Here is a 111,113-nt window from a genome sequence, read left to right on the forward strand (position 1 = left end):
CCGAGGAGCATCGGGACGAGACCAAGGAGGAACGCGTTATCATGCGCTGCGGCGACGAGATCGCCGCGGAGCAGGTCGTGGCCCATGCGCAGCGCGCCGCACCCGGGGCAGTCCAGGCCCGTCAGCAGCTTGGTCGGGCAGATCGGGTATACCGAGGAACTGTCGTGCGGGCTGAATGCCCAGAGGTACAGGCATCCCCCGCCGAGGAGCGCGGCGAGCGCGACCGCATGAACCCGGTTGCGCGGGCCTGCCCCATGGCTGCAGCCCGGGGGCCGCGGCCCAGGCCGAACCGGACCAGAGTGCTGAACCGGCCCAGTGCGGGGATCCGGCCCCGTCCCGGACTGCCGTGCCATGGGGCAACCTCGCTATCGCTCGACCAGGATCAGCGGGAGTCCCCCGCGCTATCGCCACTGCCAGGATCGCCGGAGCGCGTCTCGCCGTCCTCGTGCGCGCCCTCGTTGCTTGCTGGGGCCTCGCCCGCGTTGACCGGTGCGGCGTGCTCCTCGGGAGAGCCATCCGCTGCGCCCGCGTGCGCGCCACCGGGGAGGAGAGCCTCGGGATCCTCCCGGCCCTTGCGAGCGAGCAGCACGTAGATGATCGCGCCGGTGAACACGATGGCGGAGGTGTATGAGTTGATCCGGATGCCGAAGAACTCGTTGGCCGGGTCGGCCCGCATCAGTTCCACCCAGAACCTGCCGAAGCTGTAGCCCGCGACGTAGAGCGCGAACAACCGGCCGTGCCCGATGCGGAACTTGCGATCGATCAGCACGAGCACCACGACGAAGAAGACATTCCAGAGCAACTCGTAGAGGAACGTCGGATGCACCACGTCCACGAGCTGGCCGGTGGAGACGCCGTTGAGGTTGTCGATGCGGCCTTCCGCGTCGAGCCGGGTGTAGATCTCCAGGCCCCACGGCAAGTCAGTGCTGCGGCCGTAGAGCTCCTGGTTGAAGTAGTTGCCGAGGCGACCGATGCCCTGCGCGAGGAGGATGCCCGGCGCGACGGCATCACCGAATGCCGGAAGTGGCACCTTCTTGACCCGGCAGCCGATCCACGCGCCGAGGGCACCGAACGCGACAGCGCCCCAGATGCCGAGGCCGCCCTGCCATACCTTCAGCGCATCGATCGCGCTGGCGCCCTCGCCGAAGTACTTCTGCCAGTCCGTGAGCACGTGGTACGCCCGGCCGCCGACAAATCCGAACGGGATGGCCCACAGCGCGATGTCGAGCACGGTGCCGGGCTCCCCGCCGCGCGCCTGCCAGCGCCGATCGCCCCAGGTGATCGCGACGATGATGCCGACGATGATGAACAGCGCATAGGCGCGGAGCGCGAACGGACCGATGTACCACACGCCCTGCGGCGGGCTCGGGATGTACGCGAGCAGATCAACCGTCGTAGCGGCTGGAGAGCCCTGGTTCACAGCTTTCCCCTCGATTGGCTAGGCATGGGACGCCGCGGGGAGCACATGTCTCCCCGCGCAGGTGGACCACTTCACACGGTCGCGGAAGCGTGGGGCTCGCGTACTCCGGCGGCAAGCTCGCGGGTGAGCGCCGAAACGGCATCGATGCTGTCCTCGGCGGCGCTGACGAGCGCGGATCCCACGATGACCGCATCGGCATAGCGCGCGATCTCGGCCGCCTGGGCGCGATCGCGCACGCCGAGCCCGATCCCGATGGGGATGTCGCTGTGCTGGCGGATGCGGGCGACGAGGTCAGGGGCGGAGTGGGAGACGGCATCGCGGGCACCGGTGACGCCCATGGTCGATGCCGCGTAGACAAAGCCGCGGCACTGGTCGAGCGTCGTGGCCAGGCGCTCCTCCGTGGAGGACGGGGCGACGAGGAAGATCCGGTCGAGGCCGTGCTCGGTGGACGCGGCGATCCAGTCGTGGGCCTCGTCGGGGATCAGGTCGGGAGTGATGAGGCCGAGCCCGCCCGCTTCGGCAAGATCCCGGGCGAACGCGTCGACGCCATACTTGAGCACCGGGTTCCAGTAGGTCATGACCACGGCATTGCCGCCGAGCTCCTTGATATGGGCGACCGAGTCGAAGACGTCCCGGACCCGGAAGCCATTGCGCCGGGCGGTTCCGGCGGCGTTCTGGATGGTGGGGCCATCCATGACGGGGTCGGAGTACGGGACGCCGACCTCGATGATGTCGCAGCCTGCCTCGACGAGCGCGGCGAAAAGGTCGCGGGAGGTCGCCTTGTCGGGGTAGCCGGCAGGGAGGTATCCGACGAGGGCGGAGCGGCCCTCGGCCTTGCAGCGCGCGAAGATCGGCGCGAGGCGGGAGCCGGATGGATCGCTTGGGCTGATGGGTGCGGTCACTGCGCGCTCTCCCCTTCGGTCTCGGTGGCACTGGCCGGGGCGAGCTCGAACCATTCCGCTGCGGTGGCGACGTCCTTGTCGCCGCGTCCCGAGAGGTTCACCACGATGATCGCGTTCTCCCCGAGCTCGCGGCCGAGCACGAGGGCCCCAGCGATGGCGTGGGCCGACTCGATCGCGGGGATGATGCCCTCCGTGCGGCAGAGCAGCGCGAACGCGTCCATCGCATCGGTGTCGGTGGCCGAGCGGTACTCGGCGCGGCCGATGTCGTTGAGGTAGGAGTGCTCGGGTCCCACTCCGGGATAGTCGAGCCCAGCGGAGATCGAGTGCGATTCGATGGTCTGGCCGTCGTCGTCCTGCAGCAGGTAGGAGAACGCGCCGTGCAGCGCGCCGGGAGTGCCACCGCCGATCGTGGCCGCGTGGCGCCCGGTATCGACGCCGTCGCCGCCCGCCTCGATGCCCACTAGCCGGACATCAGGGTCGCCGATGAAGGCGTGGAACAGGCCGATGGCGTTGGAGCCGCCACCGACGCAGGCAACCGCGGCGTCGGGAAGCCGTCCCGCGAGCGCCTGGATCTGGACGCGGGCCTCGAGCCCGATGATGCGCTGGAAATCGCGCACCATCAGCGGGAAGGGGTGGGGTCCGGCCACGGTGCCGAAGCAGTAATAGGTGTCGTCAGCGTGGGCGACCCAGTCCCGCAGGGCCTCGTTGATGGCGTCCTTGAGGGTCTTCGAGCCGGTCTCGACGGCGACGACCTCCGCGCCGAGCAGTCGCATCCGTGCCACGTTGAGGGCCTGCCGGTCGGTATCGACCTTGCCCATGTAGATCACGCAATCGAGGCCGAGGAGGGCGCACGCGGTGGCGGTGGCCACGCCATGCTGCCCGGCACCGGTCTCGGCGATGACGCGGGTCTTGCCCATGCGCTGCGCGAGCAGAGCCTGCCCGAGCACGTTGTTGATCTTGTGCGAGCCGGTGTGGTTGAGATCCTCGCGCTTGAGGAAGATGCGCGCGCCGCCCGCATGCTCGCTCAGGCGCTTCGCCTCGTACAACGGGGAGGGCCGTCCGGAATAGTCGCGGTGCAGGCGATCAAGCTCGTTGAGGAAGCCATCGTCGGCGCGGGCCTTCTCGTACTCCGCGGTGGTCTCCTCGATCACGGCCATCAGCGCCTCGGGCACGTACCGGCCGCCGAATGCCCCGAAATGCCCGCCCGCGTCGGGGTCGGAGGGGCTGCGCTCGGTGAGCCCGGCGCTCGCCCGGGGCATGTGCTGCCCGCCGGGCTGCGCGGCTGCCTTGAGATCCACAGGTTCGAACGGCGTCATGCCGCCAGTCTGCCCCACTTCGCTACTTCCTGTTCCCATGTCGGTTGCCGGCCCCGTCGCGCGCCGGGTCATCCCTTGCGCGCTGGCTTCGGGCAGGAGGGGTGCGTGCCCGCGGTCACGAGATCGGAGACGGCCGCTCGCGGATCGCCACTGGTCACCAGGCCCTCCCCGACCAGTACAGCGTCGGCGCCAGCGCCCGCGTAGGCCAGCAGGTCTGCCGGGCCGCGAACGCCGGACTCCGCGATCTTGATGACGTTGCTGGGCAGGCCGGGCGCGATGCGCGCGAAGCAGTCCCGATCGACCTCGAGGGTCTTGAGGTCCCGGGCATTCACGCCGATCACGCTGGCTCCGGCCTCGAGCGCCCGGTCCGCCTCCTCCTCGGTATGCACCTCGACGAGCGCGGTCATGCCCAGGGACTCGGTGCGGTCGAGCAGGGAGACGAGCACGTCCTGCTCGAGCGCGGCAACGATGAGCAGGATGACGTCCGCGCCGTGGGCACGTGCCTCATGGACCTGGTAGGGGCCGACAATGAAATCCTTGCGCAGCACCGGGATGCGGACCGCGGCGCGGACGGCGTCGAGATCGGCAAGCGACCCCTGGAAGCGGCGCTCCTCGGTGAGGACGCTGATCACGCGGGCACCACCGAGCTCGTACTCGTGGGCGAGGACAGCGGGATCCGGGATGTTGGCAAGCGCGCCCCGCGACGGGCTCGCTCGCTTGACCTCGGCGATCACCGCGATCCCCGGCTCGCGCAGCGCCGCGGTCGCGTCGAGGGCAGCCGGAGCTTGCTTGGCCAGCTTCTTTACCGCCGCGAGGTCAAGGGCGGACTCCCTGGCAGCGACATCCGCACGCACGCCGTCGAGTATGGAGTCGAGAACGGTCATCCTGCCCCCACGTGTCCTTTCCGTCGACGAGTGCATCCGCGCGCTGCGCGGTCGATCATCATCATGACGCACCGTCATTGCTCGTTGTCGTCTAGGGCCTTGGCTCAGGGCCATCGGTGGTCGGGTCCTCGCCCGCGTCGAGCGCGTCCCAGAGCAACCGATCGCTCAATGGTATGCCTGACGCTTCCCGCGCCGAAATCGGCCCGCTCGCCAGGCCTGTCCGGGCGTTCGCCTTGCGCACTGCCGGGGTGGCGTACGCGTTGTCCAGGTTGGCCCCGGGACGCGGAGCGCGGGCGAGGAGCAGCGCCGCGGCGATGCCCAGCGCTGCCGCGGCAACAGCGACGAGTGGTGCCACGGGATTGCTCGTGATGCCGGTGGCTTCCGCCCGCGCGGGCAGCTCGGCGAGCCTGCGGACCCGATCCGCATCCAGACCGCCGAGGACCATCCGGACCGGCTCGACGAGCGCGAGAGCGGACAACACGCCGATCGCGAGAGCCAGGAGTGGCTGCGCCCGGCCCCGGGCCACGAGAGCGACCAGCAGTGCCGCCCCGATGGCAAGGGCGAGAGGGGCGAGGCCGGCCGCCCAATCGGCGCCCACGATCGTGGCGCTATACGGCGGCCGCAGGCCATCGAGCACGGTGTAGGAGACCCAGCGCAGTCGCGATGACCCCCAGAGCAGCACCGCGGCGAGCAGCGCGAGGACCAGCGCGCGCCTCCGGAGCTGCCCGCTCGGCCTCGCGGTCATGATGACGCAGGAATATCGGACGCAGGATCTGCGGAGGCAGGTGCGGTCATGGGCTCGATGGTGCCTGCCGCGGCGACTGCTTTCAACACCGCCATCGCCTTGCTTCGCGACTCATTGTCCTCGTACTCGGGCTCCGAGTCGGCAACGATGCCCCCACCCGCTTGCACATAGGCCTTGCCGTCCTTGAGCAGCGCGGTGCGGATCGCGATGGCGGTATCAGCATTGCCCGTGAAGTCGAGGTAGCCGACGATGCCGCCGTAGAGGCCGCGGCGTGTGAGCTCGAGCTCGTCGATGATCTCCATGGCGCGGACCTTCGGCGCGCCCGACAGCGTGCCGGCCGGGAAGCAGGCCGTGATCGCGTCGAGCGCGGTCCGCCCCTCGGTGAGCTGGCCGGTCACCGTCGACACCATGTGCATCACGTGGCTGTATCGCTCGATGTGGCGGTAGTCGGACACCTTGACGGTGCCGGGCCTGCACACCCGGCCGAGGTCGTTGCGGCCAAGGTCGACGAGCATGAGGTGCTCGGCGTTCTCCTTCTCGTCGGCGAGCAAGTCCTTCTCCAGGAGGATGTCGTCCTCGTCGCTGGCGCCGCGCCAGCGCGTCCCGGCGATGGGATGAGTGGTCGCGACGCCCTCCTGGACGGTCACGAGGGCCTCGGGGCTCGAGCCCACGATGGTGAACGCGGTCTCGTCGGGCAGTCCGTCGCCCTGCGCGCTCGCACCCGGATCGGCGGGCACGCGCATCAAGTACATGTAGGGGCTCGGATTGGAGGCTCGCAGCATGCGGTAGACGTCGAGCCCGTCGGCGTCGGTGTCCATCTCGAAGCGCTGGGATAGCACTACCTGGAATGCCTCGCCCTCCTCGATCTCGTGGACGACCTGGGTCACTGCCGCGCCGAACTCCTCGCTGGTGCGCTGCCGCACGAAGCCGGGCTCGGGCCGGCTGAAGGTGGAGACCGTGGAGGCAGCGGGCGCGCCGAGGGCGGCGGTCATCGCGTCGAGCCTGGCGACCGCTGCGTCATAGGCCTCGTCCGCGCGCTCGGCGGTGCCGTCCCAGTTGACGGCGTTGGCGATCAGGGTGATGCTGCCCTCGTGGTGGTCGAAGGCAGCGAAGTCCGTAGCGAGCAGCATGACCATCTCGGGGACGTGCAGGTCATCGGTGGTGTGCTCGGGCAGCTTCTCCAGGCGGCGCACGATGTCATAGCCCAGGTAGCCAACGAGTCCCCCGGTGAGCGGTGGCATGCCGTCGATGTGCTCGCTCTCGAGCAGGGCGAGGGTGTCGCGCAGCGCGGCGATGGGGTCGCCACCGGAGGGAGCACCCTGTGGTGCACCGCCGATCCAGACCGCGTCGCCATCGCGCACCGTTAGGGCGCAGGTGCTCGCGGCGCCGATGAACGACCACCTCGACCAAGATCGGCCATTCTCGGCGGACTCGAGCAGGAACGTTCCGGCCCGGTTGCCGGAGAGCTTCCGGTAGGCGGAGACGGGGGTCTCGGCGTCAGCGAGGACCTTCCGGGTCACGGGCACGACCCTGTGCTCGGCCGCCAGGTGGTGGAACTGTTCCCGCGTGGTCGTCGAATCGTGCATGCCCCCATCCTTGCAGCACCGGCCGCGCGCGTCACAACCGGTGGAGCCGCAGGGCTGCCGCAGGGCTCAGGAGAGCTGGATCGAGCGCTTGGCCAGCCCCATCCAGTATCCGTCGATGACCTGCTCGGGGCTCTGCTCGGGGTCGCTGGATGCCCCGAGCGCGACGAACAGGGGCGCGAAGTGCTCGGTGCTGGGGTGCGCGTAGGGCATGCCGGGCGCGGAGCGGCGGAAATCGAGCAGGGTGTCGAGATCGCCGCGGGCGAGCGTCTCGGCGGTCCAGTGGTCGAACTCGCTGGACCATCCGGGCGGGGTGGCGCCCGCGGTGGGATCGGTGAGGTAGGGCAGCCCATGGGTGGTGAAGCCGGAGCCGATGATGAGCACACCCTGCTCGCGCAGGGGGCGCAGCCGCTCACCAAGGGAGAGCAACGCGTGTGGCTCGAGGGTGGGCAGCGAGATCTGCAGCACCGGGATATCGGCCTCGGGGTACATGACCGTGAGCGGCACGTAGGCGCCGTGGTCGAGCCCGCGGTGGGGCTGGCGGACCACTTCGTGCTCGTCGGGCGCGAGCGATTCGAGGAGGTCGGCGAGGCCGGGGGCGCCCGGAGCCGGGTAGGTCACGTCGTAGAAGCGCTGCGGAAAGCCCCAGAAGTCATAGACGAGGGGCGCGGCATCGGCGGTGGCACCGATGGTGAGCGGCGCCGATTCCCAGTGAGCGGAGACGATGAGGATGCTAGTGGGCCGTGGCAGGGCGCGCGCCCATCGCTTGAGCTGGCTGACCCACCGGGCATCGTCGACCAGTGGTGGCGCTCCGTGGCTGAGGAACAGTACGGGCATCGCGGCCATCGGACCTCCTAGATAGTTGCTTGCGCAATTATTGCGCTAGGCAACCCAGCAAGTCCAGCGACTATTCCTCGGATCACACCCAGCCCGATCAGATGGCCCCGGGTCACGGGCTCTAGCCCAGCGGCACGCCACCGACGCCCCAGCTCGCGCGCGGCACATCGGTCATCACGACCCACACCGCGCTCTCGTTCTTGCCCGTCGCGGAGCAATACGCCTGCGTCACCGCCTCGATGGCGGCACGCTTCTGCTCATCGGTCAGGCCGGGGGTCTGCGAGATCTGGATCAAAGGCATGGGATCAGTGTGCCCCACGAGAGGCCTGGCTTCCCGAATGGGCCTGCTTGAACGACTAGGCCTGCTCGGGCGGCAGCAGCACCCGATCATCGCCCGTGAAGCAGGTGTGCACGCCGGTGTGGCAGGCCGGCCCCACCTGATCGACCACGAGCAGCACGGTATCGCCATCGCAGTCGATGCGTACCTCGTGCACATGCTGGGTGTGCCCCGAGGTCTCCCCCTTCACCCAGTACTCGCCACGGCTCCGGGAGAAATACGTGCCCTTCCGTGTGGCGAGGGTATGGGCGAGCGCGTGATCGTCCATCCACGCCAGCATCAGCACGTCACCAGTACCACGTTCCTGCGCCACCGCGGCCACAAGCCCGTCGTCGTTGCGCTTGAGCCGCGCCGCGATCGCCGGGTCCAGCCGTGCCGCCGCGATCTCGTTGCTGCTCATCGCACGACGATCCCTTCCGCGCGCATCGCGTCCTTGACGTCGCCAATCGTCATCTCGCCGAAATGGAAGACGCTCGCCGCCAGCACCGCGTCCGCGCCAGCCTGCACCGCGGGCGGGAAATGCCGCGCCGTGCCCGCGCCGCCCGACGCGATCACAGGGATAGCCACCGCCGCACGCACCGCCCGGATCATCGGCAGGTCGAATCCAGCCTTCGTGCCGTCGGCATCCATCGAATTGAGCAGGATCTCCCCCACCCCGAGCTCCGCGCCGCGCACCGCCCACTCGACCGCATCGATGCCGGTGCCCTGCTTGCCGCCGTGCGTGGTGACCTCCCATCCAGACGGGGTGTCATCCTGGCCATCCGGCACCGTCCGGGCATCGACCGACAGCACGATGCACTGCGAGCCGAACCTGGTGGACAGCTCGCGCAGCAGCTCCGGGCGACGGATCGCCGCGGTATTCACGCTGACCTTGTCCGCCCCGGCGCGCAGGAGCTGGTTGACATCCTCCACCGAGCGGACGCCGCCACCCACGGTCAGAGGGATGAAGACCTGCTCGGCGGTGCGCCGCACCACCTCGATCATCGTGCCGCGATCACCGGTGGAGGCGGTGACGTCAAGGAACGTCAGCTCATCGGCGCCCTGCGCGTCATAGGCAGCAGCAAGCTCCACGGGGTCACCGGCATCACGCAGGTTCTGGAACTTCACGCCCTTGACGACGCGACCATTGTCGACATCCAGGCATGGAATGACACGCACTGCCAGGCTCATCCGCTCTCCTTCACCACACTCATCGTCCGCGACGCCTCGCGGCCTTTCACTGCCTGGGCACGGATGCCGCGAGGCGGACAAGCTCCTCGTGCGCACCGGGCGCGGCCGCGAGCACCGACCGCGAGCGCACCGTCCAGGGCTCGCCCGCCAGATCCGTCACGATTCCTCCGGCCGCCCGGACCAGCGCCACTCCCGCCGCGTGGTCCCATACATGATGCCCGAAGCTGATGGTCGCGCCCAGCGTGCCCGCCGCGGTGTAGGCAAGGTCGACCCCCGTGGCTCCGAGCATGCGCACCCGCGAGCTGCGGCGACTGATCTCACCGATCAGGTCCAGCCGGTAGCGGCCGGACAGCCCCTGGGTGCTATCGAGATTGAACGAGCCGACGGCCACCATGCTGTGATGCAGCGAGCGTGGCTCGAGCCGGGGCTGGGGCTCGCCGTTGCGCATCAGCTCCCCGCCCACGACCGCCCAGATCCGCTCCTCGAGGTGCGGAAGCCAGGTCAGGCCGATCACGGGCTGGCCCTCGTCGAGCAGCGACAGCAGCATCCCCGCGTACGGCAGGCCCAGCGAATAGTTCATCGTGCCGTCGATGGGGTCGAGCACCCACACGGGCCCCCCGCTCAGGCTGTCCCCGCCGAACTCCTCGCCGTGCGTGCCGATGCCGGTCCGGCGCTCGAGCTCCGCGGCGACAAACCGCTCGAGCTCGAGATCGATCTCCGTGGCGAAATCGCGATCCCCCTTCGACACGGCACTCGGCGCGCCGTGCCCGTCCAGGAACCGCGGCCACGCCTCGTCGAGGACCCGGCACGCCTCGACCGCGAGGCGATCGAGCGTCGAGGTATCCAGCGAGGCCATGAGGGAGCGCGCTACCGGGAAACGGCGCGCAGCGCCTCGGGCAGCGTGAATCGTCCCGCGTACAGCGCCTTGCCCACGATGGATCCCTCCACACCGGTCTCGACGAGCGTCGCGATGGCCTCGAGGTCCGCGATCGTCGACACGCCACCGGAAGCGATCACCGGGGCGTCGGTAGCCGCGCACACCTGGCGCAGCAGATCGAGGTTCGGGCCAGTGAGCGTCCCGTCCTTGGTCACGTCAGTGACGACGTAGCGGCTGCATCCATCGCGATCGAGCCGCTCGAGCACCTCCCACAGGTCACCGCCATCGCTGACCCAGCCGCGGCCGCGCAAACGCCACTGGCCCTCGATGAGCTTGACGTCCAGGCCGACCGCGATGCGCTCGCCATGCTCGGCGATCGCGCGGGCGCACCACTCGGGATCCTCGATCGCCGCGGTGCCGAGGTTGACCCGGGCGCACCCCGTCGCGAGAGCGGCAGCAAGCGACTCGTCGTCGCGGATGCCACCGGAGAGCTCCACCTTCACGTCGAGCTCGCCCACCACTTCGGCGAGCAGCTCGCGGTTGGAGCCCCGGCCGAACGCCGCGTCCAGATCCACCAGGTGCACCCACTCGGCACCATCGTTCTGCCACTGCAGCGCGGCATCGCGGGGAGAGCCATAGCCAGTCTCGCTCCCCGCCTCTCCCTGCACGAGCCGGACAGCCTGACCATCCGCGACATCCACCGCGGGCAACAACACAAGACTCACGGGCGACAACCTTAGTCGCTCGGCCCGGTTTTCACCGAACCTCGCTGCTCCGGACCCTCGGGCCCGAGCGCGCGGCGCGTCATCGTCGTCGACACGACGCCCACCGCAGCGACGGACAATCCCAGCCCGGCCAGCCCGATGACCAGGCCGATCACCGGAGCGGGCTGAGCGAGCAGGATGATGGCGGCCGCCCCGAGCAGCACCAGCGAGCCGGCACCGAGCGAGTACAGCGCCAGGCGCGCCATCGAGAACTCCCCGGTCGGCCCCTCGCCGGTGCTCACAGGGATCTCACCCAGTTCTCCAGCAGGTGCGCTCCCGCATCGCCGGACTTCTCCGGATGAAACTGGGTGGCCGACAGCGGGCCATTCTCGATCGCCGCGAGGAACCGGCCCCCGTAGTCGCCCCACGTGAGCTTCGGTGGCGCGATCACGTCCGACGGCTCCATCTCCCACGACTGCGCCGCATAGGTGTGCACGAAGTAGAAGCGCGTCTCCGCGGGCAGTCCCTCGAACAAGACGCTCCCCCGCGCGGCCTCCACCGTGTTCCACCCCATGTGCGGCAGCACCTCCGCATGCAGGCGATCGACGGTGCCGGGCCATTCCCCGCAGCCCTCGGCCTCGATGCCGAACTCGATGCCACGCTCGAACAGCACCTGCATGCCCACGCAGATCCCGAGGACCGGTCGGCCACCGGCCAGCCGGCGCCCGATGATGCGATCGCCCCGCACTGCCTTGAGGCCCTCCATGCAGGCCGCGAACGCACCCACGCCCGGCACGACCAGGCCATCGGCGTCGAGCGCCTCTCGACCATCGGTCGTCACGATGGTGCGTGCTCCGACGCGGTCAAGGGCACGCTGCGCGGACCGCAGGTTGCCCGAGCCGTAGTCGAGGATCGCCACGCTCGGAGCGGGGGCTGTCATAGGACCTCCAGCAATCGAATGGATGCCGCCACGCCGCAGATCACCGCTGTCGCGGCGAGAACACCGGAGAGGAAGCGGTTGGTCCGCCACAGCGCGATGGCCCCTCCGAGGAGGAAGCCCGCAGCCATGAGCAGCAAGTACATCACGGTGGCGCTCATCGCGGCCCCATCCTCACAGCGCGCCCTTCGTCGAGGGGATGCCACCGACGCGTGGATCCGGCTCCACGGCCGCGCGCAGCGCCCGCGCCACCGCCTTGTACTCGGCCTCGGTGATGTGGTGCGGGTCGCGCCCGTAGAGCACCCGCACGTGCAGGGCGATGCGGGCGTTCATCGCGAGGGACTCGAAGACATGCCGGTTGATCACCGTGGAGTAGGGCGCGCTCGCGTGCCCCGGGATGATGGTGTGCAGCATGTGCTCGGGCTCGCCGGTGTGCACGCAGTACGGCCGGCCCGAGACGTCCACCACGGCATGCGCGAGGGTCTCGTCCATCGGGATGTAGCAATCCCCGAAGCGCCGGATGCCCTTCTTGTCGCCGAGTGCCTGGCCGAGCGCCTGCCCCAGCACGATCGCGGTGTCCTCCACCGTGTGGTGCGCCTCGATCTCGATGTCACCGGTGGCCCGGACCGACAGGTCGAAGCTGCCGTGCGCGCCGAGCGCGGTGAGCATGTGATCGAAGAACGGAACGCCCGTGGAGATGTCCGTGCGGCCCGAGCCGTCGAGGTTCCATTCCACGGTGATGCTCGACTCGCGCGTGGTTCGTTCCGCGCGACCGATCCGTGCGGTCATGATGTTCCTTCCCGTGGCGTCCCGCCTTGCACGAGGTCGCTCGCCGCGAGCTGCGCGCTCGCCTCGAGGAACGCATCGTTCTCGGCATCGAGGCCAATGGTCGCACGAAGATGGCCAGGGATGCCCACGTCCCGGATCAGCACCCCTTGGTCGAGGTAGCGCTGCCAGCTCTCGTCGCTGTCGCGGAAGCGCCCGAAAAGCACGAAGTTCGCATCGCTGGGCACCACGTCGAAGCCCAGGCCGGTGAGTGCCGCGGAGACCCGGTCGCGCTCCGCGGCGAGGTGGTGCACGCTCGCGAGCGTCTCGTCGGCATGGCGCAGCGCGGCCCGCGCCGCGGCCTGGGTCACCACGGACAAGTGGTAGGGCAGCCGGACGAGCAGCATGGCATCGACCATCGCGGGCGCGGCAACGAGGTACCCGAGCCGGCCGCCAGCGAACGCGAAGGCCTTGCTCATCGTGCGGCTGACCACGAGCTTCGCCGGATGCTCGTCGATGAGGCTCACCGCGCTCGGTACCGCGGAGAACTCGCCGTAGGCCTCGTCGACAACGACGATGCCTGGCGCGGCGTCGAGGATCTGGCGCAGTTCCTCCAGCGGGATGCTGTGCCCGGTCGGATTGTTGGGGCTCGTCACGAACACCACATCGGGCTGGTGCTCGCCGATCGCCCGCACCGCCGCTTCCACGTCGAGGGAGAAGTCCGCCCGCCGCGGCGACTCGATCCACAACGTCTGGGTCCCGGTGGAGATGATCGGGTGCATGGAGTAGGACGGGACGAAGCCCAGCGCCGTGCGGCCCGGTCCACCGAACGCCTGCAGGAGCTGCTGGAGGATCTCGTTGGACCCGTTCGCCGCCCACAGGTTCGCCGCCGAGACCTCGATGCCGGTCTGCTTGGTCACATAGGCAGCGAGTTCCTGGCGCAGCGCCGTCGCATCCCGGTCGGGGTACCGGTGCAGCTCGGCCGCGGCCTGCCGCACCGACTCCGCGACATCCGCGATCAGCGCCGCGGACGGCGGATGCGGGTTCTCGTTCGTATTGAGCTGCACGGGCACCTGCAGCTGCGGCGCGCCGTAGGGCGACTTGCCGCGCAAGTTCTCGCGCAGCGGCAGGTCATCGATCGTGATCCCGCTGCCTGGCGCGCTCATCATCGCGGTCACTCGCCCGCATCCTGTCCGGGAAAGCGGCGCTCCACGGCCTGGCCGTGCGCCGGGAGATCCTCCGCCCCAGCGAGCGCGATCACCTGCGGCGCCACCTCGCGCAGCGCGTCGGCGCTGTACTCGACGACATGCATGCCCTTGAGGAAGGTCTGCACCGACAATCCCGCGGAATGCCGCGCGCTGCCGGCCGTGGGCAGGACATGGTTAGAGCCCGCGCAGTAGTCACCCAGGCTCACCGGGGAATACGCCCCCACGAAGATCGCGCCCGCGTTGCGGACCTTGCCCGCGACCGCGGCAGCATCGCGGGTCTGGATCTCAAGGTGCTCGGCGGCATAGGCATCCACGACCGCTACGCCCTCATTTAGGGTGCCGACCAGGACGATCCCGGACTGCTCGCCGCCCAGCGCGGTCGCGATGCGCTCCTGGTGCTTGGTGGCCGCGAGCTGCTCGTTGATCTGCTTGTCCACGGCATCGGCGAGATCCTCGCTGGTGGTGACCAGCACGCTCGCCGCGAGCACATCATGCTCGGCCTGGCTGATCAGGTCCGCCGCGACGTGTGCCGCGTCCGCGGTGTCATCGGCGAGGATAGCGATCTCCGTCGGCCCCGCCTCGGCGTCGATGCCCACGAGGCTGCGGCACAAGCGCTTGGCGGCGGTGACGTAGATGTTGCCAGGCCCCGTGATCATGTCCACCGGCACGAGATCGTCGCCCGTGGTGTCGGTGCCGCCATGGGTCAGCAGTGCTACGGCCTGCGCGCCTCCCACGGCCCACACCTCCTCGACCCCGAGCAGCGCCGCGGCCGCCAGGATCGTCGGGTGCGGCAGGCCTCCGAAATCAGCTTGCGGCGGCGACGCCACCACCAGCGATTCCACGCCAGCCTCTTGCGCGGGCACCACGTTCATCACCACGCTCGACGGATACACCGCATTGCCGCCGGGGACGTACAGGCCCACCCGCTGGATCGGCACCCAGCGCTCGGTGACCGTGCCGCCGGGCACGACCTTGGTGGTGGTATCCGCGCGCCGCTGGTCAGCGTGGACACGCCGGGCACGCTCGATCGCGACCTCGAGCGCCGCGCGCACCGCGGGATCGAGCTCCTCGAGGGCGCGCTGCAGCTCCGCCCCGGGAACCCGCACCTGCGCCGGGCGCACGCGATCGAACTTCTCGCTCAGCTCCATCGCGGCCTCGACGCCGCGGGCCCGCACGTCGTCGACCACCGGGCGTACCTGATGGAGCACCGCATCCACGTCCACGCCCCCGCGCGGCAGGACCGCGCGCAGCTCGACGATGGAGGGCATCCGGCCACGGAGATCAACGCGGCGCAGATCGACACGGGGTGACATGCGGGTCCTTCCTGAAGGGTCGCTTACCCAACCAGGATACGGGTCTGCGATGGCCGGGCGGCAATCGCGGCGGGCGACCTCTAGCGCCGGGGTGATTGCTCGATCTGCAGCCGGGACAGCGCCGTGCCGACCCCGCGGATCATCGAGGCGGTCATCTCGGCAAGGTCGAAGCGGTCGCGCCACACGGCGATGGAGCCGTCAGCGAGCTCGAAGGTCCCGCACATCCAGAACTCGAGCTCGATGGAACCGAGCAGCGCGATGCGATGCGTGCGCTCGGTGAGCACGGTCTCGCCATTGGCGGCGATGCTGTGGATGGTGATGTCCATGCTGCTGATCAGCGAGGCCGCCTTCCGCAGCTGCCGCAGCACCGGCGCGATGCCCTCGACGGGCCGGAACGGCACGATGCGCAGCTCGACCTGTGGGTGAAGGCCCTGCGCCGCCGCCTCGACGTCGCCGCGCTCGAGGGCGGCGAGGAACGCGCGCACCACCGCGATGGCGTCATCACCAGCGACCGCGGGCACGCCCGTGCCTCGCAGCTGGGGCAAGCGACTAGCGCGGCGTGAAGTGTCCATGACTGCGGAAGGTACCCGGCGGGGTCAGGGGATGTCGAGCCCGAGATCGAGAACCACTACCGAGTGGGTGAGCGCACCGATGGCGAGGTAGTCGACGCCTGTTCCGGCGTAGTCGCGGGCCACGTCGATGCTTAGTCCACCGGAGGACTCGAGCTTGGTGGCGGGGGCGCTGCGATCCCGGCGCTGGACCGCGATCTGGGTCTGCCAGGCGGGAAAGTTATCGAGAAGGACGAGCTCCGCACCAGCCGCGAGGACCTCGTCGAGCTGCTCGAGCGAGTCAACCTCCACCTCGCATGGCACGCCAGGATGGCGCGCGCGGACCGCGTCCAGCGCCGCGACGATCGAGCCGACGGCGGCGACATGATTGTCCTTGATCAGTGCCGCATCACCGAGCCCCATGCGGTGGTTCTCGCCACCACCGGCGCGGACGGCGTACTTCTGCAACGCCCTGAGCCCCGGCAGTGTCTTGCGGGTATCGCGGATCCGCGCGCCGGTGCCCTCGATGGCCTCGACCCAGCGCGCCGTTTCCGTGGCGATCCCGGAGAGGTGGCACATCAGGTTGAGCATCGTGCGCTCGGCGGTGAGCAGTCCACGGGCCGGGGCGTCGATGGCGAGGATGACGTCGCCGGGCTCGACGCGCGTGCCATCGCTTGCACGAATGTCCAGGTCGTAGTTGCCCGCTCCGATGACCTCGTCGAGCACGAGCCCGGCGATTCCAGTACCCGCGATGACTCCGTGGGCGCGGGAGACAACGTCCGCGCGCAAGCGTGCTCCGGCAGCGATGGTGGCTTCCGAGGTGATGTCGGGCCCGTAGCGGAGGTCCTCATGGAGCGCGGCGCGGACCACGACGAGTGCTTCCTCGAGCTCCGCGGGAGCCAGCGCGATGACAGGGTCAGGCATGGACGGGAACCTCCAGGTCGTCGGCGACGATCGCGCCGTGCGCGTAGCGGATCGTGGTGCTCCGCGCTGCCGCCGGATCGCTGCGGGGATGGTCGGATCGGGTGTGGCAGCCGCGGGTCTCGCGCCGGTGCAGGGCCGCGTGGACGATCGCGCGAGCCACCAGCGCGGGCCCGGATGTGGCGTCGTCAAGCTTGCTAGCGAGTGGCTCCAGGCCGTCCTCGTCGCGCACGACACCGGCGTGCCTGCTCATGAGGCCCTGGATGGCGGCGAGCGGGATGGCGCCGGGCTCGAGCGCAGGCCCGTCACAGCTGGAGCGCTCGAAGCTGGCCCGGTCTCGCGGCAGATCGTCCGCGGAGATCGCCTGTGCCGTCCGGTCCCCCATCACCGCGGCCTCGAGGAGGCTGTTGGAGGCGAGCCGGTTCGCGCCGTGCAGCCCCGTGCGCGCTACCTCACCGACGGCGTAGAGACCCGGCACGGTCGTGCGTCCCCACGTATCGGTGCTGATTCCGCCGCAGTGGTAGTGCGCGCCGGGCGCCACGGGGATGAGATCGTGCGCGGGCTCGATTCCTTCCGCCCGGCACAGCCGGTTGATCGTCGGGAACCGCTTCGCGAAGGCCGGGACATGGCGGGCATCGAGGTACACGTGCTTGGTGCCGGTGCGTGCCATGCGGTCGGCGATAGCGCGGGCGACGATGTCGCGAGGAGCGAGGTCTCCCCCGTCGACCGGGGAGGTGACGCGCTGGCCGTCGTGGTCCAGCAGGATCGCGCCCTCGCCCCGCACGGCTTCGCTGATCAACGGACGGGTGCCGCTCGCGCCAGGAAGGTAGAGCATGGTGGGGTGGAACTGCACGAACTCCATGTCCGCCACTGCCGCCCCGGCCCGCAGCGCCAGGTCGATCCCGTCGCCGCGCGCGCCAGCAGGATTGGTGGTCACCTCGTACAGCTGGCCTAGCCCGCCCGTGGCCAGCACGACGGCCGGGGCGTGGATGATCCCGGTGGCGCCGGCCTCGTCGAGGGCCCTTGCACCGTGCACGGCACCGGCCTGCACGGCCAGGTCGGTGATGGTGGAGCCGCCGAGCACGACGATGCCCGGATGCTCATGCTGCGCCGCGCGACCGAGCGCATGCTGGATCTCGGCACCCGTTGCATCGCCCCCGGCATGGATGATGCGCGGGCGGGAATGGCCGCCTTCCGTGGTCCGCCGGAGCGTGCCGTGCTCATCGCGATCGAACCGCGCACCGCGCTGGATGAGGGTCGCGATCGCCGCCGCGCCCTGGGCGACCACTAGCTGGGCGGCATGTGGCTCGACCAGGCCCGCCCCGGCCGCGATCGTGTCCGCGACGTGCAGCGCTGGGCTGTCGAGGGGATCGTCGCCATCGACTACCGCGACGCCCCCCTGGGCGAGGGCCGTGGCGGTCCTGGTCGTCGACGTCGCGATGACCATCACGCGCAGTCCCCGCGCGCGCGCCGCGAGTGCCGTGGTGAGCCCGGCGATCCCCGCGCCCACCACGAGGACGTCCGCCGCGCATTCCCACTCCCGCGCGGGGTTGCTCACTCGCCGCCGCCAGGGTTGCCGATCTCGATCATCCGCTGCACCGACTTGCGCCCGGCTGCCGCGACGTCAGGGTCGACGTGCACCTCGTCGGCGCCCTCGACGAGGCTGCGCAGCAGCGCGGCTGGCGTGATCATTTTCATGTACTTGCACGAGGCGCGATCATTGACGGCGCGGAAGTCGACATCGGGCGCGGCCCGGCGCAGCTGGTGGAGCATGCCCACCTCGGTGGCGACGAGCACCTCGCTCTTGCCTGTCGTGCGAGCAGCGTCGAGCATGCCTCCGGTGGAGAGGATCTTCACGCGATCCGACGGGACAGCCCCCTCGCCGGCGAGGTATAGCGCCGAGGTGGCGCAGCCGCACTCCGGGTGGACGTACAGGTCCGCGTCGGGGTGGCTGCGCGCCTGCTCGGCGAGCTCGTCGCCGTTGATCCCGGCATGGACGTGGCACTCCCCCGCCCAGATGTGCATGTTCTCGCGGCCGGTGACGCGCTTGACGTGCGCACCGAGGAACTGGTCGGGCAGGAAGAGCACCTCGGTGCCCGGGTCGATCGAGTTGACGACGTCCACCGCGTTCGACGAGGTGCAGCAGATGTCGGTGAGCGCCTTCACTTCCGCGGTGGTGTTGACGTAGGACACGACCATCGCGCCGGGGTGGTCGGCCTTCCATTCGCGCAGCTCATCGGCGGTGATGGAGTCGGCGAGGGAGCAGCCTGCGCGCTGGTCCGGGATAAGGACGGTCTTCTCCGGGGAGAGGATCTTCGCGGTCTCCGCCATGAAGTGCACGCCACAGAAGACGATCGTGCCCTCGCTGGCCTCGGCGGCGAGGCGCGAGAGGGCGAGGGAATCACCGACGTGGTCGGCGACGTCCTGGATCTCGGGCAACTGGTAGTTGTGCGCGAGAATGGTGGCGTTGCGCTCGCGCGCGAGGCGCCGGACCTCCTGCGCCCATTCCGGGGTGGCGGCCACTCCGCCGTATCCGGTGGGACCGTCGGTGAGCTGGCCGAGCAGCCGCACCGTGGTGTCGGTCAGGTACAGCGGCGTTGTCACTGAGGTCGTCATGGCCGGTCTCCTCACGATCTGGTGTTTCCGGGGCCGATGCCCGGAGCCTTGCGCGGGAACGGCGTGGTCCGCCCCCTCGCATCAGTTTTCGACTTACAATCGAAAACGTGAATGTCAATACTATCACCGCGCACGAAGTACTGGTAGCCGTGTTCCAGGTGCGCCCCGGCCCCGGGCACCCGGAGGGGAGTCCCCGCGCCACCCCCGAGCTATGCGTCCTGCTCTGGCAGCGGGCGCTCCCCCCGATGCCCGGCACGTGGTCGCTGCCCGGTGGGAGGCTCCGGGACGACGAGGATCTTCCCACGTCTGCCCGCCGCCAGCTCGCCGAGAAGGTCGACGTCCGCGAGCTCGCCCACCTCGAGCAGCTCTCGGTGTTCAGCGATCCGAGCCGCGTCCCCGGTCGACGGGTTATCGCCTCGACGTTCCTCGGGCTCATCCCCTGCCAGGCCGAGCCGGAGCTGCCCGCCGACACGACTTGGCATCCGGTCGCGCGGCTGCCCGGCATGGCGTTCGACCACCGGATCGTGGTGGACCACGCGCGCAGCAGGCTCGCCGCGAAGCTGTCCTACACCAATATCGGCTTCGCCCTCGCGCCCGGAGAGTTCACCGTCTCCACGCTCAGGACCATCTACAGCGCGGCCCTCGGCTACCCCGTCGATGCGACCAACCTGCAGCGCGTTCTCGGTCGGCGCGGCGTGATCACACCCACCGGAACCACGGCACCGTCCGGCCGCACGGGCGGGCGGCCCGCGGCCCTCTACCGCTACACCGACACCGACTACCGGGTCACCGACGAGTTCGCGGCGCTGCGCCCGCCCACCTAGTCGTCCGCTGCGAAACCGCGCGCTATCGCGCTTCCGTAGAGTGGGAGGATCGCCACAGGATGCCGCGCGGAAGCCATGCGCCGGCACCGACGTCCAGTCGATCACAAGGACCGATGATGAACGAGTTCACTGGTTTCCCTGTTGCCGCGCTGAACTTCTACGAGGACCTCGAGGCGGACAACTCGAAACAGTTCTGGACGTCGAACAAGCACATCTACGACGACGCCGTGAAAGGCCCGATGGTCGCGATGCTCAGCCGCCTCGAGGCAGAGTTCGGCCCGGCGAAGCTCTTCCGGCCGAACCGGGACGTGCGGTTCTCCAAGGACAAGGCCCCTTACAAGACCCACCAGGGCGCGTACGTCGGTTCGGGCCAGAACTCCGGATGGTACGTCCAGATCGATGCGGCGGGAATCTTCATCGGCGCTGGATTCTACGGCGGATCGGCCACCGAGATCACCGCGTACCGGCAGGCCGTCGACGACGACACGACGGGACCGGAGCTCGAGGCGATCGTCGCCAGCTTGCGCGCGGACTACGAGGTGGGCGGGGAACAGCTGAAGACGCAGCCGCGCGGCTTCGCCCCGGACCACCCACGGATCACCCTGCTACGGCACAAATCGATCACCGTCGGCCAGAAGCATGTCTCCCCGGACTGGCTCAGCACGCCGGAAGCGCTCGACCGCGTCCGCGCCACGTGGCGGGAACTACGGCCGTTCGTCGAGTGGCTAGCCCGCAACATCGCCTAGGGCAGTTGAGGGCGCGCTGCTCACGCGTCAGCGAGATCCCGCCGACGCTGCGATCGCGCCTCCACTCCAAGGCCGGGATCATCGCTCATTCCCGCAGCAACAAAGTAGACGAACACCGCGACCAGGGGCTGGATGAGCAGGGCCTGCCACAGCCCCATCTCCGGAGGCACCGATACCAGCGTGAGATCCCCCACGGCCTCAGCATCCTCGCTCCGCATTCCCGCGAGCAGCGTGCCCACGCTCGCGGTGATCCATGCACCGAGGCCCGCCGTCGCCGCCAGCATCACAACTCCGAGCGGCCCGCGCGCAGCAACCACCAGCCACGCCCCGATGCCCAGCACGATCCCCGCGATCACGGTGATGCCAGCGAAGTACATCACGGCGTCGAAAACAGCAGTGCTCTCGCCCGGAAGGGTCGCCGTGCCCTCCTCAGCGATGAGCGTCGGCACCGACGGGGCCACCACGGCCCACGCGGCGGCCGCGCCGAGACCAAGGATCACGCCGAGGAGAAGGATTCGCGCCACGGCCCCACGGTACGCGAGCCAACGAGGGATCCGCGCGCTAGGAACGGCCCTGCTCCTCCGGCGCAGCGCGGGAAACCACCGACCGGGCCACGATGGAGCGAGCGAGCGCGCGGCCCGCCTCATCGACCATCTCGCCGTCCAGCATGATCGCGCCCCGCGCCCCGCCCGCTCGCGAAGTGGCCTCCTCGTACGCGCCAAGCAGGCGCTTCGCCCGCTCGAGCTCTCCCGGGGAAGGCGTGAACGCGGCGTTGCCCCGCTCGATCTGCGAGGGATGGATCACCCACTTGCCGTCATAGCCCAGTGCCGCCGTCCGCCGCGCCGCCCGCTCGAAAGCATCGGGATCGCCAATATCGACGAATGGCCCGTCGATGGCCTGCACGCCATGGGCCCGCGCCGCGACCAGGATGCTCATCAACGCGTGATGATAGGCATCGCCAGGCTCGTAGCCCGGCGGCTGGTCACCGACGCGCAGTGTCCGGATCCCCAGGCTTGCCATCATGTCGGCAGGCCCGAGGACCAGAGAGACCAGGCGCGGGCTCGCCGCAGCGATCTCGTCGATCCGCCGCAGCGCGACCGCCGACTCGATCTGCGCCTCGATGCCGATGCCCCCGACCGGCAGCCCGTGGAGCGCCTCGAGCTGATCGAGCAGCAGGGATAGCGCATGAACGTGACCAGGGTGATCCGCCTTGGGCAGCACGATCGCGTCGATCTCCCCGCCCGCTCCCGCCACGATGTCGATGACATCCCGGTGCGTCCATGGCGTGCTCCACGCGTTGACCCGCACCGTCCGCACCCGGTCGCCCCAGCCCCCCGCCACGAGCGCCTCGACCACCCGCTGGCGCGCAGCGTCCTTCGCCGCCGCCGCGACAGCATCCTCGAGGTCGAGCAGGACCGCATCGCACGACAGTCCCCGCGCCTTGTCGATCATCCGCGGATTACTACCTGGAACTGCAAGAATGGTGCGCCGGGCGGATCTTTCCATGGTCATCGCACGCCTCCTTGGCGGTACATCCCCACCAACGTTTCCTGAGAGTTTTCGCGCCTCTGCCCCAATACCACCCATTCGGTACGCGAGAGGTTGCAACAAGACTGTAAAGTAAGTCACGTTTTGACGACGAAGGTGAGGAACCAGCCAGTGCCGAAGCTTCCCCGCACCCGGTCACGGTCGACCCAGCCGGGCCACAACCCCACCAGCATTCTCGCGCTGGCCGCCCTGCTCCCCGTGGGATTGTTCGGCATCGCCGCAGGCTCCGACCGCGAGCATGCCGATACGGTCGCCCAGCAGGCTCAGGCCACCGCGATCGCGGATGTCGCGATCCGCCATGCGGCGACCTCGACGAACGAGGCCGCGGTCGTGGGCATCGCTACCCCCGAGCTGCGTACGCCGGCGCCGTTGCGCAGCGCACGCTCCATCGCGGTCGATGATGCTGCCCGCGCGGCCGGGCTCGATCCCGACGAGGCACTCGCCCAGCTGGACCACGCGGTCGGATCGGCACTCGAGAACGTCGCGGTCAACCTCGGCGCGTTCTCGGTTCCCGCGGTGATGGTCGACGCCTACAAGCGCGCTGCGGCGAGCATGGTGGAGGCGCGCCCCGGCTGCGGGATCTCCTGGACGCTTCTCGGCGGCATCGGCCGGGTCGAGTCCGGCCACGCCAGCAACGGCGCCGTCGACATCAATGGGCGAACACTCCGCCCGATCCTCGGTCCACGGCTTGACGGCAGCACGCCGAACACCGCCACCATCCGCGATACCGATGGAGGCCAGGTCGACGGCGACGACCAGTTCGACCGGGCTGTCGGAGCGATGCAGTTCATCCCCAGCACCTGGGCCATGTATACCTCCGATGGCAACGGTGACGGCAAGTCCGATCCGCACAACGTCTACGATGCGACCTTCGCCGCGGCGAAGTACCTGTGTGATGCCGGCGGCGACCTCACCGTCCCGGCGAACCAGGAGCGGGCGATCCTGCGGTACAACCAGTCCCGCAGCTACCTGCACAATGTGCGCAACTGGGCCACCGCTTACGCCACCGGCGTACTGCCGACGCCGACCGACCTTCCCCCGGCCGGCATCCTGCCCTGGGAGCTTCCCGCCCCCGGCACGCCCGGCAGCGGAACTGCTGAATCCGCGCGCACCCTCGCCTCCGAGCTCCTCGCCCAGCGCGAGGGTGATGAGCTCGAGATCGATGCGGCCGAGGAAGATGCCGAGCCCGAGGCACCCCGCACGCCGCTCGACGATCTCGCCGAGCTGCTGCCACCGCCTCCGACCCTGCCCTGCGTGATCTTCTGCCCGCCGCCCGGGGAACAGGCCCCTGCTCCCGCGCCTGCTCCTGCTCCTGCTCCTGCTCCGGAGCAGCAAGCACCAGCGCAGCAGCAACCGGCCCCGGCTCCGGCCGGGCCTCCGCCGATCGTCATCCCCGGCGTGGGCGAGATCCAGCTGCCCTTCTGATCCCAGCCCTCCCGCTGTCCTGGCAAAGTGGCACGACAGCGGGAGGGATTTGGTGCCCGGCTCATTACAGGGCCTATGATCGTCAGTGATGTCCGCACCAAGTGAGTCCGCCATCCGGTCCGCGCTCGCGCGCGTCCAGGATCCAGAGATACGCAAGCCCATCACCGAGCTTGGCATGGTGAAGAGCATCGACATCGCCGACAATGGCGACGTCGATGTCGCCATCTACCTAACGGTGTCGGGGTGCCCGATGCGCACCGAGATCCATGATCGGGTGCAGGCCGCGGCGGCCGACGTGCCCGGCGCGGGCGCTGTCACCGTAACCCTCGATGTCATGAACGACGAACAGCGCACCGAGCTCCGCACGAAGCTTCGCGGCGACTCGAACGAGCCTGTCATCCCGTTCGCGCAGCCAGGCTCGCTCACGCGCGTCTTCGCGGTGGCCTCCGGCAAGGGCGGCGTTGGCAAGTCCAGCGTGACCGTGAACCTCGCGGCCTCGCTCGCCGCGCGCGGGCTCTCGGTCGGCGTGCTCGACGCCGACATCTACGGCCATTCGATCCCCCGCATGCTCGGCACCGATGCCAAGCCCACGCAGGTGGACCGGATGATCCTGCCACCGATCTCGCATGAGGTGAAGCTGATCTCGATCGCGCAGTTCACCACGGGCAATGTTCCCGTGGTGTGGCGCGGACCCATGCTGCACCGCGCGCTGCAGCAGTTCCTCGCGGACGTCTTCTGGGGCGATCTCGACATCCTGCTGCTCGATCTGCCACCCGGCACGGGCGATATCGCCATCTCGGTCGCGCAATTGATCCCCACCGCGGAGATCCTCGTGGTCACCACGCCGCAGCAGGCAGCGGCCGAGGTCGCTGAGCGTGCCGGGGCGATCGCCCTTCAGACCCGGCAGCGAGTCGCCGGGGTCATCGAGAACATGTCCTGGCTCGAGCTGCCCGATGGCACCCGCATGGACATCTTCGGCGAGGGCGGTGGCGCGATCGTCGCGGATCGCCTCACCAAGTCGATCGGCGCGACGGTGCCCCTGCTTGGCCAGGTGCCGCTAGACCCGACCGTGCGCGAGGGCGGCGACTCGGGCATGCCGATCGTCCTGTCGAAGCCGGACTCTGCCGCGGCGCAGGCGCTATCCGCGATCGCGGACAAGCTCGCGGTTCGGCAGCGTGGACTGGCGGGAATGTCGCTGGGCATCGACACCACGCGGCACATGCGCTAGGACTTCCGGCCTGGCCGCCGACGGCAGCGGACGTATTGGGCGACCCAGCTGGCCGTCGGGCTGCGGGGCCGTCGGGCTGCCGGGCTGAGCCGACGTCGGGCTGCCGGGCCGTCGGTAAACGCGATAGAAGTTGCGGAAAACCCAGGTCAGCTTCTATCGCGTTTGACGGTTTCCGGTGCTTTTGCCGCTGCGCCCCGGTCGCCCGCCGCCACCCGGCTGTCCGGCAACCCGGTCGCCCGCTGCAACCTAGCCGGTCGGCCTAGTTGTTGACGAAGAAGGACACGACCGACAGGACCACCAGCAGCGAGACCAGGACCGCCCAAAGGATCGTGGTCCTATCTGGTCCACCGTCATTCATCGTTCTCCTCCTCGGTATCGGAACGCGCTACGAGCCATCTGGACGCGCTACGTGGCATCAGGATCGATGGGCGGCTTCTCATCCATTCCGAGCGGTGCCCGCTCGGGGTTGAGATGCGGGCGCCCTGGGTTCGCGCCGCTTCCGCCCGCGCCCGCGGAGCGCCTGTCATCGAAATTGCCGGTGAGGAACGAATCGTCCCCATCGAGCAAGTGCTTGGTCACCATTGATCGCGGGTTCATCCCTCGTAGCTTCTGCAGCTCGGAGAGCGGCTTGCGGAACTCGTCGAGATCGCTGCCGAACTCCTCCTGGAGCTGCTTGCTGGCACCGCTGACGTAGTCACGGGCCTGCCTGGCCGTGCGACCAAGCCACATGGCGGCGCCAGGCAGGCGCTCGGGCCCGAGGATGACAAGCGCGGCGACCATGAGAACAAAGATCTCGCCCCAACCGATGTTGCTGAACACGCCATTAGACTACGTTGATTCGCCGCTCGCGGCACGGTGTCGCTCGGCCCATCGGCGCTGTGTTGCACGGAGCGCGCGCTGAGCTGGTTCAGGAAAGGACGCGCGGGGTGACCTGGATCTCGAGGGGGCGCCCCTGCCGCCGCAGCTCCAGCGTCACGGATTCCCCGGCGGGAAGCTCGCCTATCGCCACGGTGAGCTCATCGCTGCTGAACACCTCACGGTCCCCCACCCGGGTGACTACGTCTCCCTCGCGCAGCCCGGCCTCCTCCGCGGGGCTGCCCGCGGCGACGTTGGCGATCTGAGCCCCTGCGACGGCCTCGTTGACGACGGTGCGCGCGGTGACGCCGATCGCGGGATGGTCGACGCGTCCGCTCTGGATGAGTTCCTGCACGATCCGCGCCGCGGTATCGGAGGGAATGGCGAAGCCAAGGCCGATGGAGCCACCTGTGCTCGACTGGATAGCGGTGTTGATGCCGATGATGCGGCCATCGAGGTCGACGAGCGGCCCGCCGGAGTTGCCTGGGTTGATCGACGCATCGGTCTGGATGGCATCGATGACGCCGTCGGTGTCGCTGCCGGGCCCGGAGAGCGGCACGGCCCGGTTGAGCGCACTGACGATCCCGGTGGTGACGGTGCGGTCGAGCCCGAGGGGTGCGCCGATGGCGATGACTTCCTCGCCGACCTGCACCTCGCCGGACTTGCCGAACTCGGCCACGGTGAGGTTGTCGGCATCGGTGCGGAGCACCGCGAGGTCGGTCCGGGTATCGCGGCCCACGATGGTGGCGCTGGCTCGCGATCCGTCGAAGAACAGCAGCTCGATCTCGGCGTCGGAGTTGCGGGCCCCGATCGAGATGACGTGATTGTTGGTGACGATGTATCCGGCCTCATCGATGATGACGCCGGATCCTGTGGTGGCCTGGTTGCCGACGCGCACGCGGATGGAGACGACCGCGGGCGTCACGGCCCGCGCGACCTCGACGACCTCCCCGCGGGGGGCATCGCCGTCCTCGCCATCGACCTGCGCGACGTTGACCTTTGTGCTGGTGCGCGATTCGTAGACCTCGGCGGTGACACGGCCAATGAGGCCTCCAGCGACTCCGATCAGGACAGCGACGAGGCCGAGCGTCGCGAGCGCCCGCCAGGACACGCGCCCGCCGAGCAGGACCTCGCGGGTGGTCAGCGGAGGCAGCGCTGCCGTGGGAGTGGACGAGGCAGGCGAAGCAGGCTCCTCGACCGGGCTACCCAGGGTGACGGGCGCGGCTGGATCCCGCCAGGGGTCCGCGGGCGCGGCATCGGGCTGCGGGGTGCCTCGCTGATCGCGCGGATCACGCTGCAGCACATCGCCGCTGCCCTCGGGACGCCCGAATGCCTCGGCGAGGATTGGGTCGGGCTCGCGGACGGTGATGCTCGGGTCGCTGCGTGCCTCGAAGCGGCTCTCGCTGGCGAAGGGGCCATCGGTACCAGGTGGCCGCCCGAACGCGCGGGAGGTCGCGGCATCGATCGCGGGGCGTTGGATGGGCCGGGGCTCGAGGCGCGGCGGCCCTGTGGAGTCATCGTGGTTCACGGGCGCTTCCGGCGTCGCTTCCTCTGCGGGCTCGGCGCCGCCACCGGGAACCCGGGCGCGACGTCCTGATCGTTCGTGGGAATACGGGCGAGCGCGCTGAGCAGCGAGGCAGGCGCTCCGACCGGATCGGCGCGGCGCAGCGCGGCACGGGCCTGGCCCTGCGCGTGGATCTCATCGCGGCACTCGCAGCACTGGGCGATGTGAGCACTGGCCCGCAAGTATGGCCCCATCGCGAGCTCGCCGTCGACATACGCGGCGACCGCTTCCGGCGATAGGTGCTCGGTGGAGGGGAACTCCCTGCGCTGCCCCGGGGGGAGGAAACGCGCATCGAGGATCCCCGGTGCTGGCTGCGTGCGTGGCGTGCTGCTGCGGTCCTCGTGGCCGTGGGGGAAGATGCTCCACGCGCCGAATGCCGCGAACCGCCATCCGCCGCCGCCTCGTCCCGACACCATTGTCACACCTCCCCTGCTGCGAATCTGACCGGTTTCCACGCTACGCCACTTGCGCGAGAGGTGGCGCGCTTGGAGAGTCTACCGGGATTGGCCCGCGGTCGCGGGCGGCCTTGCCAGCACCCATGCCCGCGCTTGCGTGGCTTGCTCAGCTGCCCGCATGGCCGGAAGCAGCATGCACGAGACTGCCGGAGCCGAGCACTCCCATGTGCTCGAGGCTATCGCGCAGCGCCTGGCGACCGCGGTGGATACGGCTGCGCACGGTGCCGAGCTTCACGCCGAGGGTCGCGGCGATCTCCTCGTAGGACAATCCCTCGATATCGCACAGTACGACGGCGGCACGGTACTCCGGGGCAAGCGAGTCGAGCGCGCGCTGCACGTGCGGATCGAGATGGGTGTCGTGGTACACCTGCTGCGGGTCCGGGGTGTCGGACGGTACCCGGTCGTAGTCCTCGGGCAACGCCTCCATGCGGATCCGGCTGCGGCGCCGCACCATATCGAGGAACAGGTTGGTGGTGATCCGATGGAGCCAGCCCTCGAAAACGCCGGGCTGGTACGAGGACAAGGACTTGAAGACCCGGATGAAGGTCTCCTGCGTCAGGTCCTCGGCATCGTGCGCGTTGCCAGAAAGGCGGTAGGCCAGCCGGTACACGCGATCCGCGTGCTCCCGGACGATCTCGTCCCAACTGGGCAGTGGCACGGCGCCATCGCTCGTATCGAACGCGGCGGTGCCTCCCCTGCCCTGCTCTCCGGGGCCCTTTTCGACCTCCGTGATCGCGGCATCACTCCTCGCGGCGTCACCGCTCGATTGCCACGGCTCGCGCGTTCCTGGTCCCGAGAACCACATCAAGCTTCGTGCCGCCTCCCCGTCAAGACTCCTGCCGATCCGTCCACTTCGTGGCAACACCGCGGGGAGCACGAACATTCCCCCCAGCTTCCGCTCGGCCGGTACGCCATACCGGTACTTCTGCTGAACTCTACTGTCGCTGATCGGTGTATGCCGGTACTATGATCAGCCTAAGTTTCTGCTGAGAATGCCATGGGCGCGGTGGAGCGCCCTCCGCGTGCCTCCCGCCAAAGCGCCCCCATGGAAGGATAACCTCGCAGTTGTGCTTGCCAATGCCGACCTGATGCTTTCCCACGCTGAGACCTCCGTCGCGGAGGACGATACGTTTCGTGCCGCCCGCGAGTTCTCCGACGACCTCGGAGCCCGGGCGGTCACTCCCGCGACCGGCGCCCTGCTCGCCTTTCTCGCCCGGCTCGCCTCTGCCCGTGCGGTGGTGGAGATCGGCACCGGCGCCGGGGTGAGTGGACTCTACCTGCTGCGCGGCATGGCGCAGGACGGCGTCCTCACCACCATCGACACGGACACCGAGCACCTGCGCGCGGCCCGCCGGGCGTTCCGGGAGGCCGGAGTCGCGACGACTCGCACCCGGTTGATCAACGGTCGTGCCCTTGAGGTGCTGCCCCGCCTCGCGGACGGGGCCTACGACATAATCTTCGTGGACGCGAACGTCATCGACCAGCCGTCCTACGTTGCCGCGAGCACGCGGCTGCTCCGGCCAGGCGGTGTCCTCATCATCAACGCGGCACTGCTCGGTGGACGGGCGGGCGACCACAGCCAGCAGGATCCCGCGGCACTCAGCGCGCGCGAGGCCACGGCGATGATCGCCGAGGACGAGTCGCTGACGGAGCTGGTCGTGCCGCTGGGCGAAGGCGTCCTCTGCGCCGTTCGCTCCTGACGCGGGGCGCTCCTGGGCTCCATTCTGGGGGCGCCGACCGCGAGGCAACCAACTCGGGGCGGCGATCGCGGGGCGTGCGCTCTGAACGGTCGCTTGTCGGCAAAAGCACGAGAAGCGGTCACACGCGATAGCAGCCGGCCTGGGATTTCCGCGGCTTCTATCGCGTGTGCGGCTCAGCGCGCTAGACCCACACTCCCTTGCCGACCGATACGACGCCCCCGGCGCTCACCGCGAAGCGCTCCCGGTCCTGCTCGGGATCGACTCCGATCATCGCGCCCTCCCCGACCACCACGTTCTTGTCGAGGATCGCGTGCCGCACGATCGCGCCACGGCCGATGCGCACGCCAGGCATGATCACGCTGCCCTCCACCGTCGCGCCCGCATCGACGAGCACGTTGGAGCTGATCACCGAGTGGCGGACCACCGCGCCCGAGATGACGCTGCCCGCGCCCACCACGGACTCCTGCGCGAGGCCGCCCTCGATGAACTTGGCGGGGGCGAGATTCTCCACCGCTCCGCGGATCGGCCACTTGCGGTTGTAGAGGTTGAACACCGGCTGGGGCGATACAAGATCCATGTGCGCCTCGTAGAACGCATCGATCGTCCCGACATCGCGCCAGTAGCCGCGGTCCCGTTCCGTGGCGCCCGGAACGTGGTTGTCGTCAAAGTCGTAGACGTTCGCCTCGCCGCGCGAGACCAGCATGGGAATGATGTCGCCGCCCATGTCATGATCGGAATCCTGGTTCGCCGCGTCTTCCTTCAGCGCCTCCACCAGCGCCTTGGTGGTGAACACGTAGTTGCCCATCGACGCGAAGGTCATCTCGGGGTCATCCGGGGTCCCAGGCGGGTCGGAGGGCTTCTCAAGGAACTCGGTGATCCTGCCGTTCTCGTCGGCATCGATGCAGCCGAACGCGGTGGCCTCCTTGCGGGGCACGCGGATCCCCGCGACCGTGGCGCCCGCACCGGACTCGATGTGCTGCTCGACCATCTGCTGCGGATCCATCCGGTACACGTGATCGGCGCCGAACACGACGATGTACTCGGGATCCTCATCGATGATGAGGTTCATGGACTGGAAGATCGCATCGGCGCTTCCGGTGTACCAGCGCGGCCCGAGCCGCTGCTGCGCGGGAACGGGGGTGATGTATTCACCCGCGAGGCCCGAGAGCCGCCAACTCTGCGAGATGTGGCGGTCCAGGGAGTGCGACTTGTACTGGGTGAGCACGCAGATCTTCAGGTATCCGGCGTTCACGAGGTTGCTCAGCACGAAGTCGATCAGCCGGTAGGCGCCCCCGAAGGGAACCGCGGGCTTGGCGCGATCCGCGGTCAGGGGGTGGAGGCGCTTGCCCTCCCCGCCGGCGAGAACGATCCCGAGTACGTGTGGCTGACTCCTCACGGTTCTCAACCTATCGCTGACGGGCCCCGGCGGCTAGCCGAATGGCCGCGCCGCGCGGAACGGCAGGCAAGGCTAGCTCGTGGGCGCATGTCCCGGTGGGCTGGCCAGCCGGTACTCGGCGATGTCCACCGAGATCGTCAGGGGCATCCTGGTGATTGCTGCCGCGGCCGCGAATGCCGCCTCGACGGCACGGGCGCGCTGGTCCCGGTCGAGGTGCCGGGCCGTGGGACCCATGGCGAGGACCAGGGCTGCTTCGTCCGCGGTCACCTCGGCAGTGGCACGCACGCGATGGATCTCGTGCTGGACGAAGCGCTCGCCCACGGTTGCCTCGAGCCGTTCGCCCTTGCGGTCGTCGACACTGAGCACGCCGTCGATGCGTGCGAGCTCGGCCAGATGATGCGCAGCGGGCGTGACGATCAGCCAGCTCCCTCCGGGGCGGAGGACGCGGGCGGTCTCCGCGGCATTGCGTGGCGCGAACACGGTCATGGCGACGTCCGCGCAGTGGTCAGCGAGCGGGAGGCCCGACCACACGTCGGCGATGATCGCCCCAGCGCGAGGGTGGGCACGACCGAGGCGCCGGGCCGCGGGCTTGGACACGTCGATGCCGATGCCGTGGCCTGCGGGCACCTGATCGAGGGCGGCCGCGAGGTAGTTGCCGATGCCCGCGCCGATGTCGACGATCAGTGGATCCCGCGAATCCTGGGCGGCGCGCGCCACGATCTCGGCGACGGCCTGCTCGACCACGCGATAGGTGCCGCGGGCGAACAGTGCCTCCCGCGCGGCGATCATGTCCGCGTCATCGCCGTGGATGGGGTTGCGGCCACCTTGCAACAGTGACACGTACCCCTGCCGGGCAATGTCGAAGGAATGTCCGCGGACGCATCGCAATGACTGTCCCGCGCGCTGCAGCGGCATGGCGCAGTGGGGGCAGCGCAGCCATTCGACCACGCGGTCCATCACGAGGTGGCGAGCTGCTCGACGACGGTAGCGAGCGTGCGTGCCGCGAACCCGGAGGCAACGGGGTTCACCTCGTCGTAGGCCTCGTCGGCGCGCGCGGGCCCCGCGATGTCGAGGTGCGCCCAGGGGACGTCGCTGACGAACTTGCGCAGGAACAGGGCCGCGGTGATCGCGCCAGGTCCGGCTGGTGCCTGCCGTACATCCGCGATGGATGACGCGACGGCATCGCGGTACTCGGCCGACAGGGGTAGCCGCCACCACTTCTCCCCCACCGCGGCCCCGGCCCGCGCGATGCGCCCCGCGAGGTCGTCAGACTCGGTGAGGATGGCGCCCGTACGCATCCCGAGGGCGATCTTCATGGCACCAGTGAGCGTGGCCGCGTCGATGATCAGGTCGGGCTCGAGGGTGTCGACGGCATAGGCAAGGGCGTCAGCGAGGACCATGCGGCCCTCGGCGTCGGTGTTGGTGACCTCCGAGGTGATGCCCCCGTAGTGGGTCACGACGTCGCCTGGCCGGTAGGCGCTGCCGGACAACATGTTCTCCGCCGAGGGCAGCAGCGCGGTGACGGCGATCGGCAGTTCTAGCTCCGCGATGGCTGCCATGGCGCCGACGACAGCTGCGGCCCCGGCCATGTCGGTCTTCATCAGGTGCATGTTCGCCGCGGGCTTGACGGAGATGCCGCCCGTATCGAACGTGATGCCCTTGCCCACGAGGACGATGTGGGTGCTGGCCCAGGCGGGCTGCCAACGGATCTCGGTGAGCCGGGGTGGCTCGCTGGATCCATTGCCCACGGCAAGGATCCCGCCGAAACCATGCTGGAGCAGCCAGTCCTCATCCCTGATCGTCACCCCAAGCCCTGCCGGAAGGGCGTGCTCGATCATCCGCGCGAGCTCGCGGGGCGGCTTGAGATTGGACGGCATCATCGCGAGATCCCGGGCGAGCGCGGTTCCGCGGGCGAGCGCCTCCGCGTGGCGGATCGTCGTGCTGACATCGTCCGCATGCTGCAGGATGACCTGGTGCAGTGGCGATGTCGGTGTGCTCGCGAGCGTCAGCTCATGGGAACCGGCGACAATGCCGATCGTCAGGGCGTGAACCTCGGGCTCGGTCGTGCCGGACGGCAGTTCGAGAGCAACGACATCGATGCCGAGCTCCGCGCCCCGCTCCCGGCCTGCCCGCGCGAGTGCCGCGCCCGCCGCGCGCCATCGCCGGCCCTCGTCCTCCCCGTCTGCGGGTGCATCGACCCGCACTGTCCACCGCGCGCCATCCTGCGGATCGATCTCGACCGGGCCCCGCCAGGACGCCGCGCCATCGGAGATGACTGCTCGGGCAACGTTGGGGCTCGACTCGGACAGATCCTCGTGCCCCTGCCGGACAGCGGTCAGCCTGGTGGGTATCGCGGGGTGGGGCATGTTGCTCCTTGCGGTGCAGGGACAAGCCCCGCGCTGCCACGGCCGAGGGTCGCTGGCCCGCACGGGGCTCGATTCGTACAGAGGTCACCCGGTTGCCCAGGCGGGGGCGGGGATTCGCTCCGCCGCCCTCTCGCTAGCCCGTGACGTCCTTCAGCGCGTCACCGAGATCAGCGGCTTCCTGCGGAGTGAGTTCCACGACGAGGCGCCCTCCCCCCTCGAGCGGCACGCGCATCACGATTCCGCGTCCCTCCTTGGTTGCCTCGAGAGGACCGTCACCAGTCCGGGGCTTCATCGCCGCCATCTCTGCTCCCTCCAAAACTCATGCCTGCCCCAGCGGATCCGGGGTTGCCGATGCCAGGCATCTCAGTCTAGTCCGCGCGACGGCAGACCGTCCCAGCCACCCACAGGGGCGGCACGCCAAACAGCACGTCCTGATTATCCCCCGCGACACGCTCGAACACCGGCCACGACACCAGTTTCCGCCCATCCGTGGGCCCGGACACCCCCAGTGATGCCCAGCAGCGCCTGCGCGGAGGACCCGCACCTGCGCGGGGTCCCGGCAAGGAAACGTCCGCGCCGCAGGATCTGCTAGCTGATGTCACGGTTGCGGGGCGCGCGTCGCGGCGTGTCGCGTGACAATGACCAGCAAATTCCTGGGACCGCCTGATGGCCAAAGGCTGGCCCACGTTGTGGCTGGACCGGTGGGCACCACGTCGGCCACCCGGCCATGCCTAGCCCCGCCTGGCCGGCCCCTCGAGCTGCCGCACCTGCTCGCGGAGCTCGTCTATCTCCTGGCCCAGCCTCTCGAGCACCCAATCGACCTCGGCGGCCTTGTAGCCCCGCAGCACCTGCTGGAACCGCACTGCCCGCACATCAGCCCCCGTCACCCCGTCACGGGGCAGCACGGTCGGGGTAGTGCCCGGCGGAACCGGCGGCACCTCCTCGCCGCGCCCGAAAGCCAGCGCGGCGAGCACGAATAGCAGCACCGCCACGCCAACGATGCCCAGCACATACAGAAGCAACGTGATCATGCCCGCTTGCGCTCCTCGTCCCGCAGCCCCCGCGCGAGCTCCGCCAGAGGCGGACGATCCTCGAGCTGCACCGGCTCGGTGCGCGACCGCAAGCCATCCGGGGACGGCATGTACTGGGTCAGCGGAATGCCCGAGTCCGCGATGCCCAGCCGATCCAGCGCGGTCGCGAGGATCTGCCGGCTCATGAAGCCCAGATCGCTGAGTGGCCGATTGCGATGCTGCCTGACGCCCAGGTTGACCTGCGCGATGCCCGGCATGCCATGGCGCCGGTACGCATCCAGCAGGATGCCGATCTCCACCCCGTAGCCGGGTGCGAACGGGATCGCGGCAAGCAGGTCCCGGGTTCCGGCGTACTCGCCGCCAAGCGGCTGGAACACAGCGGCCAGCTCCGGGCGCAGCGCCGTCAGCAGGGGGCGTGCCACAAGCTCGGTGACCCGGCCGCCGCCATGCTGGTCCGCCCCGGCCCCATCGTGCAGTGGCCGCCGGTAGTAGCCCTTCACTAGCTCCACGCCATGCCGCATCAGCAATGGGCCCACCAGGCCCGGCACGAACATCGGATCGGGATCGATCAGGTCCGAATCGATGAACACGATGAGATCGCCCCGGCTCGCTGCCACCCCGCGCCACAGCGCCTCGCCCTTGCCCGCGACGGGGACGACGCCTGGCAATGCCTCCTCGCGCGTGATGACCGTCGCGCCGGCGGCCCGTGCCCGGGCGGCCGTGGCATCGGTGCAGCCGGAATCCAGCACGATCAGCTCATCGACCAGCGATCCCAGTAGCGGGGAGATCGAGCTGACCACGGCGCCGACGGTGGCTTCCTCGTCCAGCGCGGGCAGCACGACCGAGATGGTGCGGCCCCGCTTGGCGGACACCAGCTCGGGTATCGACCACGGGATGGAATCCCAGCTATGCGTGCGCAGCCACTCGTGGCGCAGCGGAGTGATCGTCACGCCAGTCCCCTCACCGTGCGCGCGGGCTGCCGTGTACCTGCGATGGCGGCCACCATATCGACCACGCGACGGGTCTGCGCCACCTCATGTACCCGGAAGACCCGGGCACCGGACCATGCGGCTACTGCAGTCGCGGCCAACGTGCCCTCCAATCGCTCCGTGAGGCTCGCATCAAGCGTTTCACCGATGAAATCCTTGTTGCTCAGCGCCATCAAGACAGGCCATGGAGTCTTCACGAGAACGTCTAGCCGACGCAACAATGCGAGGCCGTGGAAAGTGTTCTTGCCGAAGTCATGCGTCGGATCGATGAGGATCCCGTCCGCGCGGACCCCAGCGCCGCTCGCCCGCTCCGCCGCGCGCTGGAGCTCTCCAGCGACGTCGCCGACGATATCGCGGTAGCGCACCCGATGCGGGCGCGTCCTCGGCTGTGCCCCGCCGGTGTGGGAGCAGACGATGCCCGCCCCGTGCTCCGCCGCGACATGCACCAGCTCGGGATCATGCCCGGCCCACGTGTCATTGATCAGATCGGCGCCGGACCCGCATGCCTCGCGCGCGACCTCCGACCGCCACGTATCGACACTGATGACGATTCCGGGATAGGCCGACCGCACGGCCTCCACGAAAGGCACCACCCGCCGCCGCTCCTCCGCGGCATCAACAACGGAGCCAGGACCAGCCTTGACCCCACCGATATCGATGATGTCCGCGCCCTCGTCGACCGCGCGGTGCACCAGGCTCATCGCGGCGTCATCCCGGAAGTGGGCGCCGCGATCATAGAACGAGTCGGGCGTGCGGTTGACGATCGCCATGACCAGCGCCCGATCGTTGGCCACGGGACGGCCACACAGCGTCGACGCCTCACCGGTTTGCATGCTCCCATCGTGGCACGATCTCCGCGCGGCAGCCGTACCCGCAGGTGAACAGCTCTCCGCAGTAGTCGAGAAGCGCAGTGCTCAGGAACCGCAGCGGTCCAGCGCCTCGCCCAGCGACCGGACACGGGAGATCCGCGCGAGCGCCGCGTCCCCGACGAATCCAGTCGGCCGCAATGACTCAAGCCAGTCGAAGAAACCGTCATAATGACCACCCGGATCAAGGATGACAACAGGCTTGTCATGCATTCCGAGATAACCCGCTGTCCACGCCTCCGTGAACTCCTCCAGCGTGCCGATCCCGCCCGGCAGCACCAGGAAGGCATCCGCGCGCTGCTCCATATGCTTCTTGCGCTGGCGCATGGTATCGGTGACGATCAGCTCATCCGCCTCGGTATCCGCCACCTCGCGGTGCACCAGCGCCTTGGGGATGACACCCACCGTCCACGCCCCCGCGGCACGGGCCGCCGTGGCGACAGCCCCCATCATCGATACATTGCCGCCACCGGAGACCAGGCCCCAGCCACGGTCACCGAGCGCCTCGCCCACTTCGGACGCGAGCTGCAGATGCTCGTCGGGAACCGGGCCCGACGCGCAATACACAGCGACCATGCGCTGGCCGCGCGCCCCGCTCACGGGACGGGCCTGTCCGCTGTGCGCGGGTCTGGTATGCCCGCTGCGCGCGGGGCAGCAAGCGCCTCCAGGATGTGGTCCTGCGCCGCGTCAATGATCTCGATCGCCTCGGCGACGCTGTCGGTGACATGGATCAGGTCCACATCGCGGGGCGAGATCTTGCCGTTCTCGAGCAGCTGGTCCTTGATCCACTGGACCAGCCCGCCCCAGAAGCGAGTGCCGAACAGGATGATCGGGAACCGGGTGACCTTGCGGGTCTGCACGAGCGTGAGCGCCTCGAAGAGCTCATCGAGCGTGCCGAAGCCCCCCGGCAGGCAGATGAACGCCTGCGCGTACTTGACGAACATCGTCTTGCGGACGAAGAAGTAGCGGAAATCGATACCGAGGTCCACCCAGTCGTTGAGCCCCTGCTCGAACGGCAGCTCGATGCCCAGTCCGATCGAGAGGCCGCCGGACTCGCTCGCGCCCTTGTTCGCGCCCTCCATCACGCCGGGCCCTCCACCGGTGATCACGGCGTATCCCGCCCCGACGAGGGCGGCGCCGATCTGCCGGGCGGACTCGTAGTCGCCGGTGCCCGGTGCGGTGCGCGCCGAGCCGAACACCGAGACGGCCCGGGGTACCTCGGCGAGCGCGCCGAAGCCTTCCACGAACTCGGCCTGGATCCGCATCACCCGCCAGGGATCGGTGTGCACCCAGTCGCTGGGGCCACGCCGATCGAGCAGGCGCTGATCGGTGGTGGAGTCGTCGCAGTCGATGTCCCGGCGCAGCCGGACGGGCCCGCGCTGCTGGTCCCATGTGTGGCGGGCGTGGTGGTCGTCATCTCGCGTGTCGTCGGGCGCCATGCGGCGAGAGTATCGGGACTGGCATCGGCGCTCAACAGCGGGGATCCCCGGCAGCGATCACGTGGCAGGGGTACCCGGTGGCGATGGTCAGTGGCCGGGGCCAGTGCGCTCGAGGTGGGCGATGAGGGCGAGCAGGTGGCGGCGAAGCTCTGTCTGGTCATCGAGGCCCGCGATCAGCCGTGGGTCGCTGCTCTCCTGCTGCACGATTGCCTCGTACCGCTGGCGCCCGGTATCGGTGATGCGCACCTCGGTGCGCCGCTGGTCGACAGGGTCGCGGTGGCGGGTGACGCAGCCGAGCTCGGCAAGCCTGTCGAGGGTGCGGCTCATGGTCTGGTCGGTGACGCGGCAGCGGCGTGCTATCTCGCGCTGGTACTGCGGCTCGCCAGCGAGGCAGTGCAGCGCGATGAGCCCGGCATGGGTGAGGCCGTGCTCGGCAAGCACTTGCTCCCACGCATGCTCGAGGCGGCGCGCGGCGACGGAGAGCAGCCGACCTGTGGGCCAGTCGGCGAGGTCGTCGTCATTCATCTCGCACCTCCCCGTGCATTGTTCAGCTTACTGAACAATAATGTGATCATGGCGCTCACCGACACCCCATCCCAAGACCCTCCCGGTCCCGATCCACGCAGCCCACGCGGCCGGAGCCGCGCGCGCTGGATCCTGCCCGCACTGCTCCTCATCGGCTGGCTCGCCCTCGGCGGCATTGCCGGCCCGTTCGCTGGCAAGCTTAGCGAGGTCCAGGTCAATGATTCCGCGGCCTTCCTGCCCGACTCCGCCGAGTCCACCGAGGTTCGGCAGCTCCAGGCCCTGTTCACCGACAACAAGGCCCTGCCCGCGATCATCATCGCCGAGCGGGCCAGCGGCATAACCGGCGCGGACACGGCATTCCTCCAGGAAGCCACGGCCGGATCCGCGGACCAGCCCGGCTACGCGGCACCCCCGTCGCCGCCGATCCCCTCGCAGGACGGCCAGGCCCTGCAGGTGCTCGTGCCGCTCGATACCAGCGTCGACGTCGCTGAGACCGTCGAGCAGATCCGCGACAACCTCGCCCGCGCGCCCGACGGGCTCGATGTCTTCGTCACCGGTCCTGGCGGACAAGCAGCCGACCTCGGCGAGGCATTCGCCGGAATCGATGGCCTGCTGCTCGGCGTCGCCGCCCTCGTCGTGGTCATCATCCTCATCATTGTCTACCGCAGCCCCTTGCTGCCCTTCATCGTGGTCACCAGCGCCATCCTCGCGCTGAGCCTCGCCAGCTTCCTCATCTACCTGCTCGCCGATGCGGGGACGCTCACCCTCAACGGGCAGAGCCAGGGCATCCTGTTCATCCTTGTCTTCGGCGCCGCCACTGACTACGCGCTCCTGCTCGTCGCCCGCTACCGGGAGGAGCTGCACCACAACGAGGACCGGTTCACCGCGATGGCCCGGGCCTGGAAGGCAGCGCTGCCGCCGATCGCGGCTTCCGCGGGAACCGTCATCGCCGGCGTGCTCTGCCTCCTGCTCTCCGACCTGAACTCCAACCAGGGCCTCGGGCCCGTCGCCGCGCTCGGCATCGTCGCCTCGTTCGTCGCCACCATGACATTCCTGGCAGCCGTGCTCGCGCTCCTTGGCCGTGCCGCGTTCTGGCCCTCCCGGCCACGACTCGAGCCCGCCGGGTCCGCGGCCAGCAACGACGATTCCCCCTCGGTGTGGGCGAAGCTGGCCCGACGCATCGAGGCTCGTCCACGCCGCTACTGGGTAGTGCCGCTGATCGGCCTGCTCGCGCTCGCCGCGTTCCTGCCCACCCTGCGCGCCGATGGCGTGGCGCAATCCGACTTCTTCCTGCTGCCGGTGGAGTCGAAGCAGGGCCAGGAGGTGCTCGAGCAGCACTTCGATGCCGGAACCGGATCGCCCGCCATCATCATCGCGAGCGCCGACGCCCTCGAGCCGGTGCTCGAGGCCACCCGCATCGACGGCGTCTCGGACGTCTCCGCCACGCCCGATCCCGCGACCGGGCAGCCCATGATCCGCGACGGGCTCGTGCGGATCGAGGCGACCCTCACCGACGCCGCGGACTCCGCGGCAGCCGAGAGCACCGTCCGTGACCTGCGGGCCGAGCTCTCGCGCGTGAACGGCGCGGATGCGCTCGTGGGCGGGCAGACCGCGCTGCAGCTCGACACCAATGACACCTCCGCGCGCGATCGCACCGTCATCATCCCGATGGTGGTCCTCGTGGTGTTCGTCATCCTCGCGCTGCTGCTGCGCTCGCTGCTCACCCCGTTGTTCCTGATGGCCACGGTGGTGCTGTCGTTCGCGGCCACCCTGGGGGCGAGCGCCCTGGTGTTCAACCACCTGCTCGGCTTCCCGGGAGCCGACCCCTCCATCCCGCTGTTCGCGTTCGTGTTCCTCGTCGCGCTGGGCATCGACTACAACATCTTCCTCATGACCCGGGCACGAGAGGAAGCGGGCCGCATCGGCACCCGGGACGGAGTGCTGCGCGCGCTTGTGGTCACCGGTGGGGTCATCACCTCGGCCGGCATCGTGCTCGCCGCCACGTTCGCGGCGCTCGCGGTGATCCCGCTGCTGTTCCTCGCGCAGATCGCCTTCATCGTCGCGTTCGGCGTGCTGCTCGACGCGCTGATCGTGCGCTCGCTGCTCGTGCCCGCGGTGGTCCGCGAGGCCGGGCCACGAATCTGGTGGCCTAGCTCGCCGGACAAGCACGGCGGCCGCCACCGCTACGACAAGGAGAGCGAGCGGGTCACGGTCGATCAGCTGCTCAAGTAGGCCCGCAGCGTCTCGGTCACATCCGTGATCTGGTGCACCGGCACATGCTCGTCGCGCCGGTGCGCCAGGTTCGGATCCCCCGGCCCGAGGTTGACCGCGGGCACGCCGAGCGCGGCGAAGCGGGACACATCGGTCCAGCCGTACTTGGCGCGCACCGAGCCCGCCGCGCGCACCAGCTCCGCCGCGGCCGGGTTCGACAGGCCCGGGAGGGCGCCTTGCGACAGGTCGGTGACCGTCCATTCCAGCTCGATGCCCTCGAACACCTCGCGCACATGGTCGAGGGCCTGCTCGCCGGATCGGTCCGGGGCAAACCGGAAGTTCACATCCACCGACGCCGCATCGGGGACAACGTTGCCGGCGACGCCGCCGTCGATGCGCACGGCCGACAAGCCCTCCCGATAGACGCAGCCATCGATGTCCACCGACCGCGGCTCGTACGCCGCGAGCCGCTCCAGCACCGGGGCCAGGCGATGGATGGCGTTCTCCCCCATCCAGGCGCGCGCGGTGTGCGAGCGTGTGCCGGCCGCAGCGAGATTCACCCGCAGCGTGCCCTGGCAGCCCGCCTCGATCACTCCCGCGGTCGGCTCGCCAAGGATCGCGACGTCCGCCTCGAGCCACTCCGGCATCTCCCGCTCGATCCGCGCAAGGCCATTGTGCTCGGCGGCGATCTCCTCGCAGTCATAGAAGATCAGCGTGAGATCGAACCGCGGGTTCTCGAGGGTCGCGGCGAGGTGCAGGAACACCGCGTCGCCGGACTTCATGTCCACGGTGCCGCAGCCATGCAGGATGTCGCCCTCGCGGCGGGAGGGCACGTTGTCCGCGATCGGCACGGTATCGAGGTGACCCGCGAGGATGACCCGCCGCTCCATGCCCCGGTTGGTCCGCGCGAGCACGACATTGCCCGAGCGCTCGATCTCGAAGTTGGGCGCCTGCTCGCGCAGCGCGATCTCCACCATGTCCGTGAGCCGCTTCTCGTGGTGCGACTCGCTGGGGACGTCTACGAGGGCCGCGGTGAGATCGATCGGGTCTGCGCGCAAGTCGAGGCTCATTTTTCCAGGTTAATCACACGTCCCGGGCCGTCTTGCGCGTTTGCTGCAACAGTGCGCCATCTCTCACCCGGGCGAGCCCGTGACCGTGGGCGCGCCGGACTGTAACCTGTGTCCTCGTGAGTACTCCAGTGAAATCCTCCACCGGCGCTCAAGCGGTCGGCATAGCCAGCATCACCAATGACGGTGCCGTGCTCGACACCTGGTTCCCTGAACCGACGCTCGGTGATTTCGGCCCGGCAGGCACCGAGGTGCTCAATACGGCCGACACCCCTTCCGAGCTGATCGGCCTCGTCGGAGCCGATGACGACCGTGGCGTTCGCAAGGTCGCCGTGCGCACCACGCTCGCCGCGCTCAGCGACGCCCCCCTCGATGCCCATGACGTGTACCTGCGCCTGCACTTGCTCTCGCACTGCATGGTTCCCCCGCACGGGCTGAGCCTCGAAGGCCAGTTCGGCATGCTCGCGAACGTGGTGTGGACCAACTATGGCCCCTGCGCGGTCGACGGATTCGAGAAGGTGCGCGCCCTGCTGCGCCGCCACGGACCCGTCACTGTGTATGGCATCGACAAGTTCCCCCGGATGGTCGACTACGTCGTGCCCCGCGGCGTGCGCATCGCTGACGCCGACCGCGTGCGGCTCGGCGCGCACCTCTCCCCCGGCACCACCGTGATGCACGAGGGATTCGTCAACTTCAACGCCGGAACGCTCGGCTCCTCCATGGTCGAGGGCCGCATCTCCGCCGGGGTCGTCGTGGGCGATGGCTCCGATGTCGGCGGCGGCGCCTCGATCATGGGCACCCTCTCCGGCGGCGGCAAGGAGACCATCGAGGTCGGCGAGCGCTGCCTGCTCGGCGCCAACGCCGGGCTTGGCATCTCCCTCGGCGACGACTGCGTCATCGAGGCCGGCCTCTACGTCACCGCCGGCACGAAGGTCACCGTGATCGCCGAGGGGCAGTCCACCACCATCAAGGCACGCGAGCTCAGCGGGCGCAATGGGCTGCTGTTCCGCCGCAACTCCGTCTCCGGCGCCGTCGAGGTAGTTCCCCGCGAGGGCACGGGCGTCGAGCTCAACGCCGCGCTCCACGCCAACGACTAGCCACACCCCTCCGCATCGCCCTGGACTCCCTTCCTCCAGCGAGCCACCGGCTGGAAGGCCAGGGCGATGCGTCACCGCAGAAAGCCCGCGCCCTTGAGCACAGCATCCCCCACCACCGAGTCCAGCAATCTCGGCAATGGGCTGAAGGTCCGCCACCTCACGATGATGGGGCTCGGCTCCGCCATCGGGGCTGGGCTGTTCCTCGGCACCGGCGCGGGCATCTCCACCGCGGGCCCGGGCATCCTCGTCTCCTACTGCATCGCTGGCTTCATCGTGATCCTGGTGATGCGCATGCTGGGCGAGATGGGGGCAGCGATTCCCGCGAGCGGGTCGTTCTCCCACTACGCGCGCATCGGCATCGGACCGGTCGCGGGGTTCGTGATGGGCTGGTTGTACTGGTCGCTGCTCGTGATGGTCATCGGCGCGGAGATCACCGGCGCTTCAGCGATCCTGCACTCCTGGCTGCCCGGCGTGCCGCAGTGGATGATCGCAGCGGTGATCGTGGCTTTCTTCGCGGCCGTCAACCTGTCGAGCGTGGGCAACTTCGGTGAGTTCGAGTTCTGGTTCGCGCTGATCAAGGTCACTGTCATCGTGGCTTTCCTGGTCCTCGGCGCGGGGCTCGTCCTTGGCCTGCTGCCGGGCACTGATCCCGTGGGGCTGGTCAACCTCACCGCGCACGGCGGCTTCCTGCCCAACGGCATCGGCGGCATCGCGGCGGGCCTTCTCATCGTGGCGTTCGCGTTCGGAGGCATCGAGATCGTCACCATCGCCGCCGCCGAGTCCCGCGACCCGGAGCGCAGCATCGGTTTCGCGGTGCGCAGCGTCATCTGGCGCATCAGCCTGTTCTACATCGGCTCCGTGGCCATCATGGTGCTGCTGCTGCCGTGGGACTCCGAGACCATCGCGCAGAGCCCGTTCGTCTCGGTGCTCAACCTCGCGAACATCCCGTACGTGGCTGGCTTCATGGAGTTCGTGGTGGTCGCGGCGCTGCTCTCGGCCTACAACGCGCAGATGTACGCCACTTCGCGGATGGCATACTCGCTGTCGAGCCGGGGCGATGGCCCCCGCATCCTCACCCGACTCACTCGCAACGACGTGCCCCTGTTCGCGATCCTGCTGTCGGTCTTCCTCAGCTTCATCAGCGTGGCCCTGATCTGGTGGCTGCCGGGCACCCTGCTGGGGATCCTGCTCAACGCGGTCGGCGCCTCGCTGCTGGTGATCTGGATCTTCATCGCGATCGCTCAGCTCCGCCTGCGGCGCCGCCTCGAAGCCCAGGGAGAGCTCGCCGTGCGCATGTGGCTGTTCCCGTACCTCACCTGGCTGGCACTGGCGATGCTCGCCGGGCTCATCATCCTCATGCTCACCGACGCCGACGCCCGCGACCAGTTGATCTCCACGGCAGTGTTCTGCTTGCTGCTGACGGGGCTCGGCATGCTCAATCACCGTCGGGCGCGCACGGCATAGCTGCGGGTGCGTGTTGGGGCGCGCTGGCTGGGTCGAGCCAGGTCACCCCAGCCGCGTCTTCTGCACCTTGCCCATGGCATTGCGGGGAAGGCTGGGGACGATGCGTACTTCTCGGGGCCGCTTGTGCGCGGAGAGCCGCTCGCTCACCCACGTGATCAGTTCCTCGGGGTCCGCGGCCTCGCCCACGACGTGCGCGACGATCCGTTGCCCCAGATCGTCATCGGGCACGCCCACCACGGCGACCTCGTCGACGGCGGGATGGTCGAGCAGGACGTTCTCGATCTCGCCCGCCCCGATGCGGTAGCCGCCCGACTTGATGAGGTCGGTGGATTCGCGGCCCACGATGCGATGCGTGCCGTCCGGGGCGATGGCCGCGATGTCACCGGTGACGAACCACCCCTCACCGGTCCAGCTCGCTGCCGTGGCTGTCGGGTTTCCGTGGTAGCCGTCGCCGAGCATGGGGCCGCGCACGTGGAGCACGCCAATGCTGGTGCCGTCATGGGGCAACTCGTTGCCAGCGCCGTCGACGATGCGGGTGCTCACGCCAGGCAGGGGCGTGCCGACGTGGCCGGGGCGCCGCGGACCGTCCGCTCGCGCGCTGAGGGTTATCAGCGTCTCGGTCATGCCGTAGCGCTCGACGATCTCGTGCCCGGTCAGTTCCTTGACGGTCGCGAACACGGTGGCGGGCAGGGGCGCGCTCCCGGAGACGAGCAGGCGGGCACCGGCGAGGGCGCGCGCGTGCTCGGCCTCGCTAGCGAGGCGATGCCAGACGGTGGGCACCCCGAAGTACAGCGTTCCGGGTGCCGCCGCGTACGCCTGCGGGGTGGGGCGGCCGGTGTGGATGAGCGGGCTACCGATGCGCAGCGGGCCCAGGAGGCCCAGGATGAGGCCGTGGACGTGGAACAGCGGCAGGCCGTGCACCAGCGTGTCCTTGGCTGTCCAGCTCCAGGCATCAGCGAGCGCATCGATCCCTGCCGCGATGGCGCGCCGGCTCAGGATGACACCCTTGGGCCGTCCGGTGGTGCCGGAGGTATAGATGATGAAGGCCGCGCTATGCGGGGCGGGCTCGGGATGATGGTGCCAGTCTCGGGCGTGGACGCGCACGGGGATGCGCGGCAATTGCTTGGCCGCCTCGTGGTCGTGAGGCGTGCCAAGCCAGGCTTGCGCGCCGGAGTCGGTGAGCATGTGAGTGATCTCGTCCGGCCCGGAGTCGGGCGGTATCGGGACCACTGTCACTCCGGCGGTGAGCGCTCCCGCGATGGCCACGACCGTCTCCAGGCCTGGCCGGGCAAGCACCGCGACGATCCGGGCACCCCGTATTCGCGGCACCACGGCGGATGCCGCCCCCATCAGGGCTTCGCGCGAGAGGGTGGCGCCATCGACGGTCACCGCGGGCGAGGCTGCCTCGCTAGCGGGCGACGCGTGGAGCGCGGTGAGCAGGGACAGTGCCATCAGGGCTGGTCAGACATCAGAGAATCGCTGGGGCGGCTCGATGCCCAGGGCCGTGCAGGCACGCTCGATATGGTCGAAGCCCTCGTTGATGACTTCCTCGGCAGCATCGGCGGCCTCGGCGGTGGTGGCGACGTTGAGCATCACGCGGGCGTTGTCGAGGCTGTCCTTGGCCTGGCCAAGGTGCCCGGCAGCAACGTCGTCATTATCGGCGCGGATGGTATCGACGGCGAACGCGAGCTGCAGGTACGCGCCGCGTGCTCGCGCCTTGGCCTCATCGGCCTCGCGGGTGACCTCGAGGTTCTTCAGGAACTTGCGGCCCGCTCCGAACGCAGCGACGCCTACACCGACCGCGATCGGTATCAGTGGAACTGGCATCTGCGGTTCTCCTCTCACATTGGGCGCGCCTGAGTGCTGGAGCCCGCCACGTGCTGGCCGCGGTGACTAGGGTGCTAGCCGCCGCGCTGCGGCCGCGATGCGCTCGTCCGTAGCTGTCAGCGCGATCCGCACATGCTGCGTGCCTGTCGGCCCGTAGAACTCACCTGGCGCGGCAAGGATACCGCGCTCGGCGAGCCACTGGACAGTATCGCGGCCATGTTCACCGCGCGTTGCCCACAAGTACAGGCCCGCTTCGGAATGGTCGATGCGGAACCCTGCCTCGGCTAGGGCCGCGCGAAGCACCTCGCGGCGCTGCCGGTACTTCTCCTTCTGCTCCTGCTCATGCGTGTCCGAGGACATCGCTGCGGCCGCGGCAGCCTGGATCGGCAACGGCACCATCATTCCCGCGTGCTTGCGCACCGCGAGCAGGTCTCCCACGAGCTCGGGATCCCCTGTGATGAATCCCGCCCGGTAGGAGGCAAGGCTGGACGTCTTCGACAGCGAGTGCACCGCGAGGAGCCCCTCGTGGTTGCCACCGCTGACGCGCTCATCGAGGATCGACACGGGCTCGGCGTCCCAGCCGAGACCGAGATAGCACTCGTCCGAGGCCACGATGGTGCCCCGATGCCGGGCCCACTCGACGACCTTGCGCAGATGGTCCACGCCGAGCACGCGCCCGGTCGGGTTCGAGGGCGAGTTGATGAAGAGCAGTGGCACGCGCTGCGGGCCCATCGCTACGGTGCTATCCGCGCGGAGGATCTCCGCACCGGCAAGCAACGCGCCCACCTCGTAGGTGGGATACGCGAGCTCGGGAATCACGACGGTGTCCCCGCTGCCCACGGCGAGCAGGCGCGGCAACCAGGCGATGAGCTCCTTCGTCCCGATCGCCGGCAGTACCGCGTCCGGGTCGATGCCACTGATCCCATAGCGCCGGGCCATCGATCCGGCCGCGGCCTCGCGGAACTCGGCCGTGCCGTGGGTGGTGGGGTACCCCGGCTGGGCAGCTACCGAGGCAAGCGCATCCTGGATCATCGGCGCTACCGGATCGACCGGCGTGCCGACGGACAGATCGACGATGCCGTCGCTATGGGATCGCGCGAGCTGCTTGGCGCCTGCGAGCGAGTCCCACGGGAAGTCAGGAAGCGCGCGCGCCACCGGAGTGCGATGCACGTCACTCCTCGTTCATCGGGGGAAGTTCCTTGATGAACGACGGATCGAATGCCTTCTTGCCGACCTTTGCCGCGCCGCCCGGCGAGCCCAGCTCGTCGAAGAAGTCAACGTTGGCCGCGACATAATCGTCCCACTCGTCGGGAACATCATCCTCGTAGAAGATCGCCTCGACAGGGCACACAGGCTCGCACGCGCCGCAGTCCACGCACTCGTCGGGGTGGATGTAGAGCATCCGCTCGCCCTCGTAGATGCAGTCGACAGGGCATTCCTCGATGCATGCCTTGTCGAGGACGTCGACACACGGCTCTGCGATGACATACGTCACTGCAGTTCTCCTGTCCTACTCGCCTGGCCGTCATGCTATGGCCGCCATTGTGATGTCACGTTCTGCGGGCTGTGCGGAACGCGATGCCTGCGCAACACTGGGCCGAGCATGATCAGCCTCGCCGAACGGCCCACGTGCATCATTATCACGCAACCGCGGGCGCCCGATCAGGCCAGGGTTCCCTCACCCGAGCGCGCGCCCCACCCAGGGCCGCAAGCAGTTCCTAGCCTACCGCCACCCAGCGTCCCGCTCGAAATCCCTGGCGCCCACGGACGGGATGCTCATCGAAACAACTCGCGCACGAAAGGCCGCGAGTCGTCGAGCGAGGCGAACATGGTGGAGTCATGGCTATCGGCCGGGTAGTAGCGCAGGGTCAGCGGCTGCTGGTTCGCGCGCATCCGCGTTGCCAGTATCTCCGTCAACGGCGCCCACACAGTGGTGTCGAGCCCGCCCTGCGCGATCATGAAGGGCCTCTCGTATTCCGTGACGGGAACCGCCACGACGTCACGCATCGCCTCGAAGAAGGGAGCGCTGGTGAGCTGTCGGCTGAACAGCGCCCCCATCGCGATCCCCGCGACCCGATCGCGCTGGTCGCGGTAGCAGAGCCGCTCCGCATCGTCGACCACCGCTCGCCCGAGCGGGGTGAGGTAGCTATCGACATCCGCCTCGGGATGCGTCGCGCGCACGCTGGCGAGCAGATACGACACGAACACCGTCAATCCCGGCTGCCCGATCTCCGGGAACCACGGCCCCAGGGACGGGATGAGGACCTCGAGCTGCGACGGCGCACCGGTCGCGACCGCGCCGCGGAAGTCGAGCTCCGGCGCGCGGCCGGGTGCCTGGCGGGCCGTGAACAAGGAAGCGTGCCCGCCCTGGGACTGGCCCACCGCCACCCACGACGGGGACAGCGCCGGCTCGGCCGCCCGTGCCGCCCGCACGGCGTCGATCACCCCGTTGGCAGCGATCCTGCCGTTGAGGTACGGGTGAACTCCTGGTCCGCCGAGCCCCGGATAGTCACTGGCGACGATCGCGTATCCCTCGGCGAGCCACGCCTCGAGGTACTCGAGATCGCGCTCCGAGCGAGCATTGATCGAGGGCGCGCAATCATCCGCGAGGCCCACGGTGCCATGCGCCCACGCGATGACGGGCCACCCGCCTGGTGGTGGAGTGCCTGCTGGGAGGTACACCGCGCCAGAGACGGGGATGCGCTGCTCCCCCGCGCCCTCGGACCAGTACGAGATCCGGAACGCGCGCGCGGTGCCGGGGATCCAGTGCTCGGGGGCGGCCGCGGAGGTATCGATCAGCTCGCCAGCGAGCGGCTCAGCCGATGCGAGCGGGGCGCTGAGGAACGGTCCGGCCCCGAGGGCGCAGGCAACGGCGAGCGAGCAGGCGCGCGCGCCAGGCACCAGCCTCATCGCAGCTCTCCTGCCACAGCGATCGTGGGCGCCGTGACAGGCTCGTAGGTGGTGGTGCGTTGCCGGGCGGGCCGCGAGATGCCGCGAGCGATGTCCTCGAGCTCGGCGACGGTGCGGGCGGAGCCGTGCTGCGAGCCGGCCATGCGGGAGATCGTTTCCTCCATCAGTGTCCCGCCGAGGTCGTTGGCGCCGGAGCGGAGCATCAGGCGGGTGCCCTCGGTGCCGAGCTTCACCCAGCTCGTCTGGATGTTGTCGATGCGCCCGTGGAGCATGACGCGAGCGAGCGCGTGCACGGCCCGGTTCTCCCGTGGCGTGGGACCCGGGCGGGAGGCGCCAGCGAGGTATAGGGGCGCGCTGTGGTGCACGAACGGAAGGGGCACGAACTCGGTGAACCCGCCGGTGCGGTCCTGGATCTCGCGGAGCACGCGCAGGTGCCCCACCCAGTGCCGGGGCTTGTCGACGTGCCCGTACATCATCGTGGAGCTCGACCGCAGTCCCTCCTCGTGGGCGGTGGTGACGACCTCGATCCAGGTGCTCGCGGGCAGCTTGCCCTTCGTGAGGATCCAGCGCACATCGTCATCGAGGATCTCGGCAGCCGTCCCGGGGATCGTGCCGAGGCCAGCCGCGCGCAGCTCGCGCAGCCAATCGCGGAGGGACTGCCCGGAGCGCGAGACGCCGTTGATGATCTCCATGGGGCTGAAGGCGTGGACGTGCATGCCGGGGACGCGCTCGGTGACGGCGCGGACGAGATCAGCGTAGGCAGTGACGGGCAGATCCGGGTCGATGCCGCCCTGCATGCACACCTCGGTCGCTCCGGCGACGTGTGCCTCCCAGGCCCGATCGGCAACCTCGGCGCTGGAGAGCGTGAAGGCGTCGGCGTCGCCCTTGCGCTGCGCGAACGCGCAGAACCGGCAACCCGTGTAGCAGATGTTGGTGAAGTTGATGTTCCGGTTGACGACGTAGGTCACGTCATCGCCCACGGTGTCGCGCCGGATCGCGTCGGCGAGATCGGCTAGTGCCTGCAGGGCCTGGCCATCGGCATGGGCGAGCGCGAGGTACTCGGCGTCGGAGAGCCCAGCGGGATCGGCCTCGGCCCGCCGCAGGGCGTGCAGCACGGCGGCATCGAGGCGTTCCGGGGTGTTTCCGTTCCCCTCGCTGGCGTCGGCGCGGCCGCGCACGACGTCCCAATCACCGAAGGCGCTATCGAGGTCACTGCGATGGTCCGTGCGCCGGCCGTCGACATCGATCTCCTCATGGAGATCGGTACGGCCCGAGGACGCCCAGTCCGGGTCCGGTTCCTGCCAGGGCAACCCCGCTGGCACGGTGTCACGGGCCAGCCCGGTGCTGGTGTCGAGCAGTGCCGCGACATGCGGGCGCACGCGCGGATCGATCCAGGGCTGCCCAGCGAGCGCGTAGCGGGGATGGGCGGTCAGCCTCTCGACGAGCTGGTACCCGCAGTCGGAGGTGATCGCGGCGAGGGCCTCGAGCTCGGGCCAGGGTCGTTCCGGATTCACATGATCAGGGGTGACCGGCGATACGCCGCCCCAATCGTCGATGCCGGCCGCGATCAGGCGCCGCGACTCCTCGGGCGAGACCAGGTTCGGCGGGGCCTGGATGCGCATGCCGGGGCCGAGCACGATCCGGGCCACCGCGACGGTGGCGAGGAACTCCTCGAGATCAGCGTCGGGCGTGGCACGCATGGCAGTGTCCGGCTTGGCGCGGAAGTTCTGCACGATCACTTCCTGGATGTGCCCGAGCTCGCGATGCGCCGCTCGGATGGCGAACAGCGATTCGGCGCGGTCCTCCACGGTCTCCCCGATGCCCACGAGGATCCCGGTAGTGAACGGCACGGCATGGCGGCCGACGTCGCGCAGTACTTGCAGCCGGCGCTGTGGATCCTTGTCCGGGCTGCCGTGATGACAGGCGCCGGGCGTCTCGAACAGCGCGCGGGAGGTGGTCTCGAGCATCATGCCCATCGAGGGCGCTACCGGCTTGAGCCGCGCGATCTCGTCCCACGACATCACCCCGGGATTGAGGTGCGGCAGCAGGCCAGTCTCCTCGAGCACCCGGATGGCCATGGCCCGCACATAGTCCAGCGTGGAGCGGTAGCCGCGCGACTCGAGCCACTCGCGGGCCTCGGGCCAGCGATCCTCGGGGCGATCGCCGAGGGTGAACAGCGCTTCCTTGCAGCCTTGCTCCGCGCCGCGGCGGGCGATCGCCACCACCTCGTCAGGGTCGAGGAACATGCCTTCCCCGGCGGCGCGCAGCTTGCCCGGCACCGTCACGAACGTGCAGTAGTGGCAGCGGTCCCGGCACAGGCGCGTCAACGGGATGAACACCTTCCGCGAGTACGAGACGGGCAGCGGCCCCTCCCAGCCGGGGAACGCCGCCCGCGAGCCAGCATCGCGGACCCGTCCGGCCGCGGCGCACAATGCCTCGAGATCAGCGCCCCGCATCCGCAGCGCGACCGACGCCTCGGCCTCGTTGAGGGTCACCCCATCGCGGGCCCGGCGCAGCACACGGCGGACAGCGGAGGCAGGGACAGCGTCTGCGGTGTGGAAGGTCACCCCCCGATCATGCTCCATACCCGCCATGCCGACCAGCGGACAACGCCCGCCGTCCGTAAAGTCGCAGTATGGCTGATCCAACGAGCAAGCTGGCCGACCCCGCGTGGCGGCCCAGCCGCAAGGCCCCCTTGCTGTGGGCGTCCGGGATCGTGATCCTGTGGCTCGTGCTGATCGCCGCCCAGGTCGTCCTCGCTGCCCTGCGCCCCGGAGTCGGCTGGCCGCTGGTCGCCGCTGGGGCAGCGACAGTGATCCTCGCGCCCCTGCACATCGTGGGCGTGCCCTGGTGGCGGTACCGGGTGCACCGCTGGGAGATCACCGACGAGGCCGTGCATACCCGGCAGGGGTGGCTCGTCCAGGAGCATCGCATCGCCCCGATCTCGCGCGTGCAGACCGTCGACACCACCCGCGGACCGATCGACCGGCTTCTTGGCCTCGCGACGGTCACCGTCACCACTGCCTCGTCCGCCGGGGCGGTGACCATCCCCGCCCTGGACCTCGAGGTCGCCGAGCGCACGGTCCGCGAGCTCACGGACATCGCGGCGCAGACGCGCGGGGACGCGACATGAGCAGCTCCGAACCGGCCGGGATGACCGATGAGGCCGTTCCCTGGCGCCGCCTTGATGCCCGCATGCTGCTCGTCAAGCCAGTCACGGCGGGCTTCCGGGCCCTTCCCGCACTGATCGTGCCGCTCATCGTTGGCGCCCAGACCGGCAACCCGGCGTGGTTGCTCGTCGCTGTGGTGGGGCTCGTCTACGTCGCGACGATCGACTGGCTGACCACCCGGTACCGGGTCGGGCCTGACCACGTGCAGCTCAAGCGGGGGCTGCTGCAGCGCAACGTGCTCTCCGTGCCCCGCTCGCGCGTCAGATCCGTCGATACCCATGCCACGGTGCTGCACCGCATCCTGGGGCTGACGGTGCTGCGGATCGGCACCGGCACCGACGATTCAGGGTTCGAGCTCGACGCCATCCCGGCCGAGGCTGTTCCCGAGCTGCGCGCCGTCCTGCTGGTACCGAGCTCGCCGGCCGACAGCGACGACGCTGAACCGGGGAGCCATTCGGATGCTTCGGGCACCGTGGGCGATCCGGGTGCCGAGCTCGCGGACTGGCAGATCTCCTGGATGCGCTACGCCCCGCTGGGCTACACCGGCCTTGTCGCGATCGGCGCCGGAATGGGCCTGCTCTTCCAGTCCGGCAGCGCGATCGACCGGATCGCGGACTCAGGGCTGGCGCAGGATGCCGCCTCGCTCGTGCAGCAGCTCGGCCCACTCATCGCGGCCGCGATCGCGGTGCTGATCGTGCTCGTGGCGGCGAGCGCCATCGCCATCACCCGCTACGTCTTGTCCTACTCCGGCTTCACCCTCCATGACGATGGCCACGTGCTGCGCGTCGAGCATGGGCTGCTCACCACGCGCGAGAGCACCCTCGACCGCCGCAGGCTGCGCGGGGTGTCCATCGAGGAGCCCGTGCTGCTCCGCCTCGGCGGCGGGGCCCGGGCGCGCGCCATCATGACGGGCATCGGTGAATCCTCCGGCACCTCGGCCCTGGTCCTGCCCGATGCGCCACGCCAGCGCGCCCAGCAGGTCGCGGCCGCGGTGGTCGGCGACCCTGGCGTCATGCATGTGGCCCTGCGCGGGCACGGCAGCGCGGCGTTGCGACGCCGCATGTTCCGCGCTCTCGCGCCCCCCGCCTTGCTGATCGCCGGGCTCGCGGTCGCCACGCTCGCGGGCGCACCGATCCCGTGGTGGGCGTGGCTCGCGGCGGGCCTCCTGCTCGCTGCCTCGGTCGGCCTGGGAATCGACCGGTACCGCTCCCTCGGGCATGCCACGCCAACGGGGTGGCTGGTCTGCCAGAGCGGATCGCTCCTGCGCTCGCGCGACATGGTCGCCGCCGAGGGCATCGTCGGCTGGAGCGTGCGACAAACCTACTTCCAGCGTCGCTCCGGCCTGGCCACGCTCACCGCCGCGACCCCGGCCGGGGCTGATGCCTATCAGGTGCTCGACGTCCCCGAGCCGTGGGCATGGGACATCATCGCGGCGGTCACGCCGCGCATGGTCCAGTCGCTCCCCCGCGCCACCGCCGCGGCCAGGTAGCCATTCGAGGCCCAGTAACTGTTCAAGCCCGGGCCAGCCCTAGGCGGTCGGTGTGGTCCCGGTGTTGTTGTCGAGCATGGATTCACGCAGCATCCAGAACGCGACCGGCACGAGACCGCCGACGAGCAGGTACAGGCCACGCGGATCATGCCCAGGGAGGAGCATCGAGCCCCCCGGACCACCGAGGAACGCGAGCATCACGACGACGGTCCAGGCGACGATGGGCGCGGCCGCCCGCTTGATGGTGTAGCCGAGGCGCAGGCCCGCCTCGAGCAGCAAGATGTTGCCGACCGCGGCGATCAGCACGGCATAGGGAAAAGGCACCCCGTCGAGCTGGCTGGGCAGCAGGAAGATCGACAGTATCGCCAAGAGGATGCCGTCGATGACCAGCACGCCAACGATGTACGGGTCAAGCCGGGACGCGCTCATCGTCGGTCGCTGTCGCGGACTGGCCCAGGATGACATGCTGCTGCGGCCACGCTGCGGGCTCGCTGTGGAGCGCGACGCCACGTTCACGGTTCCTGCCTCTCCGGTGCGGTGCGACTGAATGCTGGTTGCCCAATGAGCTGGGAGCAGGCATCACCGTGGCGGTGGCGGGTAGCCGATCTGCGTCAGGTAGTTGCTGTAGTTCTGGACGGCGGCGAAGATGAGATCCCAGTAGGCATTGGAGATCTCCCGCTCATAGGCGGCAGGATCCAGGATCCACGCGATGAGGTCCATGTCATTCCTTTCGAACTTTAGTGGTTCCGAGGCCGGCGAACAGATCATGAGCGACCTGATCGTCCGGCACGGGATGGCCCGCATTGCGGACCAGGACGAAGTGTTCCTCATCCATTATCGGCTGCGCTACCCAATTGGACAGGGCGAACGCACGGTTGGGCAGGTCAATCATGACCTGGGTGGCATGGCATCGCAGCGCGGCGGCCTTGCGGTCGCGCTGCGCACGGACATCGATACGGGTGGTGATCTGCTCGTCGGGGAACAGGCCCAGACCGCCGGCGGGATCATGCAGCCAGCCCGCGGGCACGCTGGTGAGCCGGGCCGCGTGCTCCTGGACCGCCCGGTGGCCGATGACGCTCCAGTACAAGCGTGGCACGTCCCAGCCGCGCGGGGGATCCGCCGCGAGCTCGACCGCTCGGTGGGTGACCTCATGGACACGGATGTGATCGGGATGCCCGTAGGTGCCGTGGGGATCGTAGGTGGTGACCACGTGCGGCCGGAATTCCTGGATGAGCACGGCGAGCTCGTTCGCGGTCTCCTCAAGTGGCGCGTTGGTGAACGCGCGCGGATTGAGCGCCCCGTCGGTTCCTGCCATTCCGGAATCGCGCCAGCGGCCCGCGCCGCCGAGGAATGTGCCCCGCACGCTGCCGCGGCTGGCGGACCCCTCGAGCGCTTCGAGCGCCCGCCGGAGCTCGCCGTAGCGGTAGCCGCCGAGCTGGTCGGCATGCTGTGCGGCTAGCCCGGCGAGCTCGTCGCCGATGATCTCGCCCTCCTCGCCGAGAGTGCAGGTCACGACGAGGACCTCGGTGCCGGCATCGCACGCGGCGGCGATCGTCCCGCCGGTGATGAGGGTCTCGTCATCGGGGTGGGCGTGGACGAGCATGAGCCGACGAGCTGGGCTGGTCATCGGGGTGCTGGTCATTCGGGCAGCCTCGTCCACTGCGCGGCGTCACCAAACACACCAACGGGGACGGGCAGGTCGAGGTTGACGCCAGCCACGGTGTCCCGGGCCGCGACGAGGGTAACGTCCTGGAGAATGGGGCGGACAGCAGCGAGCTCCCACAGCACGGGCTCCGCTTGCGCGATGACGGCGTCGGCGTCGGCCTGCCCGGTCAGTGCTGCCCGGATGCGGTCATCGATAGCGGGCGCGCAGGCACCCGAGAGGTTGCTGGGCGCGCGCTCGGCATCGCGCTCGTTCTCGGCGGGCTCGGGTCCCGCCGGAGGGGCGGCCTCCCCTGGCGGGCAGGCCCAGCGCGAGGCGAGGGCGGTCGCGGGATCGAAGCCGGTCTGCGTCCAGCCGACGAGCATGTCGATCTCGCCGCCCGTGAGCGCCTCCCCGTAGAGCCGCGCGGGGGCAAGCTGGGAGACTCGAGCGCGCACCCCGACATGGCGCAACTGGTCCGCCGCGGTGTTCGCGACCGCTCGGGCGGTCTGGTCCCCGCCCGGTACGCCGATCACGAGGTTGAGCGCAGCGCCGGTCGGCTCCCCTCCGAGGCGGAGCGTATCGTCGACAAGCTGGTAGCCGCTGGTGGCCAGCACGGCCATCGCTTCCTCGTAGCGCATCCGGGCAGGCTCGGTGGGCGTGTATTGCGGATCCGACGGTGGCCGGATCTGTGCCTCCGCGACCGCTACTGTCGCCGTTCCACCGCCGCCGACGGTCGCGAGGACGTCCGTATCGAGGAAGCTCAGCAGGGCCTTGCGGAGCTCGGGATCATCGAGCGGCTCGATGCGCGTGTTCAGCACGAGCTGCAGGGCTCGGGTCTGGTAGGCGCGGGCCGTGGAGAGCCCCCGGATGGCGGAGAGCTGGGCCTGCAGCGAGGCCCCACCGTGGACCTCGGCGATCTGGGCGTCGTTGGAGCGCAGCGAGTCCGCGATCTGCGTGGCGCTTCCGCCGCGGCGCATGTGGATGCGGTCGGCGCGGGCCGGGATGCCCCAGAATCGATCGTTGCGCTCGAGCCGGATGTCATCGCGGCCGCGGTCGACCCGCTTGATGTTGAACCGCGATCCGGATACCGGGATCGTGTCGGCGAGCCCGTCGTCGAAGCCCCCGGGGGAATCCTTGATGAGGTGCGCCGGGAGCAGGTGGCTGAAGAGCTCGCGCCACGCCGGGTAGGGATCGCTGAACTGCACGGTGACGGTCTTGCCGCCCGAGGAGGACCGCACGTCGGTGATCAGGTCGTATCCGGCGGGATCGACCACGCCGGGCTGCGTGGTCATCTGCCGCCAGAGGTAGAGGAAATCCTCGGCCGCGATGGGGGCACTGTCGGACCATTGCGCCTCGTCGCGGAGCACATAGGTGACGGTGAAGGGCGCTTCGCCGCTGCCATCGTCGGTGACCTCGCCAGAGATGAGCACCGAGGGGTCGGGCTGCCATCGCACCCCGCCGGGCGATTGCGGGTCGGGCACGGGCCGGAACGGGCTGGGCAGCACCAGGTCAGCGATGGCGCTGCTCACCGGCGAGAGGTGGGAGAGCAGGTGCGGGTTGAACCCGCTGCCGATATCGTCGATCGCGACGATGATCTCGTTCTCCACGACGACGGGCTGCGGTGTCGGCGTGACGGTGCCGGTGCTCTCGATCGGGGGCGGGGGGCTCGCGGTGCAGGCCGTGAGCGAGAGCAGTGCCGCACCGGCGAGCAGGGCTTTGGCCCATCCCGCTGCGGGCGTCGTCGACATGGTCGGCACTCGTTCCTCCCCGTGTGCGCTGCGCGGCCAGGGCCGTGCTTGCCTGCCCTCCCTGCCATCGTGCCATGTTCCCCGCGTCCGGTCGTGGACGCGGGGAACATGCGACACGTTGTCCCGCTGCTACGCGGTCGCGCCTACTCGGCAGCCTTATCGCGCGTCTTGGCGCGCGAGCGCTCCCGGGCGCGGGTGGTGGAGTCGAGGATGACCTTGCGCACCCGCACGATATCGGGGCCCACCTCGACGCATTCGTCGGAGCCACAGAACTCGAGCGCGCCCTCGAGATCGAGCCGGGTCGCCCGCTGCAGGCGCTCGAGCTCGTCACCGGTGGAGGAGCGCATGTTGGTGAGCTTCTTCTCCTTGGTGATGTTGACGTCGAGGTCCTCGGCGCGGGGGTTCTCGCCCACGACCATGCCCTCGTAGCAGGTATCACCGGGCTCGACGAAGAAGCGCCCACGGTCCTGGAGCGTCTGCAGCGCGAAGTTGGTGATCGCGCCCGCGCGGTCCGCGACGAGCGAGCCGGTGTGGCGGCTGCGGATCTCGCCCGCCCAGGGCTCGTAGCCGTTCGAGTGGTTGTTGGCGATGCCGGTGCCGCGGGTCTCGGTGAGGAACGCTGTGCGGAACCCGATCAGGCCGCGCGCGGGGACGATGAACTCCATGCGCACCCAGCCCTGGCCGTGGTTGTGCATCTTCTCCATGCGGCCCTTGCGTGCGGCCATCAGCTGGGTGACCGCGCCGAGATGCTCCTCGGGGACGTCGATGGTGAGCAGCTCGAAAGGCTCGTGGAGCTTGCCGTTGACGGTGCGGGTGACCACCTGCGGCTTGCCGACGGTCATCTCGAATCCCTCGCGGCGCATCGTCTCGACGAGGATCGCGAGCGCGAGCTCGCCACGTCCCTGCACCTCCCAGGAGTCCGGGCGCTCGGTGGGCAGCACGCGCAGCGATACGTTGCCGATGAGCTCCTGGTCGAGCCGGGCCTTGAGCAGTCGAGCGGTGAGCTTGGTGCCGCCGTTGCGTCCCGCGAGCGGCGAGCCGTTGGTGCCGATGGTCACCGAGATCGCGGGCTCGTCGACGGTGATGCGCGGCAGCGCGACCGGGTTCGCGGCGTCGGCGAGGGTATCGCCGATCATGATCTCCTCGATGCCAGCGACCGCGACGATATCGCCGGCCACTGCCTCATCGGCGGGGACGCGGGTGACGCCCTCGGTGCGCAGCAGCTCGGTGAGGCGCACGTTCTTCACCTCGCCGTTGCTCCGTAGCCAGGCAACGGTCTGTCCCTTGCGCATGGTGCCGTTGTAGATGCGGACCAGCGCGATGCGGCCGAGGAAGGCAGAAGCATCAAGGTTGGTGACGTGGGCCTGCAGCGAGGCATCGGGGTCCGCGACGGGTGCCGGGACATGCTCGAGGAGCAGGTCGAACAGCGGCTGGATGTCGGGGGAATCGGGCTCCTCGCCGTCCTCGGGCTGGGTCAGGCTGGCCTTGCCGGACCGCGCGCACGCGTAGATGACGGGCATCTCGAGGGCGTGCTCCGCGGCGGCCGAGGCCTTCTCGTCCTCGAGGTCGCTCGCGAGATCGAGCAGGAGGTCGTGGACCTCGTCGACGACCTCGGTGATGCGGGCGTCGGGACGGTCGGTCTTGTTCACGGCGAGGATCACCGGGAGCGACGACTCGAGCGCCTTGCGCAGCACGAAGCGGGTCTGCGGGAGCGGTCCCTCGCTCGCATCGACGAGCAGGACGACGGCATCGACCATCGAGAGCCCGCGCTCGACCTCGCCACCGAAGTCGGCGTGGCCCGGGGTGTCGATCACGTTGATGATCACTTCGGAGCCGTCGGGGTTGACGCGCCGTACCGCGGTGTTCTTGGCGAGAATGGTGATGCCCTTCTCGCGCTCGAGATCGCCGGAGTCCATGACTCGCTCGACGAGCTCCTCGCGCTCGGCGAAGGCCCCTGACTGGCGCAGCATCGCGTCGACCAGCGTTGTCTTGCCGTGGTCGACGTGCGCGACGATCGCGATGTTGCGGAAGGCTGGGGTGCGGGTATCAGCCGAGGTGGACGACACACAAGCTCCTGTACATGATTGAGGCGCCCCGGTCGTGCTGGTCGCGCCAGGGGGCGCGCCGGGGCCGGGACGTAGTGAAGAGTCGGTCGCTCATCCGACTGCCCGCGTGGGCATGGTCGATGATGCTTCCGATGGGTGACCAGCACCGAGGATACCCGCTAGGGGCCGCAAGGGCTCAATCGAGCATCTCAAGATCAGTTAGCCCAACCTACATAAGCGAGGCTATGCTTAGTTGACGCACCGGGTCCCCGACCACCGCCAACCACACTGGAGCACCACACGATGGGCAAGGTCAAAGCCTCGAAAGTCAGCAGCCTCAAGCCAAAGAAGAAGTGCTGCCGCTCCAAGACCCGATGCATGCGCTGCCCCTACGTCGTCGCGAAGATGAAGAAGCTCGAGTCCAACGGGGTCAAGGGCAGCGACCTGAAGAAGGAGCTCAAGCGCGTTCGCGCGGCCTGAGCAGCACGCGCAGGCACTCGACGAGCGCCCGATCGCTCGGCACCCAGGCAAGGTCATCGAGCGCCTCGCTGCCGATCCACGCCACCTCCTGGTGCTCGATCGCCTCCGGCTCGCCCGAGACCCACTCCGCCGCGTAGGCGCGCAGCACCAGCCGCTCGCCGATGAGGACCTCCGGACCCACGCGCTCGCCCGCCACCACCACGATCGCTAGCTCCTCGGCGAGCTCCCGCTCCACCGCCGCTCGAGACGCCTCCCCCGGCTCGGTCTTCCCGCCCGGCAGCTCCCACAGCCCTGCGAGCTCCGGCGGCGCCGAGCGCCGCGCCACGAGCAGCTGGCCCTCTCGCACCACGGCTCCCGCAACGACCTCGCGGCGCTGGTCATCCCGGCCCTGGTCATCCCGGAACTGGTCGCTCAAGCGCGGGTCACCCATGCGCCGTCGCCCCGTCGAGCGCGGCGCCATTCGCTGCACCACGATGCGCGATCAGCCCGGTCCGGCGCCCGTCCAGGCCGAGCCGGATCGCCTGTCCCGGCTCGGCGTCGTCGTGGAGCGTGCCCACCGCACCGAGCTCCGTGCGACCACCCGGCATGTCCTCCACCGCCACGCGCAGGCGCAGCCCATCGGGCATCACCACCCGGGACAGGACGGTCGCCGAGACTGGCCCATGCGGGGCGATGGTGAGCGAGTGCTGCCCCAGCGCCAGAACCGCAGGCCCATCCGGGGCATCCACGCCCACCGCTCCGAGGACGCAGCGCGCCACTCCGTGCCGCACATCCGCGTCAAGGAACGCCTCGAAGCCGAGGAAGCGTGCCACGGCCCGGTCCGCGGGGCGGCGCCATAGGTCCCGCGGGGCCGCGACCTGATGGATGCGCCCGTCGATGAGCACGGCGATGCGATCGGCAAGGAAGGCGGCCTCGCTGTGGTCATGGGTCACCACGATCGTCGGCGTCCGGTGCGTGGTCACGATGTCTCGCACGTCGGTGGCCAGGCGGTCCCGCAGGCCACGGTCGAGCGCCGAGAGCGGCTCGTCGAGCAGCAGCAGGCGCGGGCGCGGCGCGAGCGCCCGGGCGAGCGCGACCCGTTGCGCCTCGCCCCCGGAGAGGCCGTGCACCCGGCGCGGCCCGAAGCCGCTCATGCCCACCAGGTCCAGCAGCTCTGACACCCGGCCATCCTGCTCCGGGCGCGGCATCCTCTTGCCCGCATCGTCTTTCGCTAGCGCGAGGCCATACGCGATGTTCCCCGCCACGGACTTGTGCGGGAACAGCTGCCCGTCCTGGAACACCAGGCCGATGCGCCGCTTGTGCACCGGCACCGCGGCCAGGTCCTCCCCGCCGAGGGTGATCGAGCCGGACGCGATGGGCTCCAGCCCTGCCACGGCGCGCAGCACCGTCGTCTTGCCCGAGCCGGAAGGCCCGAGAAGCGCGAGCACATGCGCCTCGCCGGGAACCTCGAGCGTCACATCGTGCGCGGCGAGCGTGTCTCCGTAGCGCACCGTGATCCCTGTGAGCCGCAGCATTCAGAACTCCCCTATCTCGCCGACCCGAACGATCTCCACCACCGCGATGACCGCAGCGGTCAGCACGAGCAGCGCGACCGCGCCCGCCATCGCTACCGAATAGTTCTCTGCGCCGGGCCTGCTGATCAGTCGCCCGATGAGCACGGGCAGCGTCGGCTCGCCAGCGCGGGCCAGGAAGGACGTCGCGCCGAACTCGCCGAGGCTGACGATGAACGCGAACCCTGCCGCGACCGCGAACGACCGCCATGCCAGCGGCAGATCGATGCTCGTCCACACGCGCACCGGTGGCGCGCCCAGCACGCGCGCTCCTTCCCGGAGCCTCGGGTCCACCGCTCGCAGGGCAGGCAGCAGCACCCGCACGACCAGCGGGATCGCGATCAAGGCTTGCGCGATGGGAATCACCAGCGGCGAGGACCGCAGATCACCCGGCAGCCGCCCCAGCGTGATGAGCAGGCCAAAGCCCACCGTCACCGCGCTGATGCCCAGCGGCGCGAGCAATGCCGCCTCCCCCGCGATCGACCATCGCCCCCGGGCCGCGGTGATCGCGACCGCCGCGAGCACGCCCAGCACTGTCGCGATCACGGCGGCATCGGTGGCGGTGCGCAACGACATCAGCATCGCGCCCCACGCCTCATGCTGCCCGCCCCGTCCCAGCAGCAGGCGGTAGCCCTCGAGGGTGAACCTGCCGCCGCGGCGCACGGAGGTCCACGCCAGCAGCAGTGGCGGCGCGACGAGCAGGGCCGCGACCATCGCGAGGACGAGCCCGACCGGCACCCACTGCGCACCGCGCGGCCGCGACTGCTGCCCAGCCGCCAGAGCGGCCTGCCCATCGCCCCGTTGACGGCGCCGCGCGAGGGTGGCGATCAGTATTGCCGCGCCGATGGTCAGCATCTGCAGGATCGACAGTGCCGCCGCGGCGCGCAGGTCGAACGCCTGAACGGTCTGCAGGTAGATCTCGGTCTCGAGGGTGCGATACCGGCTGCCACCGAGCACCAGCACCACACCGAAGCTCGTGGCGCTGAAGAGAAAGACGATCGCGGACGCGGACAGGATGGCGGGCCGCAGCGCCGGAAGCGTCACCGTGCGCCACGCCTGCCAGGGCGTGGCACCGAGCGTCCGCGCCGCTTGCTCGGCCCGCCGATCGAGGGTGGACCAGACGGAGCCGACCGTGCGCGCGATCACGGCGATATTGAAGAACACGTGGGCGACCAGGATGGCCCAGACGGTGCCGTCGAGGCCGAGGAACCCGAGGGGGCCCTGCGGCGCAAGAATGACCCGGAACAGGATTCCCACCACGACCGTGGGAAGCACGAACGGCACCGTCACCGCGATCCGGAGCACGAGGCGCCCCGGCAGGTCCACGCGCGCGAGAAGCCACGCCACGGGCAAGCCCGCCAGGATGGTCAGCAGCGTCGAGGCGAGCGCCTGCCCGATGGTGAACCCAGCGACGGCCCACACCTCGGGCTGGGCGAGGATCCGCAGCACCCCGAGCGGATCGAAGCCCCCTCCGGCGCCGGTGAGCCCGCGTTCCAGGATCGCGAGCACGGGCCAGGCGAAGAACACCGCGAGGAAGATCGCAGGGAGCACACCGAGCCACACGCCCGCAGGGATCCGGCGGGCGCCCCGGGTAGCCATCCTCGGTGCCACTACCCGAGCATGAGGTCGCGCCACTGGGAAATCCACTCGTCACGGTTCTCGCCGATGCGGCCGGGGTCCATCGACATCGGGTCGGTCGGCCGCGGGGCGTGCAGGTCGAAGGCCTCGGGCAGCGGGGTGCCGTCCACGACGGGCAGCACATACATGCTCTCGGGCAGTGCTTCCTGCACTTCCGGACCCAGCAGGAACTCGATCAGCTCGCCCGCGGCCTCCTCGTTCGCTGTTCCCGCGACGATCCCGGCGTACTCGATCTGGCGGAAGCAGGTCTCGGGCAGCGCCCGCGTGGGCGGGGCAGCGCCGTCTGGCCCGGCCTCCGCGGGTGGCGAGGTGGCGTAGGAAACGACGATGGGACGGGGGCCCTCGCCCGCGGATCCGGAGAACTCGACCGTGTATGCCTGCGTCCAGCCGTCGACGACGAGCACGCCGTTGTCGCGCAACCGCGTCCAATAGTCCTGCCAGCCAGGCTCGCCGTGCTCCTCGATGGTCGCGAGGAGGAAGGCCAGGCCCGGCGACGAGGTCGCGGGATTCTGCACCACGGCCAGATCCCGGTAGCGGGGGTCGGCGAGGTCATCGAGGCTGGCGGGCTCGGGGATGCCGCGCTCAGCGAAGTAGCGGGTATCGATGTTGAGGCACACGTCGCCGTAGTCGATGGGAGTGAGCACCGGGTCGCTGCCCGGGTAGGCGAAGCGTTCGGGCACGGGCGTGCGCGCCTCGTAGGGCTCGAGCACGTCCTCGGCGACAGCGCGCGAGGCAAACGTGTTGTCGATGCCGAAGACCACGTCACCGATCGGCCGATCGCGGGAGAGCGCTAGACCCGTGACGAGTTGCCCGGCATCGCCCTGCGGACGATGGTCGATGGTGAGGCCGGTCTCCGCCTCGAAGGCGTCGAGCACATCCTCGGGCAGGTAGAAGGAGTCGTGCGTCAGCAGCACCACGGTCCCTTCCGGATCGCCGTCACCGGAACCGATCGTGGAACAGCCTGCTAGGGCCGGAAGGAGCGCCGCGAGCGCGCAGCCCGCGACGGCAGCTCGATGTGGCGCGGCCATGGTGTCTTCCTCTCGCAGGGGTACGGCAAGCACCAACCATACGGGCAGAGGTGCCCGCGGGGGCATCGTGGCGCATTCCCCGCCGACTGCTCCATCTGGAGCGACCGGTACATCTTGCTTGTGATTGCTGTCACACTAGAAGGATGAGCGAGACTCTCGACGACGCCACGATCGACCAGTTCGTCAGCAGCATGGACGCGTGGCAGCGCGCCGGAGCATCCCTCCAGCGGACCGCCACCATGGCGAGCTTTCCCGAGGCCATCCAACTCGTCGACCGGGTCGCGGTCGTCGCCGAGGAGCTCGACCATCATCCTGACATGGACATCCGCTGGCGCACGGTCCACATCTCCTGCACGACCCACTCGGCAGGCGGGCTCACCCAGCGGGATCTCGAGCTCGCGCGCCGCATCGAGCCGATCATCGCCAGCATCGCAAGCCCCTAGGCATCGCGCTGGAACGGGGCAGTCCGCGCCCCAGGTTGCGAAGTGGGATGGATTCGGCTGAACTACAGCCAAGAGTTGGTAACGCTCCCGCAAACCCGGAACAGTGCCACCTCCATCCGTGAATCATGAACCCCACGCGTCGTGGTGCCCCTGACCGGAAGGTGCCACGGAGCTCAGCATCAGCGCGGCCGCGCTCGATCGTCGCCCAGCCTCGATGCTGCCCGCCATCGCACACCAGATCCGGCAGCTCGGGCGCTGCTGGGACGACCACCGGCCCCGGCCTCGATCACGACCACCGGCCCCGGCCTTAATGGAGACAAGGATGGAACCACGAGTGCTCCACATCCGAAAGTCGCGAACAACGCTTGCGGCACTGGCGATCACCGTCACCGCAGCCCTGTCGCTCCCCGGTATCAGTACCGCGCAACCGACGTTTCCGATCGTTCCCCCAGAGATCGACCTATCCGAGATCGATCCCGCGGCGCTCGAGATCCTGCCCGCGATCATCGGGTCCGCGGCAACCGGCGCTGAAGATGGCACCGAGGCCCAGGAAGAACTGCTCGCGACCCTCACCCGGCTGCTCGGCCAGCCGGGCGTGCCCGAGCAGGTCCAGGATGGAGCACGACGCATCGTGTCGTTCATCAGCGCCCCCGAGCCTGGGCAGGGCGGGCCATCGATCCCGACGGATGGGCCACCTATCCAGCAATTCCTCTACCCGACGATCGGGTTCGATTGCATCGGCCCGGGCCAGAGCGCGATCGCCACGGCCCTCGCGGTATCCGGCCCCGCCGACATCCCCGTTCCCGGCCCGCGCTCCCGCGAGGCGGCATTCGTCTTCACCGCGCTCGGCACGGGAGGGGCAACCAGCGAGGTTCCCGCCGATCCGCTCAGCGTGACCTGGTACAACATTGATTCCGGCCGAACGGGCACCACGATGCTCGACAACAGCGCAGGCATCAACGCGGACGGGCCAGCGACCTACACGGCCGTGTCCCGGACCGGCAGCGGCCGCATTCTCGCTACCATCCACGGCCAGGCCACCCTCCAGGGTCCGAACGGAACCCTGACCTGTGGATTCGCACCCACGGTCGGTCTATTCGTGGTCGAGTGACCCGAGACCGGCCCAGCAGATAGCCACACTGCCCGGGCATTTCCCAGGCAACCCTCGAGATCCCCGTCGGTGAACTATCCCGGCGGGGTTCTCGCTGCGTGATCGCCGTGGCGCGGGGGGCGCTCGGCCTAGAAGCCAGCTGGCTCAGCGAATGGCCTGATCAAGGACGCTCGGCGAGCTCCTCCTGATAGCCACGGATGCGCTCGGCGATCTCGTCGGCATCGGCCTCGCGGCCTTCCTTCCGGGCCTCGCTCTCGCGGACGCGCAGTTCCCGGATCGCGGTTCGGATGTCATTGATGCTCAGTACGTGATCCATGTCACAATGATGCCTTTTTTAGGCTTGGCCCGCCAGGCCTTCGACGACTTCGCCCAACCACACCTCATGGCCCGTGGCAGGGCTCGTGGCAGGGTTCGAGGTGAGGCACCCTGGCATCCCGCTGGACAACAGTTGGTCACTTCCCGCCAGCATCGTTAGCGAGTCGTTTACCGTGTGCTTAGCCGCCGCGCACGCGGCACATGCCCCTAACCGCAGCCAACAGAAAGCCGCCCCGAATGGACACACAACGCGAGGTATGGAGCGCGCGATCAGTCTTCATCCTGGCCGCGATCGGTTCCGCGGTCGGACTCGGCAATATCTGGCGCTTCCCGTTCGTCGCCTACGAGAATGGCGCCGGGGCATTCGTGATCCCGTACCTGATCGCGCTGCTCACCGCGGGCATCCCGCTGCTGTTCCTCGATTACGCCATCGGCCACAAGTTCCGCGGCTCCCCGCCACTGGCGTTCCGCCGGCTCGGCAAATGGACCGAAGCACTCGGCTGGTGGCAGGTCGGCATCTGCTTCGTCATCGCCGTCTACTACGCCGTCATCGTCGCCTGGGCCGTGCGGTACACCTTCTTCTCCATCGGGCGGGCCTGGGGCGATGATCCCGAGGGATTCCTGTTCAGCACCTTCCTCCAGCAGGAGGACGGCGCGCGCGTCGGCTTCGACCTCGTTCCCGGGGTCGCGATCCCCCTTGTGCTCGTCTGGCTAGCCACCCTCGCCGTCCTCGCCCTCGGCGTGCAGCGCGGCATCGGCAACTCGGCAAGGATCTTCGTGCCACTGCTTGTCGTGCTGTTCCTCGCGCTCGTGATCCGGTCGCTGTTCCTCGACGGCGCGGCCGAGGGCCTCAACGCCTTCTTCGACCCCGAGTGGAGCCTGCTGACCGACCCCACCGTGTGGATCGCCGCCTACGGGCAGATCTTCTTCTCGCTCTCCATCGCGTTCGGCATCATGATCACTTACGCCTCCTACCTGCGCATCCGCACGAACCTCACGGGCTCCGGCATGGTCGTGGCATTCTCCAACAGCAGCTTCGAGATCCTCGCCGGCATCGGTGTCTTCGCGGCCCTCGGCTACATGGCCAGCGTCGCGAGCGTGCCTGTCGACGAAGTGGTCGGCGGTGGCATCGGCCTCGCGTTCATCGCGTTCCCCCAGATCATCTCCGTGATGCCCGGCGGATCAGTCTTCGGGGCACTGTTCTTCCTCTGCCTCGTCTTCGCGGGATTCACCTCGCTCATCTCGATCGTGCAAGTCGTGATCTCCGCCGTGCAGGACAAGCTCGGCATCACTCGGATCCCGGCGGTGCTCGGCGTCGGCGGCGCCATGGCCGCATGCTCCATCGCCCTGTTCCCCACCACCACCGGCGTGGGCGTGCTCGATGTCGTCGACAAGTTCGTCAATAACCTCGGCATCGTCGGCGTCGCGCTCGTCACCGTCATCTCCGTCGCCTGGCTGCTGCGCCGCACCGGCGAGCTCGGCGATCACCTCAACGCGGTCTCGTCGTTCAGAGCGAACATCGTATGGCAGTTCTGCATCGTCGTCGCCACACCGATCGTGCTCAGCGCCATGCTGATCAGCGAGATCCGCACGCTCGCGGACGAGGGCTACGGCGGCTACCCGGACAGCTTCATCCTCACCCTCGGCTGGTCGGTCCAGGCCGTGCTGATCGGCTTCGCGATCATCCTCGCGCTGCTGCCCTGGCGGCGTGGCACCGACCTCGGCCATCCAGAATCCACCAAGTTCCTCGCGAAGGAAGGCCACCGATGACCACGACCGCGATCGTCATGATGATCATCTCGCTCACCATCGTCTGGGGCGGGCTCCTCGCGAGCCTCATCCACCTGCGCAGGAACCCCGACGGGGACGAGTAGCTAGATCGGCTCCGCGGCTGGCCCGGTTTTGCGGCTGGCCCGGTCCGCGGCTGGACCGGTCCGCCGCTAGTGGAAGCTTTTCCTCCTCGGAGCGGGAAAAGTTTCCACCAGCCGGGCTGCCTATGGTGCCAAGGCGGCCAGCTAGGCTCCGGCATCCGGGACGCGCACCCAGCCTGGACTACGGTCGCCAGGTATCGAGAATGCCGGCGAGCCGCTCGAGATCGGCACCGGTCATATCGATGTGCGGGCTCACCCGCAGCACACCGCGGGTGGCCTCCAGCGGTCCGCGCTCCGGACCCGCGTAGGTGGTCACGATGCGTGGAGAACCGTGGAGAAGGTGCTCTCGCAAACCCGCCACATCCTGGTCGCGGAATCCCTCGGGCGGGTGGAGCGTGGTCAAGGCCGAAGGCTCGTCATGCGGCTCGACCACCTGCCAGCCACCCCTTCCATCGAGAGATCCGCGCGAGACCTGCCCGATCGCATGCAGGCGCTCCCGCACGTGCAGTGGCCCGAGCCGCAGGTGCTCCTCGAGCGCCACCGCGAGTCCGACCCGCCCAGCGATGTATGCCTCCTGCGATTCCACCAGTGCCGCGCCCTCGCCGAGGAAACCCTCGCGCATCATCGCGAATCCGACGCCTCGCGGGCCACAGAGCCATTTCCGGCTCGTTCCGTAGACGGCATCAGCCTCGATGTGGCAATCGAGGTGCCCGAAGCCTTGCGCGGCGTCGACGATGACGGGGATGCCACGCTCGCGGCCCAGCCTGGCTAGCTCCCGTACTGGCTGCACGATGCCCCGGTGCGAACCGAGGTAGCACAGGTGCAGCAGCGCCGGGTGTTGCTGATCGAGCTGGTCAGCAGCGTGAGAAAGATCAAGCTGCCCGTGCTCGTCCCACGGATGGAGGACGGTCGGCTCGACCCCGAGGGCGCGGAGCTCGCGCAGGTTGGGCCCGAACTCGCACGGCAGCACCGCGACCTGCGATCCGGCGGGCAGCCGAAGAGCGAGCAGCATGGCGCGGAGCGCAGCGGTGGCGCTCTCGGTGAAGGCGACTTCATGGGGTTGACCGCCACCGAGTTCCGCGATGGCGCGGCGGGCACCGTCGATGCGCTCGGCGGCCTGCTCGTGCGCCACATAGCCACCCACGCGTGCCTCGAGGTCGAGATGATCGCGGATCGCTCCCCGCACCGCGCTGCTCATGCGTCCCGCAGCGGCACTGTCGAGATGGCTGGTTCCCGTGTCTTCCTGGGTCTCGCGCTTGGCTGCGTAGGCAGCAGCCAGGTCGTGATGCGGCAGGTGCGCGATGCTCATGGAGCAGACACTAGCGAGCGGCTTGCCCGCCCGCACCACACCATCCAGGCGAGCACTGTGATGGCTCCCGCGACGTAGACCAGGGCGACCCAAGCGAGCGGAGCGGGTTCGACGACCTCCCAGATGGTGGGCTGGAAGAAGCTCAGCACCCACGGCACCCCCACCAGGATCATCGCCGCCCACGCCGCGACGATGGCACGAGCTCCCGGCATCGCCGCGAACGGGCCCCGGAGCAGCCACAGCAGCAACGGGATCACCCACACCCAGTGGTGCGACCACGACACCGGCGAGATGAGCAGCCCCAGCAACTGCACGACAAGCAGGGTTCCCAGCACGTCATGGCGCGGGAGGGCCCGCCATGCCGCCCACGCCAGGGCGCACACCAGCACGACCGCGACGAGCCATACGATCCGGGCTGTGTTCTCCGGCATCCCGAAGCGGTGGGCGGCCCCGAACAAGGACTGGTTCCACACCGAGCCCGTCGGGCCAATCCGGTCAGCGTCACCGAAGTAGGAACCGATGTACTCGCGCGTCTCGTCCCGGATCACCAGCCACGAGACACCGACCGTCAGGAAGAACACCACAGCCGAGAACGCTGCGGCACCAAAGCGTCGCCGCGCGAGGAAGAACAGCCCCGTGATCGCTGGTGTCAGCTTGATGCCCGCCGCGATGCCGACCAGCGCGCCACCCAGCCACCACCGCGAGGTGCTCGCCGCCACTAGGACCAGCAGCACCAGGTAGACGTTGACCTGGCCGTAGTCGAGGGTGGTGCGCACCGGCTCGGTCCACAGGCCGACGCCCGTCCACAGCATTGCCTCCCGGCGACTGCCCGCACGGCTCGCGGCGCCGAGCATGCGCTGGCATAGGCGCACGACCGCGTAGAGCGCCGCAGCGATCCCCACCTGCCAGAGCAACGCCACCAACGTGAAGGGCAGCGCGCTCAGCGGGAAGAACACCAGCGCCGCGAACGGCGGATACGTGAAGGGCAGCGGGAACTCTGGAGTGTTCGTCGCATACCGGAAGGCATAGAGATCACCCATGGTGATCCGTGCAGCCCCGTCTACATAGACATGCAGATCGAGGAAGTTCGTCGCGTTCGGCACCAGCGCTGTCCACAGCAGGCGAGCCGCGAGCGCGACGGCGAGCACAAGCGGCGCCCACCGGAGCAGGCGCGCTACCGGTCGGTCGGAGGAGCTTGGGGTTGGCTCGCCCTGCGCTGGCTCACCCTGCGCTGGGCCGACCGACAGGGCGCTGCCGTCCACTACTCGTCCTCGCTGTCTCGCTGCATCGCGAAGCCCCAAGCCGGGGCGCGCATCGAAACTCCACGATAGCGAAGGCCACGCGGTCCGACAGCCCGGGAAACGCCAGCCGACAAGAGTCCGACGCTTCGGGAGCTCAGGACCCTGGCATTGTGGACGCCCCCGCAGAGGCAGGAACCAAGGAGAAAAACACGTCTTTGCGGGGGCGTGACACCGACTCTACGGGTGACTACCCGCAGTCAGCCTGCCTGCAGCATCATTCTCAGTGACTTCACAGCAGCCCCACGGAGCTACTTGCTCACCAGCGAGGCATGGCAGAGGTGTCCTCCAGCGGGATCATCGCCCACATCACCAGATACACCAGCACACCGATCCCCAGCGTGCCCAGCAAGGACACCAGCACGAAGACCAGGCGCACCAGGTTCACGTCCCAGCCATATTGCTTCGCGATGCCCGCGCACACACCGCCCATCCAGCGACCATCCCGGGTACGCCTCAACTGGCTCTGCATCGTCATGGCACGACCTCCGTAGTTCGAAACCAGCGCGGCATCCGCCACGCGTTGTCATGCCAATAACGCTACTGATACCGAGGGCGCCAGCGCATCGGGAGAAACCCCGAGGACCACCCGGAAACGTGGGGAGTCAGGGCAATGGTTCCGCCCACCGTGATAGCTCAACCGCCGTTTCGGTGTAACCAACCGTGCCCGAGGCCACACCGATGATGAGATCGTAGGCATCATCGTCGGGAGCCTCCAGGCAATACCCATTCAATCCATAAAAGACGAACACGGCCAGCCATCCCAGCCGCTTGTTGCCGTCGACCAACGGATGGTTCCGCACGATCGACTCTAGGAGCACTGCGGCCTTCTCGTGCATCGAAGGGTAGGCATCGTCGCCGAAAACTGTTGCAGCCGGCCGATGGGCCGCGGAATCGAGCAACCCGACGTCTCTTACCTCGAGGCAATCCAGATCGTCAGCCAGCGTGAGCAGATCCTCGAGCGAGAGGTAGATGACGCTCACCGCGAAAGGCGCTCGAGCAGATCCGCGTATCGAGAACGACCCCGCTCGGACAATTCGCGAACTCGAGCATCGCGCGTCCGGCGCGCAGCAGCATCCACGATCGCGCGGCATGCGGCCTCTTGCTTGCTGATGCCCTCCGCTTCAGCAAGCATCGTCAACGCGCGATCCTGCTCATCAGTGAGTCTCAACGTCATGGCCATACCTAATGGTACCACTGTGGTATCACCGTGCAGTTTTATCGCCTGATCACCGACCCGCCCCTGGACACAGCGCATCCCGGTTGATGTACTCGTGCTCATGGAGATCGAGCGGATCGTGCCCAATCTGACGGTCACGGATCTTCCCCAAGCAGTTCGCGAGCACACCGAGATCCTCGGCCTCGCAGTGGTGATGGATCACGGATGGATCGTCACGCTCGCGGATGCCGAAGGGCACCAGCTGAGCTTGATGACCCGCGACGCCACCGCGGCAGTCAACCCCGACATCTCGGTATTCGTCAACGACGTGCAGGCAGCCCATGAATCCGCGATCGCCGCCGCGGCCGAGATCGTGCACCCGCTGACCATCGAGGAGTGGGGCGTCACCAGGTTCTTCTACCGCGACTCATCCGGCCAAGTCGTCAACGTCGGTTCGCACACATGAGCGCTCAACCCTCTCTCCGGGCGATGATGATCGCGCCCGGGGCGTCGTCGTCGGGCCGGAACACGGACTCGGACTCGATCCGGAAGCCGGCGCCGCGCAGCCAGCCAGACATGGTGCTCACCTGCCGAAGGTGGGTATCGACACTGATCGGTTGGCCCGTGTAACCCGTCGAGGAGTGCTTGATCCCGGTTCCCACATGGAAACCGACGAGGAGGTGGCCTCCGGGCCGCAGGACGCGACGGAACTCCTCGATCACGCCCGGCATCGCGTCGTCGGGAATGTGGATGGTGGACCAGAACGCGACGACGCCACCGACAGAGTGGGCGTCCAGGTCGAGGCCCGTCATCGTCCCCACCTCGAAGCGCAGACCAGGGTGGGCACGCCGCGCGATCGCGACCATCCCGGGCGAGAGATCGATCCCTAGCGATTCGGCTCCCGAGTCGTGAAGATGTCGCGTGACATAGCCGGGACCACATCCGACGTCGGCCACCGGCCCCCCGCCGCTGCGCCGCACAAGCTCCGCGAACACGTCCAGGTGCGCCCGCAGGTGCGGATGCTTCTCGAGCAGCCCGTCGACCCTTTCCGCGTACCCGGCAGCATCGGCGTCATACGAGGACCGGGTTTCCGCGAGCCACGGTGACGCCTCGCGCGCCGCGATCTCCTCACGCATCAGACGTGTTGGTCCCGGTCGGGCTGATCGCGCCGCCTTCGCGCATGTGGTCGGCGAGAGCGGGAACGAGGACGTCCCACACCTGCGGCGGCGGCACCTCGTGCCCCATGCCGTCGACACGCAGGAGGGACGCGCGCGGGATCATCCGGGCGAGCGCCTCGCCGTGGGGCAGCGGGAACAACGGGTCCGTGTTGCTGTGGACGACGAGGGTCGTCGCGGTGATCAAGGAGGGGTCGGCCTCGGCGTCGCCCGCAACGAGGAAGTGATTCGTCAACGACGATTCCATGTCGTGACTGCGGGCGACCTCCGCGGTGGCGATCGCGCGGAAACGTTCCTCGTCAAAGCCGAGCGATCCCGCATACGGGCGTTCCGCCTCGACCCGGTAGTCGATGATGGCAGAGGTGTCAGTCCAGTCGCTTACCTCCGGGAGAGCGCTCTCCGCCGCGCCCAGGGCCGCATCCGGTGGAGGCAGGTCTCCTGGGTCTCCCCCGGCCGGTGACGTCTCGATCAGCGTGAGCGTCCGCACACGGTGCGCCGCGTGGGCACCGATGTACTGTGCGATCCCGCCCCCCATCGACAGGCCCACGAGGTGCGCCGCGTCGACCCCCAGCGCGTCAAGGATCCGCACGGGGTCTGTCGCCAGGTCGACGCCGGTGTAGTCCGGTCGGCCCGGCGGGCTCGTCGTCGACTGCCCCGTGTCCCGCTGGTCGAACCTGATGACATGGAATCCTTCCGCGGCGAGGACCTCGCAGAAACTGGGGGGCCACCAGTCCATCGACTGCGTGGCACCGGCGATGAGCAATACCGCTGGATCGCCCGGGTCGCCGAACTCGTCGACCGCCAAACAGACGTGATCGAACTCGAGGATCCTCACGTTCACAGCGTCGCCCATCGGCTTCGGCGCGTCAACGGTCGTCGGCTAGAAGGCGACCCCTGCTTGGTCACGAATGCCCCGGAAGCGGACACCACGAGCGCAGGCCAGCGGATTGCGCGCAGCACGACGTCATCGGCCCGCCTGGGCAGCATGCGAGTAGGGTGATGCCTGGAGCTGCCCCTGGTTCCCCAATGATGGGAGCCCCTATTCCCGGCGCCGTTCTACCCACTGCCACTATCCCCACCCCTCCGAACAGCTCTCTGCTCACCCTCGGGCTGCTCGCAATGTCCTCGATGGAGAACGAGCGGCGGCTACCGATCCACCCCCATCACCTCGACCGGATCGAACCGGATCTCCGCGCAAGCATGATCGTCGAGCGTGGCTACGGTGCTGGCTTCCAGCTCGAGCCCGGCTACGTCGAGTCACGGGTCGGCAGGGTCGCGGATCGCTCCGAGGTGATCGAATCGGCTGATGTGCTGCTGCTTCCGAAGCCCCAGGCAGCCGACATGACGGTGATTCCCGAGGGCACGGTGCTGTGGGGATGGCCGCACTGCGTGCAGGACGCCCGGCTGACGCAGATAGCGATCGACCGTCGGCTCACGTTGATCGCGTTCGAGGCAATGCAGCACTGGAACCGACGCGGTGACTTCAGCCTGCATGTATTCCACAAGAACAACGAGCTCGCCGGCTATTGCTCGGTGCTCGATGCGATGCGTCTCATCGGATCGACGGGTGGGTATGGGCCACGTCTCAGCGCGGTCGTCATCGGTTTCGGTGCGACGGCACGAGGGGCCGTGACAGCGCTCAACGCACAAGGGGTCCACGACATCCAGGTCCTCACCCAGCGCGACATCACGGCCGTCGGCTCCCCCATCCACGGCGCCCACATGGCCCAGCTCAACACTGGCGACGGCGAGGTCCACCTCAGCGAGGTGCTCACGAAGAACGGCAACGTCCTGCTCCCCGAGTTCCTCGCCTCGCACGACATCGTCGTCAACTGCACCCTCCAGGACGTCGCAGCGCCATTGACCTACCTGCGGACCGACGACCTGAAGAGGTTCACCACGGGCAGCCTGATCATCGACGTCTCCTGCGACGCCGGAATGGGCTTCGAATGGGCCACGCCCACCGGGTTCGACGACCCCATGTTCACCGTCGGCGACGGCGTCCACTACTACGCCGTCGACCACAGCCCCTCATACCTGTGGAACTCGGCCACCTGGGAAATCAGTGCGGCGCTGCTGCCATTCCTCCGCACCGTCATGGACGGCCCGGCGACGTGGGAGAAGAACCTCACCATCTCCCGGGCCATCGAGATCCACGACGGCGTGATCAACAACCCGAGCATCCTGAGCTTCCAGGGGCGCGAGGCGGATTATCCGCATGTGCGGACTGCTTGACCGCTCAGACGTTAAACCTGAAGTCCACGACGTCCCCATCGGCCATGATGTAGTCCTTGCCCTCCATGCGGACCTTGCCGGCGGACTTGGCAGCAGCCATGGAACCAGCGGCGACGAGGTCGTCGAAGGAGACGATCTCGGCCTTGATGAAGCCGCGCTCGAAGTCGGTGTGGATGACGCCGGCAGCCTTGGGGGCGGTGTCGCCGCGGTTGATGGTCCACGCGCGTGCTTCCTTGGGACCGGCGGTGAGGTAGGTCTGCAGACCGAGGGTCTCGAACCCGGCGCGGGCGAGGGAGTACAGGCCCGGCTCGGTCTGGCCGATGGTCTCGAGGAGCTCCATCGCGGATTCCTCGTCGAGCTCCTGGAGGTCGGATTCGACCTTCGCGTCGAGGAACACGGCCTGGGCGGGGGCGACGGAGGCGCGCAGCTCGTTCTTGCGGTCCTCGTCGGTGAGCACGCCCTCGTCGGCGTTGAAGACGTACAGGAATGGCTTGGTGGTGAGCAGCTGGAGCTCGCGCAGCAGCGGCAGATCGATGCTGTCCTTCTGCGAGAAGAGGGTCTTGCCGCTGTCGAGGAGCTGCTGGGCTTCCTTGGCGGCCTCGGCGAGGGGGCGGCGATCCTTGTTGTTCTTGGCTTCCTTCTCGATCCGCGGGACGGCCTTCTCGAGGGTCTGCAGGTCGGCGAGGATCAGCTCGGTCTCGATGACCTCGATGTCGGCGAGCGGATCAACGCGCCCGTCGACATGCACGACGTCGCCATCGGTGAAGACGCGGACGACCTGGCAGATGGCGTCGGCCTCGCGGATGTTGGCGAGGAATTTGTTGCCCAGCCCCGCGCCCTCGCTAGCACCCTTGACGATGCCGGCGATGTCGACGAACGACACGGTGGCGGGGAGGATGCGCTGGGATCCGAAGATCTCGGCGAGCTTGTCGAGGCGCTGGTCGGGCAGCTCGACGACGCCGACGTTGGGCTCGATCGTCGCGAAGGGATAGTTCGCGGCGACGACGTCATTCTTGGTCAGGGCATTGAAGAGCGTGGACTTGCCCACATTGGGGAGGCCGACGATTCCGAGGGTTAGGCTCACAGCTAGATCAGTGTACGGACTACGCGGCCCGAGTCCTATTCGGCCCGGTCCCGCGCGTGCCGCCCAACTGTTTGTCGCCGGTCACTCCTCGACGGTCACCGTTCCGGTCATCTGCGGATGGATGGAGCAGAAGTAGCTGTACTCGCCGGGCTCGGTGAACGTGAAGGACCAGGAATCCTCACGGAGCGTGGGGCTGCGGAACTGCTCGGGCGAGGAGTCGCGGCTGACGACATCGTGCGGGATCTGCCCATCGTCGAACACCCAGGTCACGGTGTCCCCGGCGGAGACGGTGATGCTGGCCGGGCTGTACTCGAAGCCGGAGACCCGCACCTCGGTCGCCTCGGTCGAGTCGCTGGCCTCGGTAGAGCCAGTGGCTTCCTGGTCCTCGCTCTCGGAGCCCTCCGCAGCCGATCCGGTCGCCTGCTCCGATGCGGGTGCGCCATATCCTCCGGCGGGGCCGTCGTCCTCTCCGTCACTGCTGCACGCGACGAGGCCGCTGGCGATGAGCAGTGCGCTGCTCGCTGCGATCGTTGCGCGAGTCCCTAGAATTCGTCGTGCCATGGTTTGCCTCCGGCCGCGTCGGTCCAACCGGTGCCCCTGGCCCCGGTCCTTGGCCTGAGCCTAGTGCTGATTGCCGGGTATGTCCCGTGCAGTGCGACTTTCGTCCAGCATTCATGGTGATGCGCGTCAAAACGTGGTCGCAGCGGTGGCCGACGGGCCAGCATGGTGACAACATCAACTTGATCTATCCGCTCACACCAGATGGGGCTTGAGGTGACTGCTCAGGATCGGCCAGACCGGATCGAGCGCGAGAGCGCGCTCGAGACTGCGTTGACGGCGCACGAACCTACTCGCGAGGCCACGACGGAGGGGCCGTCAGATCGTGGCACGTTGATCGGTATCGGCGGTGGGTGGCTCGCCACGTGGAGCCTGCGGATCATCCTCATCGCCGCTGCAGCATGGGTGCTCGGCTGGATCGTGGGCGAGCTGTGGGTGATCCTGCTGCCAGTCTCGCTGGCGTTGATCATCTCCACGGTGCTGTGGCCGATCGCCGGCCTGCTGCGGCGCGCCTACCTGGCGCCAGCGCTGGCCGCGCTCGTCACGATGCTGCTCGCGATCGGCGCGTTCGGTGGCGTGATCGCGCTGGTCGTGCCCTCCGTGGTGAGCCAGGCCCCAGAGCTGGCGAACCAAGCATCCGGCGGCGTGCGGGAGATCCAGGCCTGGTTGCAGGGGCCTCCGTTGAACATCCGCGAGGAGCAGTTCGAGGAGTACATCAATACCGTTGTCACGGGCATCCAGGATTCGTCCAGCGCCATCGCCTCCGGGGTATTCACCGGTGTGGGCGCGGTGACGTCGGTGATGATCACGCTGGTGCTGACCTTGGTGCTGTCGTTCTTCTTCATCAAGGATGGGCCGGAGTTCCTGCCCTGGGTGCGCAGGGTCACCGGCTCTCCCGCCGCCAGGCACGTCGAGGAGGTCCTCTTCCGGCAGTGGCGCACGCTCAGCGGCTTCATCCGCACGCAGGCGATCGTTAGTTTCGTCGATGCTGCATTCATCGGTCTCGGCCTGGTGATCCTCGGTGTTCCCCTCGCGGGCCCGCTGGTGATCATCACGTTTGTCGCGGGCTTCATCCCGATCGTGGGTGCGTTCGTCGCGGGTGCCCTCGCCGTGCTGATCGCCCTGGTCGCGAACGGCTGGATCACCGCCCTGATCCTGCTCGGCATCATCATCCTGGTGCAGCAGCTCGAGGGCAATGTCCTGCAGCCCGTGCTGCAGAGCCGCAGCATGAACCTGCATCCGGTGATCGTGCTGCTCGCGGTGACCGCCGGTTCCACCTTGTTCGGCATCATCGGTGCGTTCCTCGCGGTGCCGGTGGCGGCGATGGTCGCGGTGATGGTGCGCTATGTCGATGAGATCCTGACGGCCAAGAGCGGCGGGGGCGATCACTGGGTGGAGGAAGATCCCGAGGAGGATCGCTCGGAGAAATCCGTGGCGGAACCCGGGACTGCCTAGCTCGGGGCCCTCTAGTCTGGGGCCACCTAGCCCGGGACCCCCTAGCCCGGGACCCCCTAGCCCGGGGCCACCTAGCCCGGGATAGGGCTGCTGCTCGGTGCGGTGGTGCGGATCGACGAGCCATCGCGGTGCTTGCGGACGTGGATGCGCGAGGGAATCCGCTGTCGCATCTCGTCAACGTGGCTGACGATCCCGACGACACGGCCGCCGGCGCGTAGCTCGTCGAGCACGCTCATGACGGCGTCGAGAGTATCGGCGTCGAGCGTGCCGAATCCCTCGTCGATGAATAGGGTGTCGAGCATGGCCCCGCCGGATTCAGCGGCGACGACGTCAGCGAGACCAAGCGCGAGCGAGAGCGACGCCATGAAGGTCTCGCCGCCGGACAGGCTGTTCACTGGCCGGAGAGTGCCGGTGTAGTCGTCGCGGATATCCAGACCGAGCCCGCCCCGCTTGCCATGGCGCCCGCTGCTGTCGGAGTGCTGGAACTCGTAGCGGCCAGCGGTCATGATGCGAAGTCGCTGGGAGGCAGACTCGGCGACCTCCTCGAGGCGGGCCGCGAGCACGTAGGACCGCAGCGACATGCTGCGTGTGTTCTCCCCTGCTCCGGTGATGACCTCGGTGAGCCTGATGAGGCGCTGATGCCGGTCGTGCTTGCCGGCGTGCTCGTCGAGCAGCGCGGTGAGCGACGCGATGTTGCGTGCAGTGCGGTCGCGTGAATGGCGAGCCCGGGCGAGATCCTCGGATGCCCGCTCACTCGATTCCTGGGCGAGGGCGAATGCCTCCTCCGCCGCCGCGACATCATGGGGATGCTGCTCGGCTGCTTGGTTCGCTGTGTCGTCGAGCACCGCCGTGGCCTGGTTCTTCCGGTCGCGGTGCTGCTGCAGGGATTCTGCAGCCGCCTCGTGCCAATCAGGCGCCCGGATCGCGGCGATCGCGGTCTCCACGTCGCTGAACCCTGCGCCGAGGGCGGCCTGCTCGCATTCGTTGGATTGCTCGCGGAGGCGCTGCTCGAGGCTGTCCACGGCCATCATGGCATCGCGCAGGTCCGTCGCTGCTGCGGCAAGCCTTTCCAGCCGTGCTATGCGCGCATGGAGGTCTACGTCGTCACCGCGGGCCTCGTCGAGCCTCACGGTCAGCTCCTGCGCCCGCAGCTGCAGGGAAGCATGCTGCTCCCCCAGGGAGGCGAGCGTCGTGCGCGAGGCAGCGAGTTCCTCGCGCAATGCCGACTCGGCACGGTCTAGCTCGGTGCGTCGGCCTTGGAGCCGCTCGAGCTCGATGGCGGCTTGCTGTGCTTGCTCGTGGCGCTTTGCGGCGTCCGCATGCTGGCGATCTAGCTCGTCGCGATCGGCATCCCCGGCTCGCTCGCGGAGGCGCGCGACCTCATGCTCGGCGACGCGGAGCTTCTCCCGCTTGGTTTCCAGGTCAGCGAGCGCTTCGATCTCCGCTTGTGCCGCGTCCTGCTCCGCCTCATCGCTGATGGAGTCCTGGCCCGGCATGGCAGGGTCGGGATGGTCGGCGGAGCCGCACACCATGCAGGGCTCGCCGGGCCGCAACTGGCGCGCGAGCTCGCTGGCCATCCCCGCGATCCGCTTTTCCCGCAAGCTCGCAAGCAGATCACGGGAATCAAGGTGGTGGGCCCGTGCTTCGTCGTGCTCCGCGCGCGCGTGCTCGACAACAGCGTTCGCTGGCGGCAGCTTGGCCGCAGCGTCGCGGCGGTCAGCGAGCACGGCAAGCTCGTGCCGCAGTGACTCCTCGGCACGCGCCATGCCCGCGGCCTCGGCTAGCTCCGTATCGACACGTTCCCGCTCGGCCGGGAGGCTCTCGATCCGGCCGGACAGCTCGTCATGGCTCGCTTGCTCGTCCTCGATCGTTGCGCTCAGCTTGGCGATCCTGGCTGTGGCAGCGTCAAGCTCGGTGGAGTAGCGCGCTAGCCCCCCGAGGGTGCCGATCTCCGCGTGCCACTCACCGATGGCCACATCCAGGAGTCCTCGTGCCCGTGCGTGATCCCCGCGCTCGATGAGGCTCTCGATCTCGGTGCTGCTCGGCACCTCCTGCAGGACGTGCTCGTGCTGCTCCATCGCGCCGCGTTCCTCTGCCAACCGGGCGCGGAGCTCGCCGAGCTTCTCGTGCGGGCCGGCGAGAGCGCTGGCCCGCTGTGCTTCGCCGAGCTCCGCGGCGAGCGCGGCGATGCGGCCAGAGTCGCGCTCGAGCTCCTCGATCTGCTGCCGGGCCGTAGCGAGCGCAGCGCGGCGCCGAGCGTTCTCGCGCGCCTGCGTCCGTGCCGCATCGGCGGAAGCGAAGTTGGTGGCGGCGGCCTCGCGGGCTGCCTTGGCTGCCTCTGCCCGCGCGTCCACGACTGCCGCGACCGCATCCATCCAGGCTGGCACGTCCTCGCTATCCTCGGGCGCGGGATGCTCGCCGGCACCCAGATCAGCGGCGGTGATGACTGCGCTCACCTGGAGCTCGCGCTGGTGGATGGCATCGCGCATGCTCTTCTCGGAGCTGCGTCGCTGCTCGCGGAACCAATCCTCCACCGCTCCGAACCGGTAGGTCGCGAACAGGCTCTCGAGCAGCTTCTCGCGGTCCTCGATGGGGGCACGCAGGAACTCCGCGAACTCGCCCTGCGGCAGCAGCACCACCTGGAAGAACTGGTCCTTGCTCATGCCAAGAAGATCGCTGACGACCTGGCCGATCTCAGGGATGCGCGTGAGGTGCTCTCCCGTGCCCGTGCCTCCATCAGGCGCCAGCCATTCCAGGGTGGCCTTGGCGTTCTGCTTGATCATCCCGCTGCCCCGGCGCTTGGGGCGGTGATGCTCGGGACTTCGCACGATGCGCAAGCGGCGTCCCTTGAGCGTCGCGTCGAGCGTCACCTGCGGGGTGGCGTCCTCGGGCGCGTGATGAGAGAGGAACTTGTGCCCGCTGCCGCGTGCGCCCGGAGCTGCCCCGAACAGCGCGAACGCGACCGCATCGAGGATCGTGGTCTTGCCCGCGCCCGTTTGCCCATGCAGGAGAAAAAGGCCGTCGGCACCGATTTCCTCGAAATCGATGCGTTCCGTGCCCGCGAATGGCCCGAATGCCTCGATCGTCAGGGTGTGCAGTCGCATGGGAGTTGCCGTTGCTTTCTCTGGTGGTGGTGCGGAAAGTGCTTGCGGGGCCCTGCTCTAGGACGATCCGGCGCGGGCTGCCTGGAAAGCCTCCTCGACGAGCCCGAGGTCCTCGCCGGTGGGCTCGCGCCAGGCGTCGGTGAGGAACCGCCGCGCGATCTCCTTGTCGCTTGCCCCGCGCACGCGCTGCCGGTAGCTCGTTTCCGTGTCCCGCGCCGGGCTCTCCCATCGCAGGTGGACAAGGTGCGGGAAGCGCTCGCGCAGCTGCCGCATGGGATCCCTGGGACGCACCGCGTCAGTGAGCACAGCGGAAAGGTAGTGGCTGGTGAGCTGCTCGAGCGCGGGATCCGACAGTAGCTGCTGGACTGTTCCTGTGATGGTCGCTAGTGGCCGCGCGAGCGGCAGCGCTACCTCGGTGACATCGCGCAGGCCGTTCTCGTCGATATCGACGATCCACACCGCCTTGCGGTCGCTGCGCTCCCCGAACGAGTAGGGCACCGGGCTGCCCGAGTAGCGAACGCTCCGCGCGAGCACCTGCGGGGTGTGCAGGTGCCCGAGCGCCACATAGTCGACGTCGCCGAACACCGACATCGGCACGGTCTCCACGCCTCCGACGCTGATGGTCCGCTCGGATTCCGACGGCACGGCGCCAGTGACGAACGCATGGGCGCTGACCACCGTGCGGAGACGGGTCCCGGTCGCGCGGTCCTCGCGGTCCGCATGGATCCGGGCCATCGCGGCCGCAAGGACAGCCTCGTGGGACCGCTCGGCGACGCCTAGCTCGCCGCGCACGACATCGGGCTCGAGGTAGGGGATCGCGTAGAACGCCACCGGGCCGTGCTCATCCTCGAGCAGGACGGGCACGTCGATCTCTGCTACTCGGGTGCGCAGGTACAGACCGCCAGCGGCAGCGAACTCCGCCGCAGCGCCCACGCGGGTCGCGGAATCATGATTGCCCGACGTCGCGATGATCCGGGCGCCGGCATCCCGGATCCGCACGAACGCGTCGTTGCACAAGCGCACCGCATCGGCGTTCGGCATCGCGCGGTCATACAGATCGCCCGACACGACGACCACGTCGACGCCTTCGGCCGCCACGATCCGTGCGATCTCCGCGAGCACCGCGTCCTGGTCATCGCGCAGGTCGACTCCGTGGAAGGTACGGCCGATATGCCAGTCGGATGTGTGCAGGATCCTCATGGCGAACGAGGGTAGAGCACCACACCGACAATCCGGTGGTCCGTGTTTCTGTCGGAGCGAGCCGCCATGATGGCGACCATGAACGCGTTGACATTCCTGGCCCTGCTCGTTGCCCTCGCCGCAGGGATCGGCATCGGCTGGCTCCTGCAGGCGAGCCGCCACGGGCAGCGCATCGCCTACGCCGAGGCCCAGCTGCAAGCGCGCAAGGACTCCGAGCACCTGCTCCGTGATTCGCTCACCGCGGCCAGCGAGGACTCCGCGAAGCGGCACTCGGGCGCTATGAACGAGCAGGTCCAGCACATCGTGGGGCCGTTGCGCGAGGCGGTGGGGACGCTCGCGGACCAGGTGCAGCGCGTGGAGCACAACCGGATCGCGGCCTACTCTGGGCTGATGGAGCAGGTGTCGGGGATGCAGCAGGTCTCCCAGACGCTCAATACCCACACCGGACAGCTCGTGCAGGCGCTCCGGGCTCCGCAGGTGCGGGGCCGGTGGGGCGAGATCCAGCTGCAGCGCGTGGTGGAGCTCTCCGGGATGACCGAGCATTGCGACTTCAGCACCCAGGCCCACGCGACGCACGATGGCCCGGATGGCACGCGCGCCGTCCGCCCCGACCTGGTGGTGCACCTCGCTGGCGGCAAGAATATCGTGGTGGACGCCAAGGCCCCGCTCAGCGCCTATCTCGAGGCGCTCGAGGCCCGTGACGATAACGAGCAGACTGCTCTCCTGCGCAAGCACGCTGCCCAGCTGCGAGCCCACATCGGGCAGCTCTCGTCCAAATCGTACTGGGCGGCCTTCGATCCATCCCCTGAGTTCGTGGTGCTGTTCATCCCCGGTGATCCATTCCTCGACGCGGCCGTGGGCGCCGATCCCGAGCTGCTCGAGCACTCGTTCGCCCGCAACGTGGTGCTCGCCACCCCCAGCACGTTGGTGGCGCTGCTGCGCACGATCGCTCACACCTGGAAGCAGGAGGCGCTGTCGCAGGACGCGCAACGCATCCACCAGCTCGGCAGCGAGCTCTACAGCCGCCTCGGAACGCTCGCCAAGCACCTCGACCAGCTTGGTGGGCAGCTCGGGAAATCCGTGGAGGCATTCAACTCGACCGTCTCGTCTATGGAGACCCGCATCCTCGTCACCGCCCGGAAGCTGCACGAGCTGCCGGCGTTCCCCGCGGAGCCGCCAACGGTGAGCTCCGTCGACATGGTTCCCCGCGCCGTCACCCGCTCCGACGGCACGCTGCCCCCGCTCGCACCCGCGGAGCGCCTGCCGTGACCGCCGCCCGGTATGGTGCGAGAGTGCCTGACAACCGCCAGTTCTCCAACCAGGTCCCCGCGGAGACGCGCTCCCTCCTCCCCCGCCGATCAGGCGTTCCCTGGTGGGGAGCGATCGCTATCGCAGTGGGCTTCACCATCGTAGGCGTCGTGCTCGATGCGCTGCGCGGCGACGAGCTCACACTGGTGTTCAGCGCGTTCTATTTCCTCGGATGCGTCGCTGCCGTCGTCCTCGTGCAGCAGCGCGCGCTGTTCACCGCAATGGCCCAGCCTCCGCTGATCCTGTTCGCGGCAGTGCCGCTCGCCTACCAGGTGATCGTGCCGGAGAGCCCTGGCGGCCTGCGCACGCGCATCTTCGACCTCGTGATCCCGCTGGTCTCCCGGTTCCCGCTCATGCTGCTCGCGGCGGCGGTAGTCGTGGTGATCGGAGGGGTCCGGATGTTCCTCCTTCACAGCGCGCCCCAGCAACCGCGACGCGTCCAGCGGCCCGGCACGGGATCGCCCCGCACAGGCGCTGCGAGGCAGCATGGCGTGCGTTCGGGCACGAACCCGGGAGGGACCTATGGACCCGCTGCACCGCGCTCGCCGCAGCGGGATCCGCGCGGCGAAGGTCCCGGCGGATATGGACGGCGCACTAGCGATCCGCGCACGCAATAAAGCACGATCGAGGATCAGCTGGACAGGCTCGGCTACTAGCGCACGAATCGGCGCCTCGCCGGGTCATGGTGCCCAGCGGGCCCGAGGATCGGGTCTAGCTGTTGCGGCGCGCGGTACGTAGCTCTCGCGGCAACGAGAAGACCAGCGTCTCGTTCGCCGTCGTCACTGGCTGCACCGTGGCGAAGCCATGCTCGGCGAGGTACTCGATGACACCCTCGACGAGAATCTCGGGAACCGACGCGCCCGAGGTGATACCGACCGTCTCGACGCCGTCGAGCCAGGTCGGGTCGATCTCCTTGGCGTAGTCAACAAGGTAGCTCGACCGAGCACCGGCATCGAGAGCGACCTCCACCAGCCGAACCGAGTTCGAGGAGTTGCGCGAGCCCACCACGATGACAAGATCGCACTCCGGCGCCATCGCCTTGACCGCTACCTGGCGGTTCTGCGTCGCGTAGCAGATATCGTCGCTCGGCGGATCCTGAAGGGTGGGAAACTTCTCCCGCAGGCGTCGCACCGTCTCCATCGTCTCGTCGACGCTCAACGTCGTCTGGGACAGCCACACGACCCGGTTCTCGTCGCGAACCGTGATCTCATCGACGGCATGCGGGCCGTCAACGAGCTGCACGTGGTCCGGGGCCTCCCCGGAAGTGCCCTCGACCTCTTCGTGCCCGGCATGGCCGATCAGCAGGATGTCATAGTCATCGCGGGCGAACCGCTTGGCCTCCTGATGCACCTTGGTGACCAGCGGGCATGTCGCATCGATCGCATGCAGGTTGCGGTCCTTTGCACCGACATGCACGGTCGGGGCGACACCGTGGGCCGAGAAGACCACGATGGCCCCCTCGGGCACCTCGTCGACCTCCTCCACGAAGACCACGCCGCGCTCCGATAGCGTCTCCACCACGTGCTTGTTGTGCACGATCTGCTTGCGCACATACACAGGGGCGCCAAACTTGGCCAGCGATTGCTCCACGGTCTCCACCGCGCGATCAACCCCAGCGCAGTAGCCGCGGGGCTCCGCGAGCAGGATCCGCTTGCCCTGCCCGGGGGCAGCGGCGTTGCTGACGGACCCGGGAATTCCCATGTTCACTGCCGACGACATGCCTCCAGGGTACGGTGCGCCCGCAAGTTCCCGCGACACGTCGGAGTGGATCTGCTAGAGAACACGGCGGCGATAGGGCACGCTGGAAGCATGAGACGCCCTCCTTTCGCCGCACGAGTCATGGCTGGCATCGCCGTCACGCTGGTCGAGGAAACTCGACGACTACCCAGCACTGCCGCGACCTTCCCGATGACCGCGGTGAGCCAGGTGCTGCAAACCTCGATGCGGATGCAGCAAAAGATGACGGAGCTGGCCATCAAGGGTGATCAAGCTTTCGTCTGGCTCTACCCGCCACAGGATGAGCCTGACTGGGCGACGTTCGACGAGGACCGCGACAGCGTGAGCACCGTGGCACGGCCCTCCAGCTCGCCCGCGCCCAAGGCAGTTTCCGCATCGGCTGCCTCCGCGGCGTCGAGCGGGCGGTTCGCGCTCTACTCCGCCCCGGTGAGCCCGGACAAGGCCGTGCAACCACCTCGCCGGGCAGCTGTCTCGGCCTCGAGCCGAGCGATCAGCGTGGCGCTCGAGAACGATGTCTTTGTTCCCGCGATCGCCGCGCGCATCGCCTACGACACCCTCACGCTCGCGCAGCTCCGCGCGCGGCTGCGCAAGCTCTCCCGCGACGAGCTCTCGGAGCTGCTGCGCTATGAGGAGCAGAAGTTCCAGCGCGCCCCGTTCCAGACGATGCTGGCCAACCGGATCACCACGGTCTCGGGCAACTAGGAGGACCACGCGCCCGGAGCGGCACGCGGACAACTGGCGCCTACCACCGGCTCGCAAGACCACCGGCGTCTACCACCGGGGCACGCGGGATCGCGCGTATCCAGGAAATGTCGGGGGCGGCTTGTACTGTCGTCCGGGTGAGTTCCCCAGCACAACCCAGCGGCGGCCCCCCGGCAAGCACTACCGCCGGCAATGCCGCAGGCCCAGCGAGCAGCGCGGAGGAGCCGTGGCCAGTCCGGGTTGTCTCCACCAAGATCAAGCAGTGGATCGATCGGCTCGGCGGGGTGTGGGTCGAGGGGCAGATCACGCAGCTCAGCCGCCGCCCCGGAACCCGGACGTCGTTCTTGACGCTGCGTGATCCTTCAGCGGATGTGTCACTGCAGGTCACATGCTCGCCACGACTGCTCTCGGAATCCCCGGTGGAGCTGGTGGAGGGCACGCGGGTCGTGGTGTGGGGCAAGCCATCGTTCTACGTGGGACGCGGCACCTTCTCGCTGCAGGTGACCGAGATCCGACCTGTCGGTATCGGCGAGCTGCTGGCCCGCATCGAGCGACTGAAGGCACTGCTGCAGGCCGAGGGATTGTTCGATCCGCGGCTGAAGCGCCCGCTCCCCTTCCTGCCAAACCGCATCGGGCTCATCACGGGACGAGCGAGCGCCGCGGAGCGCGACGTGGTGTCGGTCGGCGAGCGGCGCTGGCCGGAGGTGCGGTTCGAGATCCGCAACACCGCGGTGCAGGGAGCTGGCGCTGTCGCGCAGATCGTGGAGGCATTGCGGGAGCTCGACGCGCATCCCGAGGTTGATGTGATCATCATCGCGCGCGGCGGCGGGAGCGTCGAGGACTTGCTTCCCTTCTCCGACGAAGCATTGTGCCGCGCCATCGCTAGTGCCACCACTCCGGTGGTGTCCGCGATCGGGCACGAGCCGGACAGTCCCGTGAGCGACCACGTCGCTGACGTGCGGGCCGCGACACCCACTGACGCGGCCAAGCGGGCTGTCCCGGATGTGGTGGCGGAGCGCCAGCTCGTGCGGGAACTGCGGGACCGTTGCGTATCGGCCTTGCGCACCTGGGTAGTGCGCGAGGAACGCCTGCTCGAGCAGCTGCGGACACGTCCGGTCCTCGCTACCCCGATGGTGATGGTCGACCAGCACCGCGAGGACATCGTCCTCCACCGCGAGCGCGCGCGCCGGGAGCTTTCCCGGGCCGTGGATGTCGCGAGCTCGGAGATCTCGCATGTGCGCGCCCGGCTCGCCGCGCTCGGCCCCGCTGCGACGCTCGCGCGGGGCTACGCGGTGGTGCAGGAGGTTCCCGCGGAGGGACCGGCACGGGTGGTCACCTCGGTTGCGCAGGCCACCGAAGGCACAGAGATGCGGGTACGCGTCACCGATGGCGTGTTCCGAGCCACCTCCCGCGGCTCCGAGTAGCCAGAGCAACCTCCGAACCGACAACGAAAGGTCCCCAGATCATGTCGCAGGCAGAGCAGATCACTCCTGAGCAGATCCAGTCGCGCCCCGCTACCGCCACGCTGGGCTACGAGCGGGCCCGCGATGAGCTCGTCGACATCGTTCGTGTCCTCGAGCAGGGCGGTCTCGATCTTGATACCTCGATCACCCTGTGGGAGCGGGGCGAGCAGCTCGCGGACCGGTGCGAGGAGCATTTGTCCGGCGCGCGCAATCGCATCGAGACCGCTATCGCGGCGCGCGGCGGCGCCGAGGACGGCGAGGACACCGCCGGGGAGGACTGATTCTCGCTGCAAAGACCGCTACCAGCGGCTACGCGGGCGAGACCGGAGCCGCGGTCCATCGGAGCCACAGCCTCAGTGGAGCCGCAAACGCGATAGAAACCGTCGGAATCCCAGGTCGATTTCTATCGCGTTTGACCGTATCCCGTGCTTTTGTCCCCGCGCGGCCGCCAACGACGCCAACGACGCCAAGCCCGTCACGCCAAGGCCGCCAACGACGCCAAGGCCGCCAACCCAGAACCCGCTAGTCGAGTGGCTGGGCAGCCATGATGCGCTCGGCCATGGTGGTGAACTGCGCCTCGGTAGTGCTGCCGGTCATGGCGATGCGCACGTCGTCGAGGTCGGCGAGCCAGATGGGCTCGCCGTTCCCAGCGCGGTAGAGCGTCCAGGTGGTGCCGTCGACCGTCTCGCTGCCGATGACGTCGTTGAAGTCGCCATAGTGGTATTCCACGAGTCGCTGGGCACTGATGCCGGACTGGCTGTAGCGCAGGTAGAGGTTGTTCTCGGTGACGTAGCCGATCCAGGTGACGATGCCGCCGCCGTCCTCCTCGAGCTCGACGCGCTGCCCGGAGTTGGGCTGCCACGCCGAGGGCGCGTCGGGGATGCGGATGGGAAAGTCCACGACGGTAGCGTCGTATTCGAGCGCCAGTGTCTCGTCGATGCTGCCCACGGGTGCCGGGTCGGGGTTGCTCCACAGCCCGGACATCCCAGCAATGAGCGCGATGAGGATGACGAGCGGGATCATCGTGAGGAGCATGTCACGCTGGTTCTGCAGGATCCTGGGTTTGTTCGACGCCACGGGGCCAGTATTCCAAACTTCCGGCCGGGAACCCGCATCGCAGCGCCAGGCACCTCGCCACAGCAGGGTGACCTCGGCCGTGCTCGGGGCGCCCCGAGCCGCGACATGTTGCGCCTGCCGCCCACCTGGGGTGGGTTTCTCTGGAAGAATGCCAACGAGCACATCCTGACGCTGTCGGCTCGTCGCTGCTTCGGGCGCCGGGCCCGGCGACAAACCTGAGGGAGGCACCTCGTCCATGACGACCAATTCCGGTGGCACATCCACCCCTGATCCTTTGCTGAACCCCAAGCCCGACCGCAACCTCGCCCTCGAGCTGGTGCGGGTGACCGAGGCGGGCGCGATGGCCGCGGGCCGGTGGGTTGGCCGTGGCGCGAAGGAAGGCGGGGATGGCGCTGCGGTGGACGCGATGCGCCAGCTCGTGAGCACGGTGACGATGCGCGGCACGGTGGTCATCGGGGAGGGCGAGAAGGACGAGGCCCCGATGCTGTACAACGGCGAGGAGGTCGGCAACGGCGACGGTCCCGAGGTGGATGTCGCTGTCGATCCGATCGATGGCACGACCTTGATGGCGAAGGGCAAGCCGAACGCGATCTCCGTGCTCGCGGTCGCCGAGCGTGGCGCGATGTTCGATCCGTCGGCGGTGTTCTACATGGAGAAGATCGCGGTGGGCCCGGACGCGGCGGACGTGATCGATATCAATGATCCGGTGAAGGCGAACATCCAGCGGGTCGCGAAGGCGCACAAGTCCAGCGTGGGCGATGTGGTGGTGTGCATCCTCGATCGTCCCCGGCACGCGAAGCTGATCCAGGAGGTCCGGGAGACCGGGGCACGGATCCGGTTGATCTCGGATGGCGATGTGGCGGGCGCGATCGCGACGGCGCGGCCCGATTCCGGCACGGACATGCTGATGGGCATCGGTGGCACCCCGGAGGGCATCATCGCCGCCGCGGCGATGCGATGCCTCGGTGGCACCCTGGTGGGCCGGCTGGCGCCGAAGGACGACGAGGAGCGCCAGAAGGCCCTTGATCGCGGCTACGACCTCGACCAGGTACTGCTGACGGACGATCTCGTCTCGGGCGACAACGTGTTCTTCGTGGCGACCGGGATCACTGATGGTGACCTGCTGCGCGGTGTTCGCTACCGTGCCGGCGGCGCGACGACCCAGTCGATCGTGATGCGCTCGAAGTCGGGAACGGTGCGAATGATCGAGGCCTACCATCGCCTGACGAAGCTGAAGTCGTACTCGAGCATTGATTTCGAAGGTGACGGCTCGGCTTTCCCGCCGTTGCCGTGATCATCCGCGGCAGGTCGCGGCTCCCCTGGTGCCGCGTACCTTGCCGCCGCTCCCTGGCAGGGGCAGCAGTATTGTGCACGAAGAGCAAGGCCTGACAGACAAGTCGATCTTCCCGGAGGAACCGTGGCTGAACAGCAGTACCGCATCGAGCGCGACACCATGGGAGAGGTGCAAGTCCCCGTTGACGCGTTGTGGCGCGCGCAGACTCAGCGCGCGGTGGAGAACTTCCCCATCAGTGGCCGTGGCCTCGAGCGCACGCAGATCCGCGCGATGGGCCTGCTGAAGGCCGCGTGCGCCAAGGTGAACAAGGATCTCGGGCTGATCCCGGCCGAGCAAGCGGACGCGATCATCGCGGCGGCCAACGAGATCGCCGAGGGCAAGCACGATGACCAGTTCCCGATCGATGTGTTCCAGACCGGCTCGGGCACGAGCTCGAACATGAACAGCAACGAGGTGATCGCGTCGATCGCCGCGCAGAACGGCGTCACCGTCCATCCGAACGATCATGTGAACATGTCGCAGTCGTCGAACGATACGTTCCCCACTGCGACGCATCTCGCGGCTACCGAGGCCGCTGTGAAGACGCTGATCCCTGCGCTCGAGCACCTGCAGAAGGCATTGCAGGCGAAGTCGGTCGAGTGGAAGAACGTAGTGAAGTCCGGCCGCACGCACCTGATGGACGCGGTGCCGGTGACGCTGGGCCAGGAGTTCGGTGGCTACGCCCGGCAGATCGAGGCTGGCATCGAGCGCGTCAAGGCGACGCTCCCCCGGCTTGGCGAGCTGCCGATCGGCGGCACGGCGGTGGGCAGCGGCCTGAACGCTCCGGACAAGTTCGGCGCGAAGGTCGTCAAGGAGCTGAAGAAGTCCACGGGCTTGTCGGAGCTGCGCGAGGCCGCTGATCACTTCGAGGCACAGGCTGCCCGCGATGGCCTGGTCGAGGCATCCGGCGCGCTGAAGACGATCGCGGTGTCGCTGACGAAGATCGCCAACGACATCCGCTGGATGGGCTCCGGGCCGCTGACTGGCCTCGGCGAGCTCCAGCTGCCGGACCTGCAGCCGGGCTCGTCGATCATGCCGGGCAAGGTCAATCCGGTGCTCCCGGAGGCCGTGACGCAGGTCGGCGCGCAGATCATTGGCAATGACGCCGCGGTCACGTGGGGCGGCGGCAATGGCGCGTTCGAGCTCAATGTCTACATCCCGATGATGGCGCGCAACGTGCTGGAATCGTTCACGCTGCTCTCCAACGTGTCGCGGATCTTCGCGGACCGCTGCGTGGCGGGCCTCGTGGCCAACACCGAGCACCTCAAGGAGCTCGCGGAGTCCTCGCCGTCGATCGTGACGCCGCTCAACAGCGCGATCGGCTACGAGGAGGCTGCCGCGGTCGCGAAGGAAGCCCTGAAGGAGAAGAAGACGATCCGGCAGGCGGTGATCGACCGCGGCCTGGTGCCGGAGAAGCTGTCGGAGGCCGAGCTCGACAAGCGGCTCGATGTGCTGGCCATGGCGAAGGTCAAGTAAGCACGGCGCGTTGCTCCTGGCTGCCCGGCAGTGGACCTGGTCCGCTGCCGGGCAGTTGCCTGCCGGGAGTCTTGTTGATGCCCAAACGGTCTCGTCTGCGTTGCGGTCTGATTGAGCCGCGCGGAACGAGCGCGGTGACGTGCTACCAATGCTGGAGTGGTCGTGTCAGCGCGACCAGCAGTAGCGCAGAGCGTGGACAACGATTGGAGCGGCCAATGCTGGATGCATTCCTCGATGGGGGATTCGACCTGCTCGGCATCGTGGGTGGCGATGCCCTGAACGAGGTGTTCGGCGAGATCTTCGGGGAGGTCTCGACCGGGATGCTCGACACGATCCTCGGCACCCTGACTGAATCGGGCAGCCTTGACCAGCTCGACACGATGTCGTTCGGCGAGGCACCCACCGATGATCTGGGCACCGAGGCCCCGCTGGAGCAGGGCGAGGACCTGACCAGCGAGGAGTGACCCGCGAATGCCGCAGGGGATCTGCCCAGCGGCATGCAGCGACGATGCGACGGACGGCCCCGGGATGATCCCGGGGCCGTCCGTTGCTTCCCAAGGACGTCGTGCGTCAGCTCTCCAGCATCTCGGTCACCAGGGCCGCGATGGGCGAGCGCTCGCTGCGCGTCAGGGTGATGTGCGCGAACAGCGGATGCCCCTTGAGCTTCTCGATGACCGCCGCGACCCCGTCGAACCGGCCCACGCGGAGGTTATCGCGCTGGGCGACATCATGGGTGAGCACGACCCGCGACCCGGTGCCGAGCCGGGAGAGAACGGTGAGCAGCACGTTGCGCTCGAGGGATTGCGCCTCGTCGACGATGACGAACGAATCGTGCAGGCTTCGTCCACGGATGTGGGTGAGCGGCAGGACCTCGAGCATGCCGCGGGAGAGCACTTCCTCGATCACGTTCGGGCTGGCGAGGCCCTCGAGCGTGTCGAACACGGCCTGTGCCCACGGCCCCATCTTCTCGCTCTCGCTGCCCGGCAGGTATCCGAGGTCCTGACCTCCGACGGCGTACAGGGGCCGGAACACCACGATCTTGCGGTGGTTGCCATGCTCGAGGACGGATTCGAGGCCGGCGCACAGGGCGAGCGCTGACTTGCCGGTGCCGGCGCGGCCGCCGAGGGAGACGATGCCGACGCTGTCATCGAGGAGGATGTCGAGGGCGATGCGCTGCTCGGCCGACCTGCCGTGCAGGCCGAACGCCTCGCGGTCGCCGCGCACGAGCTTGACGGTCTTGTCAGCGGTGACGCGGCCCAGCGCGCTCGAGTGCGCGGAGAGCAGCCGGAGCCCGGTGTGGCAGGGCAGCTCGCGGGCCTCGTCGAGCTCGATCTCCCCGGTGCTGAACAGCGTGTCGATGGTGGTGCGGTCGACGGAGACCTCGGTCATACCGGTCCAGCCGGAGATCACGACGTCATGCGCGTGGTACTCGTCGGCGCGCAGGCCCACGGCTCCGGCCTTGACGCGCAGCGGGATGTCCTTGCTGACGAGCACCACGTCCTGTCCCTCCGCGGCGAGGTTGAGGGCGCACGCGAGGATGCGGGAGTCGTTGGTGCCGGTGCGGAAACCCGTGGGCAGGACCTCGGGGTCGATGTGATTGAGCTCGACGCGGAGGGTGCCGCCCTGGGTGCCGACGGGCACGGGGCTGTCGAGCCGGCCATGCTCGGTGCGGAGGTCCTCGAGGGTGCGGAGGGATTCCCGGGCGAACCAGCCGAGCTCGGGGTGGTGCCGCTTCGCCTCGAGCTCGCCGATGACGACGAGGGGCAGGACGATGTGGTGCTCGTCGAACCGCGCGAGCGCCCTCGGGTCGGACAGCAGGACCGACGTGTCGAGGACATATGTGCGGACGGAACGTGGGGTGTTCGTCACGGTCACGGGCGCTCCTTGGCCCACGCGCACCACTGTGGGCGGTCTCGCTGCGGCCGGGATGGTCCCATGCGCCGGGTCGGGTGCCGACCCTTTCATGATGACGGTCAGGGCTTCCCGGGTAGGCACGTGATGTGGTCTACACCGGCGACGCTACCGGTCGCTCGCTCTCGCGGTGACGGCATGACGGTAAACGTTGGGTGAACCGTTACGAAAGGCGGCGAGACCTGGTGAGACTGCTGTTCACCTATGGTTTCGCCGCCTCTCGCGAGTGCTTGTCAGCCGATCAGGCGCCAATCCTCGAGGCCCTCGTACAGCGGGAGCTCCTTCGCCAGCGCGGAGACCTCGCCACGCAGCTGATCCACGTCCGCGGCACCGGTGAGGGCGCGGGCGATGATGTCAGCGACCTTGCTGAACTCTGCATCGCCGAATCCGCGAGTGGCGAGCGCGGCGGTGCCGATGCGCAGGCCGGAGGTGACCATCGGAGGCCGCGGGTCGAACGGGACGGCATTGCGGTTGACGGTGATGCCTGCCTCGTGGAGGAGATCCTCGGCCTGCTGGCCGTCGAGCGCGGAATCACGCAGGTCCACGAGCACGAGGTGCACATCGGTGCCGCCGGTGAGAACGGTGATCCCCTTGGCCGCGACGTCGCTGTGGGTGAGCCGCTCGGCGATGATCCGGGCCCCGGAGAGGGTGCGCTGCTGGCGCTGCGCGAACTCCTCGGTAGCCGCGATCTTGAACGCGACGGCCTTCGCGGCGATCGCATGCATCAATGGGCCGCCCTGCTGCCCGGGGAACACCGCCGAGTTGATGGGCTTCTGCCACTCCTTGGTGCCCATGATCAGTCCCGAGCGGGGGCCGCCGAGCGTCTTGTGGACGGTGGTGGAGACGATGTCGGCGTGCGGCACGGGCGAGGGGTGCAGGCCCGCGGCGACAAGACCGGCGAAGTGGGCCATGTCCACCCACAGCTTCGCGCCGACCTCGTCAGCGATGGCGCGGAACGCGGCGAAGTCCTGCTGCCTCGGGTACGCCGACCAGCCGGCGACGATGACCTCGGGGCGGAACTCGAGCGCCTTCGCGCGGATCGCGTCCATGTCCACGCGGAACGTCGTGGGATCGACGCCGTAGAAGCCGACCTCGTAGAGCTTGCCGGAGAAGTTGAGGCGCATGCCGTGGGTGAGGTGGCCGCCGTGGGCGAGGTCGAGGCCCATCAGCCGCTCGCCCGGCTTCATCAGCGCGTGCAGCACCGCGGCGTTGGCCTGCGCGCCAGCATGGGGCTGCACATTGGCGAACTCGGCGCCGAACAGGGCCTTGGCGCGGTCCCGGGCGAGGTTCTCGACGACATCGACATGCTCGCAGCCACCGTAGTAGCGGCGCCCCGGGTAGCCCTCGGCGTACTTGTTGGTCAAGACCGAGCCCTGCGCCTGCAGCACCGCGCGGGGCACGAAGTTCTCCGAGGCGATCATCTCGAGGGTGTCGCGCTGCCTCGCGAGCTCACCGGCCATCGCCGCCGCGACGTCGGGATCGACCTCAGCGAGCGAAGCGGTGAAGCTCGAAGCGCCAACGGGTGCAGCAGTCATCAGTGAATCTCCTGGGTTTTTCGTTCGAGGCGACGTCGATCGCGCGAAGCCTGCCCAAGTGTACGGAACTTCGCAGTCCCGGTGAAACCCGCCACGAGCGACCCACGAGGGAGGGCTCAGCGCCCGGACTGGTCGAGATCGGCTCGCAATGCGCCCGGCAGCAGCGGCTCGTCGAGCAATCGGGCGAAGCGCTCCCCCGTCGCCGGATCCCCGCGGCCAGTGGTGCTCGCGGCATCGAGGCGCAGCCAGTCGCGCAGCAACTGGTAGCCCTCCACGTAGGTGCTCACGTACGCCCGCCACAGCGGGGAGGTGAGGAACCGCAGGGTCTGGCGGGAGCGCTGCGGCGTGATGAGCAGCCAGCGCTGCAGGAAGGCCGCCACCTCGTCGATGTGCTCGTGCCGGTCGTGGAGCATGATCGCCGCGTCCTGCCGGACCGCTAGCAGCCCGGAGGCCGCCGTCGCGATGCGTTGCGCCCGCTCGCCGTCGAACCGGATGCCGAGGTCGGCGTAGATGTCCTGCGCCCAGGATCCCCACTGCTCCCCCGCTGCCGCGTGCAGCGCGAGGTCCGCGAGCCCCTCGGCCATGAGGCATTGCGGGGTGTTGACGAGGAAGAGGGCCTGCTCGGCCTGCCCTTGCTCGACGAGCGCGATGTCCTTGTGGCAGTGCTCGGTGTGGTGGCCGGGGTAGGCCTCATGGGCGATCAGGTGCGGCAGGGAGGACGTGTGCTGCCGCAGGTCCGCGTTGATAGCGACGGTGGAGCGGAAGCCACCCTCGTAGTAGTTGAAGCCCGACCAGGGCTTGTCGGTGACGACGTCGAACACGACCTGCTCGCCGGTGGGAAGGCCGAACCTGGTCCGCACGATATCGCGCAGCGCGCTCGATAAGGCCGCCACGCATTCATCGAGCCGCTCGGGCGGGATCTCCTCGCTGGCCCGGTGGGCGCGCATCCGCTCGGCAAGATCACCCTCGCCCGGGAGCAGGTCGTCGAGCTCGCGATGGGCCTGGCGGTACCGATCTGGGTCACCGAGCCCGATCTCGACATCGAAGTAGTCGCGGACCTCATCGATGAAGCCCACCTCCTCGCCCGCGAGCTTGCGCCCGGAGCATTCGAGCGCGCGCAGGTGCATGGAGATGAACTCCCGCCGTTGCGGCGGCAGGTCGCTCTGGTCGATGTCGGCGCGCAGGCGCTGGGCCTCGGCAGCGAGCCGGGCTGGCTGCGGCGAGGGCTCGTCGAGGACCTCTCGCCGCAGCGCGGGATCGCCGGTGTAGGCGTCGACGAATCCTTCCTCGATCCGGTCGAACCGCAGCCCGAGCCGCAAGTAGTCGTAGACGAGTCCTTCCGTGGGCGCCGTGCTGTCCATGACCGTCCACGATATCGGCAACCCGGCGTGGCAGCCGAGGTACTGGATCCGGAGCGCGTCGCAGGGTCTAGGATCTGCCTGTAGGGCCGCGTGGGCAGGGCATCGGGCCAAGCACGAGGAGTTGACGATCAGTTCGAACATCGGTGAGCGCACGGAATCCAGGTCCGGCGCCCGGCACTACGCCAGCGAGGGGGCTTGTCGATGAGCGAGCCGAGCCCGTATGTGGCGTTCACCCGCGACCAATGGAGAGGGCTGCGCAGGTCGCAGCCGATGGTGCTGACCGAGGATGAGCTGCGTGGACTGCGCGGGCTCGGCGAGCAGATCGATCTCGCGGAGGTCGAGGAGGTCTACCTGCCGCTGTCCCGGCTGATCCACCTGCAGGTGGCCGCCCGGCAGCGCCTCTTCGCAGCGACCGCGACATTCCTCGGCGAGGCGCACCCTGACCAGCAAGTACCGTTCGTGATCGGGGTCGCGGGCAGCGTAGCGGTGGGCAAATCGACAACGGCCCGCGTGCTACAGGCGCTGCTCGCGCGCTGGGAGAACCATCCCCGGGTGGATCTGGTCACCACCGATGGGTTCCTGCACTCGACGAAGGAGCTGCAGCGGCGCGGTATCATGCATCGCAAGGGGTTCCCGGATAGCTATGACCGGCGAGCGCTGCTGCGCTTCGTCACGGAGGTCAAGTCGGGCGCGCCGGAGGTTTCCGCGCCGGTGTACTCGCACCATGCGTATGACATCGTCGCCGGTGCAAGGCACGTGGTGCGCCAGCCCGACATCCTGATCATCGAGGGCCTCAACGTCTTGCAGACGGGCCCGACGCTGATGGTCTCGGACCTGTTCGATTTCTCCATCTACGTCGATGCGCGCATCGAGGACATCGAGGATTGGTACATCCAGCGGTTCCTGACGCTGCGCAAGACGGCCTTCGCCGATCCGCGCTCGCACTTCCACCACTACTCGTCATTGTCGGACGAGGATGCCCGCGCCAAGGCTTCCGAGATCTGGGCGTCGATCAACTATCCGAACCTGGTGGAGAACATCCTGCCGACACGGCCCCGGGCGACGCTGGTGCTGCGCAAGGACAACAATCACCGGATCAACAGGCTGCGGCTGCGCAAGCTCTGAGCGGGTGAGCGCTGCTGGTCAGCGGCCGAACCGCCGATGGCGGGCGCCGTAGTCCCGCAGTGCCCGGAGGAAGTCGACGCGCCGGAACTCCGGCCAGTATGCCTCGGTGAACCAGATCTCGGAGTAGGCGCTCTGCCACAGGAGGAACCCGGAGAGCCGTTGCTCGCCGGAGGTGCGGATGACGAGGTCGGGGTCGGGCTGCCCGGAGGTATAGAGGTGGTCGGCGATGCCTTCGACGGTGATGGACTCGATGAGCTCGTCGCCATGCTTGCCATTGGAGATGGCGCGGGCGAGGAGCGCCCGGACCGCGTCGGAGATCTCCTGGCGCCCTCCGTAGCCGACAGCGACGTTGACGTGGGTGCCGGTGCGTCCGCGAGTCCGCCGCGCTGCTTCCTGGAGCCTCGTGGCAGCGGCCTCGGGCAGGAGCTCCATGGCGCCGACGACGCGGACGCGCCAGTTCTTGCCGGGCCCGGAGATCTCCTCGACGACATCGGTGATGATCTCGAGGAGCGCGGCGAGCTCGTCGGGGTCGCGGTGGAGGTTCTCGGTGGAGAGCAGGTAGATCGTGGTGAGGCCAACCCCGGCCTCGTCGCACCATTCGAGCATCTCGGCGATCTTGCGCGCGCCCATGCGGTAGCCGTGGCTGACGTCGGTGAATCCTGCCGCGCGTGCCCATCGCCGGTTTCCGTCGCAGAGGACGGCGATGTGCTTGGGCCGCTGCATGCCTTCGAGCTTCCGGAGTAGGCGCTGCTCATAGAGCCGGTACACCGTTGTGGACGGTTGCTTCACGATTCGATCACCACGGTGAGGTAGCCTACGCCGCTTGCTCGGCGGCATTGGGCGACTCGGTGGGGGGATAATGAAATGGCACAAAGCCAAGCGCGCTTCGCCATAATCTACACTGGCGTAACCTACGCTACCGTAAGTAGCGTTCCTGCCCGGTTGCCCAGCCCAAGGAGGCAATGGTTCCCATGTCATCGATCGTCGAGGCGCTCAAGCCGCTCAAGCCTCGCATGCGCGGGTGGATACACCTCTATGCCTTCGGCATATCGATCGTCACCGGCATCACGCTCGTCTCCGTGGTCGGGGCGCAGGAGGGCTCGCGCGCGCTGCTCGCCGTGTCGATCTACAGCGTCACTATCTCGGGACTGTTCGGCGTGAGCGCGCTCTATCACCGCGTCACCTGGAAGACCCCGGCCAAGCGCATCTGGATGAAGCGTGCCGATCACTCGATGATCTTCCTGTTCATCGCGGGCAGCTACACGCCCTTCTGCATGCTCGCGCTGCCCGAGGACACCGGGCGGATCATCCTCATCGTGGTGTGGGCCGGGGCGCTCGCTGGAGTTGCCCTGAAGATGCTATGGCCCACCTCGCCCGTATGGCTGGGCGTGCCGCTCTACATCCTCCTGGGCTGGGCAGTCGCTTTTGTCATTCCCGACCTGGTCGCCGAGGCCGGCTGGGTGCCCCTGGTGCTGCTCGCCGTGGGCGGCGTGTTCTATAGCGTGGGCGCGGTGCTCTACGCCACCAAGTGGCCGAATCCATGGCCAGCGACATTCGGCCACCACGAGTTCTTCCACGCTGCCACCGTCATCGCCGCGCTCAGCCACTACATCGCGATCTGGATGGTCTCCCTCAGCTAGCCATTCCCGGATCAGCCCTCGATCGCGCGCACCGCGCGGATGATCGTGGCCATCGCCTCGTCGAGCATCCCGGCGAGGCGATCGCTGTATCCAGCCTCGGCCCAGTGGCGGATCGCAGCCACGAGACCCGCGACCACCATGGCGGCGATCATCCGGGTCCGTAGCCCTTCATTGCCAGCCGCGCTGCCGCCTTCCCCGCGCGCGGCGAGCGCGGAGTGGACCAGCGACTCGAACTCGGCCATCTGGAGGGTCATGGCGGCATGGACGCTGTCCTCGTCGAGCATCAGGCGCAGCCGCCGCGCGATGTCGTCGACCTCGCCGCTCTCCCACCCCGCCATGATGGAGGCCATGCCGACGCGCATGGTCTCGAGCGCCTCGACGACTGTACCGGGCGCCGCCGCGAGGAACGCGAGGAGCTGGGGGTCATAGTCGTCGTGGAGGACGAGTTGCTCCTTGGTGCCGAAGTAGCGGTACACGGAGCTCGGCGAGGTCTCGGCAGCACGGGCGATCTGCTCGATGGTGACATTCTGGTAGCCCTGCTCCTCGAAGAGGTCGAGCGCGGCATGCTGGATGCGGCGCATGGCGTCGGCCTTCTTGCGCTGGCGCAGCCCGGGCCGGGACTCGCTGTGCGTGGTGGGGCTCATGCCACCATGCTAGCCATTTCTGAAAGTCACTTGCAGGTTTGCGGTGGACTGCGATATATTTCTGGTAGTCACTGTCAGTTGACAGTCACTGACGATTTGCGCCCCCACCAGGAGCCACCATGACGCTCGCCATCGACGCGACCGCGCTCACCAAGGACTTCGGCCGCTTCACCGCCCTCGCCGGGCTGGACCTGCAGGTCGACACCGGATCCATCCACGGCTTCCTCGGCCCCAACGGCGCCGGGAAATCCACCACCATCCGCATCCTCCTCGGACTCATGCGCCGCACCGGCGGCAAGGTCGCCGTCCTCGGCCACGACCCCGCCACCCACGCTCTCGATATCCACCGCCGCACCGCTTACGTGCCCGGCGATGTGGCCTTCTGGCCCAGCCTCACCGGCGGCGAAACGCTCGAGGTGCTCGCTCGCGCCAACCCCGGCACCAGCACCCGCAAGCGCGACGAGCTCATTGACCGGTTCCGCCTCGACCCCCGCAAGCGGATTCGCAGCTACTCCAAGGGGAACCGGCAGAAGATCGCGCTGATCTCCGCGTTCTCCGCCAGCCCGGACCTGCTCGTGCTCGACGAGCCCACTACCGGCCTCGATCCACTCATGCACGCCGAGTACGCGCACTGCGTCACCGCCGCGGCCGAGCAAGGCGCCACAGTGCTGCTCTCGAGCCATATCCTCAGCGAGGTCGACCAGCTCTGCGACACCACCACGATCATCCGCGACGGTCGAACCGTGCAGACCGGATCGCTGTCCGAGCTGCGCGGGGTGGCCCGTTCCCACGTGATCGCCCGCACTCGCACCAGGCCCGGCCTCGACGATGCAGACGGCATCGCGAACCTCGCGATCACCACCGACGACGGCAACCACCGCGCCGAGTTCGACATCTCGGCCCCCGGGCTGCCCGCTGCCATCAGCCGCCTCGATACCGCCGACCTCCTCGAGCTCTCCTGCACGCCCCCCACCCTCGAGGATCTCTTCCGCAGCTACTACACGACCTCCACCGGGAGCACCCGATGACCGGCACCGCGACCCTCGTCCGGCTGCTCCTGCGCCTCGACCGGACACGCATGGCCATCTGGCTCGTGGCGCTGCCCGCCCTCGTCTGGCTCGGCGCCCGCTCCATCGCCGCCCTCTACCCCACCGCCGCCGAGCGTGCCGCCTACGCCCGCACCAACGGCCAGATCACCGCCCAGATCGCGATGAGCGGCCCGCCGCGCGGCCTCGAGACCATCGGCGGCATCACGGTCTACGAGGCCGGATGGCTCGCCAGCATCGCCCTCGCCGCCAGCGCGATACTGCTCGCGATCCGCGCCACCCGCGCCCACGAGGATTCCGGGGCCTGGGAGCTCATCCTCGCCGGACGCATCGGCCCGCGCGCCCCGCTCGCGGCAAGCGCCATCCTTGTCACCGCCAACCAGCTAGCGCTCGGCGCCGCGATCGTCCTTGCCCTCGTCGCAGCGGGCGCTGATCGCACCGGATCCCTGGCCTTCGGCGCCACCGCCGCCACGATCGGCATCATCTTCGGCATGCTCGCGCTGCTCGCCGCCCAGGTGGCCAGCAATGCCACGACGGCACGGAAGCTCGCGCTCGGATTCCTCGGCATCTCTTTCGCCCTCCGTGCGGTCCACGACACCACCGAGGTGCCCCTCGGCTGGGCGTCACCGCTGAGCTGGGCACAAGCCAGCGAGCCCTTCGAGGGCAATAACCCTGCACCGCTCGCCGGAACGCTCGCCGCCGCGGCGCTGATCCTGCTGCTCGCGCTCGTCGTCAACGCGCGCCGCGACCTCGGGCAAGGGCTGCTTGGCGCCCGTCCCGGCCCGGCGAGCGCGGGCCCCCTGCTGCGGACGCTTCCCGGCCTGCAGCTGCGGCTCGCGCGCGGCACCATCATCGCCTGGGCGTTCGCTGCCGCCATCACGCTCGGCGCGTTCGGCTCGATCGTGCCCGGCATCGACAGCATCGCCGCTTCCTCCGAAGGCACCGCCGAGGTCATGGCTGCCTACGGGGAGCAGTCCTTCACCGACGCGTTCCTGGCGTTCAGCCTTCTTGTCCTCAGCATCCTCGCCGCCGGCAGTGCCACGGCCGTGGCGCTGCGCCTGCATGCCGACGAGCGAGCGGGACGGCTCCCTGCCCTCGTCATGGCGCCGCAACCCAGGCACCGCATCCTCGCGCACTACGCGCTCCCCTCGATCCTGGCCGCGCTGCTCACCTGCCTCCTCGGCGGCGCTGCTCTCGCGATCGGCGCGGGCGCCAGCGGGAAGGACTGGTCAGCCACTGGATCCATCATCACCGGCGCCCTGGTCCAGGCGGCACCGGCGCTCGTGCTCGGAACGATCGCGCTCGCCCTCGCCGCCTCCGTTCCCCGCCTCGCGGGCATTGCCTGGCTCGCCTACGCCGCGGCCGCGACCGTCGCGATCCTCGGGCCCGTGCTGCGCCTCCCCCAATGGGCGCGCGACCTCACGCCCTTCGCCCACGTTGCCGAGTACCCCACCTCGAGCTTTCCCTGGGCCCTGATCGCCCTCGCCATAGTGCTGCTGCTCGCCGCCGCGATGGGCCTCGCGCGCCGCGATATCGCAGGATGATCCGGAAGCACTGCGGGGGCGCTGTGGTGCCGGCCACCGAGGTGACGAAACCGCGATCCTGCGTTATGGTCGTGGTCATGTCCTCTGTCAGGTCGTATTGGCGCTTTACACCGGCTCCGGGTGGAGCTGGTGGTCGATTCACGCGCTGACGATCACTGTTCATCCGGAGCCCAAGCCGCAGGCATGACCGCCTGCTGGCTTTCAGTCCGCTATCCGGCGGGCACCGGGAGAGCATTCCACGTGTGGCCGCCTGAGCATCAACGAAAGGCCCACGATGTCACTCTCCATCGGCGACGATGTCCAGCGCACCGGCCAGCCCGGCGCCACCGCCTCCACCAGTGACGTGCATGTCCGCTCGATCTCGCCGTTGCCGAGCCCGCGCGAGATCCTCGAGGAGATGCCCCTCGGTGACAAGCGCGCGAGCCTCGTCGCCTCCACGCGGGACGAGGTCCGTGCGATTCTCGACGGCACGGATGACCGCCTCGTGGTCGTCACCGGCCCCTGCTCGGTGCATGACACCGAGGCCGCTCTCGACTACGCGCAACGGCTCGCACCGATCGCCCATGCCCACCGCGATGAGCTGCGCATCGTCATGCGCATGTACTTCGAGAAGCCCCGCACCACCGTCGGATGGAAGGGCTTGATCAACGACCCCGGCATGGACGAGACGTACGACATCCCGCGCGGTCTGCGGCTCGCCCGCTCCGTCCTGCTCGGTGTGCTCGACACGGGCCTGCCCGTCGGCTGCGAGTTCCTCGAGCCGACCAGCCCCCAGTACATCGCGGACACCGTCACCTGGGGCGCGATCGGGGCCCGCACCACCGAGAGCCAGGTGCATCGCCAGCTCGCCTCGGGCGTCTCGATGCCCATCGGCTTCAAGAACGCCACCGACGGCAACGTGCAGGTAGCTATCGACGGCTGCCGGGCCGCGGGATCCGCGCAGGTCTTCTTCGGCTCCGATGTCGATGGCAAGGCAGCCCTGGTCTCGACGACTGGCAACCCCGATACGCATGTCATCCTGCGCGGCGGGCGCGGTGGCCCTAACTACTACGAAGCAGACATCGAGGCGGCCGCTGCGCTGCTCGGGAAGGCGGGACTTCCGGGCGCGGTGATGGTCGATGCGAGCCATGCCAACTCCGGCAAGAGCCACGTCCAGCAGGCCGAGGTAGCGCGTGAGGTCGCCACGATGGTCGCGTCCGGCAACCAGGGCATCTCCGGAGTGATGCTGGAGAGCTTCCTCGTGGCAGGCCGCCAGGAGCCAGGCCCGGGCGCGCTCGTGTACGGGCAATCGGTGACCGATGCCTGCATGGACCTCGGCACCACCGAGAGCCTCCTCGAGGAGCTCGCCCAGGCGGTGATCAGCCGTCGGCAGCAGTGAGCAGCGCTGCGAGCGCGTCACTGTCGCCCACGGGCGCCTGGCACATCGTGCCCCGGCACACGTAGGCCGCTGGCTGGCCGTCAATGGGAGGACGGTCGGCCAGCGGCGGCGTGGTGCCGGCTTCGGCAGCAACCACGATGGCACCGCCTGGTGATTTCTTCCGGGCGGCCGCGAGCAAGCCACCATCCCCGCCCGCCGTCGTGCTGATCGCTATCTCGATGGGCCCATGCACGGCAGCTTCCGCCACCGCGAACCAGTGCCCCGCCGAGCGTGGCGCCCGCTGGATCGGCAGCACCGCCCGCGCCAAGGACGCTTCCGCATGCTCCCGGTACCGGATAGCCTTCTCGGGCTCCGCGATCACCGCGAGCGAGAGCAATGCCTCGGTGATCGTCGACGCCCCAGATGGGGTGGCCCCGTCCAGCGGATCTCGGGGGCGCGCGAGCAGGGCCTCGGCATCGTCAGCGGTATCGAACCAGCTTCCCGGCGCATCCGGATCAGCAAAGTGCAGGAGCGCGATGTCAGCAAGCTCCTCCGCGCGCGCCCGCCAGTGATCCTCGCCGGTGGCCTGGTAGAGCGCGAGCAAAGCCACGGCCAGCGCGCCATGATCGTCAAGGACCGCGGCGGCGTCTCCGACCGAGCCGCCCAGCGAGGCACGGCGTAGCCGCCCCTCCACCACGTGGGTCGCCAGCAAGTACTCGGCAGCCACGCGGGCCTGCTGGACATAGTCCGGCTCGTCGAGCGCCAGGCCAGCCTCAACGAGCGCGGTGATAGCGAGCCCGTTCCATGCGGTGACGACCTTGTCATCGCGCTCCGGCTGGGGACGCTGGTCCCGCGCGGCGCGCAAGGTGGCACGGACCCTAGCGAAGCGCTCCTCGTCATCGGGATCCCCGGGCAGCTGCAGCACGCTCTGCGCGCCCTCGAACGTGCCCGTGCTGCCGACCGCGAACAGGCTTGCCGCCCACAATCCGTCCTCGAGGCCGAGGACGTCCATCAATTCCTGCGACGTCCACGCGTACGTCAGGCCCTCCACGCCTTCGGTGTCGGCATCGAAGGCGGAGGCGAATCCCCCTTCTGGGGTGCGCAGGTCCTTCAGGAGGAAGCCCGCGGTCTCCCGCGCCACCCGCGCGGCGAGCGGATCGCCCGTGCAGCGCGCGAGGTGCGCATAGAACCGCAGCAGCAGGGCGTTGTCGTAGAGCATCTTCTCGAAGTGCGGCACCACCCAGTCAGCATCGACCGCATACCGGGAGAACCCGCCCGCGAGCTGGTCATAGATCCCGCCACGTGCCATGCCTGCGGCAGCGCGCCCGATCGTTGGCAGACCGTCCCCGGTGCGCTCGTAGTGGCGCAGCAGGCCCTCGAGAACCGCGGAGGGCGGGAACTTCGGCGCGCCCCCGAACCCGCCGCGGGTGGTGTCCTCATCGGCAATGATCGCGGCCGCGGCCGCGTCGAGCATCGCGGCATCGGGTAGTCGCTCGCCCGTCGGCAGGGCGGCCGCGTTCTCGCGCAGGGCCGCGGTCACCGAGCCTGCCGCGCGGTGCACATCGTCTCGGCGGTCCCGCCAGGTGCCCGAGATCGCGGAGAGCACCTGCGGGAACGTCGGCATGCTGCCGCGCGGCCGCGCCGGGAAGTAGGTGCCGCAGTAGAACGGCTCGCCCCCAGGGGTGAGGAAGCACGTCATGGGCCAGCCACCCTGGCCGGTCATGGCGACGGTGGCGTTCATGTAGATCGCATCAAGATCGGGGCGTTCCTCCCGGTCCACCTTGATGCACACGAAATCGCGATTCATCTGGGCCGCGATCAGCTCGTCCTCGAAAGATTCGTGCGCCATCACATGGCACCAGTGGCAGGAGGCATAGCCGATCGACAACAGGATCGGCACGTCACGCTCGCGCGCCCACTCCAGAGCATCGCTGGACCATTCCTGCCAATGCACCGGGTTGCTGGCATGCTGGCGCAAGTACGGGCTCGACGCCCGGCCGAGCATATTGCGCGCCCGCTCCTGCTCCCCGGCGTTGCTCACTGTGGCTGGTCCGTTTCCACGGCAGAACGATCGGTACCCTCGTCGACAGCTTGGTCGGGCTCGGGATGGTCCCGCTCGAACGTCTCGGGCAGTTTCGCCAGATGCTTGTTCATCGACCGGATCAGCAGGAACAACCCGACCCCGAGCAGCAGGATGATGGCCGCCGCTACTGGCGGTGCCTTGCCGAACTCGGGTCCAGTTGTCTCGACACCGTTCTGCGCGAGAAAAGTGGCACCCTCGGCCAGCGCCCAGCTACCCCAGGCCGCGACTTCAGGAATGTGGGTGGCCACGATCAGTCCTGCTCCTTCGCATCATCGTCGGCAACGAGGCCGGCGAACAGATCAGTCTCCGGGATGGCGGTGCGGATCCTCGTCCGAGCAAGCTCGAACTCCTCGGTCGGCCACAGCCGCTGCTGCATCTCCAGCGGCACCACGAAGAACGGGCCATTCGGATCCACCTGCGTCGCATGGGCACGCAGCGCGTCATCGCGGAAGGGGAAGTAATCGCCACAGGTGATCTGTGTGGTCACGCGGCCCATGATGTCGCCCTGCCGGGGCTTCCAGTTCTCCAGCCACTCGGTATACGGGCTCTCGAGGCCTTGGGCGAGGAAATCATCGTGGAACAGTTGCATGCGGTCGCGGAGGAAGCCATGCACGTAATAGATCTTCGACGGCTCCCAGGGCTCGCCCGCCTCGGGGAACCGGGCTAGATCGCCCGCCGCCTCGAACGCCTCCATCGACACCTTGTGGCACATGATGTGATCGGGATGCGGATAGCCACCATTCTCGTCATAGGTGATCATCACGTGCGGCTTGAACTCCCGGACCACCCGCACCAGCGCCTCGGTAGCCACCTCCAGCGGCACCACCGCGAACGCATCATCCGGCAGCGGCGGCAACGGATCGCCCTGCGGCAAGCCCGAATCCATGAACCCCAGCCAGCGATGCTGAACGCCCAGGATCTTCGCGGCCTGCGCCATCTCCTCCTGCCGCACCTCATTGATGCGCTCGAGCACGCCCGGGATATCCATCGCAGGGTTGAGCACATCGCCCCGCTCGCCACCCGTCAAGGTGACGACCATGACGTCATGGCCCTCCTTGGCATAGCGGGCCATCGTCGCCGCACCCTTGCTCGCCTCATCATCAGGGTGCGCGTGTACCGCCATGAGCCTCAAACCGGCCACGAAATCTCCTCCGCATCTCCCCCGCGCGACCCCTGGGCCGCCTGGTTGCGCCCACGTCTAGCCTGCCGCGCAGTCTCACGATTCCGCATGAGCGGCACTACGGCAACTCACGCGCAGCTCGCGCGCCACGCTCCATAAGAGGATACGTGTGGGCACCGACGCTTTGCCACGGCGCATCGCCCAGCGCACCGGGCACCGACCGCGGGGCGGGTGGCATCATGGGAGGCCAGCACCGCATCCACCACCCCAGCACGACCAACGGGAAGCACTGCATTGACCAGCACCCAGCATGACCAGCCCCCGCGATACCCCGAAGCAGCGGCGCCCGGGCGAACCAGGCGCTCCCTCGTGATCGCCCTCGGAGTGCTCTTTGCCATTGGGATCGGCGCGATCGCCTACCTCGGCTACCGTCCGATCACGTCCACGCCCATCGAGGCCGAGGCGCTCGGCTACGAGGTCATCGACGATCGCACCATCGCGCTGCGGTTCAAGGTGGTTCGCGATGAGCCCGGCGCGGACGTGGTGTGCATCGTGCGCTCCCGGTCCCGCGACGGATCCGAGACCGGGCGGCGGGAAGTCCTCGTGCCCGGCTCCACAAGCAGCGCCGTCGAGGTCAGGACGACCATCATCACCTCCAAGCCGCCGGGGATGGCCGAGGTCTACGGCTGCGGCGCAGCCGTCCCGGCGTACCTCGAGCCCCAGGAGGGCTAGTCGGGCTGCAGGTGGGCGGGAGCTCTAGGTGTCGAGGGCTGTAGGTGTCGAGGGCTCTAGGAGTCGGCGCTCGGCGGGGCGATCGCAAATCTGCTAGCCAATGTCTCATGACACGCCGCGACACGCGCCCGGGAACGTGACATCAGCTAGCGGATGTTGAGGCACGCCGCTGAGGCACGCGCTCCGCATCCCCACGCTCCGGGGCTGCGCGCTCCGCAACACCACCACCTCCCTGCCCGCACAGGCGCGTGGCCCCGCCCGTGGTCGCACGGACGGGGCCACGAAGCAGGGCTCAGGACTCGAGAGATCCGGACTCCACCTCGGCGGTAGTGATGTCCGGGACGATCAACGCGCCCGGAGTGCAGGTGACGAGCACTCCGCCAACCAGGTCAGTGGCACCGAGCAGCACGAGCATGGCGCTACCATCCGCGTCGGCGGTGCCGCCGAACACCTGCGGCGGCACGGTCACGCACTCGGCCTCGGGCTGGGCGCCGGAGACCGAGACGATGATGATCGGTCCGAGTTCCATCGCGGTGGCCCCGAACTCGGTCTGGGCCGAGGCCATCCCCGAGGCCGCGAGCATCATCGGAACGGTGGCGACAGCGGCGATTCCCGCGCGCACGACATTTCGCATGGATCGTTCTCCCTTGATCAGGAACGGACAGTGACGGGCGTCACTGACGACCAGAATGCTTGATTGCGTACGCTTCCGTAGCTGTTTCCGCTCGAAACGCCCTGGGGCGAAAGCCGATCGCATCAATCCGACAGATCCGGCATATGCTGCGGAACGACCCCGATCGAGCGATGACGGGCAGGCATTCGGCAAGCCGCGGTTCGGGTTTCATTAGACCGTTGTTCATGCGAACGACGTGTATCCTGTATGGGCACGGCCCTGAGTGGGGCCGTGTACGCGCATGTGGGAGCACTTGTTCCCAATGGCATGGCGACCGTGGATGGTTCCCGGTCCGCCCGGCTTGGGCTCGGTGCCACGCGCACCAGCCACAGTATAAAGGAGTGATCGACAATGACCGACACGAAGGCGAGCTGGCTCACCCAGGAGTCGTACGACAAGCTCGATCGTGAACTCCAGGCGCTCATCGCTAATCGACCCGTGATCGCCGCGGAGATCAACGCGCGACGCGAGGAAGGCGACCTTCGGGAGAATGGCGGATACCACGCTGCCCGCGAGGAGCAGGGGCAGCAGGAAGCCCGGATCCGCCAGCTGCAGGAACTGCTCAACAACGCCAAGGTCGGTCAGGCGCCCAAGCAGTCCGGCGTTGCTCTTCCCGGATCCGTCGTCACGGTCTACTACGGCGGCGACGAATCAGATACCGAGACGTTCCTCATCGCGACCCGCGAGGAGAGCACGGCGACGGATGAGCTCGAGACCTACTCCCCCAGCTCCCCCCTTGGCTCGGCATTGATCGACGCCAAGGTCGGTGAGACGAAGGAGTACAAGCTGCCGAACGGCAAGATCATGACCGTGACCCTCACCAAGGCAGAGCCCTATCACGGCTGACACCAGCTATTTCGGCAAGGGCCCCCAGCGAGACACTGCTGGGGGCCCTTCCGTTTTGCTCCAGCTTCTGGCGAGTCCGCTGCTGAGCCCCGAGCGCGGCGGCGGAGCCCGCACCGATCGCGGCGAGGTTGCTCGGCGAGGACGTGCGGACCGCGATCTCCGCGCCGACGGGGATCGAATCCTGCTTCCGCGATCCCGCATCCACTGGCAGCGGGCGAGCACGAGGAGTCCGACGGGCTGCTGCGCCAGTATTTTCCCAAGGGCACCCTACTGACCCACGCTGATGCCTCGATCCCTGGAATCCGCCCATGGGCATGGGCACGGGATCGCCTGGCGCACTGCGTTCCTTGTCCGGCTCCGGTACCAGGTTCTCAGCGTGGCCGTCGGTCGGAGTACTCGATGTAGCCGCGTCCGGTGATGGTGCGGCCCTTGTGGTCGGCAGTGTAGACGTAGCCGGCGATGCTGTTGACGCCGGCGTAGAGCCACTGGGTGTCGACTGTTCCGTTGATTGTGCTGACGACCCGGTTGCCATCGCGGATCGTCCAGGTGAACGCCGCCGGCATGGCCATCGATTCACCGTCTGGCCCGATAATGGGCTCGCCCTGGAACCTCGTGACCTCGAAGCGAACCGAGTGGCCGATCCGTTGTGGACCGCTATTGGCGGTGCACTCGGTCGCGAACAGGGCGAGGGGAACATCGGATCCGATGCCGGTCCCGACGAGGAGCAGCTGGGTGCTCTCATCGAGATTGAGCACGTGGTAGGTGAAGAAGTCGAACGGCGCCTTGAGCTTGGCTGGCAGGGGCTTATCGAGGATCATCGTCGGGAAATGCCCCTTGCCGTACTCGAACGAGCAGAGCCCGGATACTTCGGTGCGGTGGCCATTGTGGGTGAGGGTGCCACGATAGCGACTGAGCAACGCGAGGTGCGTGTAGTACGGCCGTTTGGTGAACCACGTGACATCGCCTGTGGCGGTGATCTCGAGATCGGTTTCGAAGCCTGGGCGTGCGCTCTGGAGCCGGAAGCTCGGATAGGTGCCGGAGATGATGTAGTCCGGACCGAACCGCAGCATTGAGCCACCGGGCGCGAATTCGGTGTCGTCGCGCCCGTGGATGCTGAACGGGTCGTGAGTCGTTGCCGCTGTGCCATGGCCGACCGTCGCGGTGTCGCGGTGCCGGCCGCGGAGCGCGAAGTCGACGTCCCACGCGCGGAACCCGGTGTAGCCGATGATGGTCATGTTCGCCATGAAGTGATGCGGTGCTGGAAGGTCCGGAATCATGATCCCGTAGTGCGCCACGCCCTGGCCGAAGCGGCTTTGCGACGGCGGGGTGAATGCCGGGAGAGCGGTATCAGCAGGAAAATCACGCCCGACGACCCCGATGACGTGTGGGGCAATCTTCGCGATGATGTTCTTGCCAATGCCCAGATCCGCGGCGGGGTCCAGCATGACCGCTTGCGGCTCTTGCTTATTTGTATCCTGGATAGGCATATGGGGTGCTTTCTTCTTCACTGCTGCAACAGGGCTGCATGGGTGAGACGTGGTTATCGCGAGAAGTGTCGCGTGGTGTCTCGGATGAACCCGTCGAACAGGATCCTCCGAGTGAGGGGTTGCGCGACGGCGAGGGGCAACCGCATGCCGTTCCGTGGCTCGAACGCGAATTGCCAGGTGAAGCGGCACCCATCGGGTGTGGGGGTCACCGCGTAGCTCTCGGCGAACGACCGGAACACCGGGAGGCTCGACGCCTCGACGAAGAACGCGTGACGGCGGGTGTCGGAGTCCCAGGAGAAGAACTGCTCGCGCAGGGTCAGAACCTTGCCGACGGTCACCGTACGTGTCGTGCCTACACCGAACGGCCGGGAACTGGTGTATCCGCCGCTGAGCATCTGGCACCAAGCGAGCGGGCGGTCAGCAACGAGGCCCGACCAGATGCGGTCGGCCTCCACGGTCAGGTCAAGGTCGTATCGCAGTGTGTGCGCGGCGGTGTCGAAGTACGACAGATCGGCGACGCGCTCCATCGGGAACCATGGCATGCTTGCGGACCTTTCATTGGGCGAGTTGTCAGGGAATCAGTCGGCGCAGGATGTATGGCACCGTGCGGGAGAGGTAGTGGGCCATCGTGATGTAGGGGCTGCGGTCGGGCGCGGGATCCTTGCCCTCGCCCAGTCGCCAGAGCTGGGTGGTGTGCCAGACGATGTTTCCGAGACCGTCAATCTGCTTGATGCCGGTGTTGCGTTGCCGGGCGATGCTTCTCGGTGCGTCTCCATCGAGGAGCCGGTTGGGAAAGTCCGGAACAAGGGCGAGCGGGCGAGCAACCCCGGCAAGATCGACCGCGTTGGACTCGATGGCCGCGCTCATGCCCTCCGCGGTGCGGAAACCGCCGGTGAGCAGAAGTGGTGTGGAGACCTCGGAACGAATCCGCTCCGCGAAGTCAAGGAAGTACGCTTCCCGCTTCCGCGTACTGGACTTGGCCTCGGCGACCCCCATGAACGCGACCGTTTCGTAGGTGCCACCGGAGATCTCGAGCACATCGATCGATTCGGCATCGAGCGCGCGCGCCACTTCGGCGGCCTCGTCCTCGTCGAAGCCGCCCGACTGGAAGTCGGCCGAGTTGAGCTTTACCGCCAGGGTCGCCGACGGTCCAATCGCCGCGCGCGCCGCGCGCACGACCTCCAGCA

General features: G+C 68.6%; 114 protein-coding genes (2 of these 114 cut by a window edge). 33 read left to right on the forward strand and 81 right to left on the reverse strand.

The window, feature by feature from the left end:
- From QC765_RS04240 to nadA, 23 genes are all read right to left on the reverse strand, one after another.
- Nucleotides 1–353 carry the 5' portion of a DUF2752 domain-containing protein gene (locus tag QC765_RS04240; protein WP_278313188.1) on the reverse strand. Its footprint begins 142 nt before the window's first position, so the window shows 353 of its 495 coding nt (coding positions 1–353); it begins with the start codon at nucleotides 351–353; its stop codon lies beyond the left edge, outside the window.
- Between the two features lie 29 nt (nucleotides 354–382).
- Nucleotides 383–1,420 carry a prolipoprotein diacylglyceryl transferase gene (gene lgt, locus QC765_RS04245; RefSeq protein ID WP_278313189.1) on the reverse strand — a complete coding sequence of 346 codons (1,038 nt, stop codon included), beginning with the start codon at nucleotides 1,418–1,420 and terminating at the stop codon, nucleotides 383–385.
- A 71-nt stretch (nucleotides 1,421–1,491) separates the two neighbouring features.
- A complete protein-coding gene (gene trpA, locus QC765_RS04250; RefSeq protein ID WP_278313190.1) occupies nucleotides 1,492–2,322 on the reverse strand; it encodes a tryptophan synthase subunit alpha in 831 nt (276 codons plus the stop codon).
- Nucleotides 2,319–3,638 carry a tryptophan synthase subunit beta gene (trpB, locus tag QC765_RS04255; RefSeq protein WP_507762901.1) on the reverse strand — a complete coding sequence of 440 codons (1,320 nt, stop codon included), beginning with the start codon at nucleotides 3,636–3,638 and terminating at the stop codon, nucleotides 2,319–2,321. The genes trpA and trpB overlap by 4 nt, the downstream gene beginning before the upstream one ends.
- Before the next feature lie 68 nt (nucleotides 3,639–3,706).
- Entirely contained in the window at nucleotides 3,707–4,522 is an 816-nt protein-coding gene (gene trpC, locus QC765_RS04260) for an indole-3-glycerol phosphate synthase TrpC (RefSeq protein ID WP_278313191.1), read from the reverse strand.
- A gap of 91 nt (nucleotides 4,523–4,613) precedes the next feature.
- Entirely contained in the window at nucleotides 4,614–5,267 is a 654-nt protein-coding gene (locus QC765_RS04265) for a TIGR02234 family membrane protein (RefSeq protein WP_278313192.1), read from the reverse strand.
- The gene (locus QC765_RS04270; RefSeq protein ID WP_278313193.1) at nucleotides 5,264–6,853 is read right to left on the reverse strand and encodes an anthranilate synthase component I; all 1,590 of its coding nucleotides are present in this window, start codon (nucleotides 6,851–6,853) and stop codon (nucleotides 5,264–5,266) included. The genes QC765_RS04265 and QC765_RS04270 overlap by 4 nt, the downstream gene beginning before the upstream one ends.
- Before the next feature lie 66 nt (nucleotides 6,854–6,919).
- Nucleotides 6,920–7,687, reverse strand: coding sequence for a dioxygenase family protein (locus QC765_RS04275; protein ID WP_278313383.1), 768 nt, complete (start codon nucleotides 7,685–7,687; stop codon nucleotides 6,920–6,922).
- Nucleotides 7,688–7,808: 121 nt separating this feature from the next.
- Nucleotides 7,809–7,988: a tautomerase family protein gene (locus QC765_RS04280; protein ID WP_278313194.1), complete on the reverse strand. Its 180-nt coding sequence runs from the start codon at nucleotides 7,986–7,988 to the stop codon at nucleotides 7,809–7,811.
- Nucleotides 7,989–8,043: 55 nt separating this feature from the next.
- Nucleotides 8,044–8,424, reverse strand: a complete 381-nt coding sequence (gene hisI / locus QC765_RS04285) for a phosphoribosyl-AMP cyclohydrolase (protein WP_278313195.1) — start codon at nucleotides 8,422–8,424, stop codon at nucleotides 8,044–8,046.
- Entirely contained in the window at nucleotides 8,421–9,194 is a 774-nt protein-coding gene (gene hisF / locus QC765_RS04290; RefSeq protein ID WP_278313196.1) for an imidazole glycerol phosphate synthase subunit HisF, read from the reverse strand. Before hisF ends, hisI begins: the two co-directional genes overlap by 4 nt.
- A gap of 46 nt (nucleotides 9,195–9,240) precedes the next feature.
- On the reverse strand, nucleotides 9,241–10,050 hold the full coding sequence (locus QC765_RS04295) for an inositol monophosphatase family protein (RefSeq protein WP_278313197.1): 810 nt from the start codon (nucleotides 10,048–10,050) through the stop codon (nucleotides 9,241–9,243).
- Nucleotides 10,051–10,061: 11 nt separating this feature from the next.
- Complete coding sequence (priA, locus tag QC765_RS04300; RefSeq protein ID WP_278313198.1) at nucleotides 10,062–10,796, reverse strand: bifunctional 1-(5-phosphoribosyl)-5-((5-phosphoribosylamino)methylideneamino)imidazole-4-carboxamide isomerase/phosphoribosylanthranilate isomerase PriA; 735 nt, start codon at nucleotides 10,794–10,796, stop codon at nucleotides 10,062–10,064.
- An 11-nt stretch (nucleotides 10,797–10,807) separates the two neighbouring features.
- Nucleotides 10,808–11,077 (reverse strand): hypothetical protein, encoded by a 270-nt coding sequence (locus QC765_RS04305; RefSeq protein WP_278313199.1) that lies wholly within the window; start codon nucleotides 11,075–11,077, stop codon nucleotides 10,808–10,810.
- Nucleotides 11,074–11,715, reverse strand: coding sequence for an imidazole glycerol phosphate synthase subunit HisH (hisH, locus tag QC765_RS04310; RefSeq protein ID WP_278313200.1), 642 nt, complete (start codon nucleotides 11,713–11,715; stop codon nucleotides 11,074–11,076). The genes QC765_RS04305 and hisH overlap by 4 nt, the downstream gene beginning before the upstream one ends.
- Nucleotides 11,712–11,873, reverse strand: coding sequence for a CG2302 family histidine operon protein (locus QC765_RS04315; RefSeq protein ID WP_278313201.1), 162 nt, complete (start codon nucleotides 11,871–11,873; stop codon nucleotides 11,712–11,714). Before QC765_RS04315 ends, hisH begins: the two co-directional genes overlap by 4 nt.
- Before the next feature lie 13 nt (nucleotides 11,874–11,886).
- A complete protein-coding gene (gene hisB / locus QC765_RS04320; protein ID WP_278313202.1) occupies nucleotides 11,887–12,501 on the reverse strand; it encodes an imidazoleglycerol-phosphate dehydratase HisB in 615 nt (204 codons plus the stop codon).
- A complete protein-coding gene (locus QC765_RS04325; protein WP_278313384.1) occupies nucleotides 12,498–13,646 on the reverse strand; it encodes a histidinol-phosphate transaminase in 1,149 nt (382 codons plus the stop codon). Before QC765_RS04325 ends, hisB begins: the two co-directional genes overlap by 4 nt.
- Before the next feature lie 5 nt (nucleotides 13,647–13,651).
- On the reverse strand, nucleotides 13,652–14,998 hold the full coding sequence (gene hisD / locus QC765_RS04330; RefSeq protein WP_278313203.1) for a histidinol dehydrogenase: 1,347 nt from the start codon (nucleotides 14,996–14,998) through the stop codon (nucleotides 13,652–13,654).
- Nucleotides 14,999–15,078: 80 nt separating this feature from the next.
- On the reverse strand, nucleotides 15,079–15,570 hold the full coding sequence (locus tag QC765_RS04335) for a limonene-1,2-epoxide hydrolase family protein (protein WP_278313204.1): 492 nt from the start codon (nucleotides 15,568–15,570) through the stop codon (nucleotides 15,079–15,081).
- 24 nt (nucleotides 15,571–15,594) lie between these two features.
- Nucleotides 15,595–16,470, reverse strand: coding sequence for a carboxylating nicotinate-nucleotide diphosphorylase (gene nadC, locus QC765_RS04340; protein ID WP_278313205.1), 876 nt, complete (start codon nucleotides 16,468–16,470; stop codon nucleotides 15,595–15,597).
- Nucleotides 16,463–18,025 (reverse strand): L-aspartate oxidase, encoded by a 1,563-nt coding sequence (nadB, locus tag QC765_RS04345; protein WP_278313206.1) that lies wholly within the window; start codon nucleotides 18,023–18,025, stop codon nucleotides 16,463–16,465. The genes nadC and nadB overlap by 8 nt, the downstream gene beginning before the upstream one ends.
- Complete coding sequence (gene nadA, locus QC765_RS04350) at nucleotides 18,022–19,083, reverse strand: quinolinate synthase NadA (RefSeq protein ID WP_278313207.1); 1,062 nt, start codon at nucleotides 19,081–19,083, stop codon at nucleotides 18,022–18,024. Before nadA ends, nadB begins: the two co-directional genes overlap by 4 nt.
- Before the next feature lie 107 nt (nucleotides 19,084–19,190).
- On the opposite strand from nadA, the gene QC765_RS04355 reads away from it, so the two are divergent.
- Both QC765_RS04355 and QC765_RS04360 read left to right on the forward strand, forming a co-directional pair.
- Nucleotides 19,191–19,907, forward strand: coding sequence for an NUDIX hydrolase (locus QC765_RS04355; protein WP_278313208.1), 717 nt, complete (start codon nucleotides 19,191–19,193; stop codon nucleotides 19,905–19,907).
- 116 nt (nucleotides 19,908–20,023) lie between these two features.
- Nucleotides 20,024–20,653 carry a DUF2461 domain-containing protein gene (locus QC765_RS04360; RefSeq protein ID WP_278313209.1) on the forward strand — a complete coding sequence of 210 codons (630 nt, stop codon included), beginning with the start codon at nucleotides 20,024–20,026 and terminating at the stop codon, nucleotides 20,651–20,653.
- Nucleotides 20,654–20,673: 20 nt separating this feature from the next.
- Here QC765_RS04360 and QC765_RS04365 read toward each other — a convergent pair whose 3' ends face one another.
- A complete protein-coding gene (locus QC765_RS04365; RefSeq protein ID WP_278313210.1) occupies nucleotides 20,674–21,177 on the reverse strand; it encodes a hypothetical protein in 504 nt (167 codons plus the stop codon).
- A gap of 37 nt (nucleotides 21,178–21,214) precedes the next feature.
- A complete protein-coding gene (locus QC765_RS04370; protein ID WP_373876669.1) occupies nucleotides 21,215–22,165 on the reverse strand; it encodes an HpcH/HpaI aldolase/citrate lyase family protein in 951 nt (316 codons plus the stop codon).
- 147 nt (nucleotides 22,166–22,312) lie between these two features.
- Between QC765_RS04370 and QC765_RS04375 the strand changes: the two genes are divergently transcribed.
- Complete coding sequence (locus tag QC765_RS04375) at nucleotides 22,313–23,626, forward strand: lytic transglycosylase domain-containing protein (protein ID WP_278313211.1); 1,314 nt, start codon at nucleotides 22,313–22,315, stop codon at nucleotides 23,624–23,626.
- Between the two features lie 88 nt (nucleotides 23,627–23,714).
- Nucleotides 23,715–24,854, forward strand: coding sequence for an Mrp/NBP35 family ATP-binding protein (locus QC765_RS04380; RefSeq protein WP_278313212.1), 1,140 nt, complete (start codon nucleotides 23,715–23,717; stop codon nucleotides 24,852–24,854).
- Between the two features lie 405 nt (nucleotides 24,855–25,259).
- Here the strand turns inward: QC765_RS04380 and tatB are convergent, their stop codons facing one another.
- The 4 genes from tatB to sigE all read right to left on the reverse strand — a co-directional run bounded on the left by tatB (nucleotide 25,260) and on the right by sigE (nucleotide 28,533).
- Nucleotides 25,260–25,673, reverse strand: a complete 414-nt coding sequence (gene tatB / locus QC765_RS04385) for a Sec-independent protein translocase protein TatB (RefSeq protein WP_278313213.1) — start codon at nucleotides 25,671–25,673, stop codon at nucleotides 25,260–25,262.
- Nucleotides 25,674–25,761: 88 nt separating this feature from the next.
- Nucleotides 25,762–27,237, reverse strand: coding sequence for a S1C family serine protease (locus QC765_RS04390; RefSeq protein WP_278313214.1), 1,476 nt, complete (start codon nucleotides 27,235–27,237; stop codon nucleotides 25,762–25,764).
- Nucleotides 27,234–27,689 carry an anti-sigma factor gene (locus QC765_RS04395; RefSeq protein ID WP_278313215.1) on the reverse strand — a complete coding sequence of 152 codons (456 nt, stop codon included), beginning with the start codon at nucleotides 27,687–27,689 and terminating at the stop codon, nucleotides 27,234–27,236. The genes QC765_RS04390 and QC765_RS04395 overlap by 4 nt, the downstream gene beginning before the upstream one ends.
- Nucleotides 27,690–27,834: 145 nt before the next feature.
- Nucleotides 27,835–28,533: an RNA polymerase sigma factor SigE gene (gene sigE / locus QC765_RS04400; protein ID WP_373876688.1), complete on the reverse strand. Its 699-nt coding sequence runs from the start codon at nucleotides 28,531–28,533 to the stop codon at nucleotides 27,835–27,837.
- A 283-nt stretch (nucleotides 28,534–28,816) separates the two neighbouring features.
- On the opposite strand from sigE, the gene QC765_RS04405 reads away from it, so the two are divergent.
- On the forward strand, nucleotides 28,817–29,428 hold the full coding sequence (locus QC765_RS04405; protein WP_278313386.1) for an O-methyltransferase: 612 nt from the start codon (nucleotides 28,817–28,819) through the stop codon (nucleotides 29,426–29,428).
- Nucleotides 29,429–29,609: 181 nt separating this feature from the next.
- On the opposite strand, the gene glgC is transcribed toward QC765_RS04405, so the two are convergent.
- From glgC to QC765_RS04455, 10 genes are all read right to left on the reverse strand, one after another.
- Nucleotides 29,610–30,824, reverse strand: coding sequence for a glucose-1-phosphate adenylyltransferase (gene glgC, locus QC765_RS04410; protein WP_278313217.1), 1,215 nt, complete (start codon nucleotides 30,822–30,824; stop codon nucleotides 29,610–29,612).
- 72 nt (nucleotides 30,825–30,896) lie between these two features.
- Entirely contained in the window at nucleotides 30,897–31,781 is an 885-nt protein-coding gene (locus QC765_RS04415) for a putative RNA methyltransferase (RefSeq protein ID WP_278313387.1), read from the reverse strand.
- Nucleotides 31,781–33,190: a leucyl aminopeptidase family protein gene (locus tag QC765_RS04420; RefSeq protein WP_278313218.1), complete on the reverse strand. Its 1,410-nt coding sequence runs from the start codon at nucleotides 33,188–33,190 to the stop codon at nucleotides 31,781–31,783. Before QC765_RS04420 ends, QC765_RS04415 begins: the two co-directional genes overlap by 1 nt.
- A gap of 133 nt (nucleotides 33,191–33,323) precedes the next feature.
- Nucleotides 33,324–33,491: a DUF3117 domain-containing protein gene (locus QC765_RS04425; protein ID WP_149360916.1), complete on the reverse strand. Its 168-nt coding sequence runs from the start codon at nucleotides 33,489–33,491 to the stop codon at nucleotides 33,324–33,326.
- A 430-nt stretch (nucleotides 33,492–33,921) separates the two neighbouring features.
- The gene (locus QC765_RS04430; RefSeq protein WP_278313219.1) at nucleotides 33,922–34,221 is read right to left on the reverse strand and encodes a DivIVA domain-containing protein; all 300 of its coding nucleotides are present in this window, start codon (nucleotides 34,219–34,221) and stop codon (nucleotides 33,922–33,924) included.
- Entirely contained in the window at nucleotides 34,218–35,171 is a 954-nt protein-coding gene (locus tag QC765_RS04435; RefSeq protein ID WP_278313220.1) for a glucosyl-3-phosphoglycerate synthase, read from the reverse strand. The genes QC765_RS04430 and QC765_RS04435 overlap by 4 nt, the downstream gene beginning before the upstream one ends.
- The gene (folP, locus tag QC765_RS04440) at nucleotides 35,168–36,043 is read right to left on the reverse strand and encodes a dihydropteroate synthase (RefSeq protein ID WP_278313221.1); all 876 of its coding nucleotides are present in this window, start codon (nucleotides 36,041–36,043) and stop codon (nucleotides 35,168–35,170) included. The genes QC765_RS04435 and folP overlap by 4 nt, the downstream gene beginning before the upstream one ends.
- A gap of 81 nt (nucleotides 36,044–36,124) precedes the next feature.
- Complete coding sequence (locus tag QC765_RS04445) at nucleotides 36,125–36,652, reverse strand: LOG family protein (RefSeq protein ID WP_278313388.1); 528 nt, start codon at nucleotides 36,650–36,652, stop codon at nucleotides 36,125–36,127.
- Between the two features lie 20 nt (nucleotides 36,653–36,672).
- A complete protein-coding gene (locus QC765_RS04450) occupies nucleotides 36,673–37,515 on the reverse strand; it encodes an LOG family protein (protein ID WP_278313222.1) in 843 nt (280 codons plus the stop codon).
- Nucleotides 37,516–37,602: 87 nt separating this feature from the next.
- Nucleotides 37,603–38,040: a MarR family winged helix-turn-helix transcriptional regulator gene (locus QC765_RS04455; RefSeq protein WP_278313223.1), complete on the reverse strand. Its 438-nt coding sequence runs from the start codon at nucleotides 38,038–38,040 to the stop codon at nucleotides 37,603–37,605.
- A gap of 48 nt (nucleotides 38,041–38,088) precedes the next feature.
- On the opposite strand from QC765_RS04455, the gene QC765_RS04460 reads away from it, so the two are divergent.
- Nucleotides 38,089–40,272 carry an MMPL family transporter gene (locus QC765_RS04460; RefSeq protein ID WP_278313224.1) on the forward strand — a complete coding sequence of 728 codons (2,184 nt, stop codon included), beginning with the start codon at nucleotides 38,089–38,091 and terminating at the stop codon, nucleotides 40,270–40,272.
- Here the strand turns inward: QC765_RS04460 and dapE are convergent.
- Nucleotides 40,257–41,321 carry a succinyl-diaminopimelate desuccinylase gene (gene dapE / locus QC765_RS04465; RefSeq protein WP_278313225.1) on the reverse strand — a complete coding sequence of 355 codons (1,065 nt, stop codon included), beginning with the start codon at nucleotides 41,319–41,321 and terminating at the stop codon, nucleotides 40,257–40,259. The genes QC765_RS04460 and dapE overlap by 16 nt on opposite strands.
- A gap of 116 nt (nucleotides 41,322–41,437) precedes the next feature.
- Here dapE and dapD point away from each other — a divergent pair, with 116 nt between their 5' ends.
- Nucleotides 41,438–42,415: a 2,3,4,5-tetrahydropyridine-2,6-dicarboxylate N-succinyltransferase gene (gene dapD, locus QC765_RS04470; RefSeq protein ID WP_278313226.1), complete on the forward strand. Its 978-nt coding sequence runs from the start codon at nucleotides 41,438–41,440 to the stop codon at nucleotides 42,413–42,415.
- 162 nt (nucleotides 42,416–42,577) lie between these two features.
- Nucleotides 42,578–43,879, forward strand: coding sequence for an amino acid permease (locus tag QC765_RS04475; RefSeq protein ID WP_373876689.1), 1,302 nt, complete (start codon nucleotides 42,578–42,580; stop codon nucleotides 43,877–43,879).
- A gap of 42 nt (nucleotides 43,880–43,921) precedes the next feature.
- Here QC765_RS04475 and QC765_RS04480 read toward each other — a convergent pair whose 3' ends face one another.
- The 6 genes from QC765_RS04480 to QC765_RS04505 all read right to left on the reverse strand — a co-directional run bounded on the left by QC765_RS04480 (nucleotide 43,922) and on the right by QC765_RS04505 (nucleotide 51,201).
- On the reverse strand, nucleotides 43,922–45,331 hold the full coding sequence (locus QC765_RS04480; RefSeq protein WP_278313228.1) for an acyl-CoA synthetase: 1,410 nt from the start codon (nucleotides 45,329–45,331) through the stop codon (nucleotides 43,922–43,924).
- 9 nt (nucleotides 45,332–45,340) lie between these two features.
- Nucleotides 45,341–45,706, reverse strand: a complete 366-nt coding sequence (locus tag QC765_RS04485; RefSeq protein ID WP_278313229.1) for a hypothetical protein — start codon at nucleotides 45,704–45,706, stop codon at nucleotides 45,341–45,343.
- A gap of 66 nt (nucleotides 45,707–45,772) precedes the next feature.
- Nucleotides 45,773–46,876 carry a succinyldiaminopimelate transaminase gene (gene dapC / locus QC765_RS04490; protein ID WP_278313230.1) on the reverse strand — a complete coding sequence of 368 codons (1,104 nt, stop codon included), beginning with the start codon at nucleotides 46,874–46,876 and terminating at the stop codon, nucleotides 45,773–45,775.
- 1 nt (nucleotide 46,877) lies between these two features.
- On the reverse strand, nucleotides 46,878–47,201 hold the full coding sequence (gene fdxA, locus QC765_RS04495) for a ferredoxin (protein WP_278313231.1): 324 nt from the start codon (nucleotides 47,199–47,201) through the stop codon (nucleotides 46,878–46,880).
- A gap of 281 nt (nucleotides 47,202–47,482) precedes the next feature.
- The gene (locus QC765_RS04500; protein WP_278313232.1) at nucleotides 47,483–48,616 is read right to left on the reverse strand and encodes an alpha/beta hydrolase family protein; all 1,134 of its coding nucleotides are present in this window, start codon (nucleotides 48,614–48,616) and stop codon (nucleotides 47,483–47,485) included.
- A complete protein-coding gene (locus QC765_RS04505) occupies nucleotides 48,613–51,201 on the reverse strand; it encodes a bifunctional FO biosynthesis protein CofGH (protein ID WP_278313233.1) in 2,589 nt (862 codons plus the stop codon). The genes QC765_RS04500 and QC765_RS04505 overlap by 4 nt, the downstream gene beginning before the upstream one ends.
- A gap of 50 nt (nucleotides 51,202–51,251) precedes the next feature.
- Between QC765_RS04505 and QC765_RS04510 the strand changes: the two genes are divergently transcribed.
- Complete coding sequence (locus QC765_RS04510; RefSeq protein ID WP_278313234.1) at nucleotides 51,252–51,749, forward strand: PH domain-containing protein; 498 nt, start codon at nucleotides 51,252–51,254, stop codon at nucleotides 51,747–51,749.
- Complete coding sequence (locus tag QC765_RS04515; protein ID WP_278313235.1) at nucleotides 51,746–53,275, forward strand: PH domain-containing protein; 1,530 nt, start codon at nucleotides 51,746–51,748, stop codon at nucleotides 53,273–53,275. Before QC765_RS04510 ends, QC765_RS04515 begins: the two co-directional genes overlap by 4 nt.
- A gap of 39 nt (nucleotides 53,276–53,314) precedes the next feature.
- Here QC765_RS04515 and QC765_RS04520 read toward each other — a convergent pair whose 3' ends face one another.
- From QC765_RS04520 to typA, 5 genes are all read right to left on the reverse strand, one after another.
- A complete protein-coding gene (locus QC765_RS04520; RefSeq protein WP_278313236.1) occupies nucleotides 53,315–53,704 on the reverse strand; it encodes a hypothetical protein in 390 nt (129 codons plus the stop codon).
- 150 nt (nucleotides 53,705–53,854) lie between these two features.
- Nucleotides 53,855–53,995 (reverse strand): hypothetical protein, encoded by a 141-nt coding sequence (locus QC765_RS04525; protein WP_278313237.1) that lies wholly within the window; start codon nucleotides 53,993–53,995, stop codon nucleotides 53,855–53,857.
- Nucleotide 53,996: 1 nt separating this feature from the next.
- The gene (gene mshB, locus QC765_RS04530) at nucleotides 53,997–54,917 is read right to left on the reverse strand and encodes an N-acetyl-1-D-myo-inositol-2-amino-2-deoxy-alpha-D-glucopyranoside deacetylase (RefSeq protein WP_373876671.1); all 921 of its coding nucleotides are present in this window, start codon (nucleotides 54,915–54,917) and stop codon (nucleotides 53,997–53,999) included.
- On the reverse strand, nucleotides 54,914–56,668 hold the full coding sequence (locus QC765_RS04535) for an ABC transporter family substrate-binding protein (RefSeq protein ID WP_278313238.1): 1,755 nt from the start codon (nucleotides 56,666–56,668) through the stop codon (nucleotides 54,914–54,916). The genes mshB and QC765_RS04535 overlap by 4 nt, the downstream gene beginning before the upstream one ends.
- Nucleotides 56,669–56,811: 143 nt before the next feature.
- Nucleotides 56,812–58,734, reverse strand: a complete 1,923-nt coding sequence (gene typA, locus QC765_RS04540; RefSeq protein ID WP_278313239.1) for a translational GTPase TypA — start codon at nucleotides 58,732–58,734, stop codon at nucleotides 56,812–56,814.
- A 282-nt stretch (nucleotides 58,735–59,016) separates the two neighbouring features.
- On the opposite strand from typA, the gene QC765_RS04545 reads away from it, so the two are divergent.
- Nucleotides 59,017–59,193 (forward strand): hypothetical protein, encoded by a 177-nt coding sequence (locus tag QC765_RS04545; protein WP_187774291.1) that lies wholly within the window; start codon nucleotides 59,017–59,019, stop codon nucleotides 59,191–59,193.
- Here QC765_RS04545 and QC765_RS04550 read toward each other — a convergent pair.
- From QC765_RS04550 to QC765_RS04565, 4 genes are read right to left on the reverse strand one after another with little or no spacing between them, the layout of a single operon-like run.
- Nucleotides 59,171–59,623 carry a (deoxy)nucleoside triphosphate pyrophosphohydrolase gene (locus tag QC765_RS04550; RefSeq protein WP_278313240.1) on the reverse strand — a complete coding sequence of 151 codons (453 nt, stop codon included), beginning with the start codon at nucleotides 59,621–59,623 and terminating at the stop codon, nucleotides 59,171–59,173. The genes QC765_RS04545 and QC765_RS04550 overlap by 23 nt on opposite strands.
- Nucleotides 59,616–60,707 carry an ABC transporter ATP-binding protein gene (locus QC765_RS04555; protein WP_278313241.1) on the reverse strand — a complete coding sequence of 364 codons (1,092 nt, stop codon included), beginning with the start codon at nucleotides 60,705–60,707 and terminating at the stop codon, nucleotides 59,616–59,618. The genes QC765_RS04550 and QC765_RS04555 overlap by 8 nt, the downstream gene beginning before the upstream one ends.
- Nucleotides 60,708–62,354 (reverse strand): ABC transporter permease, encoded by a 1,647-nt coding sequence (locus QC765_RS04560; RefSeq protein WP_278313242.1) that lies wholly within the window; start codon nucleotides 62,352–62,354, stop codon nucleotides 60,708–60,710.
- The gene (locus QC765_RS04565; RefSeq protein WP_278313243.1) at nucleotides 62,354–63,409 is read right to left on the reverse strand and encodes a thiamine ABC transporter substrate-binding protein; all 1,056 of its coding nucleotides are present in this window, start codon (nucleotides 63,407–63,409) and stop codon (nucleotides 62,354–62,356) included. Before QC765_RS04565 ends, QC765_RS04560 begins: the two co-directional genes overlap by 1 nt.
- 143 nt (nucleotides 63,410–63,552) lie before the next feature.
- Here QC765_RS04565 and QC765_RS04570 point away from each other — a divergent pair, with 143 nt between their 5' ends.
- On the forward strand, nucleotides 63,553–63,852 hold the full coding sequence (locus tag QC765_RS04570; RefSeq protein WP_278313244.1) for a 4a-hydroxytetrahydrobiopterin dehydratase: 300 nt from the start codon (nucleotides 63,553–63,555) through the stop codon (nucleotides 63,850–63,852).
- 322 nt (nucleotides 63,853–64,174) lie between these two features.
- Nucleotides 64,175–64,963: an Rv1157c family protein gene (locus QC765_RS04575; protein ID WP_278313245.1), complete on the forward strand. Its 789-nt coding sequence runs from the start codon at nucleotides 64,175–64,177 to the stop codon at nucleotides 64,961–64,963.
- A gap of 160 nt (nucleotides 64,964–65,123) precedes the next feature.
- On the opposite strand, the gene QC765_RS04580 is transcribed toward QC765_RS04575, so the two are convergent.
- Entirely contained in the window at nucleotides 65,124–65,279 is a 156-nt protein-coding gene (locus QC765_RS04580; protein WP_278313246.1) for a hypothetical protein, read from the reverse strand.
- A gap of 236 nt (nucleotides 65,280–65,515) precedes the next feature.
- Between QC765_RS04580 and QC765_RS04585 the strand changes: the two genes are divergently transcribed.
- Together QC765_RS04585 and QC765_RS04590 are read left to right on the forward strand one after the other, a co-directional pair.
- Nucleotides 65,516–67,048 carry a sodium-dependent transporter gene (locus tag QC765_RS04585; protein ID WP_278313247.1) on the forward strand — a complete coding sequence of 511 codons (1,533 nt, stop codon included), beginning with the start codon at nucleotides 65,516–65,518 and terminating at the stop codon, nucleotides 67,046–67,048.
- Nucleotides 67,045–67,152 (forward strand): methionine/alanine import family NSS transporter small subunit, encoded by a 108-nt coding sequence (locus QC765_RS04590; RefSeq protein ID WP_278313248.1) that lies wholly within the window; start codon nucleotides 67,045–67,047, stop codon nucleotides 67,150–67,152. Before QC765_RS04585 ends, QC765_RS04590 begins: the two co-directional genes overlap by 4 nt.
- A gap of 178 nt (nucleotides 67,153–67,330) precedes the next feature.
- On the opposite strand, the gene QC765_RS04595 is transcribed toward QC765_RS04590, so the two are convergent.
- The 5 genes from QC765_RS04595 to QC765_RS04615 form a co-directional block, all read right to left on the reverse strand.
- Nucleotides 67,331–68,458, reverse strand: coding sequence for an aminotransferase class V-fold PLP-dependent enzyme (locus QC765_RS04595; protein WP_278313249.1), 1,128 nt, complete (start codon nucleotides 68,456–68,458; stop codon nucleotides 67,331–67,333).
- Nucleotides 68,455–69,720 (reverse strand): mannosyltransferase, encoded by a 1,266-nt coding sequence (locus tag QC765_RS04600; RefSeq protein WP_278313250.1) that lies wholly within the window; start codon nucleotides 69,718–69,720, stop codon nucleotides 68,455–68,457. Before QC765_RS04600 ends, QC765_RS04595 begins: the two co-directional genes overlap by 4 nt.
- A gap of 295 nt (nucleotides 69,721–70,015) precedes the next feature.
- The gene (locus QC765_RS04605; protein ID WP_309297289.1) at nucleotides 70,016–70,276 is read right to left on the reverse strand and encodes a PspC domain-containing protein; all 261 of its coding nucleotides are present in this window, start codon (nucleotides 70,274–70,276) and stop codon (nucleotides 70,016–70,018) included.
- A gap of 85 nt (nucleotides 70,277–70,361) precedes the next feature.
- Nucleotides 70,362–70,739 (reverse strand): type II toxin-antitoxin system death-on-curing family toxin, encoded by a 378-nt coding sequence (locus QC765_RS04610; RefSeq protein ID WP_278313251.1) that lies wholly within the window; start codon nucleotides 70,737–70,739, stop codon nucleotides 70,362–70,364.
- A complete protein-coding gene (locus tag QC765_RS04615; protein ID WP_278313252.1) occupies nucleotides 70,736–70,939 on the reverse strand; it encodes a CopG family transcriptional regulator in 204 nt (67 codons plus the stop codon). Before QC765_RS04615 ends, QC765_RS04610 begins: the two co-directional genes overlap by 4 nt.
- 97 nt (nucleotides 70,940–71,036) lie before the next feature.
- On the opposite strand from QC765_RS04615, the gene QC765_RS04620 reads away from it, so the two are divergent.
- On the forward strand, nucleotides 71,037–71,381 hold the full coding sequence (locus QC765_RS04620; RefSeq protein ID WP_278313253.1) for a VOC family protein: 345 nt from the start codon (nucleotides 71,037–71,039) through the stop codon (nucleotides 71,379–71,381).
- Between the two features lie 4 nt (nucleotides 71,382–71,385).
- Here QC765_RS04620 and QC765_RS04625 read toward each other — a convergent pair whose 3' ends face one another.
- Nucleotides 71,386–72,051: a class I SAM-dependent methyltransferase gene (locus tag QC765_RS04625; protein WP_278313254.1), complete on the reverse strand. Its 666-nt coding sequence runs from the start codon at nucleotides 72,049–72,051 to the stop codon at nucleotides 71,386–71,388.
- Nucleotides 72,044–72,925, reverse strand: a complete 882-nt coding sequence (locus tag QC765_RS04630; protein ID WP_278313255.1) for an alpha/beta fold hydrolase — start codon at nucleotides 72,923–72,925, stop codon at nucleotides 72,044–72,046. The genes QC765_RS04625 and QC765_RS04630 overlap by 8 nt, the downstream gene beginning before the upstream one ends.
- A gap of 284 nt (nucleotides 72,926–73,209) precedes the next feature.
- Between QC765_RS04630 and QC765_RS04635 the strand changes: the two genes are divergently transcribed.
- A complete protein-coding gene (locus QC765_RS04635; RefSeq protein WP_278313391.1) occupies nucleotides 73,210–74,325 on the forward strand; it encodes a N(5)-(carboxyethyl)ornithine synthase in 1,116 nt (371 codons plus the stop codon).
- A 4-nt stretch (nucleotides 74,326–74,329) separates the two neighbouring features.
- On the opposite strand, the gene ychF is transcribed toward QC765_RS04635, so the two are convergent.
- Together ychF and QC765_RS04645 are read right to left on the reverse strand one after the other, a co-directional pair.
- Nucleotides 74,330–75,409, reverse strand: coding sequence for a redox-regulated ATPase YchF (ychF, locus tag QC765_RS04640; RefSeq protein WP_278313256.1), 1,080 nt, complete (start codon nucleotides 75,407–75,409; stop codon nucleotides 74,330–74,332).
- 81 nt (nucleotides 75,410–75,490) lie between these two features.
- Nucleotides 75,491–75,970 (reverse strand): cupredoxin domain-containing protein, encoded by a 480-nt coding sequence (locus tag QC765_RS04645; RefSeq protein ID WP_278313257.1) that lies wholly within the window; start codon nucleotides 75,968–75,970, stop codon nucleotides 75,491–75,493.
- A gap of 270 nt (nucleotides 75,971–76,240) precedes the next feature.
- Between QC765_RS04645 and QC765_RS04650 the strand changes: the two genes are divergently transcribed.
- Nucleotides 76,241–77,422 carry an AI-2E family transporter gene (locus tag QC765_RS04650; protein WP_278313392.1) on the forward strand — a complete coding sequence of 394 codons (1,182 nt, stop codon included), beginning with the start codon at nucleotides 76,241–76,243 and terminating at the stop codon, nucleotides 77,420–77,422.
- Between the two features lie 71 nt (nucleotides 77,423–77,493).
- Here QC765_RS04650 and QC765_RS04655 read toward each other — a convergent pair whose 3' ends face one another.
- Nucleotides 77,494–80,526, reverse strand: coding sequence for an AAA family ATPase (locus QC765_RS04655; protein ID WP_278313258.1), 3,033 nt, complete (start codon nucleotides 80,524–80,526; stop codon nucleotides 77,494–77,496).
- A gap of 57 nt (nucleotides 80,527–80,583) precedes the next feature.
- Nucleotides 80,584–81,726: an exonuclease SbcCD subunit D gene (locus QC765_RS04660; protein ID WP_278313259.1), complete on the reverse strand. Its 1,143-nt coding sequence runs from the start codon at nucleotides 81,724–81,726 to the stop codon at nucleotides 80,584–80,586.
- 78 nt (nucleotides 81,727–81,804) lie between these two features.
- On the opposite strand from QC765_RS04660, the gene QC765_RS04665 reads away from it, so the two are divergent.
- Both QC765_RS04665 and QC765_RS04670 read left to right on the forward strand, forming a co-directional pair.
- Nucleotides 81,805–82,995, forward strand: coding sequence for a DNA recombination protein RmuC (locus tag QC765_RS04665; RefSeq protein ID WP_278313260.1), 1,191 nt, complete (start codon nucleotides 81,805–81,807; stop codon nucleotides 82,993–82,995).
- 23 nt (nucleotides 82,996–83,018) lie between these two features.
- Complete coding sequence (locus tag QC765_RS04670; RefSeq protein WP_278313261.1) at nucleotides 83,019–83,651, forward strand: DUF6542 domain-containing protein; 633 nt, start codon at nucleotides 83,019–83,021, stop codon at nucleotides 83,649–83,651.
- 94 nt (nucleotides 83,652–83,745) lie between these two features.
- Here the strand turns inward: QC765_RS04670 and QC765_RS04675 are convergent, their stop codons facing one another.
- Entirely contained in the window at nucleotides 83,746–84,753 is a 1,008-nt protein-coding gene (locus tag QC765_RS04675; protein ID WP_278313262.1) for a 4-hydroxy-3-methylbut-2-enyl diphosphate reductase, read from the reverse strand.
- A 90-nt stretch (nucleotides 84,754–84,843) separates the two neighbouring features.
- Here QC765_RS04675 and QC765_RS04680 point away from each other — a divergent pair, with 90 nt between their 5' ends.
- The 3 genes from QC765_RS04680 to QC765_RS04690 all read left to right on the forward strand — a co-directional run bounded on the left by QC765_RS04680 (nucleotide 84,844) and on the right by QC765_RS04690 (nucleotide 87,217).
- Entirely contained in the window at nucleotides 84,844–85,473 is a 630-nt protein-coding gene (locus QC765_RS04680; RefSeq protein WP_278313263.1) for a lipid droplet-associated protein, read from the forward strand.
- Nucleotides 85,474–85,610: 137 nt separating this feature from the next.
- Nucleotides 85,611–86,897: an exodeoxyribonuclease VII large subunit gene (xseA, locus tag QC765_RS04685; RefSeq protein ID WP_278313264.1), complete on the forward strand. Its 1,287-nt coding sequence runs from the start codon at nucleotides 85,611–85,613 to the stop codon at nucleotides 86,895–86,897.
- A gap of 41 nt (nucleotides 86,898–86,938) precedes the next feature.
- A complete protein-coding gene (locus QC765_RS04690) occupies nucleotides 86,939–87,217 on the forward strand; it encodes an exodeoxyribonuclease VII small subunit (protein ID WP_278313265.1) in 279 nt (92 codons plus the stop codon).
- 241 nt (nucleotides 87,218–87,458) lie between these two features.
- On the opposite strand, the gene QC765_RS04695 is transcribed toward QC765_RS04690, so the two are convergent.
- The gene (locus QC765_RS04695; RefSeq protein WP_278313266.1) at nucleotides 87,459–88,013 is read right to left on the reverse strand and encodes a DUF4245 domain-containing protein; all 555 of its coding nucleotides are present in this window, start codon (nucleotides 88,011–88,013) and stop codon (nucleotides 87,459–87,461) included.
- A 235-nt stretch (nucleotides 88,014–88,248) separates the two neighbouring features.
- Between QC765_RS04695 and glpX the strand changes: the two genes are divergently transcribed.
- The 3 genes from glpX (at nucleotide 88,249) to QC765_RS04710 (ending at nucleotide 91,286) form a co-directional block, all read left to right on the forward strand.
- Complete coding sequence (gene glpX, locus QC765_RS04700; RefSeq protein ID WP_278313267.1) at nucleotides 88,249–89,307, forward strand: class II fructose-bisphosphatase; 1,059 nt, start codon at nucleotides 88,249–88,251, stop codon at nucleotides 89,305–89,307.
- 123 nt (nucleotides 89,308–89,430) lie between these two features.
- A complete protein-coding gene (locus QC765_RS04705) occupies nucleotides 89,431–90,822 on the forward strand; it encodes a class II fumarate hydratase (protein WP_278313268.1) in 1,392 nt (463 codons plus the stop codon).
- A 215-nt stretch (nucleotides 90,823–91,037) separates the two neighbouring features.
- Nucleotides 91,038–91,286, forward strand: a complete 249-nt coding sequence (locus QC765_RS04710; RefSeq protein ID WP_278313269.1) for a hypothetical protein — start codon at nucleotides 91,038–91,040, stop codon at nucleotides 91,284–91,286.
- A gap of 106 nt (nucleotides 91,287–91,392) precedes the next feature.
- Here QC765_RS04710 and phoH2 read toward each other — a convergent pair whose 3' ends face one another.
- From phoH2 to QC765_RS04725, 3 genes are all read right to left on the reverse strand, one after another.
- Complete coding sequence (gene phoH2 / locus QC765_RS04715) at nucleotides 91,393–92,697, reverse strand: RNA 5'-3' helicase PhoH2 (protein WP_278313270.1); 1,305 nt, start codon at nucleotides 92,695–92,697, stop codon at nucleotides 91,393–91,395.
- A gap of 269 nt (nucleotides 92,698–92,966) precedes the next feature.
- Complete coding sequence (gene glyA, locus QC765_RS04720) at nucleotides 92,967–94,268, reverse strand: serine hydroxymethyltransferase (RefSeq protein WP_278313271.1); 1,302 nt, start codon at nucleotides 94,266–94,268, stop codon at nucleotides 92,967–92,969.
- A 116-nt stretch (nucleotides 94,269–94,384) separates the two neighbouring features.
- Entirely contained in the window at nucleotides 94,385–95,629 is a 1,245-nt protein-coding gene (locus QC765_RS04725; RefSeq protein WP_278313272.1) for a DUF885 domain-containing protein, read from the reverse strand.
- Nucleotides 95,630–95,830: 201 nt separating this feature from the next.
- Here QC765_RS04725 and coaA point away from each other — a divergent pair, with 201 nt between their 5' ends.
- Nucleotides 95,831–96,754: a type I pantothenate kinase gene (gene coaA / locus QC765_RS04730; RefSeq protein ID WP_278313273.1), complete on the forward strand. Its 924-nt coding sequence runs from the start codon at nucleotides 95,831–95,833 to the stop codon at nucleotides 96,752–96,754.
- Between the two features lie 18 nt (nucleotides 96,755–96,772).
- Here the strand turns inward: coaA and QC765_RS04735 are convergent, their stop codons facing one another.
- Nucleotides 96,773–97,543, reverse strand: a complete 771-nt coding sequence (locus tag QC765_RS04735) for an isoprenyl transferase (RefSeq protein WP_278313274.1) — start codon at nucleotides 97,541–97,543, stop codon at nucleotides 96,773–96,775.
- Between the two features lie 182 nt (nucleotides 97,544–97,725).
- Here QC765_RS04735 and trhA point away from each other — a divergent pair, with 182 nt between their 5' ends.
- Nucleotides 97,726–98,394, forward strand: coding sequence for a PAQR family membrane homeostasis protein TrhA (gene trhA, locus QC765_RS04740; protein ID WP_373876677.1), 669 nt, complete (start codon nucleotides 97,726–97,728; stop codon nucleotides 98,392–98,394).
- 11 nt (nucleotides 98,395–98,405) lie between these two features.
- Here trhA and QC765_RS04745 read toward each other — a convergent pair whose 3' ends face one another.
- Complete coding sequence (locus QC765_RS04745) at nucleotides 98,406–99,038, reverse strand: TetR/AcrR family transcriptional regulator (protein ID WP_278313276.1); 633 nt, start codon at nucleotides 99,036–99,038, stop codon at nucleotides 98,406–98,408.
- A gap of 119 nt (nucleotides 99,039–99,157) precedes the next feature.
- Here QC765_RS04745 and QC765_RS04750 point away from each other — a divergent pair, with 119 nt between their 5' ends.
- The 3 genes from QC765_RS04750 (at nucleotide 99,158) to QC765_RS04760 (ending at nucleotide 103,006) form a co-directional block, all read left to right on the forward strand.
- Nucleotides 99,158–100,066 carry an ABC transporter ATP-binding protein gene (locus QC765_RS04750; RefSeq protein ID WP_278313277.1) on the forward strand — a complete coding sequence of 303 codons (909 nt, stop codon included), beginning with the start codon at nucleotides 99,158–99,160 and terminating at the stop codon, nucleotides 100,064–100,066.
- Nucleotides 100,063–101,628, forward strand: coding sequence for an ABC transporter permease (locus QC765_RS04755; protein ID WP_278313278.1), 1,566 nt, complete (start codon nucleotides 100,063–100,065; stop codon nucleotides 101,626–101,628). The genes QC765_RS04750 and QC765_RS04755 overlap by 4 nt, the downstream gene beginning before the upstream one ends.
- A 274-nt stretch (nucleotides 101,629–101,902) precedes the next feature.
- Nucleotides 101,903–103,006, forward strand: a complete 1,104-nt coding sequence (locus QC765_RS04760; protein ID WP_278313279.1) for a 3-deoxy-7-phosphoheptulonate synthase — start codon at nucleotides 101,903–101,905, stop codon at nucleotides 103,004–103,006.
- Here the strand turns inward: QC765_RS04760 and QC765_RS04765 are convergent.
- Genes QC765_RS04765 through mca form a run of 3 tightly spaced genes read right to left on the reverse strand, consistent with a single transcriptional unit; the run spans nucleotide 102,987 to nucleotide 106,191 of the window.
- Entirely contained in the window at nucleotides 102,987–104,990 is a 2,004-nt protein-coding gene (locus QC765_RS04765) for a thioredoxin domain-containing protein (protein WP_278313393.1), read from the reverse strand. The genes QC765_RS04760 and QC765_RS04765 overlap by 20 nt on opposite strands.
- 32 nt (nucleotides 104,991–105,022) lie before the next feature.
- The gene (locus tag QC765_RS04770) at nucleotides 105,023–105,271 is read right to left on the reverse strand and encodes a hypothetical protein (protein ID WP_278313394.1); all 249 of its coding nucleotides are present in this window, start codon (nucleotides 105,269–105,271) and stop codon (nucleotides 105,023–105,025) included.
- Nucleotides 105,272–105,318: 47 nt separating this feature from the next.
- Nucleotides 105,319–106,191, reverse strand: coding sequence for a mycothiol conjugate amidase Mca (mca, locus tag QC765_RS04775; protein WP_278313395.1), 873 nt, complete (start codon nucleotides 106,189–106,191; stop codon nucleotides 105,319–105,321).
- 291 nt (nucleotides 106,192–106,482) lie between these two features.
- Between mca and QC765_RS04780 the strand changes: the two genes are divergently transcribed.
- Nucleotides 106,483–106,920: a DUF4307 domain-containing protein gene (locus tag QC765_RS04780; protein ID WP_278313280.1), complete on the forward strand. Its 438-nt coding sequence runs from the start codon at nucleotides 106,483–106,485 to the stop codon at nucleotides 106,918–106,920.
- Nucleotides 106,921–107,212: 292 nt separating this feature from the next.
- On the opposite strand, the gene QC765_RS04785 is transcribed toward QC765_RS04780, so the two are convergent.
- The gene (locus QC765_RS04785; RefSeq protein WP_278313281.1) at nucleotides 107,213–107,554 is read right to left on the reverse strand and encodes a hypothetical protein; all 342 of its coding nucleotides are present in this window, start codon (nucleotides 107,552–107,554) and stop codon (nucleotides 107,213–107,215) included.
- Between the two features lie 390 nt (nucleotides 107,555–107,944).
- On the opposite strand from QC765_RS04785, the gene greA reads away from it, so the two are divergent.
- A complete protein-coding gene (gene greA, locus QC765_RS04790; protein ID WP_278313282.1) occupies nucleotides 107,945–108,439 on the forward strand; it encodes a transcription elongation factor GreA in 495 nt (164 codons plus the stop codon).
- Between the two features lie 371 nt (nucleotides 108,440–108,810).
- Here the strand turns inward: greA and QC765_RS04795 are convergent, their stop codons facing one another.
- The 3 genes in view from QC765_RS04795 to QC765_RS04805 are tightly spaced (at most 53 nt apart) and all read right to left on the reverse strand, a layout consistent with a single transcriptional unit that may run on beyond the window.
- On the reverse strand, nucleotides 108,811–109,926 hold the full coding sequence (locus QC765_RS04795; RefSeq protein WP_278313283.1) for a DUF6670 family protein: 1,116 nt from the start codon (nucleotides 109,924–109,926) through the stop codon (nucleotides 108,811–108,813).
- A 53-nt stretch (nucleotides 109,927–109,979) separates the two neighbouring features.
- Nucleotides 109,980–110,468 carry an SRPBCC family protein gene (locus tag QC765_RS04800; RefSeq protein WP_278313284.1) on the reverse strand — a complete coding sequence of 163 codons (489 nt, stop codon included), beginning with the start codon at nucleotides 110,466–110,468 and terminating at the stop codon, nucleotides 109,980–109,982.
- Nucleotides 110,469–110,496: 28 nt separating this feature from the next.
- Nucleotides 110,497–111,113, reverse strand: the 3' portion of a protein-coding gene (locus QC765_RS04805; RefSeq protein WP_278313285.1) for an NADH:flavin oxidoreductase/NADH oxidase family protein. It continues 613 nt past the right edge of the window; only the last 617 of its 1,230 coding nucleotides appear in the window; the start codon falls outside the window, past its right edge; its stop codon occupies nucleotides 110,497–110,499.

Origin of the sequence: Hoyosella levis, from assembly GCF_026008515.1 — a bacterium.
In the GTDB taxonomy this organism is placed as follows: Bacteria; Actinomycetota; Actinomycetes; order Mycobacteriales; family Mycobacteriaceae; genus Lolliginicoccus; species Lolliginicoccus levis.

What these genes read in the sequence shown, in the direction of transcription:
- QC765_RS04515 (WP_278313235.1), top strand. Translation starts at nt 51,746, where the DNA reads ATGAGCAGCTCCGAACCGGCCGGGATGACCGATGAGGCCGTTCCCTGG.
- coaA (WP_278313273.1), top strand. Translation starts at nt 95,831, where the DNA reads ATGAGCGAGCCGAGCCCGTATGTGGCGTTCACCCGCGACCAATGGAGA.
- trpB (WP_507762901.1), bottom strand. Translation starts at nt 3,638, where the DNA reads ATGACGCCGTTCGAACCTGTGGATCTCAAGGCAGCCGCGCAGCCCGGC.
- QC765_RS04295 (WP_278313197.1), bottom strand. Translation starts at nt 10,050, where the DNA reads ATGGCCTCGCTGGATACCTCGACGCTCGATCGCCTCGCGGTCGAGGCG.
- QC765_RS04635 (WP_278313391.1), top strand. Translation starts at nt 73,210, where the DNA reads ATGTCCTCGATGGAGAACGAGCGGCGGCTACCGATCCACCCCCATCAC.
- hisF (WP_278313196.1), bottom strand. Translation starts at nt 9,194, where the DNA reads ATGAGCCTGGCAGTGCGTGTCATTCCATGCCTGGATGTCGACAATGGT.
- QC765_RS04415 (WP_278313387.1), bottom strand. Translation starts at nt 31,781, where the DNA reads ATGGACCGCGTGGTCGAATGGCTGCGCTGCCCCCACTGCGCCATGCCG.
- folP (WP_278313221.1), bottom strand. Translation starts at nt 36,043, where the DNA reads ATGCAAACCGGTGAGGCGTCGACGCTGTGTGGCCGTCCCGTGGCCAAC.
- QC765_RS04655 (WP_278313258.1), bottom strand. Translation starts at nt 80,526, where the DNA reads ATGCGACTGCACACCCTGACGATCGAGGCATTCGGGCCATTCGCGGGC.
- QC765_RS04425 (WP_149360916.1), bottom strand. Translation starts at nt 33,491, where the DNA reads ATGGCGGCGATGAAGCCCCGGACTGGTGACGGTCCTCTCGAGGCAACC.
- QC765_RS04480 (WP_278313228.1), bottom strand. Translation starts at nt 45,331, where the DNA reads ATGGCACTGTCCCTGCTCACCGCGCTCCACGCGTCGCCCGCTAGCGAG.
- QC765_RS04760 (WP_278313279.1), top strand. Translation starts at nt 101,903, where the DNA reads ATGTCACTCTCCATCGGCGACGATGTCCAGCGCACCGGCCAGCCCGGC.
- QC765_RS04455 (WP_278313223.1), bottom strand. Translation starts at nt 38,040, where the DNA reads ATGAATGACGACGACCTCGCCGACTGGCCCACAGGTCGGCTGCTCTCC.
- QC765_RS04460 (WP_278313224.1), top strand. Translation starts at nt 38,089, where the DNA reads ATGGCGCTCACCGACACCCCATCCCAAGACCCTCCCGGTCCCGATCCA.
- QC765_RS04645 (WP_278313257.1), bottom strand. Translation starts at nt 75,970, where the DNA reads ATGGCACGACGAATTCTAGGGACTCGCGCAACGATCGCAGCGAGCAGC.
- QC765_RS04710 (WP_278313269.1), top strand. Translation starts at nt 91,038, where the DNA reads ATGCTGGATGCATTCCTCGATGGGGGATTCGACCTGCTCGGCATCGTG.
- QC765_RS04535 (WP_278313238.1), bottom strand. Translation starts at nt 56,668, where the DNA reads ATGTCGACGACGCCCGCAGCGGGATGGGCCAAAGCCCTGCTCGCCGGT.
- QC765_RS04665 (WP_278313260.1), top strand. Translation starts at nt 81,805, where the DNA reads ATGAACGCGTTGACATTCCTGGCCCTGCTCGTTGCCCTCGCCGCAGGG.
- QC765_RS04335 (WP_278313204.1), bottom strand. Translation starts at nt 15,570, where the DNA reads ATGGACACTTCACGCCGCGCTAGTCGCTTGCCCCAGCTGCGAGGCACG.
- QC765_RS04595 (WP_278313249.1), bottom strand. Translation starts at nt 68,458, where the DNA reads ATGAGCATCGCGCACCTGCCGCATCACGACCTGGCTGCTGCCTACGCA.
- dapE (WP_278313225.1), bottom strand. Translation starts at nt 41,321, where the DNA reads ATGAGCCTCGACTTGCGCGCAGACCCGATCGATCTCACCGCGGCCCTC.
- nadC (WP_278313205.1), bottom strand. Translation starts at nt 16,470, where the DNA reads ATGCCTGACCCTGTCATCGCGCTGGCTCCCGCGGAGCTCGAGGAAGCA.
- QC765_RS04570 (WP_278313244.1), top strand. Translation starts at nt 63,553, where the DNA reads ATGAGCGAGACTCTCGACGACGCCACGATCGACCAGTTCGTCAGCAGC.
- QC765_RS04265 (WP_278313192.1), bottom strand. Translation starts at nt 5,267, where the DNA reads ATGACCGCGAGGCCGAGCGGGCAGCTCCGGAGGCGCGCGCTGGTCCTC.
- QC765_RS04520 (WP_278313236.1), bottom strand. Translation starts at nt 53,704, where the DNA reads ATGAGCGCGTCCCGGCTTGACCCGTACATCGTTGGCGTGCTGGTCATC.
- QC765_RS04725 (WP_278313272.1), bottom strand. Translation starts at nt 95,629, where the DNA reads ATGGACAGCACGGCGCCCACGGAAGGACTCGTCTACGACTACTTGCGG.
- QC765_RS04680 (WP_278313263.1), top strand. Translation starts at nt 84,844, where the DNA reads ATGAGACGCCCTCCTTTCGCCGCACGAGTCATGGCTGGCATCGCCGTC.
- QC765_RS04745 (WP_278313276.1), bottom strand. Translation starts at nt 99,038, where the DNA reads ATGAGCCCCACCACGCACAGCGAGTCCCGGCCCGGGCTGCGCCAGCGC.
- QC765_RS04395 (WP_278313215.1), bottom strand. Translation starts at nt 27,689, where the DNA reads ATGGTGTCGGGACGAGGCGGCGGCGGATGGCGGTTCGCGGCATTCGGC.
- trpC (WP_278313191.1), bottom strand. Translation starts at nt 4,522, where the DNA reads ATGACCGTTCTCGACTCCATACTCGACGGCGTGCGTGCGGATGTCGCT.
- QC765_RS04795 (WP_278313283.1), bottom strand. Translation starts at nt 109,926, where the DNA reads ATGCCTATCCAGGATACAAATAAGCAAGAGCCGCAAGCGGTCATGCTG.
- QC765_RS04525 (WP_278313237.1), bottom strand. Translation starts at nt 53,995, where the DNA reads ATGGACCTCATCGCGTGGATCCTGGATCCTGCCGCCTATGAGCGGGAG.
- QC765_RS04315 (WP_278313201.1), bottom strand. Translation starts at nt 11,873, where the DNA reads ATGAGCGCCACCGTGATGTACTTGCTGCTCATGGCTGCGGGCTTCCTC.
- QC765_RS04755 (WP_278313278.1), top strand. Translation starts at nt 100,063, where the DNA reads ATGACCGGCACCGCGACCCTCGTCCGGCTGCTCCTGCGCCTCGACCGG.
- QC765_RS04475 (WP_373876689.1), top strand. Translation starts at nt 42,578, where the DNA reads ATGATGGGGCTCGGCTCCGCCATCGGGGCTGGGCTGTTCCTCGGCACC.
- QC765_RS04800 (WP_278313284.1), bottom strand. Translation starts at nt 110,468, where the DNA reads ATGCCATGGTTCCCGATGGAGCGCGTCGCCGATCTGTCGTACTTCGAC.
- QC765_RS04785 (WP_278313281.1), bottom strand. Translation starts at nt 107,554, where the DNA reads ATGCGAAATGTCGTGCGCGCGGGAATCGCCGCTGTCGCCACCGTTCCG.
- QC765_RS04280 (WP_278313194.1), bottom strand. Translation starts at nt 7,988, where the DNA reads ATGCCTTTGATCCAGATCTCGCAGACCCCCGGCCTGACCGATGAGCAG.
- QC765_RS04325 (WP_278313384.1), bottom strand. Translation starts at nt 13,646, where the DNA reads ATGATGAGCGCGCCAGGCAGCGGGATCACGATCGATGACCTGCCGCTG.
- QC765_RS04585 (WP_278313247.1), top strand. Translation starts at nt 65,516, where the DNA reads ATGGACACACAACGCGAGGTATGGAGCGCGCGATCAGTCTTCATCCTG.
- QC765_RS04500 (WP_278313232.1), bottom strand. Translation starts at nt 48,616, where the DNA reads ATGAGGCTGGTGCCTGGCGCGCGCGCCTGCTCGCTCGCCGTTGCCTGC.
- QC765_RS04450 (WP_278313222.1), bottom strand. Translation starts at nt 37,515, where the DNA reads ATGGCGCCCGACGACACGCGAGATGACGACCACCACGCCCGCCACACA.
- QC765_RS04405 (WP_278313386.1), top strand. Translation starts at nt 28,817, where the DNA reads ATGCTTTCCCACGCTGAGACCTCCGTCGCGGAGGACGATACGTTTCGT.
- glyA (WP_278313271.1), bottom strand. Translation starts at nt 94,268, where the DNA reads ATGACTGCTGCACCCGTTGGCGCTTCGAGCTTCACCGCTTCGCTCGCT.
- QC765_RS04580 (WP_278313246.1), bottom strand. Translation starts at nt 65,279, where the DNA reads ATGGATCACGTACTGAGCATCAATGACATCCGAACCGCGATCCGGGAA.
- glpX (WP_278313267.1), top strand. Translation starts at nt 88,249, where the DNA reads ATGACGACCAATTCCGGTGGCACATCCACCCCTGATCCTTTGCTGAAC.
- hisH (WP_278313200.1), bottom strand. Translation starts at nt 11,715, where the DNA reads ATGACAGCCCCCGCTCCGAGCGTGGCGATCCTCGACTACGGCTCGGGC.
- QC765_RS04765 (WP_278313393.1), bottom strand. Translation starts at nt 104,990, where the DNA reads ATGCTCGGCCGGGCGTCGAGCCCGTACTTGCGCCAGCATGCCAGCAAC.
- QC765_RS04675 (WP_278313262.1), bottom strand. Translation starts at nt 84,753, where the DNA reads ATGTCGTCGGCAGTGAACATGGGAATTCCCGGGTCCGTCAGCAACGCC.
- greA (WP_278313282.1), top strand. Translation starts at nt 107,945, where the DNA reads ATGACCGACACGAAGGCGAGCTGGCTCACCCAGGAGTCGTACGACAAG.
- QC765_RS04370 (WP_373876669.1), bottom strand. Translation starts at nt 22,165, where the DNA reads ATGACCATGGAAAGATCCGCCCGGCGCACCATTCTTGCAGTTCCAGGT.
- QC765_RS04545 (WP_187774291.1), top strand. Translation starts at nt 59,017, where the DNA reads ATGGGCAAGGTCAAAGCCTCGAAAGTCAGCAGCCTCAAGCCAAAGAAG.
- mca (WP_278313395.1), bottom strand. Translation starts at nt 106,191, where the DNA reads ATGGCGGTACACGCGCACCCTGATGATGAGGCGAGCAAGGGTGCGGCG.
- QC765_RS04620 (WP_278313253.1), top strand. Translation starts at nt 71,037, where the DNA reads ATGGAGATCGAGCGGATCGTGCCCAATCTGACGGTCACGGATCTTCCC.
- QC765_RS04590 (WP_278313248.1), top strand. Translation starts at nt 67,045, where the DNA reads ATGACCACGACCGCGATCGTCATGATGATCATCTCGCTCACCATCGTC.
- mshB (WP_373876671.1), bottom strand. Translation starts at nt 54,917, where the DNA reads ATGACCAGCACCCCGATGACCAGCCCAGCTCGTCGGCTCATGCTCGTC.
- trhA (WP_373876677.1), top strand. Translation starts at nt 97,726, where the DNA reads ATGTCATCGATCGTCGAGGCGCTCAAGCCGCTCAAGCCTCGCATGCGC.
- hisB (WP_278313202.1), bottom strand. Translation starts at nt 12,501, where the DNA reads ATGACCGCACGGATCGGTCGCGCGGAACGAACCACGCGCGAGTCGAGC.
- QC765_RS04690 (WP_278313265.1), top strand. Translation starts at nt 86,939, where the DNA reads ATGTCGCAGGCAGAGCAGATCACTCCTGAGCAGATCCAGTCGCGCCCC.
- QC765_RS04510 (WP_278313234.1), top strand. Translation starts at nt 51,252, where the DNA reads ATGGCTGATCCAACGAGCAAGCTGGCCGACCCCGCGTGGCGGCCCAGC.
- QC765_RS04565 (WP_278313243.1), bottom strand. Translation starts at nt 63,409, where the DNA reads ATGGCCGCGCCACATCGAGCTGCCGTCGCGGGCTGCGCGCTCGCGGCG.
- QC765_RS04420 (WP_278313218.1), bottom strand. Translation starts at nt 33,190, where the DNA reads ATGCCCCACCCCGCGATACCCACCAGGCTGACCGCTGTCCGGCAGGGG.
- QC765_RS04270 (WP_278313193.1), bottom strand. Translation starts at nt 6,853, where the DNA reads ATGCACGATTCGACGACCACGCGGGAACAGTTCCACCACCTGGCGGCC.
- QC765_RS04750 (WP_278313277.1), top strand. Translation starts at nt 99,158, where the DNA reads ATGACGCTCGCCATCGACGCGACCGCGCTCACCAAGGACTTCGGCCGC.
- QC765_RS04625 (WP_278313254.1), bottom strand. Translation starts at nt 72,051, where the DNA reads ATGCGTGAGGAGATCGCGGCGCGCGAGGCGTCACCGTGGCTCGCGGAA.
- QC765_RS04575 (WP_278313245.1), top strand. Translation starts at nt 64,175, where the DNA reads ATGGAACCACGAGTGCTCCACATCCGAAAGTCGCGAACAACGCTTGCG.
- hisI (WP_278313195.1), bottom strand. Translation starts at nt 8,424, where the DNA reads ATGAGCAGCAACGAGATCGCGGCGGCACGGCTGGACCCGGCGATCGCG.
- sigE (WP_373876688.1), bottom strand. Translation starts at nt 28,533, where the DNA reads ATGTGGTTCTCGGGACCAGGAACGCGCGAGCCGTGGCAATCGAGCGGT.
- QC765_RS04505 (WP_278313233.1), bottom strand. Translation starts at nt 51,201, where the DNA reads ATGGAGCATGATCGGGGGGTGACCTTCCACACCGCAGACGCTGTCCCT.
- QC765_RS04275 (WP_278313383.1), bottom strand. Translation starts at nt 7,687, where the DNA reads ATGCCCGTACTGTTCCTCAGCCACGGAGCGCCACCACTGGTCGACGAT.
- QC765_RS04380 (WP_278313212.1), top strand. Translation starts at nt 23,715, where the DNA reads ATGTCCGCACCAAGTGAGTCCGCCATCCGGTCCGCGCTCGCGCGCGTC.
- nadA (WP_278313207.1), bottom strand. Translation starts at nt 19,083, where the DNA reads ATGACGACCTCAGTGACAACGCCGCTGTACCTGACCGACACCACGGTG.
- QC765_RS04550 (WP_278313240.1), bottom strand. Translation starts at nt 59,623, where the DNA reads ATGGGTGACCCGCGCTTGAGCGACCAGTTCCGGGATGACCAGGGCCGG.
- QC765_RS04615 (WP_278313252.1), bottom strand. Translation starts at nt 70,939, where the DNA reads ATGGCCATGACGTTGAGACTCACTGATGAGCAGGATCGCGCGTTGACG.
- QC765_RS04555 (WP_278313241.1), bottom strand. Translation starts at nt 60,707, where the DNA reads ATGCTGCGGCTCACAGGGATCACGGTGCGCTACGGAGACACGCTCGCC.
- hisD (WP_278313203.1), bottom strand. Translation starts at nt 14,998, where the DNA reads ATGTCACCCCGTGTCGATCTGCGCCGCGTTGATCTCCGTGGCCGGATG.
- QC765_RS04485 (WP_278313229.1), bottom strand. Translation starts at nt 45,706, where the DNA reads ATGCCAGTTCCACTGATACCGATCGCGGTCGGTGTAGGCGTCGCTGCG.
- QC765_RS04445 (WP_278313388.1), bottom strand. Translation starts at nt 36,652, where the DNA reads ATGGTCGCTGTGTATTGCGCGTCGGGCCCGGTTCCCGACGAGCATCTG.
- QC765_RS04360 (WP_278313209.1), top strand. Translation starts at nt 20,024, where the DNA reads ATGAACGAGTTCACTGGTTTCCCTGTTGCCGCGCTGAACTTCTACGAG.
- QC765_RS04660 (WP_278313259.1), bottom strand. Translation starts at nt 81,726, where the DNA reads ATGAGGATCCTGCACACATCCGACTGGCATATCGGCCGTACCTTCCAC.
- QC765_RS04430 (WP_278313219.1), bottom strand. Translation starts at nt 34,221, where the DNA reads ATGATCACGTTGCTTCTGTATGTGCTGGGCATCGTTGGCGTGGCGGTG.